Raw genomic sequence first — 110,832 nt, 5'->3', positions numbered from 1 at the left:
GGAAGATTACCCCGAAGATACCGAAGCTCTGCTGGTGTTGGGTGACCTTTACCTGGCGGCGAAAGACTATGCCACAGCGGCGAAACTGTATGATTACGCGTTAAGCCTGGATGCTGAAAATCAGGAAATCCTCAGCCGACTGCGCCTGGCGCGCGCGGAGGACAGCGATTCGGAGCCGGAGGAAGTGCCCACCCACCCCGACGCGATCTCGCGCTTGCTGCAGCGCCTGACGGGCAGCAGCAAACCGATCTCGGAAGACGAGATCCAGCGGGCGGCCAATTTGCTGCACAGCATTATTCACAGCACCGACCCGGCCAATGAGGTGGCCGATCACCTGGATGATATTGACGCGCTGCTGCCGGCTTTGATTGAGTTAAACATTCGCCAGGCGCGCTTCGACGGGAGGCAAGACCTGGTTGAGCAGTTAAAAGACCTGCAGACCAATATCTTGCTGCAGCAGAACCTAAACCCGAAAAAAGAAACCGCGCCCGAAACGCCGCCCAACCCCGCGCCCGGACTGGAAACCAGCCCACGGCGCGATGACCCCGCCAAGGGCGTGGAGGTAACAGCGTCAGAGCGCTTCCGCGGGCGGGTGTTTGTGATGGTGGCCAACAACCAGCGCCTGTCGCAGCGCACCATCGTGCTGCGGGACGCTTTGCAGTTGCAGGGCTGTGAAGTGCATGTGATTTCAGAGATCCGCGGCGGAACACTGCCGAAACCCGATGTGATCATCACCAGCAATCCGCACCAGGCGCCGCGCCTGTTGGAAAGCCTGGCGGCTTGTTCGGCGGTGCGCATTCCCATTGTGCTGGACCTGGACGATGACTTTGAGCATGTGCCGGTATCACACCCGGCATACGCGCAGATTGGTCTTGGCACGATGAACAGCGCGAAAGCGTACACGGCTTCTTTACTGCTCTCTTCGATGGTGACGGTGCCCAGCCAGATGCTGGCCAACCATTTGAAGTCGGCGGGGTACAACGCGCGCTACGCGCCTGACGGCTGGACGCGCGCCAATCCCCTCTGGCAGCGCCGGCCGGGCTTTCGCCCGCGCGTGCAAATCGGCTGGTTGGGGCAGGCCGGGCTGTTTGATGATATTGCCTCGGTGCGGCGGGTGATTATTCGAACCCTGCGGGAGTTTGCCAATACGCAATTGGTGATTGGCGGCAGCCGCCAGGTGTTTCAGATGTTTGACGCTGTGCCGGACGACCGCCGTGTCTTTTTGCCGCCGGTCGAGGTATCGGATTACCCTTACCTGTTGGACCAGGTAGATATTTTGATGCTGCCGCTGCGTAATACACCCTATAACCAGTCGGTATCTGACCGGGTGTTAGTGGAAGCCGGAGTCAAACACATTCCCTGGTTGGCCTCGCCGATGCCGGCGGTCACCACCTGGCAGGCGGGCGGGCTGGTAGCCGAAACCCCTGAAGAATGGCATACCCTGCTGCGCCACCTGGTGATGGACGCGGAGCTGCGCATGCGCTTGGGCGATGCCGGTCTTTCCCGCGCCGGGTCCCGCGAGGCCTACGCGCTGGGAAAACAGTGGGTGCATTTGTTGGAGGAAGTGATTCAAACAGCGAAGAATTGGAAAAAGCAAGGCTGATGAACTCTGGGTTGCATATCTCAGGAAAGGAATCCTGACTTTGAAACTGGTATTTGTTTACGTATCACCGCAAGACGCGTCTCCAGGGATGGAATGGAGGTTCATTCACCTTGCCCGCGTGCTCAACCGCAGGGGAGATCATCCGGTTTACTGCATCAACCTAAACGACTTTCTGCAGGAATCTGAAGCGGTGCGGGATGTTTGCGCGGAAGCAGATTTAATTCTGATTCAGGCGGAGCCGTCGCACGAAATTTCTCTGGCAATTCAGCATTGGAAAGCGCAGGGAAAGGTGGTTTTGATTGATCTGGAAGACCGCAGCAACCTGTCACGGACAGCGCAAGCGCAACCGGGCGGGCAGCACTGCGACTGTCTGGTTAATGGGACCAGCACCGAAGCGATTGAAACCGCGCTGCGCCTGTCGGATGGGGCGATCCTGCCGTTTGCCAGCAGTATGCTGCGCTGGAACGGGCATACCCGCTACCATGTCATTCCCAGCTATATTGACCTTGAAAACCTGATGTCGATGAACCGCGTAGAACATGATGGTATAGTGGTGGGATGGCATCATGGTTTAGTGAGGGGCCAGCCGGTGGCTGAAGAATGGCTGGCAGGTTTGCTAGAGCGGGTTAGCCAGTCGCGGCCGAATGTGCGCTGGATGCCGCTTGCCGCTGCCAGCGGTGATTTTAAAGCCTGGCCCAAAGAGCTGACCGAGCGGTTCCTTTTGGATGAGAGCCGCAGCCTGGTGTGGCCCAGGCCGCTCGGCTGGGTGGATATTGGTCTGGTGCCGCAGTTTGACGTAGCCGTTGAGAGCCTGGCGCGGATCAACACGCTGGAATATATGGCGTTGAAAATTCCCTGGATTGGATCGGAAACAGGGAACAATTTTGACCTTCGCCCGCACGGCTGGCTGGTAAATAATGCCAACGGTAGTTGGGAGCGAATCTTAATGGATATGATTGATCATATTCACATCTATCAGCGCGATTCGGTGTGGGGACCATATGTGTATGGAATCAGCCAGGGCGCCGAAGAAAACCTGGACCGGACAATGACAACCTTTTGGAAGGTATTAGAATCTGCGGGAGTGGAAAGGGAATCAGGATATGGTCAAGCCTATACTCGATGACGAATTTAACAACCAGATGGAAGACACCGGCATGCTGCCGCAGATGATCCTGATTCCGGCTGGCGAGTTTATTATGGGCACCAGCGAGCGGCAAATCCGCGAACTGCTGGGCAAAGAGGATTGGGCGCTGGAGTGGTATGAAAAGGACATGTTCCAGATTGAGCAGCCGCAACACCGCCTGAATCTGCCGGATTATTGGATTGGCCGCACGCCTGTTACGAATGTGGAATATTACAAATTTACCTTTGAAACCGGCCACCGCGTGCCGCGCGATTGGGTAGGTTTTCACTTTAAGATGGAAACGGACGATTTACCGGTTACGGGCATCTCAAAAGCGGATGCCGAAGCATACTGCGCCTGGGTTTCCAAACGCACCAACAAGCGCTACCGCCTGCCCACAGAACCTGAGTGGGAAAAGGCCGCGCGGGGAACCGACGGGCGCATCTACCCCTGGGGTGGCATGTTTAACCCCTGGCGCTGCAATACCCTGGAGAGCGGCAAGAATGCCACATCAGAAGTGGGCGTTTATTCACCGGCCGGCGACAGCCCGTACGGCTGCGCAGACGTGGTTGGAAATGTTTGGGAATGGACCAGCACCGCCCTCAAGCCCTACCCGTATGATTCGGATGATGGCCGCGAGCAGCCAGCGCGGAGCGACAAAATTGTGGTGCGCGGCGGAGCATGGTACTATAGCCGCAAGCTGGCCCGCTGCGCGGCGCGCGAAGGTGTGCTGGCCGATTACATCTCCCCCGCGCTGGGCTTTCGGGTTGTTTTAGAACCTTAGGGAAGGTCAGGGTTTTTCGGGAAGGCGAATGGTGAACAGAGTGCCTTCGCCAACCTTGCTGTCGACTTGAATGTAGCCGTTGTGCTGTTTGATGATGCGGTGCACCACCGAAAGCCCCAAGCCAGTTCCGCGCCCGGAGGATTTGGTGGTGTAAAACGGCTCGAAGATTTCGTTTTTGCGGTTTTCGGGAATGCCTTTCCCGGTATCGCGGATGGTCACCGTGAATTCACGGTTCGCAAATCGCGAGGTAACGGTGATCTGCCCGCGTGAATTTTCCATCGCGTCAATCGCATTTTTAATAATGTTGGTCCACACTCCCTGAAGATGGTCGCGGCTGGCGACGATGTCGGGCATGTCGTCTTGCAGGTCAGCGGTAAAGGTGATGTTGTGAGACACAATTTCATGTTGAAGCAAGGCGATCGAGTCTTTGATGGTGTCGTTGAGGCGAATGGACTGGAAATCATAATGCTCTTTGCGGGCAAAGCTGAGCAAATTGCGCACCACCTGCAAGGCGCGCTTGCTGGCCAGTTCGATCAGGTTAACCGATTCCAGCACGTCATCGCTGGCCTCGGGAAGATCCATACGCAGCAGCTGTGCGTTGGCGATGATGGCCGTGAGAGGGTTGTTGATCTCATGGGCCAGGCCGGCGGCCAGCTGTCCAACAGAGGCCAGCTTTTCGGACTGGATTAAGTTGGCTTCCATTCGGCGCTTTTCGGTAACATCATCTTCAACCACAATCACCTGTTCGGTGGGGCCGCTGCCCGATTGGATAGGGAAGGTGCTGATTTCCCATTCGGTGGTGTTCTCACCTTCTTCGATCAGGTTGGCAATGCGCTGGGTATATCGGCCAGTCTGCAGGGTTTCCTGGATGAGGCACATCTGGCAGGGCGACTCGCGGTTAAACAAGGCCTTGTAACACTTTCGCCCCACCAACAGGTTCGGGGGGGTTTTGGCGCGCTGCGCTCGGCTTTTATTGACCGCGGTGAGGTTATAGTTCTGGTCAACGATGTAAATGGAGTCAGGAATATTGTCAAACAGGGCGCGCAGAGTGTTGCGCGAGTGCAGCAGTTCCCAGCGGCTGGCTTCGAGGTCGGCGTTGGCGATTTTGAGCTGCTGGATAAGGTGATTGTTGAAAATGAAACTGGTAGCTGATTTTACCAGCGACTTCATCTGCCCGGTTTCGTAGGCATTCAGGTTGGCTTCTTCGGGATTGATAATTTCAATCACGCCCAGCACCTGATTGCTGACAAACAATGGGAAGCACAACAGCGCTTTGGGAAGGGACCCATCGATTGAATCATATTCAGAATCAAAATCGGCTTCCTGGCCGGGATTGTTGATTTGCAGCATGCGGCCGGATTGAATGCATTTCGCAACCAGACCTTTGTAGGGTGCCAGTTCGTTGAGCACCCGCACCTGATTCTCGCGGGTAACTATTTTTCGAGTGGCCAGATTCTGGTTAGCCGAATCAATCAGAACGAGCTGCGCGCTCTCAGCGTGAATGGTGTTGGTAATGCAGCGCAGTGCGCAGGCCTGCAGGTCGTAGGAAAAACTGTCTGTCTCAAGGGAAGGTGCGGCAGTCAGAATTGACGGAGCGGGGTGGGTCATGTCTTCCAGGTAGGATTGATAAATGCTTTTGGTGCGAATGATTTTGCTGGTTAACTCGGCCAGCGATTGCCATTCGGCTAATTCTTCTGCGGTGCGGGCCGGCCCCTCGATGAGGATGGCCGCGTCTACACCTGGGCGGATGGTAAAGGGGACCGCGCCGGCAAGGTGAAATTCGCCCTGACCCGCGGAGGGTTCGCGGGTATTGATCACACCACGCGCTACCTGGTTGAGGTAGCCAGCCGGGTTTTCCAGGTCTTGCTGCCATTCGGGCGAGAGGTCGCAAGTGATCCACGGCGGCACTTTTTCAGGGTTGAGAGAAGGAATAAAGATGGCGCCGCTTTTTTGGCGGGCACCAATTAAGACCATCTGCAGACAGGCGCGCAGGGTTTCTTGTTGAGAAATGTTTTCACCGATGAGATCTGACAGTGTTGCGTTAAGTGAAGATATCAGGTTTATTGAACCACCATTTTTGGAGGTATCCATTAATCAATCAGTCCTCTTCTGTACTAATGGTATAGCCGTACCCTGATACTGTCTTAATAAAATTCGGATTCTTGGCATCTATTTCTACCCGCTCGCGCAAATTTTTAATATGAACACGCACCAGGTCGGGGCTGCCCGTGTTGCTGGGATAGTTCCAGACCTCATCGAGCAGGCGAGCCGGAGAGAAGATTTCGTTGGGGTGGCACATCAGGTGATAGAGCAAGTCGAACTGGACGGGGGTGAGACGGATTTTACCGATATGGGGGGTGTCCAGTTCAAAAGTCTGGGTGTTTAAAATGTAACCGCAAGCAGAAATGGTGTTGGGCGGTTGTTCGGGTGGTTCCTCTTCTTTTTTGGCAAAGATATTGAGCAGCGCGCTAAAACCGCCGGCGGGTTTCTTGTCATTTTCGGGTTCAGCCGCGCGGGCTCCGCGGGCGCGTTTCAAAATCGCGCGCACACGCAGGATCAGCTCTTCCATGTTGAACGGCTTGCTGAGGTAATCGTCGGCGCCGGCCTTAAAACCAGAGATGCGGTCTTCGTCTTTGGCTTTGGCCGTCAGGAAAAGAATAGGTACATCTTTGAGCAGCGGATCGGCGCGCATCTCCTGGCAAACTTCATACCCGTTCATCCCGGGCATAATCACGTCCAGAATGACCAGGTCGGGAACGCGGCGGCGGGCCAATTGCAGACCGTCTACGCCCGTTCCGGCGACGTAGGTGTGAAATTCGGCTCCGCGCAACAGCCGCTCTATCGTCCGCGCGACAATATCATCATCTTCAATGATCAAAACGTTAGCTTTTTCCATGGCTGATTACCTCCCCTGTAAATTCAATCGTGAAGACGGTTCCTGCCACTGAACTGCTGGCTTTAATTGTACCGTTATGCTGGCGAACAATTTCACGACAGATACTTAATTCCATTCCCGTACCGCGGCCCAGCCCCGGCGGTAATAAAACAGGCTCAAAGAGATTTTTCATTTGCTCTTCCGGGATCATGTTTCCGTCATCCGATAATTCAATCACAACCTTTCCGTTTTCGGCGGAGGAGGTGGTGATCTGGATGGTGTGCGCTTTTCCGTCCGCGCTGGCATTACGCGCCAGCAGGAGTAAATTGACCCACAGGTCTTGAAGCTGCCGGGCATTGCCAATCAAATTCGGCAAGGATTCAGCAAGGTTGATTTTTAATTCCACATCGATGTTCGACAGGTTACCTTTGACCAGGGTGAGGGCGCGCTGGATGGTTTCGTTAATGTTGACCCATTCATTCTGGTCGCTGGTGGGCTGCGAGAAGTGCAGCAGTTCGTCCACCACTTGCTGGGTGCGCCAGCCGGCCTGTTCGATGGCGGTTACTGACTCCAGGCGGGGGTCAGATGGATCGATCTCTTGTTTCAACAACTGGGCTTCGGCGATGACCGTGGTGAGGGGGTTGCTGATGAGGTGAGCAACGCCGGAGGCGAGTTCTCCCAACGAAGCCAGGCGCGTGTTTTGTGCCAGTTGGGCGCGCGCGCTTTCGATGCGCTCTTCCATTTCTTTGCGCTGGGTAATGTCGCGGCCTACCGACTGGAATTCGATCAGATCGTTGTTCTCAGAGAAGATGGCGCGGTCAGACCATTCGATCCAGCGGGTTGATTGGTCGGCCAGGGTAAACCTGGTTTCAATGGTGCGCACCGGGGTGGCAGGGGTGAGGTCATACAATTCGCGCAGGAGTTGCTGGCGGTCTTGTGTCTGCATCAGCGAGAGAAAGCTCTTTCCAAGCAAATCATGCTTGCCTTTGTCAAAGAAGCGGCAATAGGCGTCGTTGACGAAGGTGAGGGTGGTGTCGGGGTTAAAGCGGCTGATCAGCTCCGTCTGGTGGTCATCGACAATGGCGCGGTAAAGCGCCTCGCTTTTTCGCAGGCGCTCTTCTGACCAAAGCTGGATAAGGGTGTTGACAAAAATATCGGCCACGGTTTGCAGCATGTTTTGGTCTTGCGCGTCCCATTGGCGGGCAGACTGGCGGGAGGCAAACCCCAGGAAACCGATCAGCTTGCCATTGTAGTGCATGGGAATGATGCTGATCTGTTTGATTCCGCTTTCGCGCAGCCGGTCAACAAAATCTTGCAGGTCGGGGTTGGGTTCGCTGTCCGCAGAAATTTGCACGCTTTGAGAGCTGCGCAGGCGGGCGATGAGGTCGGGTGAGGCGATGATGGCCGCCTGGCAGGTAGATAGAGACTGGCGGTGATTTTCTTCACGCGCCCAGTGGTACGCGCTGGTGGCGCTGGTCGATTGGTCGCTGAGGATTTGCACAAACCCCATATCCATGAGCAGAAATTCGCCAACGGCTTTGAGGCTGCGCTGAATGCCGGCGTGGATGTGGGGAAACTCAAGGTTGACCAGATCAGTGGAGATAGACGCAATCAGGCTTTCGATGGCGGCGCGGTGACGCAGATTGCGCTCGGCTTGCTTGCGGTCAGTAATGTCTTCCGCGACGCCAATAATCTGTATGGGTGTGCCATCCAGGTCGCGCTGGAAGACGGCCTCATGGCTGAGGAAAGAGTGCCACTGGTGACCGCGGTCTTGAATCTGGTATTCGTTTTGAATGATCTGTCCATCGGCCAGGTTTGCATACCGTTCATGGATGGCGCCGCGCTCGGTGTGGCGCGGGTGCAGCAGTTGTTTTAACAAGTGCCTGCCCTGATTTAGCAGCTCTTCGGGGGAATACTGCAAATATTTTTCCGTGGCATGATTGACAAACGTAAGGCGTTTTTCTTTCAGGTCGAAAATAAAAATGGGGAAGGGGGTGGTGTCGAGAATGCGCTGGATGAAGTGTTTGTTTTCTTTCAGCGCTTTTTCTTCGCGTTTAAGGCGAGTGATGTCGTGCGAAATATCGATGTAGCCGATGATTTTGCGCGGGTCTTTTTCATCTACCAGGGGGGTGGTGCGAGAGCTGACCCAGCAGTTGCTGCCATCGGGGTGAATGTAGCGGCGCTGAATTTCAAAACCGCTGGTGTCTTCGGCTTTGGGTAAAATGACGGGCGGTAGGAACTGGTTGATGTAATGCTCATAGGCGTTTGCGCCGATGCGCTCATTAGGTTTGTAGCCAAACAATTTGTAGGCGGCAATATTCCAGAAGGTGATTCTTCCGTCTGTGTCCCAAACGACCACCGCTTCGCGGATATTGCTGAGCAGCAGGGCTTGATACTTGATTTGGTCCATCGAGCTGTCGTAGGCCTGCTGCAGGTCGTGCATTTGCAGCACTTTTTTAATCGCGTCTGGCAGGCGGTTGAGCAGGTCGTTGCCTTTGACCAGGTAGTCCATTGCCCCGCTCTGAATGGCCTGGACGGCAATCTGTTCGGAACCCTCACCGGTCATCATGATCACGGGAGTGGTGATGTCGCGTTTTTTGATCTCATCCAGCACTTCAATGCCGGTGGTATTGGGCAAGCGGTAGTCTAAAAGGAAGAGATCGTAACGGTTGGATTGCTGCGCGAGCCAGAAATGGTCAACGGAATGGGTTAATTCCACCCCGGCCTGGATGGTGTTCTCCAGGTAGGCTTTGATGAGGCTGGCAAGGCTGCGGTCGTCATCAAGGACGAGGATTTGATAAGAATGGCTCATGCGCAAGACCAGTTACCGACAATAGCAAACGTTACCATTATTAAAGCATATTTTTTGATTGTCAGAGTGATTTTTGAGGCAATTGTCAAAATTGCATTGCCATTACCTGTCTTAATGGTTTTTTTACACGCGAAGCTGGGCGGCAGGCGCTAACCAGGGTATGTGTTGTAAGGCAGTGAATGGTTCAAAGGCTGGTGTGCTGGTTTGACCCCGCGGATTCGCGATTGGAGCTTCGCCCACGCCCCCCGTGCTTCATTAGTTAAGAACCCAGTTTCATCTCTAACGAGTGGTAATAATAGCCCAAGTTGGTCAAATTTGCAAGATTGAGGGGTTGGGCTGTACAGGGAAACGCGCGTGGACGCTGAAGTGTTTTTTTAGCCGCGTTTAACTCTGCTTTCACGGCAAATTTACATCCTATTGCGGGCGCTTATGTTAAATTGATGCTGTCGGATCATCCCGGACCTGATTTGAAGAGGAGCACTGCGTGATACTGGTTACACGGTTGAATGGCACAAAATTTTATATCAATGCCGAATTAATCCGGACGATTGAATCAACGCCAGACACGGTGATCACGTTGGTGGATGATATGAAGCTGGTTGTAAAAGAAGCGCCGGAGATAATTGTGGAACGGGTGGTGGAATACCGCCGCAAGGTGCGCGCGCCTTTTTCTGGCATAGATTCTTTGGATTGACACAAAAGTAACCTGGGAGCAAAGAAACGATGGATCTCTCTACGATTGTTGGTTTGATATTAGCGCTGGTTATTCTGGTGATTGTGTTGATTATGGACGGTGGTTCACCGGCCGAGCTCTTTGCGCACCCCTCGGCGATCATTCTGATCGTGGGTGGTTCGTTGATGGCGACCACGGTGGCCTCTCCGCTGGAAGTGATGCTGCGCATTCCCAAGATGCTGATGATTTCGGCCAAGGATGAAAAATTTGATATTCAGGGCGCGATTGAGCGGATCGCGTCGATGGCCGATAAAGCCCGGCGCGACGGCCTGTTGGCGTTGGAAGAGGAAAGCAAGAAAATAGACGATGCCTTCTTGAAGCGTGGAATTATGATGGTGGTGGACGGTGTGGATCCTTCTCAGGTGAAAGCCATTCTCATGGCCAATATCACCCAGATGAAGAACCGCCACAAAGCCGGCTACGAAATGTTCGCGGCAGCGGGTGCGTTTGCCCCCACCTTCGGTATTATCGGTACGGTTATGGGCCTGATCTCGGTATTGAAACAGTTGGATGATCCGAATAAGCTGGCCACTTCCATCGCGGGCGCGTTCCTGGCGACCCTGTGGGGTCTGCTGATGGCCAATCTCATCTACCTGCCGATGGGTGGAAAACTGAAGGCCAAAAGCACGGCAGAGGTGAATTACCGGGTGATGCTGATGGAGGGCATTCTGGCTATTCAGGCCGGAGAAAACCCGCGCATTATCCGCGAGAAGTTAGGGTCTTATCTGCCGCCGGCAGTATTAGCAAAAGCCGAAAGCGCGGCACCTGAAAAGGCGTAAGAGTTATGAGTGATTCCCAAGGCGGCTTGCACGAAGAAGAACATGCCGGGCACGATGAGCGGTGGCTGGTCAGCTATGCTGACTTCATTACACTGCTGATGGTGTTGTTCGTAGTGCTCTATTCGATGGGCCAGGTGGACGTGGAAAAATACAAGCAGCTGGCCGAAAGCATGCGGGCGGCGTTTTCGCTGGGCGGACCGGCGCAGGTGATTGATGCTGGAATTAACAGCTCGGGCGGATCGATGGAAGATGGCAAGCCCAACCCGATTGTCATTCCCGGTATTCCCATGCGGCCGCCCCAGTCGGAAGAAGTGGCTGGCGAATTGACCTATATGCTGGCCAGCCAGAACCTGGGCGGCGAAGTGAGCGTGCAAACCAATGTGGAAGGCGTGCTGATTTCGTTGAGCGAGAAGCTGATTTTTGACCCTGGCACGGCGCAGCTGCAGGCCGACGCGTACCCGGTGTTGGATACGATTGTGGAAATGGTGCGGCCGATTGAAAACCAGGTAAGGGTAGTGGGGCACACGGATAATACACCTCCCACCGATCCGCGTTTTCACAACAATTGGGAGCTTTCCACCGGACGGGCATCCGTGATTGCCGAATATATGATCTCCAAAGGGATTGCCCCCACCCGCATCACCATCTCGGGGCGGGGTGAATACGAACCGATCTTTCCCAACGACAGCGAACAGCACCGCGCTTTGAACAGCCGGGCCGATATTGTCATTATTTACCGCGTGGCCTCTAACCATGTGGGGTTAGACACCAATCATCTTGACACCTCCAGCGCTGCAGCCGAGTAAGGCAGGGGTGGTTGGAAGGAAGTAGAGGGAGCCTGAAGCTATGGAAAAAGTTTCAAATATTCTTTCATTAGTTCTCAAAATACTGGCGGTGCTGGTGCTGCTGATTACGGCGGCTTTTAGCATGGCGACAGCCTATATTATGTTCGCGCCAGACGATTACCCCAAACCGTTTTATCTGCAATATTTGTATCCGACTGCTGAGTCGGGCACATTGCTGCCTGCCAGTGAGCATTCCAGCGGGACAGTTGCGCAAGCCGTGGTGGAGCCTGTGCTGGCGCAGCCCGGTTCGGGGGTGATGATCAATACCGGCACCAAGATTATCAACCTTACCGATCCCTCGGGAAGAAAATACATCCGTGTGGCGGTGGTGTTGGAGTTCAACCCTCCCGCGGTAGACCCTGAAGCCGAGGAGTCTGGCGGGGCGCACGGCGGCGAAGAAACCGCGACAGACCCGATTACCGAATTTACCACCGAGATTACGGCCAAACTGCCGGTGATTGACGACAATATCATTACCCTGCTTTCCAGCAAGTCGTTTGAGCAGTTGTACACGGCTGAGGGAAAAGAAGGCCTGCGGAATGAAATCCGTGATCGGATCAACCAGGCGCTGCCGGGCTACACCGTGATCGCGGTCTATTTCACTGAGTTTGTGGTCGAGTAATTCATTCAGGTAAAGACAGGATTGGCCGAATATGCTGAGCCAACAAGAAATTGATGCGCTGCTGAGCGGCGCGATAGAAATAGAGGGAAATGAGGGCGAAGAACGCGTCAATCTGGCCGAGCTGATCGGTTCAGAGCCGGGCGCGGTGGGCAAATCGGCTAAGACCAAAGAAGGTAAAAAGGTTCAGCCGTACAACTTCTGGTCGCCCAACCGTTTCTCGAAAGAGCAGATGCGCGCCGTGGAGCTGGTGCACGAAGATCTGGCGGAGCGGCTGACCACCTCTTTACCTACTTTTCTGCGCTTCAATTTGCGCCCGCGCCTGGTGCATACCGAGCAAGGACGCTTTCATGATTTCTTGAAGGATTCTGGGGCCGGCACGCTGTTTCACATGATTACGCTGGCGCCGCTGCCCGGCCAGATTGTGCTGACCATCAGCCCAAATGTGAGTCTGATGATTTTGGAACAGCGTCTGGGCGGACGGATTGAAGGCCAGGTGCAGGAACGCGATCTGACTGACATTGACCAGTCTTTGCTGCGCGGCCTGGTGGAGCACATGCTGAACGACCTGAAAGGGGCGTGGAGCAAGGTCGCTTCGATTGAACCGGCGCTGGAAGACAGCACGGTCAACTCAAACTGGGTGCAAATGATGATGGGTACCGAAAGAGTGATGCTGCTGACCTTTGAGCTGACCTTGATGGAAACTACTGGAACGATGAGCGTTTTTATTCCTTTCCGCACGCTCAAGCCGATCGCCAATGAGCTGAATCCGCATGTGTGGATTTCGGGGCGCAAGGAACAAACACAAGATCCCGCGGTGCGCGAAAACGCGATGAAATCGCTCAGCAACGTCAAACTGCCGGTGAAAGTGATTATGGGCTCTGCCAATTTGACGGTGCGCGAAGTGCTTGAGCTCAGCGTGGGCGATGTGATCCGTTTAGACACGGGCGTGGAACAGCTTTTCAAAATGCAAATTGCCAACCAGACATTATTCAATGTGCGGATTGGTAAGGCGAACAATCGGCTGGTGGCGAAAGTGCATTCGGTTGCGCGTGACGAAGAATAATCCGACTACGATTAACCAGGTGAATGATGATGGATATGATGAATGACGAAATGTCCAATAATGGAAATGGAATGATGGACGAAGGTCTGTCGGCAGCGGCGATGGGCGTATCCATGGCGAACATCGATATGCTGATGGATGTGCCGTTGTTTATTACCGTTGAATTGGGACGAACCAAAATGCTGCTTCAGCAGGCGTTGGAGCTGCAAAGCGGATCGGTGATTGAACTTGACCGCATGGCCGGTGACCCGATTGATGTGTTCATCAACGACCGTCTGATCGCCCGCGGTGAGGTGGTGGTGGTTGACGATAAATTCGCGGTGCGCATTACAGAATTAGTTACCTCCAAGCCCAAAAGCGAGTAAGGATTGGGTGGAATGCAGAAAATTTTTGATTTGCTGAAACAACCCCTGCGCGGCGGCCGAACGCAAAAAATTGGTCTGTGGCTGGCGATGATTGCCCTGGTCGCGTCGGTGTTTGTGGGCGTACTGTTGAAAAATTCAGGCGAGGCGACCTATTCCTTTACCCAGGAAGAGGTAACCCGCACCAGCAGCACAGCTGGCCTGGCGCTGGATGTTTTCTTGAAGCTGGGGGTTGTGGTGGCGTTGATCGGCGTTTCGGCGCTGGCGGCACGCAAGTGGATGGGAAAAGGGGCTGTCTGGCGTCCTGCCGAACGGAAGATGAGCGTTGAGGAAACGCTGAACCTTTCTCCCAACCGCGCCCTGCATCTGGTGCGGGTTGGCGGGCAGGTTTTATTGATCGGCGCGACCGACCACAATGTGCAGCTGCTGAAGGAAATTACGCCCGAGATGGCCGCCGAACCGGTCGGGCAAAGCGCCGCGGAGTTCAGCGAATACTTCCAGGTCAGCCTGGATCAGTTTGAGCCGGTTTCAAAAGGGCAGGGCTAAGTCCATGAAGAAACAAAAATTGCTCATGTTGGGATTGATTGGACTGGCCGCGTTGCTGCTGGCGGGCTGCGCCGGCACGCCAGAGCTGACTGCTCCGGGCGTTACACTGACGGTTGACCCGGCCGGCGAACCGGAAAAAGTGGCGCAGGGCGTTCAACTGCTGGTGCTGCTGACCGTATTAACGATTGCCCCTTCGATCTTGATCCTGGCAACATCGTTCACCCGGATTGTGATTGTGCTTTCCATGGTGAGAAACGCCATTGGCACACCTACCATTCCGCCCAACCAGGTGGTGATCGGCCTGTCATTGGTGCTGACTTTCTTCATCATGACGCCAACATACGATAAAATTAACCAGAACGCACTGCAGCCGTACCTGGACAGCCAGATCACTCAGGAAGAGGCCTTGAAGCGGGCGGCTGATCCGCTGCGGGAGTTCATGTTCAAGCAGACACGCGAAAAAGATATTGCCTTGTTCCTGCAAATGGGCGGGCAGCCTCAACCGCAAACGCTGGCGGATATCCCCACGGTATCATTGTTCCCGGCATTTGTGATCAGCGAGCTGCGCACCGCCTTCACAATGGGATTTATCATTTACATTCCCTTCCTGATCATTGACCTGGTGATTTCCAGCGTGCTGCTCTCAATGGGTATGATGATGCTGCCACCGTCGCTGATTGCTTTGCCCTTCAAACTCATGCTATTTGTGCTGGTCGATGGCTGGTTCTTAATTACGCGCAGTCTGGCTCTCAGTTTCATGTAGGAAGAGGCGTGCAATGACCGAGACATTTGTTCTTTCGCTGGCGCAGAATGCCATCACGGTGGCTCTTTTGTTGGCCGCGCCGATTTTGTTGGTGAGTCTGCTGGTGGGTAGTGTAATCAGCCTCATTCAAGCAGCCACACAAATTAACGAAGTAACCCTCACATTTATTCCGAAAATGATCGGCATCGTCCTGGTATTGCTTCTGTTGGGTTCCTGGATGCTGCAACAACTGGTAACCTTTACCTCTGGATTATTTGAAAGCCTGCCCACCCTGGTTCCCTAGCATTGAAGAGGCAAGATTATGCTGCCAAGAAAAATTGACCAGATTCTTTCCCGCGTTGACCGGTTATGGCCAATGCCGACCAGTGTCAACCGCACGCTGCGGGCGATGGAAGACCCTATGATCACCGCCGGCTACGTTGCCGAATTGATCGCGTTAGATCAGGCGCTGGCGGCTTCGGTGCTGCAAATGGCCAACTCGGCAGCGATGGGATTTACCGTTAACTGCACCTCGATTAACGAGGCGGTGATGCGGCTGGGGTTTAAGCGCCTCAAGAATCTGATTATGAGCATTGTGGCCGAGGGGCCGCTTTCCCGCAATCTTTCGGGGTACCGCATTGGGGCGGGCGATTTGTGGAATCACGCCATTTCTACGGCGGTTACCGCGCAGTGGCTGGCCCAGGCAGTGGGCTATGGCGACCCGGATGAAGCCTACCTGGCCGGTCTGCTGCACGACATTGGCAAGCTGCTGCTGGACCAGTACATTGTGCTGGATTACTCAAAAATGATTGACCTGATGCAACGCTATAACTTGCGTCTGTGGCAGGTGGAAGAGCAGTTATTGGGGATTGACCACGCGGCCGTGGGCGGGCTGATGGCCGAAAAGTGGAACTACCCGGTGGTGCTGATCGACGCGATCCGCTGCCACCATGCGCCTTCGCTGGCGCGCACCCGTCCTGAGCTGCCCGCGATTGTCAATGTGGCTAACGCGTTGAGCGCGCAGGTCGGTGTTACCAATAAAGAACTGTTCGTTAACGAAATTCACCCTGAATCGTACAATATTTTGCGCCTGAGCGAAGACACGCTGGAGCAGCTACGCAAGCGGGTGGGCGAGTATTTAAGCGCCAGCCGCTCGCAATCCAGAATATAATATCAGCATGAATGCTGAGACAAAACTGCCGGTATTGCTGGTAGAGGCCAACCCAACCCAGAGCGCGCTATTAAAACTGGCGCTCAACCGGATTGAGAATTTGCAGGTTCACCATCTCGCCGAGGGCGAAGAGGTGATCCCGTTTATTCAAAAGAACCGGCCGTTAATGGTGATTATCGACCTCTTTTTGCCCGGCGTGAACGGCTTGCACCTGGTGGAACAGGTAAAAAAGCTGGAAATTCCCCGCCGGCCGCGGATTATGGTGCTGTCATCGCTGGGGTACCCGGTGGTGGTCCGGCAAATTGCCCAGATTGGCGTGGACGATTTTCTGGTGAAACCGGTCAATACCGACGTATTTGTTGAACGGGTGCGGAAGATAATCAAAGAACAGGTTATCGGCAGAAGTCTTTGAAACTTTAGCATTCCCCTCATCCTTTTTTACGCCATCTTTAGATGGCCTTCACCCCCTCTTTACTGACATAAAAATACCCTTCCAGTATCCTTGGTATAGAGCTTACCAGGGAACCTTTTATGTTAATTTCTGTTCTGCAAGCGCAAATGTTTTTCCTCGTGGTCACCCGCGTTTTGGCGACCATTATTCACGTGCCGGTGCTGGGGGGCAATACCATCCCCAACCAGGTGCGGCTTGCGTTTGGAATTACCCTGGCGGTGGTGCTGGTTCCCTGGCAGTCGCAGGCGGCCGCCAGCGACCCGGGAATGACGCTTTTCCCCTTTGCCCTGGCGATTGGCCGCGAAATTCTGGTGGGGACGGTGGCCGGTTACGCCGCCGCGATCACCTTTGGCGCCATTCAGATGGCTGGCGAGACGATGGGCCTGGGGTCGGGTTTCGGCTCGGGGCGGGTGTTGAACCCGGCGATGGGCGAGTCGGGCTCACCGATGGATGCGTTGTTTTACACCTTTTCCATCCTCATTTTCCTGGTGATGAACGGTCACCACATGTTTTTGGTGGGGCTGCAAAAGACGTTTGAAGTGATGCCGGTGGCCAGCACTTTGCCGGTGCTGAAACCGGATGTGATTATTGGCATGACGACCGGTTTGATTGTGGCCGGCATTCGCATGGCCTTGCCGGTGATGGGCGCGCTCTTGCTCACGGATTTGGTGTTGGGTCTGCTGGCGCGGGTCGCGCCGCAGATTCAGGTATTCTTCCTGGGCATGCCGCTAAAAATTGGTGTGGGTTTATTGGTTTTGTCGGTGGCGCTGGTGGCTTTTATTCCTTTGCTGGAAGACCTGTTCCAGCAGATAGCCCCGCGCATGCTGACTTTACTGGCAGGAGAGGGATAAGGAATGTCGGAACGGACGGAGGCCCCTACCCCACAACGCCTGCGAGAGGCCAAGCAAGAAGGCCGTGTTGCTCGCAGTGTAGAGTTGAATTCCGCCGCCATTTTGCTGACGGGGGCGTTCCTGCTCTCGGCTTTTGGCAGCGGCCTGTCGAACGCGATGCAGAGCCTGATGAGCGACGCGATCACCATTATGCCCACCGCCGAGGTTTCGATTGGTTGGGTGCGAGACTGGTTTGTGGATGAGGCTTTGCGGATCCTGCCGCCGCTGGTGGGCATGCTGCTGGTGCTGATGCTGGTGGGTGTGTCGGTTACGCTGGCGCAGACCGGCCTGATGTGGGCGCAGAAGAAGATTGGCTTCGACTTCAAGCGGGTAAATCCGCTGCAGGGGTTTAAACGGATTTTCTCCGCACAGGGCGTGGTGGAAATGTTCAAAGCACTGCTCAAGCTGGTGCTGGTGAGTTGGGTGGCTTATTCATTTCTGCGCAGCCGGATTGAAGACCTGCTGGTGCTGAATCAGATGGACCTGCCTTCGGCGCTGAGCAATTATGTGGAATTATCGCTTTCACTGGCGTTCCGCGTAGGCACCGCCTACATCATATTGGCAGTTGCCGATTACGCCTACCAGCGCTGGGAGTTTATGCGCTCGATGCGCATGTCCAAACAGGAACTCAAGGAAGAGTTCAAACGTACCGAAGGCGACCCGATGCTGCGCGGCCGCATTCGCCAGCAGCAGCGGCGGATTGCCCAGACGCGCATGATGGCGAATGTACCCAAAGCCAATGTGATCATTACCAACCCTACGCATTACGCGATTGCCATTCAATATGACGGCGGGCGGATGAACGCCCCCAAAGTGCTGGCCAAAGGCGCGTTTGAAGTGGCTCAGAAGATTGTGGAAATAGCGAAAGCAAACAACATTCCGGTGATCCAAAACCAACCTCTGGCACGGGCGATGTTCCGCGAGGTGGAAATTGACCGGGAGATCCCACAGGAATTTTATGTGGCGGTTGCCGAAGTGCTGGCCTACGTATTCAACCTGAAAAAACGCGGCGGCCAGCCCGTTGGAATGAAATAACCACGAGTAGAGAGTAAAGACAAGGAATTATGGCGACTAATCAGTTTACGGCTCCCCTGAATAACCTGAAGATTCTGGCCCGTTCCAAAGATATGGTCATGGCGCTGTCGCTGGTGGTGATTGTGAGCTTGATGCTCCTGCCGCTGCCATCGTTTGTGCTGGATTTGTTGATCGCGCTGAACATTGCCATTTCAATCGGCATTGTGCTGTTGACCATGTTCATCACCCAACCGCTGGAGTTTTCGGTCTTCCCCACGGTGCTGCTGCTGGTAACGCTTTACCGCCTGGGTATTAACATCGCCACCAGCCGACTGATTTTACTCAACGGCTCGGCGGGCAAGGTTGTGGATACGTTTGGCAGCCTGATGGTGGGCGGAAATTACGTGGTGGGTATCGTCATCTTCTTGATCCTGATGATCATCCAGTTTGTGGTGATCAACAACGGCGCCGGGCGCGTGGCAGAAGTTTCGGCGCGCTTCACGCTGGACGCGATGCCCGGCAAGCAGCTTTCCATTGACGCGGATTTGAATGCCGGCCTGATTGATGAGCAAACAGCGCGCAAACGCCGCCGTGAGATTGAGACAGAAGCGGACTTCTACGGCGCGATGGATGGCTCCAGTAAATTTGTGAAGAACGACGCTGTGGCAGCCATCATCATTATGGTGGTTAACATCATCGGCGGTTTTTTGATTGGAATTGTGCAGAACGGGATGGAATTTACCCAGGCGCTGCAAACCTACACCCTGCTGACAGTGGGCGCGGGGCTGGCGGTGCAAATTCCCGCGCTGCTGGTTTCGGCTGCCTCTGGCCTGGTGGTAACCCGCTCTACCAGCGACAACTCGCTGGGCACCGACCTGTTCAAACAGGTGGGCAATTTCAATATGCTTGCCGTTGCGGCCGTCATGGTCGCGGTGATGTCGCTCATCCCTGGCATTCCGAAGGCACCGTTTCTGTTGGTGGGCAGCGGAATGGGTGTGGCGGCTTTCTTCGTGCAAAAGTTGAAAGACAGTGAAAAAGCCGAAGCCCTGGATGTGCAGGCTAGCGAAGCCGCGCTGGTGAGTGAAGCGGAAGAACCGGAGTCACCCGAAGACATGCTGAAAATGGTGGTGGTAGACCCGGTTGAGATGGAAATTGGTTACAGCCTGATCCCTCTGATTGATGACGAGCAGGCCGATAACCTGCTGCGGCGGGTAACCGGTATTCGCCGCCAGGTAATGCAGGAGCTGGGACTGGTGTTGCCGGTGGTGCGCATCCGCGACAATTTGCGCCTGCCGCCGCAGACCTACCGCATCAAGATCCGCGGGCAGGAAGTGGCGCGCGGCGAGCTGATGCTTGACCGGGTGCTGGCTATCCCTGGTTCGGATGTGGACGAAAATTTGCCGGGCGTGCAGACCACCGAACCGGCCTTTGGCCTGCCGGCGATCTGGGTCTCGGAGTCGGAGCGCGGCAGAGCGGAACTGATGGGTTACACGGTGGTCAACCCGCTGTCGGTGCTGAGCACGCATTTCACCGAGGTGGTGCGCGGTCATTCTTCCGATCTGCTCAGCCGCCAGATGGTGCAGGAGATGATCAACCAGATTCGCAGCAAGAGCCCTGCCGCCGTGGATGGGGTGATCCCAGATCTGCTTTCACTGGGAGATCTGCAGTCGGTGCTGCGCAGCCTGCTGGATGAGCGCGTTCCGATCCGCGATATGGTGGGCATTCTGGAAGTGTTAGCCAACAACGCGGGCATGACTCGCGACCCGCACATCCTGGCCGAAGCGGTTCGCCAATCGCTGGCGCACACGCTTTCCAGCCAGTTCCGCGATGACGGCGGCACGCTGCATGTGTTCACGCTCTCTCCCCAGGTGGAAGCCGAACTGCGCAATGGCTTGAGCCAATCGGAAGGCGGCATTGGCTTCCAGATTGACGCGGCCTTCGCCCAGAAGGTGATCGCCCGCACCGGCGAGATGATGGAAAAACTGGCCTCCATGGGTTTCATCCCGATTTTGTTGTGCTCTCGTGAGCTGCGGCTGGCGTTCCATAACCTGGTTTCCAGGTCGCTGCCCAATTTGATTGTGATGGCGTATTCCGAAGTCAGCTCCAACACGCGGGTGAAGGCTCACGGAATGGTATTGGTTGATTAATCGCAGGACAGGTTGAAATGACGGCAAAAACGTACCGGGCCCCCACCATGCTAGAAGCGCTGCAGCAAGTTCAGCGCGATTTAGGCACCGACGCGATCGTGCTTTCGATGCGCGAAGTGCCGAGCGGTCCCTTGTGGCAGGCCTGGCGTAAACCGGCATGCGAAGTGGTGGCAGCCTCTCGGTTGGATTTTGTCAACGGGCACAACGATGACGCCCCGATGCGCAGCGTGAGCGGTAAACAGGCGGATAACAACAACCAGCTGGCCGATGACGCAGTGGAGCGCATTCTCAGCGCGCTGCAGAAGAACGGCGTGATTCAGACCCCCGTGCAGGCCGGAAAGGACTCGCCCACCAATCCGCTGGCCGAGCCGCATCCGCAGCTGCCGGAGTTTGAGGTGCGCGCGATCAAACCGGAAGCGGAAGATCTGATCGGCGCGCCCTTGAAAGAAGACAGTCAAATTCCACCGGCGCTGGCGCGCTTGAAGAAGCAGCTCACCGCCCAGGGTTTGGACCGCTCTCTGATTCGTAAATTGATCATGAACACGGTGCAGGTGGTAAACCCGCAGGTGCTGAATAACCCCGACCGGTTGCTGAGCTTCCTGCAGCGCCAGTTGGAGGCGGGTATCAAATCGCAGAACCAGATCATGCTGCAGCCGCCCAGCCGGGTGATGTGCATGATCGGCACCAGCGGCTCAGGAAAAACCAGTCTGTGCGCCAAGCTGGCCTCTCATTATTCGCTGACAATGGGAAAACAGGTGGTGTGGGTGAGCGCAGACACCTTCCGCACGGCGGGCATCTCTGAGGCGCGCACCTACACCGACGCGATTGGAGTGCGGCTGCGCACGGTATATACCCCCGAAGACCTGCGCGAAGTGCTCAAAGAAGAGCAAAACGCGGACCTGGTTCTGGTGGATATGCCCGGCTCCAACCCGTTTGATGAGGACGAAGTGGCGGAAATTGGCGGTTTTCTATCGGAACTGCCGGGGCAGTCGCTCTTTTTGGTGGCCGCGGCGACCACGAAAGAGTCAGACCTGGCGCAGTTTGTGGCCAGCTATGGGCCGTTTCGTATCCGCGGGCTGATGATCACCAAAGCGGACGAGACCTATACCTTTGGCGACGCCTACAATTTGGCCTGGCGCAGCCAGCTTCCGATTTACTTTTACACCAATGGACATCAGGCGGTGGGTAATTTACTGCCTGGTGATGTGGATAAATTAGTGGGTGCGTTGTTTGGAAAGGGGATCCGGTAATGGCGAAAGAAAAGAAACCTGCTCAGCCGAAAGCGGAAGCTGTAAAGCAGCCGAAAGAGGCAAAGCCCAAAAAAGAAAAGAAAGCCAAAGCGGCCATGCCGCAAGGCGGTGTGCGCCTGCCGCGCAGCGCCGAGCTGGTGTTGAGCGTTTCAAAGATGGTGGTTTTGGTGATGGGTGTAACGGTGTTTGGCGTTTCGCTATTTCACGGCGTTGATCCGTTGATGATCATGCTCCGTGTAGCGGTTACCGTTTTATTGTTAGGGTTCGTTTTTTACTTTATTTCCTGGATGTACCTGCGCGATTCGCTGGATGCGGCGTTGAAACCGCTGGCGATTGAAGAAGACAGCTCTGAGACTGCGCAGACCACCATTGGGAAAGAAGCGTGAGTGAATCATGCAGCAAAATATAAATGAAGCCGACCTGTTTGCTGAATATTTCTCCTCGCGGTCACCAGAGCTGCGCGAGGCATTGATCCTCAATCATGTTCCGCTGGTGCGTTTTGTGCTGGGGCGATTGGGTCTTTCAGAAGCCACCCGCAACGACTTTGAAGATCTGGTGCACCAGGGGCTGATGGGCTTGATTGAGGCCTTTGACCGGTTTGACCTCTCTTTTGGAACGCAGTTCAGCACCTATGCCACGATCAAAATTCGTGGAAAAGTGCTGGATTACCTGCGCTCGCAAGATTGGGTTTCTCGCTCGGTGCGCCAGCGCTCCCGCAATATTCAGAAGGCGATCACGCAGCTCACCGGCGAGTTCGACCGCATTCCGACCGAGGAAGAAATCGCCAAATTCCTGGGAGAAGACCTGGAAAAAGTCCAGCAAGCGCTGGCAGAGGCCAGCCGGGTGATTGTGTCGCTGGACGCGCTTGCGGATGATTACCTGGAAGACGGCGTGAATCTGTATGACACACTGGCCGATGAGCGCCAGGAGGACCCCTCGGAGATTACGCTGGACCGCGACCAGAAAGCGCGGTTGATTGAAGCGCTGGAGCAGCTGCCCGAACGGGATAAATTGATCCTCTCGCTGTATTACTTTGAAGAACTGACCCTGAAAGAGATTGGCGAAGTGCTGGAAGTATCTGAATCGCGTGTTTCTCAATTGCAGTCTCGCGCGGTGATGAATTTGAAAGCGATTATGAGCGACCAGCCGGTGAATTTGGGCCGGCGCAAAAAAGCGGAAGCAAAAGATAAACCGGCCGCGGCCTCGCTGGCGGCAGCCAAATCCAAGTCAAATATTATTGAACACCATTCCATTTATAAATAATGCCAGAAAGCATAGAAGAGTAAAGTGCCATGACAAAAATAACCTCTGGATTGCTGAACGATACGTTGAATTTGATCCAACTGGCCCGCGAAACCGCTTTGCGCAGCGGGCGCCAGGCACAGGCCAGCCGCTTCGCGCCGGTGGAACAAAACCTGCAAAAGGCGGTTACCACCGCGCGGGAGAACCGCGTGGCGGCTCCCAGCCAGAGCGGCATGATGGGACAAAAGGATTTCAAAACCCTGTTGAATTTGAGCCAGAACGGCGGTTCTCATCAGGCATCCAGCATGCAAATCGGTGAGCGCAACCAGATGGTGCGGGCGATGGCTTCTGGTGGAATGAGCGACCTGGATATTGCCCGGCAGCTGGGCATGACGCGCCAGGAAGTGCGCCTGGTGGTCAGCGTGCAGCGCCAGATGGCTTATGGAAAGTATGAGGTGAGCGCATGATCAAGGGCTTTTATGCGGCCGCATCGGCCATGCTTTCAGGAATGTACCGGCAGGAAGTGCTTTCGCACAACGTGGCCAATATTGACACGCCCGGGTTCAAACAGATTTTGACTTCGATGGAAGATTTTATGACCACAGAAGCCTACACCACTCCGGGCGTGGTGGGCAGCCCTTCGCTGCGCCACCTGGGTTCGCTTGGCCTGGGTGTGGAAATGGCCGAAGATACCATCGATTTTACGCAGGGCGCGATGAACGCCACTGGCAACGATCTGGATGTGGCGATTGAAGGAACTGGCTTCTTTCGTATCCGAACCCCTGAAGGCGAGCGCTACACTCGCGACGGGCGCATGGTGCGCGACGCGGAAGGCCAGTTGGTAACGGTGGACGGCTTTCCGTACCTGAGCGACAATGGACAGCCGATCACGATTGACCAGGGGATTGTTTCGGTCTCACGCGAGGGATTGATCTCGGTCAACGGAGAAGAGGCCGGCAGCCTGGGCATCGCCGTGTTTGAAGACCCGGGAGCTGTGCTGACCCGCACAGCCGGCAATTACTTTGAATCGAGCGCCGCGCCCGGCACGGAAGACGGCGGGGTGGTGCTGCAGGGCTACCTGGAATCATCGAACGCCAACCCAACGCGATTAATGACTCACATGGTGGAGGTTCTGCGCAGCTACCAGGCAGCCCAGCAGATGGTTCAGAATCAGGATGAGTTATTAGGGCGCTCGATCAGTGTATTGGGGCGCATTGGCTAACCCGGCCAGGAGGTAAGTAAATATGGCATCCAATTTATTCCACACGCTTAATATTTCCCGCCAGGATATGTATGCGCGCCTGATGGAGCTGGATGATGTGAGCAATAATCTGGCCAACATCAACACGATTGGCTACAAGCGCTCACGCCTGAATTTTCAGGAGCTGCTTGACCGCGGTTTTCGCGAAGGCAACTATATCGCTTCTACGCAGGTGATGACCGAGCAGGGCGCGATCCGCAATTCGGACAACCCGATGGATGTGGCGATTTCGGGCGAGGGTTTCTTCGCGGTGGAGCTGGGCGACGGCGAGGTGGGATATTCGCGCAATGGACAGTTTCAAGTGGACGCGGATAACAACTTGGTCAACTCCGCCGGTTACCCCATTGTGTGGGATGGCGACATTCCGGATGGGGTGGAAGAGATTCATTTCACGCAGGATGGGAGTGTGATGGCGCGCCAGGGTGAAACCTGGACGATTGTTGGACAACTTGAATTGTACCGTTTTGATAACCCTACCGCTTTAACCCGCAAAGGAGAGAATATCTGGCTTGAATCGGAAATTTCTGGCGAAGCCCAGGCTGGCCAACCTGGCGTAGAGGGCATGGGGCAGATTGTTCCCCGCGCCCTTGAACAGTCGAATGTGGATCTCAGCTATGAGGTAACGCGCATGATCACCCTGCAGCGCGCGTTTGAAATGTCTACTCGCACGTTTCAACAGACGGACGAGATGATTTCTGGCGCAATTAATATGCGAAAAGCGTAAAGTTCTCGTAAAGACAGCCGATAGTATATAGTGAGAAAGTAAAGATTATGAGAATACCTGGAGGCTACCAGATGAAAGTGGAGAACAATTCGCTAAATTCCGTTTCTGCCAACCAAGCAGATCGAATTCGCCAGGCTGAAAAGGCACCCAACGCTGAGAATTCACAGCAGGTTTCCGGGTCGAAAGACCGCGCGGAACTATCGGAACAGGCGCGCACTTTGACGAAAGCCAAAGACGCCTTCAAAAGCAGCCCGGCAGCAGACACAGAGCGAGTGAATCGGATTAAAGAGCAGGTCGAAAACGGCACATACACGGTGCCGATCGAAAAACTCGCCGAGGCAATGCTTTCCCGGTTGCGCGATGTGTAACGGGATAAACCGATGGACCACCAACAACAAACGATCAAAGTCAATTCTCTTGAGGCTTTGCTGGTCAAGCAGTTTCGCACGCTCGAGACTCTGATCAATATCTCCAAAATTGAGCGCGAGCTGATTTTGGATCACCGCACCGATGAATTGATGAATGTGGTCGAACAGAAAGAATCTGTTCTGGACCAATTGGGACTGATGGAAGAAGATCGCCGCATGCTGACTGAAGAGTTGGCAGCGGCTTTAGGGCTAAAACTGCAGCGAGCCGGTTTGGACGAAATTTTGACCGTGCTGGAGACAGTGGCAGCCGAGCGCTTCTACCGCTTGAATGAGGGCATTCTGGCTCTGGTGGAGCAGGCCCGCGAGCTGAACATGGGCAACCAGGTGATGGCCCGCACGGCGATTGAGTGGCTGGAAGCGACACAGATGTTTTTACTGAACGTCAGCGCGCCAGAAGTTGCTTACTCTTACCCCGGCGCTGCCCGCCGCGTGGATAGTTGGGCAACCCGCGCGATTGACCAACGAGTGTAAAGAGGAATTTTAAGATGCCAAACCTCTTCTCTGGTATCAATATGGCCTTTCGGGCGATGATGAGCCACCAACAGGCGATTGAGACGATTCAGCACAACGTCGCCAATGTCAACACCCCCGGCTATCACCGCCAGGAAGTGATGCTGCAGGCCTCTGCGCCTTCGTCCAGCTCTTTGGGCCTGGAACGCGGCCTGGGCGCCGCTCAGAATGGCACAGGGGTGGAAGTAGACCGCATTCGCCGCGTGACGATGGAGTTCTTCGATATCCGCTACCGCGCAGAGACGTCTCACCAGAAGCGCTGGGAACTGGAAAGCGAAATTTTGCAGCAGGTGGAATTTGTGATGGCAGAGACCTCTACCGATGGTCTGCTGACCAAATTGAATAATTTCTGGGCGGGATGGCAGGCGTTGAGCGCCGATCCCAGCAATCTGAGCCTGCGCACCAATCTGCGCGACATCGCTGTTACGCTGACCGACGCGTTCAACACCCGCTCGGTGCGCCTGGATTCCCTGCAAAAGGATCAGGATTTGACTATCCGGCAGCGGGTGGATGAAATCAATTCCCTCACCGCGCAACTGGCTACCCTGAACGGCGAGATTACGCGGGTGCGTTCGATGGGCGATCAGCCCAATGACTATATGGATCAGCGCGACGTGCTGTTGGACCGCCTGGCGGAGATAGCTGGCGCGACGGCTCACTATCAGGATGATGGGAGCGTGATGGTCAATGTGTCGGGGCACTCGATTGTTACGGGGAACACCTACAATGCGATTGAGTATTATCCCAACGCTGAAGGCCTGATGGAAATTCGATGGACCGCGGATGGAACGGAGTTTGTTCCGTCAGACGGGGAGCTGACCGGTCTGTTTGAGGCGCGGGATGTGTTCATTCCGCAGCAAAAGGCCGGGCTGGACGCGCTGGCGACCAAATTGATGGAGCGCATCAATGAGGTGCACCAGCAGGGCTACGGCTCGAATGGGTCGCACCTGGTCGATTTCTTTGAAGGCACCGACGCGGCAACCTTCAAAATCAGCGACGAAATTCGCGCTGACCTGGCCAATATCGCCGCTTCCAGCGTGAGTGGCGCGGCCGGAGACGGCGAAAACGCGCGCCTGTTGTTCAACGTCTATCAGGAAGAGGTCATGAGCGGCACCACCTTCAATGCGTATTACAACAACCAGGTGACCAATTTCGGCATTGAGGTGCAGCGCGCCAAGACCAACGCCACCGACCGGAAAATTGTGGCGGACGCGATTTCTAACCAGCGCGAGTCGGTGAGCGGCGTTTCTCTGGATGAAGAGGCCGCGAATCTGGTGAAGTCGCAGCGCGCTTATCAGGCGGCGACCCGGATGATGAACGTTTTCGATGAACTGTTGGACATTATCATTAACCAGATGGGCCAGGCTGGCAGGTAGTCAATTAAGGAAGCGGTCAAGTTGTTGAATCGAGTGAGGTGAAGTATGCGCGTTACAGAGCGGATGATGATGGACAATGCCATTCAAAATATGGCAATGAACAAAGAGAGATTGCATGTTCTTCAAAATAAGGTGGCTTCAGGCAAGGAGTTTGAATACGCGTCTGAAGCGCCGGGGAGAGCCTCTCTCTCGATGAATGTGCGCGGCACGCTGGAAATCAATGAATCGTATTACACCACAGCCAAAACCTCGCACGACTGGGTAACCGCCACTGAAGACGCGTTTGGTCAGATGATTGACGCAGCCGATAAAGCGGTGGTGCTGGCGCAAAAAGGCGCCAACGATACCTATGGGCCGCAAGAACGCCAGCAGATGGCGATTGAGATGGATGGTCTGCTGAAAAGCGCGATTGAGATTGGCAATTCCACTCACATGGGCCAGTTTATTTTTGGTGGGCATCAGATTCAAGACAAGCCCTTCAGCACCAGCATGGTCGATACCAATGGTGACGGCGTGTTGGAAGAGGTGATTAATTTTGATGGTGATGCGGGTGAAATGCGCCGCGATGTAAGCCCCGGTTACACATTTACCATTAATACCAATGGCGAGAGCGCATTCCGCGGCTTTATGGAGGCGCTGGTCACGGCGCGAGACGCGCTGAATGCCAATGACAACACTGCCATTCAAGACGCGCTCGGAGACCTGCAGGGCGCGTATGACCAGATCAACCAGTTCCGCGCCACCAATGCCGCCCGCCAGCGTCAGTTGGAAACCACCATGACCAATCTGGAAAAAACCAAGCTGCAATTAAACGCCGTGTTGAATAAAAACGAAGATGCTGATATGATAGAAGCAATCTCGCTCATGCGCAACCAGGAATCGGTGTTCCAAACCGTTTTAGAGGTGGGCCAGCGGGCCATCTCGGCGATGAACCTGTTTGAGGTGCTGCGCTAAAGGTAAAAATCAAGATCCATGCTTGTACTGACACGGCGAAAAGATGAATCATTAATGATTGGTGACGACATTGTTGTCACCATTCTTGGCATTGAGGGGGATAAAGTGAAAATTGGTATTGCTGCCCCGCAGGAGATTCCGATTCTGCGCGAGGAAGTGTACCAGGCGGTGGTGGCGCAGAACAAAATTAAAGAGCGCCTGGAGCAGGGGCCAGAGCCGGAAGCCTTTAAGGAACTGCGGCGCATGTTGAGCGAAGCCGAGCCGCCGCCAGACGCAAAAACGGAGGAGCAAAAAAGCGAGTGAACCTCGCTTTTTTTATTCTTTGCGTTTCAGCTTCTGGTTTTGAATGCGGTAGACATAGGCAATTACTTCGGCCACCACAGCGTACAGTTCGGGGGGAATGGTGGCGCCAATATCCACTTCGGCCAGGGCGGCTGCCAGCAGGGGGTCTTCTTTGATGGGAATGCCTTTTTCTTTGGCAATGGCGATGATTTTTTCCGCCATCAGGCCTTTGCCGCTGGCCAGCACTTTGGGCGCTTCGTCACTTTCGGGGTTGTAGCCCAGGGCGGCGGCGCGCTGCTGCTGTTGTTGTTTGAGATAGACCAGGCGAGGATGCATGCTTACACCTTCAAATTCACCGGTTTCAAGCGCAGGTTCAGCGGGTGAAAGCGTTTAATTTCTTCTCCAGACGCGTTGTGCTTGATTTTGAAGCTGCTGGAAACGATTTGAAATCCATGGTGAGAGAGACCGTCTTGCAGGGTGGGCAGCAGTTCTTCGGCTATTTCTCCCACTTCCGTGTCGGTGGAGGTTACTTCGGCATTCACCTGGTGATGCACCATGGAAAGGTCTACACTCAGAATTTCACCACCTGGCAGCTCGGTTTGGATCACCAGGCGGGTGTAGGCCGGGTTAACGGCGAGGTGATCAGCGTCGGGGTCGCCGGCGACGCGGATATGCAGGCTGGAAAGCTGGTTCTGGTCGGGCTGACCCTGGGGGTGGGCCGGCAGCAGGATGGGAATATCCACCCCGGTCCAGATGGCGCGCTGCAGGGGGCCGTTCTCGGGGATATTCATAAAGTGGTTCCAGCGCACCGTTTCCATAAAGCGGTCAAGCGATTCGGTCAGGGCGAAGCGGCTTTGGCCCAGCATGGCGCGCAGGCGGGAAAGCTCAGACAGGGCGCTTTCACCGTTGGCGGTCTGGTTGATTTGGCACAGCAGGCTGTTTTCCAGGGACTTACCCAAACGACTGGTGATGTCTTTCAAGGCTTGTTGGAGTTCTTCGGGGCTGCCGGCCTGTAGAATGAGCGAGCGTAAAGACGCCTCGGCGCGCAGGGCCTGCTGGTAGAGGTCTTGTGGTAGGCCGGAGCGGGAAAGCAGGCCGCGCAGCTGCTGGGCCAGGTTGTTAAAGCTTTCCAGCAGGGCGGCGGGCGTTGACTGCGCCAGACGGATTGATTCGGGGGTGATGGGAAGACCGGCGGCTTTGAGAGCGGCGGCGATGCGCGCATCTTGCTCGGTCCATTTCGGAAGCTGCTCCAGCGCCTGGGTCAGTTCGTGAATGAGGGCGGGAGTGAGCAGCAAGCCCTGGCCCAGGGCGGCGCGCGCCGCGGCAAGATTGGATTGGGTGAGGGCGATACCGGCCTGGTCGAGCAGGGTGGCGGTCAGGTCCGCGGGGGCAATGCGCACGGCGGGCGCCTGCTGGGTGTTCGCATCGGCAGAGACCAACTGCAGAACGAGGGTTTTATTGTCTACGTCCTGGACGATGAAGCGAGCCAGACGGTGCTCTACCAGCACGGCGGCCTGTTCGGCGGAGGTCATACGCGCCACAACGGGCACGCCCTGCACCGAGATGACCACCTGCTGGCCGTTTACGCGCAGCACCTGCGCTTCGATTTGCTGGTTGGCGCGGAGATTGACTTCGCTGTTATCGAGCGGTGTGGTGGTTTGAGAAGGAAGATTGGGGCCAGAAATATACATGCTACCGGTCCCTTACCGGGGTAAAACGGGGCTGGCAGGCATCCTGCCAGCCCCTTCATCACTACTGCTAGCGTTTCAAGTTGACCAGCTCTTGCAGAATTTCATCTGAAGTGCTGATCACGCGAGACGAAGCCTGAAAACCGCGCTGCGCCAAAATCATGTTGGTGAATTCCTGCGCCATGTCTACATTGGAGGCTTCCAGGCTGCTGGTCATGATCTTGCCTTTGCCAGCCGAGTCGGCCGCGCTGATGGCCGGTTCGCCGCTGTTCAGACCGATCATGAAATAGTTGCCGCCATCGCGGATAAGACCACTGGGATTGGTGAATGAAGCCAGAGCCACCTGCCCAACCAGTTCTTTCAGGCCGTTGGAATACACGGCATAGACCTGACCCGTGTTCTGGGCAATATAAATATCGGAGACTGAACCGGCGGCCAGACCGTCCTGGAAGGTGGAAGCCACACTGTTGGAGTTGGCCAGCATGGTGATGTCGGTCATATCTACCGTGAAATCTACCTGTTCCGCGCCAGTGCTTCCCGGGAAGGTGATGGTGGAAGTCGCTGGATTGGTGGCAGAAACATGACCGGAGCTGTCGAATGTTACTGTGCCAGAACCCGTGACGCCAGCCGGGCTGGTCGCCGTCCAGCTCCAGGTATTGGCGCCAGTGCGGGTAAAGCGCACTGCCGGATTGTGAGTGACGCCCATCGAATCAAAGACGGTGAAAGAGGTGTTGACAATACCGTCGATTGCTGTTTCGGAATCGAGGTTACCGCCCAGTCTGACGGTCGCGGTTTCGCGGGCGATGGTGTTATCGAGCGGGATGATGATTTCGCCAATGCCAGCGTTGGTATCGAGAGTGGTGGCGCCGGGATTGGGGTTCTGCCAGCCCTGCACGCGCAAACCAGAGGAAGAGCTGACCAGGTAGCCGCTGGCGTCAACGGTGAAAGAGCCATCGCGAGAGTAACGGCGGTCGAGGCCCTGGTCAAAGATGAAGAAACCTTCGCCCTGAATGGCGCAGTCGAGGTTGCGGCCGGTGCTTTGTGTCATACCCTGGGTGAACACAGGGGCGATGTAGCCCAATTGCGCGCCTAGACCGATTTGAGTGGGGTTGACGCCGCCTTTGGAGCCAGCCGGGGCAGCCCCTGGACTGATGACTTCAGAGAGCAGATCCTGGAAGACGACCCGGCTGGATTTGAAACCGGTGGTGTTGGCGTTGGCCAGGTTATCGGAAATGACGTCCAGGTAATCCTGGTGCAGGTTCAAGGCGCTGATGGCGGTAAACATTGAGCGTAACATAGTTCTTTAGTCTCCTGAAGGTTTTTTTGTTGCCTCAGGCCTCCTCCAAGAGGGCCAGCCTGAGGTGGATTGGTTTTTTTCTACGCTTTTATTTCTTTCGATGTTCCCTGGTTGTCAGGGTTAATCTGTTCAGATGGATCGGCAAACACAACACTGTCGATCTGGGTAAACACACCTTCGCCGCGGTGGTCCTGGTCTACGGCGGTGATCACTAGCCGTTCTTTGACGTTGACCAGAAAAGCAATGTCATCCATCAAGACCAGCGATTCTTTGCCGCCGCGCTTTTCGGCTTTGTCCACGGCCTGGGCCAGGCGGGCGATGCCGTCATCGTTGAGGGCGATGTTGCGCTTTTCAAGGCGTTTTTGGGCGTGGTTGGTAAATTGCACGCCCTGCTGCACCCTGGCCAGCGTTTCGGCAAAGCTGATCTGACCTTCTTCGGGTGAAGAAGAGGCCTTGCTGGCGTTTTGCGGACCGTATACGGACTGCCCATTTTGGATGCGCATGGTTTCGCTGCTCATGGTTCTACTCGGTAACGACTTCGATGATGGATGAGAGGGCAACCTCATAATTTCCCACGTTGAGCATTACGCTGCTGTCGTTCCAGAAGGTGCCACTCACCACACCATTGATGCTTTGACCGCCGGGCAGCAGGGCAGTGACGGTTTTTCCCAACAGGCTGGCGGCATAGCTGCTCTGGTTGAGGCTGGATAACGACTTGAGCTCCGATTTTATGTTGATCAGCTCGTTGAGCGAGTTGAATTGGGCCATCTGGCTCATCATCTCGTTGTCTTTCATCGGCTCAAGTGGATTCTGGTTTTGCATTTGAGCCAGCAGCAGGGTCATAAATTGATCGCTTTGCGCCGACTGGCTGGATTGCGTGGTTTGCGCGCCGGCGTTGCTGGCGATATTGGATGCGGGGGTTACGGTAACAGACATAGGATTCTCCTGGATCGGTTATACAGTGTAGTCAATATTTGACGCCTGGAGTGAAGCCTTGCGGGTGGGCAAAGGCTTTGCTTCGGGCTGTTCTTGATGGCGATAGGCGCTGCTGCCTCCGCGCTGCTGGGGCTGCTGCCAGGCAGATTTACCGGCCTGCTGACCGACATTCAAATCGCTGATTTGAACGCCTGCGTTGGCCAGATTCTGGCGCAACTGGTTCAACTGCGATTCGAGCAGGTCGTTGGTAGCAGCCTGGCTGGCATGCATGGTAATGCGCACGGTTCCACCACTGGCTGTGAGGCGCAGGTCAATCTGGCCTAATTCGGCCGGGTTGAGCTGCATGGTGAGGGTGCGGGTACCCGACTTCGCCATCATCTCCAATTGGGGAGCCACCTGTTTAACCACTTCCGATCCTCGAGCTTCCGCCATGCGGGCCGGCTCTTGGGCAGCCTGGGGTTGCTGGGCTGCGTAGGCTTGCTGTGTTTGCTGAGCGGTGGTTACAGATGGACCTTCGTCGGCGGGTTCCGCGGCGGTTTGAGACGCGGAGGCAGACGCGGGCGTGGCGGCCGGGGCCTCCACCTTGGCGGTTGGAGCGCTTTCAACTTTGACCGCGGTGACATTGAGCATTTCGTCGGCTACCCGATCTTTTCCGGCGGTGGACTGCACCATTTCTTCCACAGTGGGCTGGGGCGCGGCAACGGGCTGCGGAGCGGCTTCTTCGACCAGCGGGGCGGCAGCGGCGAGTTGCTCCACAGCGGGCTGGGCTTCTCCTGGTTGGGCTGCGGCGGGCGCGGTTTGGGATGCCTCGATCTGGCCTGCCATCTGCTCTGCGATTTGGGTGGTGCTGCCCGCGCTGCCAGCCGAGGCGGCTTCTCCGGCAGGATCAATGACCAGGTCCTGCGGCACAATGGGAGCCGTTACAGCTCCGGCGCCAGCCAGGGCGGTTTCTTCGGCCTGGGGGGCCTCTTCTTCGGTGGGTGGCGCTTCGTCACCGGGCTTGCTCTGGTCGTCCTTGGCCTGCACAGAACCGGCCGGTTGATCTTCGGCGGCTGCCTTTGAAGTGGATTCACTTCTTTGGGCTGGTTCGCTGCGGCTGGCGGAAGGCTGCTCTTTCGCTTCTCTCACCGGTTTCTCGCTGCGCTCGGGGGGCGCTTTGGCGATCTGCTGGTCGAGCAGTTCCTGGAACGACGTGGCGCTGGCGATGCTGGCGGCAGCATTCGGGCCCACCGCAGGCGGCGCGGTTTGCGCTCCCTGCAACAACAAAATATTCATACTTACCTCGAAGCGGCAATAGATTTCAGCAGCAGAAGCTTTTTGCTGATCTGCTGGCTGACTGCCTCGTATCGAATGCCGGTTTCCGACATTTCGATTAACTCGTTATCTACATCAACATTGTTTCCATCAGCGCGCGTGCTGCCGCCCGATCTGGCGCGGATCAGCGTGGCCGAGGCGGCGCTGCTGCTGGGCTTGCCGATATGCCCGGTCTGGGTGGCGTTCATGGTCAGGCCGGTCTCGCGGTCGATGGCGCGGCGGATGACACTTTCAAAATCCACTGATTGGGCTTTGTAGCCTGGGGTATCCACGTTAGCCAGATTGCGGCTGATGATCTGGTTGCGCAGGGCCAGCCCATCGAGGGCCATTTTGGCCGACTGCATGGCCGGGTCGTCAAATAATCTGTTGATCATCTCACACACTCCATTGGTTGGCGGTGTCCCAGCGCGACATCACGCGCTGCACGTAGGTCTGGGTTTCGGCGTAGGGCGGAATGCCGTTGTAGCGGTCTACCGCGCCGGGGCCGGCGTTGTAAGCTGCCAGGGCCAGCTGCACATTGCCCTCGTAGCGATTGAGCAAATTTCTGAGCAGGCGCACCCCACCGTCCACGTTTTGGGTGGGGTCGAAGGGATTGTCCACGCCAAGACCCTGGGCGGTGCCGGGCATGAGCTGCATAAGGCCCATGGCGCCCGCGCTGGACACGGCGGAGGGGTTGTAGTTGGATTCGGTTTGAATCACGGCGTGCACCAGGTCGGGGTCAACGTTGTAGCGTTGGGAGGCCTGCTCGACCAGGGCGGCGAAATCACCGGTCATGGAGGAAGGCGCGTATCCGGCGGCGGATTGGCTGCCCACCGCGCCGCTTTCCGGCTGCTGGTTCATTCTTTCCATCAGTTTGGTGATCAGGTCAAAGATCACCGATTGAAATTTGGCATTAAAAATTTCGTTGTACATAATTACACACTCTGATTGCGCATGCGGTAAATTCTGGAGATGTACAGGTCGTCCTGTAAGTTGTTTTCTTTGCGGCGCATTTCGGCTGCAAAGCGGTCCTGTTCTTTGCGTTTGAGAATATCCAGAGTTTCTTCATCCTGACGGGCAGCGACCAGCTCGCGGCGCTTGGCCTCGATGCGTTTGCCCAGTTCTTCAATCACCTGGCGGGTGATTTGAATGCCTTCTTCCACCTGGTCGATGTTGCCGCGCAGCTGCTCGATCAGCACCAGGTCCATATCGCCGACCATCTGGTCTTGCAGCTGGTCAAACAGGTTAAATTTGAGGCGCTGGAGGGTTTCTTCCAGGGCGATTTTCTCTTGCTGCGCCAGCTGCAATTTGCCCATTTCAATTTCCAGGGCTTCCACTTTGGAATGACGGACGTCGAGCACGGTTTGAAGAGAGAATTTAGGCGCCATACCGTTAATCCTTAATCGAAGACAGCATCATGAGGGTATCTTCAAAGGAAGACACGTCGTTAGAGTTTTGCTGCAAGAAGCGCGTGAGGTCGGGCATTACTTTGAGGGCGGCGTCAATTTCGGGGTCTGAGCCGCTGACATACGCGCCAATGTTGACCAGGTCGCGGGCTTTTTCGTAGGTGGCCAGATGGCGGCGAGCCATGGCGGCCACTTCGCGGTGCTCGCGCGGGGTGATGGCAGACATCACACGGCTGACTGAGCTGAGCACGTCGATGGCCGGGTAGTGATTGCGGGCGGCCAGTTCGCGGCTGAGGATGATGTGGCCATCGAGAATGCCGCGCACGGCGTCGGAGATAGGCTCGTTGAAATCGTCGCCTTCCACCAAAACGGTGAAGTAGCCGGTAATGGAGCCGCTTTCACTGGTGCCGGCGCGTTCCAGCAGGCGCGGCAGCATGGCGAAGACCGAGGGGGTGTAGCCTTTGCTGGCGGGCGGCTCGCCGATGGCCAGGCCGATTTCACGCTGAGCCATGGCGAAGCGGGTGACCGAGTCCATCAGGAAGGTAACATCTTTGCCGTGATCGCGGAAGTATTCGGCGATGGACATGGCGACCATGGCGGCGCGCATGCGGATGAGGGCGGGCTGATCGGAGGTGGAGACCACCACCACCGAGCGGGCCAGGCCTTCGGGGCCCAGGTCGCGCTCAATAAATTCGCGCAGCTCGCGTCCGCGCTCGCCAACCAGGGCGATCACCGAAATATCGGATTTGGAGTTACGCGCGATGCTGCCCAGCAGAGTGGATTTACCCACACCCGAACCGGCAAAGATACCCATACGCTGGCCTTTGCCGCAGGTGAGCATGCCGTCGATGACGCGCACACCGGTGATGAGCGGGTCGGTGATGGGCGGGCGCTGCAGTGGAGAGGGCGGGTTGGCATGGGTGGAGCGGCGCGGGGCGCTGTCGATGGCCGGGCCGCCGTCAATGGGCCGCCCAAGACCGTCGAGAACGCGGCCGAGGAGCATTTCGCCTACCGGGGTGAGGAACTCTTTTTGAATGGGAACGACGGGAGAATCGTTCTGAATGCCCTGCATGTCGCCGAGGGCCATGAGCAGAATGCGGTCATCTTGAAAACCAACCACTTCCGACAGGATGCGGTTGTGGCGGTTGGTAACAATTTCGCACACTTCGCCGATCTGGCAATCTAACCCAACCGCCTGAATGGTGAGGCCAACGACCTGCACCACGCGGCCAGAGACGCGCGCGGTGTCTAGCCGGGCGATGGCGTCTTGGAAGCGAGAGAGGTCGGGCAGGGTGGGGTTGATCATCTGGTGGCTTATCCCATATTGAGCGCGTCTAACACAGTGTTGAGCTGAGTTTCAATCCGCATATCCACGCTGCCAGATTTGCCGTTGATGTAACAACCGCCGCGCAGGATGGAGTCGGACGAGAGAATTTTGATTGGGCTGCCGATGAGGGTGGATTGAAATTCGCGCCAGTAGGGGTCCAGCGAGGCAGCGTCGGCCGGGTGCATGTATATTTGCAGTTCGCCCAGCGTGCGGGCTTTTTCCACGGCGCGGGTGAGGGTTTGCTGGAGGGTTTGCGGGTCTAACGCGATGCCTTCACCGAACAATTTGGCGGCGATGGTTTTGATCAGCCCCACAATGATCGGCTCGCTTTGGCGCAGGAGGGCGTCTTGCCAGTCACGGGTTTCTTCGACCAGATCACGCACCACGGCCAGCAGGCTGGTCATTTCTTCTTCAGCGGCCTGTTTTCCTTCCAAATAACCTTCCTGGCGGGCGGCTGCGACCTGGTCGGACGCCTCTGCCAGGAAGAGATCCACCTCTTCTTGGGCCTTTTGCAGCAGTTGCTCGGCTTCGGCCTGGGCTTGCTCCAGAATTTGCTGGGCGTCCTGGCGGGCTTTATCGAGGATGCTGCCGGAGGTTATGTTGGGGCGGGACGGGCGCGGTTCGACCGGCATGGGTTTGGCGGCTGGGTGGGACGGACGGTCCTCTTTCAGAGCGCGAATATCCTGGAACAGCCAGTTGGAGATGTCTTCTGCCTCAGTCTGCTTGATGAGACACTGCCCGGCGCGTGAGAAACGTTTTTTGCCGGGCTGCCCGCCGCCGACCAGGGCTTCGAGGACTTCATTGAAGGCCGACGTGGGAATGCCGCTTTCGGCTTTTTCAATCTCCTCAAACTGCCAGACGGTTACCTGTGGGTTATGGGATAAGTTCATATTCTTCTCCACCACCACCCAGAACGATCTCGCCGGATTCTTCCAACACGCGCACCGCGTCTACAATGCGGCGCTGCGCGCCATATACATTTTTGGCCAGCTGCGGGCCTAACACTTCAATTTCTTCTTGCAGGTTGTCTCTGGCGCGCTCTGAAAGGTTGCGGTATACGACATCTTTCAGCTTTTCGGAGGCGGCCTTGAGGGCCAGCGCCAGATCGGCTTTGCTGACGTCGCGCAGAATGCGCTGCATGGTGCGGTCGTCCAGTTTGGCCAGGTCGTCGAAGGTGAACATATTTGAGCGGATTTCTTCCACCAGTTTAGGGTTGGTGGTTTCCAGCGATTCGAGAATGGATTTTTGCACGCCGCGGTCAACCTGGTTGAGCATTTTGACCAGGAAGGAAACACCGCCAGTGGAGCGAAAATCGACTTCGGAAAGCACGCCGGAGAGCTTATTCTTCAGCACATGTTCCACCACCTGCACCACCTGCGGAGATACGCGATCCATCACGGCCAGGCGCAAAGTGACCTCGATCTGCAGTTCTTTGGGGAAGTTGGTGAGAATATCGGCGGCCACTTTGGCTTCCAGGTAGGAGAGCACCAGAGCGATGGTCTGGGGCAGCTCGTCTTGCAGCAGTTGGGCCACCTGCGACGGGTCGGCGTTGCGCAGCATTTCAAACGACGACAGCTGCTGGTGGGCCGAGATGCGTTCCAAAATGTCGGCCCCGCGCCGGGGGCCAACCGCACGCGCCAAAATCTGACGGCTGTATTCAATGCCGCCGGCGTGCACACCAAAGTCAATCTGGGTCAGCGAGAAGGCCTCTTGCAAAATGGCGCGGCGCATTTCTGGCGGGACGGAGCTGGTTTTGCTCAAGGAGAGCAGCACGCGTTCCATTTCGCCTTCATTCAAGTATTGAAGGATTTTTGAGGAAGCTTCTACCCCCAGGCTGAGCAGGAGGACGGAAGTTTTCTCGAGCCCACTGAGAATGACGTCGCTGTTAGCCATTCTTTTCTTCCTCGGTTAACCAAAGCTGGATAATTTCGGCTACGCTGGCCGGGTTTTCATCAGCCAGGCGCTCTAAGGCGCGGTGCATTTGCTCATCTTCAGCGGTCATCACCGGCTGGGGTGGGGGCGGTGCAAAGTACGCTGCCTGCTGGACGACCTGCGCCGGGGTGGGCGCGGCGATGCCAGGCTGCTGCGCCAGAACGGCTTCTGCGAGCGATCCACTTTGATCGCCTTGCGGGTTGTCAAGCGCCATTGGGCGCGGTGCGTTGAGCGAAGCTTCGCTGACCGGTTTCATCACGGCGGTCCAGGTTTCGGCGGAGGCCATGCGCAGATTGCGCAGCAGGCGCGAGATGTACCAGAACAGGGCGATGAGCAGCAAGACGGCGGCGGCGTAGGTGCCAATGCGGATATACAGATCCATTTGAGATTGCTGCTCTAATTCGGCTGTTTGGGTTTCGTAATAAGTGCGGTCGAATGCGAGAGTTTCCACCGAGAGAGTGTCTCCGCGGGCTTCGTCAATGCCGGCCGCGGCGGCCACCGCTCCGCGCAGAACCTGGAGCTGCTGCGGGTCGCTGACGCCATCGACCAGGACGGAAAGCGATACGCGGGAGATCTGGCCGGGAGAAGCGATCTCGTGTGATTCCACCTGGGTGATTTCATAATTGATGGTTTCTTCATTGCGCTGGTAGATCAGACCACCTTCCGCGCCTTCTTCGAGCGGGGCGGGGGTAGGCAGGTTGGTTTCAGCGCCGGGAACGCCCGCCAGGTTTTCACCGTTGGTGGTGTAGGTTTCGTTGAGGGTTTGCGAGCTGCGGATGGCGGCCGGAGTGGGGTCGTATGAGATGGAGGTTGTCTCGCGCTGCGTCCAATCCATCACCACGCTGGCCTGCACAACCGAGCTGTTGGGGCCTAACACGGCATCCAGCAGACCCTGGGTTTTGTTCTTGATCTCCTGCGCTGCGGCCATTTCGATATTGCGCTGGCTGTCCGAGAGGGCGGTGATGCCGGTTTCGGCGGCTTCACCGGTGCCAGAGGCCAGCAGATTGCCGGCGGTGTCCACAATCACCACATTATTGGGATCCAGTCCTTCCACGCTGGAGGCGACCAGGTGGGTGATAGACTGCACCTGGGTCTGGTCCAGGCGTTTGCCGGGGGCAATCTGGATGGTGACAGAGGCGGTGGTGGGGGGCTGCTGTTCCATGAGCAGGGTTTTTTCGGGGGTGACCACATGCACGCGCACGGCTTCCACAGCCGCCAGGCTGCCGATGGTGCGTTCCAGTTCGCCTTCGAGGGCGCGCTGGTAATTGACGCGCTGGGTGAATTCGGTCATGCCAAAGGTGTTGCCGTTGAAAATTTCGAAGCCGGTGCTGGTGTCTTGTGGCAGACCTTCTTTGGCCATTTGCAGGCGGGTTTCATAGACCTGGTCGGAAGGCACCTGGATGGTGCCGCTGTCTTTCAGCTTATAGGGGATATTGAGTTCATTTAACTTATCGACAATTTGAGCCGCGTCGGTTTCGCTGAGTCCACTGTAGACCGTGGAGTAACTGGGGGTGCTGGCCCAGGCAACCAGAAAAACGATCAAAAGAACGGCGGCGGCGACCAAGACGATCATGGTGGCGCGCTGCGATCTGCTCTGGCGGGTCCAGAATTGGGTTACTTGTTGTTGAAGCGGCATACTCATCGTTTGAATTTCCAGTCTTTTCTACGGCTTACTTTAGATATTCATGCGCATGACTTCTTGATACGCTTCGACCAGACGGTCGCGAATGGCCATGGCCACACGGAAGTTCACATCGTTCTCTTCCACGGCGAGCATCACGTCATGCAGTTCTACGTCTTCTCCCATGGCCAGTTTCTGAACCATATCGTTGGCGTTGTTTTCTGAGGCGGTGAGGCCTTTCAGAATATCGCCAAAGGTTTTTTCCAGGGGCTGGGTTTCCGATTTGGGAGCTGAGGCAGCGGAGGCCGTGTTGGAGATGGGGTTGTAAATGGTGCGAATTTCCATGGTTCAATCCTTGTGTTCAGATGTTTCGGATTTTATCGGCTGGAAGGGGTTACTTCCCAATATCCAGGGCTTTCAGCGCCATGCGTTTGGCAGCGTCAATGACCGAAAGGTTGGCTTCGTAAGAGCGGGTGGCCGAAAGCATGTTGGTCATCTCAAAGGCGAGATTGACATTGGGGTAGGTTACATAGCCTTCTTCGTCGGCGTCGGGATGCTGCGGGTCGTAAACGCGGGGACCTTCTTCGGTGTCGGTAACGATCTGGTTTACTTCCACGCCGCCGAACTGGCTGTTGAGCAGGCCGCGCTGTTCGAGGCGCGCGGCGATGGGGGCGGGCAGGGGAACATTGGGATTGGAACCCTGGGGTTGGAAAATGACGTCCTGACGCTGGTAGGGCGTGCCGTTTTCGGTGCGGGTGGTCTGCGCGTTGGCGATGTTATTGGAAATTAAGTCCAAGCGCAGGCGCTGCGCAGAAAGCGCAGATGCCCCGATTCGTAAGGTGTTCCAAAAGCTCATACCCGTCTCCTGTTCTAAAGTCTGATGATTCCAACCATCACGAGACCATAGTAACATTTGGCGGATTTAATATCAGTAAAGCCTCTGTGAACAACAAATAAAAAATGCGTGAAATTAAAACAGAGCGCCGCTGGGGACGCTCTGTTTGGAAAGATTCTACGGATAAATGGGAGAATTATGCGGCTGCGCGTGCTACTGATTGGGTGTAAGCCCGGTTGGGAAGGGTGCGGGCGGTTACGTTCTTTTCGGCTCCGCTCCAGGCGTCGCGCAACTCAACCAGAATGGAGCGGGCGCCTTCAAAGTTGCCGGCACGCAAATTGTCGAGACTGTACTGGTAAAGGCGGAACAGGCCGGTGGCAACTTCGGGGTAATCAAAGTCTAACGCGTCGCGCAATACGCTGATGGCGCGGGCGGCTTTTTCGAAATCTTTGGCATCGCAGGCATTGATGGCGAAATCATAAGCCATAATCACCAGTCGAATGGGGCTGGCGCCCATGACATCTTGTTGGCGGTATTCCTGGCTTCCGTATGCTTGCTGGTACATCGCGTCTCTCCTCTAAAGTGTTCTTTCTTCGTTTCTGATTCTATTATCGGCAGGTTTTTTTGCGACTTGACCTTTTTGGCCAGGCTGAAAAAAACCTCTTATTCGATCTGCCAACCTCAAGCAAACAATTCCACCAGATCACCCTCTTTGAGCTTGGATATCTCCTCAGAGGGGATGGTGCGAATCACTCGGTGAGATTGGCGGTCCAGAATCAGGATGGTTACGTCGTTGGTTTCCGCGTCCACTTTGAATTTGAGCTGAACGTTCATTTGCATGCGCGCCTGAGAAACCTCGGCCTGTTGGTCTTTTTGGCGTTCAGTTTCGGCGGCAGCCTGATCGTTCTGGCGAGCAGCAGCCTGGCGCGCCAGCGCTTGCTGAGCCTGCTTGAGCGTAACAGCGGCAGTTTCGCGGTCGCTGGTATCGCTGCTATGAATGGATTGGATGGGAGGTGTTTCCATGATATCCTCCTCGGTTTTCCTTTTACACTAAACTCGCTCTAATATCAATACGAGAACATTTGAGCGGTAAAGAGACTGAGCTGCTGGGTGGTGTATTCCATCATTTGCATTTGGGCTTGCAAGCTGGCGTATTGGGCAACCAGGGCTTCCTCACGCCGGGTAAGACGCTGGTTGTAGGTGTTGATGCGGCTGGTCAGCAATTCGGTCTTCGAATCGATGGCGGTCATGCTGGAGTCGATGTAGCGGTTATCACCGGTAAAGGTGCCCAGTTTGACATCCACCGCGGTCATGACGGAGTTGAGCAATGCTTTGACGTTGTCATAGTCATTGGTGAGCGCGGCTTCCAGCTTGCTGGCGTCTTTAATTACCGCGTTCTGGCTGTCATCAAGCCCCAGGCCAATTTCGGACAGGTTGCGCAGCATGCCGGTATTGGTGCGGGAAGTGAGAAACAGGCTGTAGAGATCGCTGCGCAGGCTTTTGAAGATATATTCACCGGCCAGGGAACCGCGGGTGTAGGAGCCGTCGGCATTTTTGGTGACTTCCGTTTTGCCTTTGAGATACGTCTGCAGAGCGTTAAAGGAAGACATGAAGCTTTTAATAACGCTGGTGGCGTCGGTGTTGGAGCTGGAAACGTTGAGGGTGGCGGTTTTGCCTTCGGCATCCGCGGCCAGGTTGAGGGTTACGCCGCTGATGACATCGGTAAGGCCGGTGTTGGTGGAGCGGGTAACCGGAAGGCCGTTGATGGTGAAGACGGCGTCCGAAGCGGGCTGCACGACGTTTTTGAACGACAGGTCGGCTTTAAGCAGCCCCAGGGTTTGCAGAACAGCGCCGGACGTATCGACGGCGGTCACTTCGTGCCCCAACCCGGTGTTTTTGGAGGCCAGGACGAGCTGCTTGTTGATAATGGTGGCGGTGACTTCCTGCCCTTCGGCATAGGACGCGCTGTTGATTTTATCGGCGATACCTTGCAGGGTGTCGGTGGTTTCCACTGAAATGGACGCGCCTTTGGCGGTGTAGGAAACTTCAGCGGCGCTGCCGCGCTCAACACTGCTGCCGTTGACACTGATGCTGCCGGCGGTGTAGAGCTGGTCGTCGCTGCCCAGGTTAATCACCAGGCCGCGGCCGGTGTCGATCGCGCCGCCGCCAGCCGGGATGTTCTGCCAGCCGCTGGTGTAGGAAGTGGCGCTGGTGGTGCTCTGGATGGAAACCGCCGCGCCTTTTTCATCTACCACGCGGAACTGCCAGGCGCCTTCGGCGGTTTGCTGGGTTTCCACATAATATTTGCCGGATTTCAGTTCCTGTTTGCCGCTGGTGATTTCGGCTGTGCCGAAGCTGTCCACGGTTCCGGCTGTGGGCACTTCTCCGCTGACGGAGCGGCTGGCCGCGCCGCCAATGCGGAAGGTGCCGGTGAGCTGCAAGGCCTGGTTAGTGAGCGCCCAGGCATCCGAGCGCACGGTGTGGGCTTTAGCCAGGGTGGTAACGGCCAGGTTGTAGGAAGCAGTGATGGCGCTGTTGGAAACGGTGGCGCTGGCAACGGTGTAACCGGTGGTGGCATTGCTGATACTGACGGATCTGCCGGGGTTGAACCCAAAGGTAACATCACTGCTGATCATTTTGCGGGTGGCGGACTGCAGGCTGTCGAGTTTGGTTTTTAAGTCCTCATACACGGCTTTGCGAACGGTCAGGGTGTCCTTTTCCTGTTCCAGCCGGTAAACGGGCTGTTTTTCAGACTCAAGGATGTTGCTGATCAAAGACCGGTAAGTTGAACTTAAGTTATTGATGGATGAAGTTGCCATCGCACACCTGCTTTTTTATGGGCTTGTGCGGGAGGCGCCGTGTAGCGCCTCCCGCCAGATTTGCCTATATGATACTTGTTTTGCCGGTTTACCGGAAGAGCGAGAGGATGAACTGCGGAGCGGAGTTGGCCTGGGCCAGCATCGCCGTAGCGGTTTGTTGCAGGATCTGGTACTTGCTGGCGTTCACCTGTTCTTCGGCCATGTCGGCGTTCATGATACGGTTGTAAGCGCCTTCCACGTTGATCTTGGCTGCGGAAACCTGGTCCTCTTTGAAGGTCAGGCGGCCGGTGAGCGAACCGACTTTGGAGAGTTGTTCGGTCACGGTGGTCAGCTTGGTGTTGATGTAGTCCATGTAAGCCGAGAAGTCTTCAGAGGCGGTGCCGGCTACCCAGGTGGTGCCGCCATCACTCGATGTGGACGTCGTGCCGTCAGAATTCAGGCGGCGGTCGGCGCCATCATGGTTGAACTGCAGAACGGTCTGGTTGCCCGCGGTGTAGTTGACGGTCGCGCTCAGGTCGAAGTTGGTCTGGCCGTTCAGGTTAGCGATGGTCACTTTGAGGCCATTACCAAAGTCAACATCGGTGGTTGCGCCATCCAGGTCTTGCGCGGTCAACGCTTTGGTCGCGTCACCCAAACCGGTGGCCGGGGTGTTCGAGATCAGCATGGCGTTGCCGTTGCTATCCAGCAGTTCGATCTTCGCGCTGCCAGCGGTGGCGCCGGAAACACGCACGGTGTAGGTACCAGTGGACAGGTTTTCGATGTTCGCGTTGTCGCCAGCACCAACCACGGGGCTGGAGATCAGGCCAGCGATGTCCTGACCTTCGGTGACGGAGGCAGCGCCGCTGACTTTTGCCAGGGCCAGGCCATCAGCCGCAGTGGCGGACAGTTTCTTCAGTCCAGAGAGCGAGGTGGTGTCGCCCTGATCAGCACCGGTCTGGAAGGTCAACGATTTCGCGGTGTCGTAAGTACCATCGATCAGTTTCTCGCCGTTCCACTTGGTCTGGGTGACGATGTCGTCAACCTGGGCGGCGTAAGCGCTCATCTGCTGCACCAGGGCCGCGCGCTCCGCAGAGCCCATCGTGTCACTGGCGCCGGCCTGAGCCTTGTTGCGCATTTCAATTAAGATGTCGTTGATGCGGCCAATACCGGACTCGGCAACTGCCAGCAAGTTTTTGGCATCCGAGATGTTACCCAGGGCCACACCCAAACCTTCACTCTGGGCGCGCATTTTGGTCGCAATCGTCAGACCAGCGGGATCATCGGCGGCGGTGTTGATGCGTTTGCCGCTCGCCAGGCGAGACTGGTGCACAGACAATTGTTTGTTGATGTTGCTCAAAGACCAGAGCGAATTCATTGCGCCGATATTACCGGCAATACGGGTCAAATCACTAGCCATTTCAAACCTCCATGTTTGAGTTGATTATTCGGGGATCCTTCCCCTTTTGGATACGATTGGTTTTTCGAGTACGATGTGGCTCGGGTTACCTTTGCGCCAGTGGGAGCCGGTTACCGGCGCTGCTGTGTGGGTTTGCGTTCAGTTGTTTTTTCTTGATCGCCTCTCCATTTTTGAACTGCTCTTTTTTTGTTCTTTCACTTATCATTTTCGGATGTCTTGCGGCAGACTTTAGAGTTTTCGGAAAATTGATGGTAATTTATTGGTAATTGTTGCCTGGAGGTCATAAACTGCTTTCCAGGGCGGCCTGGCGGTCTTTTTCCACCATCTGGGCAAGCGCTTTGACCACGGTGGGATCGAAGTGGCGACCGCTTTCGCCCTGAATGTAATCGAGGGTGCGTTCCATATTCCAGGCGCTGCGGTAGGGGCGGTGTGAGCGCAGGGCATCCCACACGTCGATCACGGCAAAGATGCGCGCTTCGAGGGGGATTTCTTCTCCGCTCAGACCATGCGGGTAGCCGCTGCCGTTCCATTTTTCGTGGTGATATAAAGGAATGGATAACGCCGGGTGCAGAAACTCGATGGGCAGGAGCGATTCGTAGGCGTAGATGGGGTGCTTGCGCATAATTTCCCATTCCTGGGGGGTGAGCGGGCCGGGTTTGAGCAGGATGCTGTCGGGGATGCCCATTTTACCCACATCATGCAGCAACGCGCCGCGGCGAATGTGTTCCAGCTCGTCTCCGCCAAAGCCCATTTCGCGGGCCATTTGCAGGGTGAGTTCGGTTACGCGGCGGGAATGGCCTTCAGTTTCCACATCGCGCAGTTCCAGGGCGCGGGCCCAGCCTTCAATGGTGGCGTCATAAGCGCGGGTGAGGTAAGTGTTTACCTGGCGCAAGTCGTTGAATAGGGAGGCGTTGTCCACGGCGATGGCGGCCTGGCCGGCCAGCGCTTCCAAAAAGGCGACCCATTCTGGGTTGCCGTTCAGCGGGGTGCGGTTCCACACCTCCAACACGCCTTTGACGTCGCCTTTTGAAATGAGCGGCATGCAGTAATAGGCCACGAACTGCTCGGCGGCCACTACCGGGGCCATGCTGAGCGAGGTGATTTTTTCCTGCAGGTGGTTGATTTTGATCAGGCGTTTTTCGATAACCGCGCGTTCGGCAAAATCTTTGCCCAGGCGAATGTGGGCCGAATCGACAAGCTGCGAGGTGAAGCCGCGCCCGTAAATGTAGCGAAGCTGCCCGGTGTCGCGGTCCAGCAGGAGCACATCAGCGGCGTCTACGTCCAGGTTGGCGATCACCTGCTCGATGAGCACCTGCAGGGTTTTATTGAGGTCGGGGCTGGAAGTGATGGAGATATCAATCTGGCGCAGGGCGGCCAACTGCTGCACCTGACGCTCAATGCGCTCGGCGGCTTCACGCTGGTCGGTAATATCTTCGGCAACGCCGACCACGCGGATGGGTTTCTGTTCGCCGTCTACGACAAAGAAAGAGCGCAGATGCAGCCAGCGCTGCGAGCCATCTGGGCGGAGAATGCGGAACTGATCGTTGAAGAATTCTCCGTGCTGGTATTGGCGCGAGGCTATCCTTTGCACCCGTTCCTGGTCGTCGGGATGGACGTCGTTAAAAATATCATTACGGTTTTCGTACAAACTGTCGCAGGAGCGCCCAAAAACTGGCTCGTAGGCCGGGCTGACGTATAAAATCTCGCGGGTATCGTAATCCCGAATCCAGAAGACGTCGTTGATGTTATCGGTCAACTGGAAGAACAATTCCTCATTCTGGCGCAGGGCACGCTCGGTTTGAAGCTGCTGGGTAATATCAATGCCAATGGCCAGGATGGCCTGGGTGTGTTCGCTGGTGTTCTTGAGGGGCTGGTCGTACCATTCCACCAAACGCAGCTGCCCGTGGCGGGTTTTGATGGGCGTGATGTTTCCGCGTGTGGATTGGTTTTGAAAGGATTTGGCAAACGCTTTCTTTACATTTTCATGTTCCCAATCGGGAATGAAGGTGGCGAACCAGTTTTTTCCACGAACCTCTTCCAGCGTGTAGCCGGTAATCTGCTCAAAGAAGGGGTTAAATTGGACAATGCTGCCGCTTTGGTCCAAAATCAGGATGATCAATTCAACGGTTTGAAAGATTCCCTTAACCAGGTTGGATTCGGAAATCTCCACCATGGATAGGGGTTGGTCATTTTGAGCGGCGATTTTGACCCAGAAAGCGGGCTGAGCGTTGAATTCAATTTCTTCTACGGTGGCTAAACAGGCGCGCTGCTGTTGCTGCCAGTGGAGCGAAATGGTTTGGGCTGGTCCGCTGGCAGGGAATGAGACGCGGCATTGGCCGGTTTGGTCTGCCGGGAGATTGAGCAGATTGGCAAAGGCTTCATTTGCCAGCAAAACAGCACCTTCGGGGCTGGTTATGGCTGCCGGGTTGGGAATGGATTGGATCAGTGTGCGGGTGAGGTTAAGGGTCATGTGCGGTCGAGTCCCTTTGGTCTTTAGGGTAATAGTGGATTAAAACAACCTCGCACCCCGGTTTGAGGTGTGGATTGAAAGTGGTCTATATTGGGTATCGGCTGCGAGGCGGTATTTCTTTAGGTCTTTCAGACAACTGGCCCTCAATTTCTGAAGAGAAGGAGAGCCATTTTTTTTGCTATGGATAAAACAGGATCGCACGCCGAGAAGGGCGCTCGTCATTCCGGGCAGAAAGGGGATGGCTGCTTAGATTGTGTAAATGTGCTGGGAAATCTCTCGCAGCCCGCGGATCAGTTCTTCTTTTTCCTCATCCAGCTCTTTTTGGCGGGTAACATCCCGGCCGACGCACTGGTATTCAACAGACTGCGAATGACCGGATTCCACACTCTGTATATTCCACTCAATCCAGCGGTAACCGGAGGGTGTGCGGGTATTGGCGAGGAAAACCGTCTGGAACGGTGGTTGGCAGTTCTCAAACAGGGATTGGATTTGATCTTTTTGGCTGGGATGGATCAGCTTGCTCTGAATCTCGGCAAGGCTGTAGGATTCGACGTTTGGGAAGAAAGCGCGGAAGGCCGGGTTGGCGTAGACCAGGCGGCCATTTTCCGCAAAGCGGGCGATCAACTCTTTCTGGCTTTCCAAATAGCTGCGGTAGCGGTGCTCGCTTCGTTTCAGCGCGATTTCGGTGCGGCAGTGCTGCTCAATTTCGTTCTGTAACTGCTGATTCGCCAGGGTCAGGTCTTTGGTCTGCCGCTCTACCATATCCAGCAGTTGGGCGCGATATTTCTCCAGGTTCTCTTCCAGACGGCAGCGCCAGGTAATGTCTCGGATGACATTCAAGCAGCAACGGGTTTTCCCGGTGGGGCCAGAGAGAAAGCTGACTTCCAGTTCGGCGGGAAAGCAGGTTCCGTCTTTGCGGCGCAGGGTTAGCTGAAGCGCGCCGGAGGGCGATTTGTCTCCGAAAGCCAGGGCAAACTGGCGCATTTTCTCCTGGCTGTCCGGCGCCATCCATTGGCTGCCAGGGCTGCCGATCAGTTCCTGTGGAGAAGTGCATCCGTGCATCTGCGCCGCCTTGGGATTGCAGTATACAATCCGGCCGTTGTGAAGGGAGGTAACCAGAACGGCTTCGGGAAGGTTTTCGACCAATTGGGTGAAAAATTCGGGCGGCCATTGGCAATCCGTATGGATGGGCTGATCTGCTGAAGGTACCGGCGGGTCAGAAGGGGCAGGCAAGGAAGAATCGCCCGGATTACCTTGTGGTCTGATCATTGCTGTAAGTCCTTTCCTCCCTGCCAGATTTCCCCATCATAGAAGCATTCGGCGGTTGGATGAATAACGAGACCGTAAAAGTGGGATAAAAAAAGAATAAAAATTTATAATCGCCAGGGCAGATGGCAAAGCGGACCATTTTCCTTATAATGAAGTTATGAAACACTTTCATCACCTGATTGGAATGTTGCTTTTGGTTATGGCGCTGGCAGGCTGCGCGCCGCCCGAGGCGGCTCCGGCAGAAATGCCGCCGTCCGTGGAAGAGGGGGCGGCGCTTTCTACGCCAGAGGAGGGTTCAGAAATGGGTATGAAAATTTCCAGCCCGGCTTTTGAGCAAAACGCCGGCATTCCGGAATTGTATACTTGCAAAGGAGAAGATATTTCTCCGCCGTTGAGCTGGGCGGGCGTTCCAGAAGGAACAGCCAGCCTGGTGTTGATCATGGATGACCCAGACGCGCCAGTGGGCACCTGGGATCATTGGATTTTGTTCAATTTGCCGGCGAACACCAGCGAGCTGGCAGAAGACGCGCAGGCCTACCCCGAAGGAACGCGGTTGGGACGGAACTCGTGGAAGCGAAATGAATACGGCGGGCCGTGCCCGCCCGGGGGAGCCAGTCACCGCTATTTCTTTAAGTTGTACGCCCTGGATATGATGTTAAACCTGCCAGAGGGGGTGGGCAAGGCGCAGATTGAAGCGGCTATGCAGAATCACATCCTGGCGCAGGCCGAGCTGGTCGGAATATACAAACCCTGATGGACTAAAGAGTGAAAAAAGAACCCCTGCGCGGGGTTCTTTTTTTTCGGGTTATTTCACCATCACCAGTTCGTATTCCTGCGTGCCGAGACCAATACTTTCGGCATGATCCAGGCAGGCTTTCCAGTGGGTGTCGGGGTGGATGTGCCCAAATTTGTCTTCGTGCTCGCCTTCTTCGTAGTCTTTATCAGTGAGGACGCTGCCATAAATCATAGGCGCCTGATTGACCATATCCACGCAAGCGCGGTCGAGGGCTACTGGGTCGAATGAGGCGAAAATGCCAATATCGGGTACGATGGCCTGGTCATTGAGATCCCAGCAGTCGCAATCGGGAGAGACGTTCATCACAAAGGAGATGTGGAAATGCGGCTTGTCTTTGCAGACAGCGTAGGCGTATTCGGCGATTTTTTCGGCCACGGTGTCGCCGGATTTGTCCCAGATCACCCGCGCGGCGTCGAACTGGCAAACTGCCACGCACTGTCCGCAGCCGACGCACAGGTCGTAATTGATGGCGGCTTTCTTGTTGTCATTGAAAGAGATCGCGTGTTGAGCGCAGTTGCGGATGCAAATTCCGCAGCTTGTGCAGTTTTCTTCCACGATGACCGGTTTTGAAGTGGAGTGCATTTCCATCTTGCCGCCCACTGAACCGCTGCCCATGCCGATGTTCTTGAGCGCGCCGCCAAAGCCGGTCATTTCATGGCCCTTAAAATGGGTCATGCTGATGAACACATCGGCCTGGGCAATGGCAGAGCCAATTTTGGCGGTCTGGCAGTGCTTAAGCTCGATGGGGATTTCGATATAATCGTTGCCCGTCAGGCCGTCGGCAATGATCACATCACAACCGACGGCTATGCGGTTGAAGCCATTTTCCATTGCAGACTGAAGGTGGTCCACGGCGTTGGCACGCCGTCCGTGGTAGAGGGTATTGGCGTCGGTGAGGAAAGGTTTTCCGCCTAATTTTTTGATCTCGCGGATGACGACTGCCGCGTAGTTGGGCCGGATGTAGGCCAGGTTGCCTGGTTCGCCAAAGTGAATCTTAACAGCCGTGAACTTATTATCAAAATGAATGGTGTTCATCCCCGCTTTTTTTAGCAAAGCGGTGAGTTTGTCCAACATGTTTCTTCCGGGTTTGGTGCGCATGTTGGTAAAATAGACTTTTGAAGCGGTCATGGTCTTACTCCGGTGTGTAGGGTTAGGGTATTATACCCACATTTTGGAGATATTATTAAATGCAAGTCGCACATGCGATTTAACGCTTGAAAGAAGGTGATGATGCCCTGGTACGAGGACACGATATTTTTGGTGATTGTGGTTTTTCCGCTGGCTTTATTCCTGGCAGGGGGGATTTTGGGGTGGTTGACCAGGCGGTTTTGGGTGGGAGGTGTTTTGGGGTTTGTTGCGGCGATGGCTTTCATGCTGCTGGTGGCCAATGAAACCTTTTTGATCTGGGTGTTCATTTACAGCCTGGTGGGCGCAGCCGGCAGCGGGTTGGGTTGGGGCGCGCGGCGGCTGGCAAGCAAGACGGCGGCTTGAAAACGGCTTGCGCAGGCATAGAGTTTGTGATAAGATAAGGACTACTAAAAACCTGCTTGAGATTCTTGCTTCACGAAATCGCTCCACCGGAGTGGTTTTTATTCTTTTAACGAATTTATCCAATCAGACTTGTACCAAAGCAACATCTCTGGCGCAGCAGGAGAAGACACGCCGGACACTAACCATAAGGACCTCAAGGGAACCAAGATGACGACATCTTTTTTGACGCGAGAAGGGTTTGAAGCATTACAAAAAGAGTTGGATTTTCTTCGCGATGAGCGCAGGGAAGAGATCGCCGAACGTTTGCACGAGGCCATCATTGAGGGTGGTGAGTTAATTGAGAACGCCGAATACGAAGCGGCCAAAAATGAGCAGGCTTTTGTGGAAGGCAGAATCAAAGAACTGGAAATTCTTTTGGCAACCGCTCGCATTGTAGATGAGGGCGTTAAACAAACTGGTGTGATCCAGGTTGGCACGCGGGTCACCATTCAAGAGGAAGACGGCGAGCCAGAAGAATACGTTATCGTTGGCGCGGCAGAAGCCAATCCCTCGCAGGGAAAAGTGTCCAACGAATCACCGTTAGGCAAAGCCCTGGTCAACCGTCGGGCAGGCGACACCGTCACGGTTAACGCGCCGGCGGGTTCCTTTACGGTGACCATTTTGAAGGTAGAATAATTCGGGGATGATCGATTCCCCCGCCCGAAACGTTTTGGGCGGGGTTTTTTGTGAAATAACCATTGATTACTTATATTGAGGTAGCAGGTCGCATGGACTTAAATGAACTGGAACGAAACCGATATGAAAAAATAGCCCGCTTGCGCGAACTGGGGATGGAGCCTTACCCCACGCGCTCCAATCCCAGCCATACCACGGTTGAGGCGATGAAGGCTTTTGAAGAAGCCGAAGCCGCCAACCCCGAAGCGCGCGTGGAAGTGACCGTGGCCGGGCGCCTGCGCTCCATGCGCCCGATGGGCAAGATCAGCTTCGCACATGTGGAAGACCGCGCCGGGCGTTTGCAGCTCTTCTTCCGGGTAAACACACTGGGCGAAGAAAAGATGACCATTCTGCGCGATCTGTTTGACCTGGGCGACTATATTCAGGCCAGCGGCTTCCTGTTCCGCACGAAAACCGGCGAAATCTCGGTTCATGTAGAAGACTTCACCATGCTGGCCAAGGCCATTTCGCCGCTGCCAGCGGCCAAAGATGAGGTGGTGGATGGCAAGGTGGTGCGCCACGCCACGCTGAATGACCCGGAGACACGTTTCCGGCAGCGCTATGCGGACCTGGCAGTGAATTCGGATGTGCGCAAGATCTTCCGGCTGCGCACCGAAACGGTGCGGGCGATCCGTGAATATCTGGATAACCTGGATTTCATCGAAGTGGAAACCCCCATTCTGCAGCCGATCTACGGTGGAGCTGCGGCGCGCCCGTTTGTGACGCATCATAACCAGTTGAAGCAAGACCTGTACCTGCGCATTTCTTTTGAGCTGTACCTGAAACGATTGGTGGTGGGCATGTTCGACCGGGTATATGAAATTGGCCGCGATTTCCGTAACGAGGGCGTGTCTTTCAAGCACAATCCGGAATTCACGCAGCTGGAATATTACATGGCGTACGCCGATTACCTGAAAGTGATGGAAATTACCGAAAATATGGTGGCTCATGTTGCCGACCGGGTGTTGGGCACGCGCAAGGCCACTTTCAAGGGCAATGAGATTGACTTGAACCCACCCTGGCGGCGTTTGGAACTGCGCCAGGGTTTAATGGACGCGGTTGGAATCGACATTCACGCGCACCGCGAAGCCGAAAGCCTGGCGGCGGCGATGCAGGCCAAAGGCATTAAACCCAAACCAGGCGCTCCGTGGGGCAAGCTGGTGGACCAACTGCTGGGCGATTTTCTGGAGCCGAACCTGATTCAGCCAACCTTTTTGTATGATTATCCGCGGGATATTTCTCCACTGGCCAAAAGCAAACCGGGCGACCCGCAGACGGTGGAGCGGTTTGAGGGTTTTGTCGGCGGGATGGAGTTGTGCAACGCCTTCACAGAGCTGAATGATCCGCTGGACCAGGAGAGCCGCTTCCTGGAGATGGGGCGCGCTTACGAGGATGAAGATGAAGAACGCCACCCGATGGACGATGACTATCTGCAGGCGATGAAATATGGTATGCCGCCCCAGGGGGGGTTCGGCATGGGCATCGACCGCCTGGTGATGCTTCTGGCGGATAAGCATTCCATTCGAGAAGTCATTCTCTTCCCACATTTGCGCGATCGAGACGACGAGAAATAACGAGATTAAAGACCCCTCCATGAACACACAATGGAGGGGTCTTCTTATTAAGTATTCTTTGTTGTGAATTATAAAGACAGCACGCGCGCCATTTCGATGTATTCTTCGGCGACGGGGCGGGCGTTGGAAACCACGTCGGCTATCGGCACGGGGACAATTTCGCGGCCGCGCAGGGCGGTCATCATATTTAATTTGCCGTCAACCAGAAATTCAACCGCTTTCATGCCAAAGCGGGAGGCCAGCATGCGGTCGAAGGCGGTGGGGCTGCCACCGCGCTGGATGTGGCCAAGGATGGAGACACGCGTGGTAAATCCGTGGTCGAGCTTGTCGATGGCTTCTGCAAGTTCATTAGTGGGGGGGCTGAAGCCTTCGGCCACCACAATGATACAGTGCGCTTTTCCACGCCGGTAGGCTTCTTCCACACGAGCAGCCACATCTTCCACACTCGTGGCGACTTCGGGAACAAGGACCATTTCTGCCCCGGTAACAATACCTGCCTGGATGGCCAGGTAGCCCGACGCGTGCCCCATGGTCTCTACCAGAAAGGCGCGGGTGTGCGATGAGGCCGTGTCGCGCAGTTTGTCGATGGCATCTACAATGGTGTTGAGTGCGGTATCCACGCCTATGGCCATATCGGTGCCGTAAATGTCATTATCAATCGAAGCAGGCACACCAACGACCGGAACACCCAGTTCGGCCAGTTTCTGCGCTCCGTTGAGCGAGCCATCCCCGCCAATAACCACCAGGGCTTCCATACCGGCGTTATTCATTTCACGCAGGGCTTCGCGGCGCCCGGCTGGGGCGCGAAACTCTTCACAGCGCGCGGTTTGCAAAATGGTGCCGCCGCGCTGGAGAATGTTGCCCACGTCGCGGTTGCCCATTTCTTTGTATTTACCGCGGATTAATCCGGTGAATCCACCCTCTACCCCCCATACTTTGATGTTCATCGCTGAAGCAGAACGCACGACTGCCCGAATGCAGGCATTCATGCCTGGCGCGTCGCCACCCGAGGTGAGCACGCCAATTGATTTGTATTTCTGACCCATTTAACATCCTCACTACATTGAAGCAATTATAAATATGTGATCTCTGAGACTTGAATGTTCTCGTCGCCTACCAGTTCGGCTACCCGGTTGATGAGGTCTTGATTGATTCCGGTCGTGTCATTGGGAAATTCAATCAGGCGAAACCGGCCACCTTCATGCAGCGCGAAAGAAAACTTATCTCTGCCTGGAGACGAACGGAGCAAATTATACACGCATTTGAGCTTGCGTGAGTCGCGACTTTTCAGACCGCTGCCGGTCAGGGTGACCGTGATCATGCGCGGGGCTTCGTCGGACTTGGGATTACCCCAGGTGTAGTTGGCAGGCGGCATGTAGTAGGTGGCCGGGCCAAAGGCCTGGCTGGCGGGCGGGAAGCGTTTTTCCGCTTCGGGTGTGGGATGGGTGAGGATGGGCTGCTGCGCGGGGGCCGCGGGGGGGTGGCTGGCAGGCTGCGCCGGTTGAGGCTCGGATTTGGGCAGCTCTGCCGGGGAGGCGCTTTTCGGTTGGGCCGGAACAGCCTGTTCGGGCTGTGAGGGTGAAAAATGGAAACCGTCTTCGGGGGCGAGGTCCCAATCAGGAATTTCGGGAATGGGAGGGACGATGCGCTCAGTTTTTTGCGCGGGCGCGTGGTCGGCCGTGGAAGAAGACGTGAACGATGGGACCGCGGCGGGCGCAGCTGGGTATGCAGCGGTGCTTTCTCGAATCTCCGGGGACTCTACCTGCTCGAAAAATTCTCTTTCTTCCGGGCTGAGCAAAAGCGCGTCTTCGGGGCTGAAGGCCAGCAGATCTTCGGTGCCGAGGTAGCTTTCGTATTCCTGCAAGGTCTCTTGCGCCACGCTATCGACAATCACTTTTGGGTCACCGTTTTCCGCATCAACGCGGCCTTTGGCAGTAATCACCACATCGTTCATGATAAGGCTGCCGTATGCGTCCCAGGTTTTTGGAAACATGAGCAGTTCGATGGGGCCTTGAATATCTTCAATGGTGACGAAGCCCATCAAGCTGCCTTTTTTAGTCTCGTGGCGGCGAAAACGAGTAACCAGCCCGGCCACAGTAACCATTTGGCGGTTGGCGGCATCGGCCAACTGGCTGGAATAATGGGTTACTTTGCTCTGCAGCACTTTAAGGTAGGGGGTGAGGGGATGATCGGATACATACAATCCGAGTAGTTCGCGCTCCCATTCCAGTTGTTCGCGCTGGTCCAGCACCAGGGCAGTGGGCAGAATAATCTGGTCATCCATGCCGGCTGCCGCCCCAAACAGGCTGAGCTGGCCGGACTGCACCGCGCGGAAGTGGCTGGCGCTGACCGAGAGAATGCGATCCAGGGCTTCGAGCAGTGCGTTGCGGGGGCCAAACTGGTCAAGAGCGCCAACGCGCACCAGGCTGTCGAGAGCGCGCTTGCCAACATGGCGCAGGTCGACTCGTTGGGAGAAGTCATTCAAGTCCTTAAATGGCCCTTCGCGGCGGGCTTCCAGAATCAAGTCTACCGGGCCCTGCCCCACGTTTTTCACCGCACCCAGGCCAAAGCGAATGGCGGGAGGGACACCGGCGCGGTCTTCGATGGTAAAGTCCCACCCACTGTTATTGATGTCAGGCGGCAAAACGTCTATGTTCATGGAACGGCAGTCAGCTACGTAAAGCGCCACTTTATCGTTATCGTTTTTTGAGGCCGAGAGCAGAGCAGTCATGTACTCTACGGTGTAGTGAGCTTTCAGATAAGCGGTTTCCACGGCCACAACCGCGTATACCGCCGCGTGGCTTTTGTTAAAGCCGTAGCTGGCAAAATCTTCCCAATCGGTGAAAATGGCTTCGGCGGTGGGCTGGTCAATACCGTGTTCCACTGCCCCAGCGATGAACTTTTGGCGGTGCTCGGCAACGTCAGCGGCTTTCTTTTTGGCGATAGCTTTACGCAAGCCGTCGGCTTCAGAGGCGGAGTAACCGGCCAAGTCCATCGCGGCGAACATGATTTGTTCCTGGTAGATTGGAATACCGAAGGTCTCTTTGAAAATGGGCTCCAACGCGGGGTGGCGGTAAGTAACTGGCTGCTCGCCGTGCATACATTTGATGTAATCCGGAATGAACTTCAGCGGGCCGGGGCGATAGAGCGCCACCATGGCGATAATGTTGGAGAGGTTCTGGGGCTTCATCTGCACCAGATAGCGTGTCATACCGGTGCCTTCCAGTTGGAACACGCCGGCAGTGCGCCCCTGGCCCAAAAACTCAAAGGTGTAAGGATCGTCGAGAGGGATGTTGTAAAGGTTGTAATCTTTGCCGTGGCGGGCCTTAATCAGGTCGCAGGCGCGCTGCATGATGGTGAGGGTGATCAGACCCAAAAAGTCCACTTTGAGGAGGCCCATCGAATCGACGATGGACATTTCAAACTGTGCGACTGATTTGATGGGCGTGTCTTCGGCGTTGCTGGTGGGCCGGTGCAGCGGCGCGTAGGTGGTGATGGGCTGGTCGGTGATGATGACGCCGCAGGCATGTGTGCCGGCGTTGCGCACCACACCTTCCATTTCGCTGGCGGTGTCGATCAGGTCGCGGATGTAATCCGCCTCTGCGTAGACGGCTTTCAGCTCCGGAATTTCCTGCACGGCGGTTTTCAGATCCAGACCTTTACCGGGAATGGTGGGGAGCATTTTGGAAATGCGGTCCACTTCGGAAAGGGGAATGTCCATCACGCGGCCCACATCGCGGATGGCGGCTTTCGCGCCCAGCGTGCCAAAGGTGATAATCTGGGCGACTTTATCTTCGCCGTATTTCTCGGAGCAGTACTGCATCATTTCAGCGCGCTTGTCGTCTTGAAAGTCAAGATCGATATCGGGCATGTTGATGCGGCTGGGGTTGAGAAAGCGCTCGAAGATCAGGCCGTGCTCGATTGGCTCGACCATGGTGATGGAGAGGGTGTACGCCACCAGCGAACCGGCGGCGGATCCGCGCGCGTTGTACCAGATGTTGCGTTCGGCGGCATGCTGGCACAAGTCCCACACAATCAAGAAGTAGGCATCGAAGCCCATGTTGTGAATGACTTCGAGTTCGTAATCGAGGCGCTTGCGCACTTCAGGGTCAGAAGCGCGCGACCCCAGGCGGAGCTGCAAGCCCTCTTCACAGAGCTTGCGAAGATAAGTGGCCGGGGTTTCTGAGGAAGGGACCTCAAAAAGCGGCAGGTGATAGCCGGTGGGTTTGAGGTTGACGTTGCATCGCTCGGCGATCAACAGGCTGTTGCTGATGGCCTCTGGCACATCCGCGAAGAGAACGGCCATTTCTTGCGGCGAGCGCAGATAATAGGTGTCTTCATCCATGCGCATGCGGTCGGGGTCGGTAAGGAGCGACCCGGTCTGGATGGCCAGCATAATATCCTGGTAGCGGGCATCGGCGCGGTCAACGTAGTGAACGTCATTGGTGGCCAGATAGCGGGCGTTGTAGCGCTTGCCCATCTCCAGCAGGGTTTTGTTGACCTGGTGAAGTTCTTTGATGTTGTGGTGCTGCAATTCCAGGAAGAAGTTGTCTTTGCCGAAGACCTCGTAATACCAATCCAGTTTTTTGGCGGCGTATTCTTCTCCCTGTTCGATGATGGTGCGGGGAATTTCACCGGCCAGGCAGGCCGAGGTGGCGATAAGGCCCTGGGAATGCGCGGCGAGGTATTCGTGGTCAATGCGCGGTTTGTAATAAAACCCTTGTAGCTGCGAATCGGAGGCGATTTGGAGGAGGTTCTGGTAACCGGTTTCGTTTTCGGCCAGCAAGAGAAGGTGGTACGAGCGCTTGTCTAACTGCGGGTCGCGGTCGGTCATGCGGCGGGCAGAGACATAAGTCTCCAGGCCGATGATGGGTTTGATACCGGCTTTGGTGGCCGTGTTGAAAAATTCAATCACGCCAAACATGGTGCCGTGGTCCGTCAGAGCCAGGGCAGGCATTTCCATTTCTTTGGCGCGGTTGACCAGCTTGGAAATACTGCTGTAGCCATCCAGCAATGAGTATTGAGAGTGAACATGCAGGTGGACGAAAGACATACCCGGTAAAACCCCTTGTCGTGAATTAAGAAACATCAAGCAGCCAATCTTTTGGACGGCCGCTTTGAGAGTACGATTCCTAGAACAATTTTATTATAACCAATTGAAGCGTCGGATGGCGCCAGGCAATCTTAAAACGTCTGGTATTTTAAGATAGGGATGAACGCACCAATGTTAAAAGAAAACCGCCACGTCGGTGAGTAAATTGCCCAGGCCGGTCAGATCGTAGAGAGAGCCTTCTCCGCGCAGCAGCCGGATGGAAATCTCCGGCAGGGAAGATGGGTTGAGCGGGTTGAAAGAGACCACGCCTCCCCCGCGAGCCATAATGGTGAAATGGGTGTCTGGAGAAAGCAGGGAGATCAGGCTTTCGATTTGCACTTTGCCTTCCAGGTTTTGCTGGCGCAAGGTGAGCGAAAGCCCGGCTTGGGGCAGAAGCAAGTGATTGGCCCATGAGGCAACCAGCGGATCAAGCTGGTATTCGCCGCGGTCAAAGGAGATAAGACGGGTGGTGGCCAGGTTTTGCAGGTCTCGCTCTAGGGATGGATCGCTTTCGGTGGTGGCAGACAGCAGGCTGTTGAGGCAGGCGCTGGCCGACCAGGCCAGCGAGAGTAAATTGGCCTGTGAATCTTTAAGCGCGCGCTGCAGGCTGCTCACCCGGCTTTGCACCGGTAAAATCTCCGCGGTTTGCTGGCGGCCGCGAATGGCAGAGACCAGCGCGGTTTGGCGTTGGATATCAATGAGGGCGCCCAGCAGGCGGCTTTCGCTCAGATTGAGATTGGCGCTGAAGGCCGCGTCGGCAGGGGCGGGCAAGGTTCTGAGGATTTGCATGCATTCTTCCGGCTGATCGGGGGCCACCAGTTGAAGGCGCTGGCCTTCAAGCTGCCGCAGGGTAACTACCGGCGAGTCTTCGCGAAGGAAAATTGCCAGGGAAATATCCTGCCCGGTGCTGGCGTCCAGCTCGATGACGCGGGTGGGGTTCAACAGGGTTTCCAGCAGCGGTAAAAACCAGTCTTGCGGCTCGCCCGACAGGTTGAGAAAGCCCTGGTCCACTAGCTGGCGGATGGGTTCATCAACTTCAAACGAATATTCGTGCGGCGCCAGGGGAGAGAGCGGTCCGCGCGAGCCAGGCGTAACCCGCGAAAGGGCTTCGAGCATGGCGGTGTTCAGTTCAACCGGCTGAGTGGACGCGTTCATGAATGTTTACCTGCCTCCATTGCGCGATTGGCCGAGCAGCTCGCGGATTTGGCGCTGCATTTCCAGCAGTTCTTGCTTGCTCTCTTGAATGGCGCGTAGCGATTGCGCAAAAGCGGGGTGCTCTGGCGAGTCAAAAATGCGCTGAAGGATGGGGTCCAGGGAATGGGTTTCCAGTTCGGGCGGCTGAGAGATCAACCAGGCCTGGGTGCCCTGCCCGTGCTGCACGGCCTGGCGCAAGATCACCTGTTTTTGCGAGCGCTGCAGGTCTTCCAGCGCTAAGCGGCGGGTGCGCCAGGCGCGTTTGAGGACGGCGATTTGCTGGGTAACTTCGGCGCGAGAGGGGGCAGCGGCGGGCGCAGAAGCGGCGACTTCTTTGGACGCTTTGCGAACGCGGACAGGTTGGGTGTGAGATTCGGGCCGGGCCTGGTAAGCGGTGTGGAGAAGCTGCTTGAAGCCGTCTTTAGGCCGCCAGCCCCGCCCCCACCCGATCCAGATGGTAACCGAAAGGGCAAGCAGGGTGAGGGCGACAGTCAGAAATAGGAAGAAGATAACCACCAGGGCAAGAACAGGAACGTAGACGCTCCAGCGGTTGGGAGACGGCAGGATGGATTGGTTTTGAGGCGAACAGCCGGCCCAGGCTGCCGCGCTCAGAGCCAGGAAGAGCGTGGTGAGCCAGCGCTTGGGCATGGGAGTTCTGTTTTGAGAGGATTTCATTCAACCGCCTGAGACAATTGACCGGATGCGTTCATACTCTATTATTATATGGATAATTGATTTCTGTGAAGGCCGCTGGGATACAGAGCGGGGAGGTTGTTGGGAATGAAAAACGCCCGTTATGGCACGGGCGTTCCACTGGAAAAGCAATATGATTATTTGTCACTGTCCGCGGACGACTTTGGCGTATCCTTTGATGTGGATTCCGCTTTGGATTCGGAAGACTTGTTATCGCTGCTGGAGCGCGAACCCCAGGAATTACCGGAAGGTGATTTGTGGTCGGTGGCGTAAAAGCCAGAGCCTTTGAAGACGATCCCAACCGGTGTATATACTTTGCGCAGCGATCGCTTTCCACATTCCGGGCAGCGGGTGAGAGGCGCCTCAGAAAACTTCTGCTGGCGTTCAAATTGGAATCCACATTCCTCACACCTATAGGTATATACCGGCATAATTCACCTCAATCCAAGCAATCAATTTCCGAAAAGACATTATAGTCCGGTTGACCCGGCTTGACAAGACTGGTTAAAGATGGTTACAAGGTTTTCACAAGCCTGCCGGAAAAAAGCCCGCGCGCCTACCACCATTGATTCAGTCCGTTTTGGAGAAGTGGAAATTTGTTGTGAAAAAATCGATTTTACCGGTATAAAAAATGCGTAAATTTTTTGCAGCTCCGCCTATTTAATGTTAAAATTTAGATGAGAAATCGCAGGAAATTTTGTAACATTTAACCGATTTATCCGTCCAATTTATTGGAAGATGATCGTTTGACGGATAAGAATGCCGGGGTGGTTTGAAGTTTGGGAATAAAATTCACCCTATCTGTGGGGGTAAATTCCAAAGTCAACCGAAAATGTGGTGGAAGTTGTTATTCACACAATAATCAGTATAATAATAATGTATAGGCAATGAAAAAATATTATTTTATTTCACTCGCAATACTCTTTTTATTAATTTGCCTGGGGATGCCGGGTTCTGTTCTCGCCCAAGAAGACGGGGGCGAGCGCTTCTTCCCGGAGACCGGGCATTCTGTAAAAGGCCCTTTTCTTGCCTATTACCAGAGTTTTGACGATCCGCTGCTGTATTTCGGTTACCCGATTACTGACGAATTGATTGACCCCATTGACGGGCAGAAATCTCAATATTTCCAGCGCGCCCGCTTCGACCTGAAAATGGAGGGCAGCGTGGAAGTGATCAGCCTGGCGCCGCTGGGCGAGTTGCTGCACGATGGTGATGGGCTGGCTATGCCGGACAATCCGAATGTGTCTGCCTGCCGGCGGTTTGAAACCGGCAAGCAAGTTTGCTATGGCTTTCTGGCGTTTTTTGACAATCACAACGGCGCAGTGCTGTTTGGCAACCCCATCTCGGGTTTGGAACAGCGTGATGGCCGCCTGGTGCAGTATTTTGAGCGCGCGCGCTTTGAGTGGCGGCCCGAACAACCAGCCGGCAGCCGCGTTGGGCTGACCGACCTGGGACGGATTTACTTTGACAAGCGCATCGGCAACCAGGCCTTCTTGCAGGCGAAACCGGCTTCGAATGTGTTGTTTTCACCGTTGAAGTTGACGGCGCGGGCGTTTGTTTCTCGGGCGATGACGGTTTCAGGCAGCCAGCAGCAGGTGTTCATCATCGTGCAAGATCAGAATCTGCACCCCGTTTCGGGTGCGAGTGTGCAAATTGCCGTTCATCTGCCGGGTGAGTTGGGCGCGGTCTACCGCTCACCGGAGCTGACGGATGAAGACGGCATTGCTGAATTGGTCTTTCAGGTGGATGATTATCCTGCGCGGCAAATGGTGGAAGTAGAAGTAACGGTGGACTACCAGGGAATGAGCACCACAACCAGTACCTGGTTCCGCGTGTTGAATTAGGATGGGATGAATGTACAGCGGGCGGGGTTTGCATCACCCCGCCTTTTTCTATTTAAGCGGAAGGAGCGAGGCGCTGGTAAAAGACTTGAATTTGCGAGCGCATCAGGTTCAATTCGGCACGGTCGCGGATGATCTTCTGGTTGATCTCGGCGGCTGACTTGCGGAGCGCCGGGTTGTGCAGTACCACGGTGAGGGCTTCGGCCAGCGCCTGGGGATTATCGGGCGGGACGAGCCAGCCGTTCACGCCGGGCGTGATCCACTCGCGCAACGACTCAATGTCGCCCACGATGGGGAAACACCCACAGGCCATCGATTCGAGCAACGAGTTGGGCGTTCCGTCGTGAACGCTGATGGAAATGCTGGCCAGTGCATGGCGGAACAGGCTCCATAATTCCACTTGCGATAAATATGGGAGTAAAAAGACGTTCTTCTGCAGATGGTAGCGTTCAACCCACTGCAAGGCTTCGGGTTGGTTGGCCATAGCCGGACAGAGAAACACCGCTTCGGGGCAGCGCTCCAGAGCCAGCGGCAGCGAGGCGAAAAACACATCGTTGCGCACGCTGCCCGGCCGGAACCCGCGCGGGTTAATTACCAGCGGTACGCCAACCGGAATATTGAACTGCTCCAGGATCGAACCGGGGCTGGCGGCGCGGGTTATCTCCACCAGATCAATGCCGCCTGAACCAGGCACGACCAACCAGGGAAAATCGGCCGGGTAGCCCCATTGGCGCGCCAGGCGGATGTCGCGGTTGGCATCGGCCATGAGGCCCTGCGCTTTGCGGATCACCTGTTCGGTGCGTTCGCGCATTAAAGGGGAGCCATTACCGTGCAGGGTCAGGTCGTTGCCCCAAATGGAAATGGCCAGCGGAATGCCAGCGGGGGTGTAGGCGGCCAGCATGCCTTCAAAGGGGATGCGCAAGGCGTGCACAATATCGGGCTGGAGTTGTTTAACAACGCGATTGAAGCGTAGGCCGTAAAAATGAAGGGAGAGAGGCCCCAGCCAGTAGCGGGCGATTTGCAGGGCGTCGCGGAAGCGGGAGACGGCCCCACGCGAGCGGGAGGCTGGCTGCGCGGCAGGAGTGGTAGAGCGATTCAACGCCTGACTGCCGCCCAGCGAAGAGAAGGCAACGGGCAGCACATGAAAATCGGTAACCCCGGCCGGCGGCTGGCAGGGAAAGGTGGAAATCAGCGAGACGCGGTGCTGCAAGGCCAAAAGTCCCTGAATCCAGCGTTTGGTGATGGGGCTGCGCCCATCGGCGGTCAATAAAATGTGCATGTTAACCTTCCATCACTGTTTGCACGGCTTGAACAAACACATCCACCATTTTTTCCAGGTTGATCTCATCATGGACGATGCGGTATGACTGCAAACCCATCTCGCGCAGCCGGCGCGGGTCGCTGAGCGCGTTCTGCAGGCAGGCGCTGAGGGCGGGCAGATCGCCGGGCGGGACCAGCCAGCCATTTTGCGGGCGCACCAGATCGGCCTGGGTGCCATCGGCTTCAGCGACGATGACCGGCAGGGCGTGGGCCATGGCCTGCTGAACGGCCAGCCCGCCGGTGCCGGGCAGCACAAACAGATCGGCTGCGTCAAATTGGGCGTCCAGCTCCGCGCCGTGGAGCGCGCCGAGAAAGCGCGCGGCGGGGAGCACTTCGGCGGCGAGCGCCTGCAGGGTGGGGCGGGCAGGGCCGTCTCCCACGATGGTGAGGCTGGGGCGTTGGTGGGGCGGCAGGGCGGCCACGACGCGCAGCAGAGAATCAACTCGTTTTCTCTCTTGCAGGCGGCCTACGAAGAGGAGATTCAGGTCTTGCACTGTAGCTTTCTCTGGGCGGGAAGGCGGCGGATTCTGCGGGCGGGGGGTTACCGCGTTGGCGGCAACAAAGACCCGGTTGGCCGGAAAGCCCAGCGCCTGGTACTCTTGCGCGCCCTGCTGGCTGTAGGTGATGAGGGCGTCAAACTGGCTGACCCAGCGGACGCGCCACCAGCGGCGCAGGGCTGCCAGGCGGCCGGGCGCGGCAGGCGCGCCCAATCCCCAGCCGATCACCGGGCGGGCGCGGTTCTTCATCCAGCGAATGGCGGCGGGTGTGCTCAAGTAGCGCGGGTTGGCCTCTACGATCAGCACGTCGGGGTCCGCAGAGCGCAGCCAGGCAAGCAGGCCGGACTGCCAGCAGAGATACGCGCCGCCAGAGAAGAGGTGCCGATTGCGGCCTGGGGTCCAATGGGCGTGGCGCAGACCACTGGCCTGGGCGATGCTTTCGGCCGGGCGGGGCTGCCCGCTGAAGAGACTGGCCCCGCGGCCGAAGCGTTGTGCCAGCATGTCAAAAAAGGGGGCGCGGTACTCGGTCAGCACGCGCTGGATGATCCCGGCGTGGATGGGTACACTCATGTTATCACCTTCATCAGCGAACCCTGGGGCGTCTTTTCCACCTCAATACGGGCAGGGAAGGCGTCTTTTAGTTCTTCCAGGTGGGTGATGACCAGAATCTTGGCAAAATCTTCGCGAACCAGGTTGATCGCCTCGATCAGTCGCTGGCGGCCTTCGGCATCTTGGCTGCCAAAGCCTTCGTCAATCACCAGGGTTTGCAGGCGCGCCCCGGCGCGGTGAGACAAAAAGCGGCTGAGCGCCAGGCGGATGGCAAAATTGATGCGAAAGGCTTCACCTCCGGAGAACATTTCATAATCCCGGTTGACGCCGGATTCATCGTTGATGATGATGTCGAGGGTTTCTTTTTTGTCTTCGCGTTTTTTATCTTTGTAGTCGCGCTGGGTTTCAAAGATCACCGACATGCTGCCGTTGGTCAGCTTTTCGAGGATGTCGTTGGCTTCGTTTTGAATTTCGGGGAGCGCCTGTTCGATCAGCAGGGCGGGGACGCCGTTTTTGCCAAAGGCCAGCTCCAGTTGTTTGAGGCGGCCAATTTCCTGGGCGGTCTCCTCGCGTTGGGCGGTCAGGTCTTGCAGGCGTTTCTTCAGGCCAATCAGCACGTCCACGGCCTGGCGGGCGCTGCCCACCTGCATGCGCAGGCGGTTTTCTTGCTCGCGCACCTGGAACAGTTCTTTTTCCAACCGCGGCAGGTCGGGCAGGTCTTTGGCGCTTTCCAAGTATTTTTGTTGAGCCTGCTGGTGCTGCTGCTCGGCCGCGGAGAGTTCCTGGCTGGCCGCATCCAACTGGCGGGTGAGATTTTGAATCTCGCGCTGCATGGGTTCAATGGCAGCGCGGGCGGCTTCCAACTGGCGCATGGCTTCTTCGCTGCTGCGTCCGGCCAGCTCGGCCTGCTTTACAGCGCGGTGGGCCTGCGGGTCGTACTGCACAGCGTCCATCTCGGCTTGCAGGGCGGCCAGGCTGCTGCGCGCGCTTTCGGCGAAGGATTGGTTTTGCAGTTTGGCGGCGGCTTCTTGCAGGCGAACTGCGCCCCCCGCCTGCCAATCGTGCAGGGTTTTTTCAATCGATTCTTTGCGGTGAGCAAGCTGGTCAAACTGGCGCTGAGCGGCAGCCAGGGTCTTTTCGGTTTGCTGCAGCTGGCGGATTTGCTGTTCAAGCTGGCTGCGCTGTTCTTTTTCGGTTTGCAGGGCGGTTTCGTTGCGAAGGTATTGGTCTTTCAGTGCCTGACCTTCGGTCGAGAGGCGGTTGACCAGATCACCGCGGTGTGCTGATGAGAGCGGCTGGCCGCACAGGGGGCAGCCGGCGGCCTCTGATGCAGCCTGCAGGCGGTCGATGCGCTCGCGCAGCTCTTGCATGGCCTCTTTGAGGCGGCGGTTCTCGGCCTGCGTTTCCACCTGGCGGCGGTTGAGGTCTTCCAACTGCGTCTGAAGGGTGTCGCGCTGGCGCAGGGATGCTTCGGTTTGCTGGATGGAGGTTTCCACCTGCCGAATCTGTTCCATCAGGGCGGGCAGCTCGGCTTCCTGCGCGCCCACCTGCCGGCGGGTCGCTTCCAGTCCTTCGATTTCGTTTTCCAGCCGGGCGGTCTCTTTTTCGATTTCGGTGATGAGCGGAGCGCGGCGGCTTTCGATGGCGCGGTAGCGCTCTGCTTTGCTTTCCCAGGCTTCGAGAAGCCGGCGGTTTTCTTGCCACGCCTGAAAGCTGGTCTGCACCTCACCGGCAGATTCCAGGCGCTGCTGCGCCTGCGCCAGATCGGCGCCGCGCGCTTGCAGGTCGGCTTGCAGGCCGTCTACGCGCTGGCGAACAGACTGCGCCTGACCGTGGAGCTGCTCGACCCACTTCTTTTGCTCCTGCACGGCGGCGGCGTGGCGTTTGTGGTGTTCCAGGGCGCTTTCCTGCTGCTCGCGGGACTGGCTGAGCTGCGCCAGCTGTTTTTGAAGAGACTCGAGGGCTTGCTTGCGCTGGTCTTCTTCACCCAGCTCGGTGTTGATCTCCGCGATCAGGCCGTCCACAGCGGACAGCGCGTTTTCCTGGGTCTTGCGCTGTTCGGCGGCGCGGTTTTTATACTCTTCCCACACTTCCAGCCCCAGCACGCTGGACAAGATGCGCTTGCGCTCGTTGGGGCGCTGCTGGGCGAACTGGTCGGCTTTGCCCTGCAGGAAGAAGGAAGCGTTAGTAAACGTTTCATAATCCATAGCGAGGGTCTGTTGGATGCGCCGTTCGGTTTCGCGTACGCCGCTCTCGGTGAGGGGACGCCAGCGGCCGTTTTGATCGAGCACGTAAAATTCCAATACTGTTAATTTGTTGCGTTCTTTCAGGCGCTGCACGCGGTAGAGAGCCTGCTCGTATTCAAAGTCAAAGATCACCTCGGCCTGGGTGGAATGAGAATTGATCACCGCGTCGTCGCTGCGCCGCGCGCGCCCAAAAAGCGCCCAGGTGATCGCGTCCAGCAGGGAGGATTTGCCCGCGCCATTGCTGCCAGAAATGCAAGCCAGAGAAAAGTGGTCAAAATCCAGCTCGGAGGCCTGGCGGTAGGAAAGAAAACCGGAAATGCGCAGTCGTTTTGGGATCATGAGAAGTCCTTGGGAGAGATCAGTCAGTGCCGGCTACGATTTTGCCATTCTCTTCATCGGCGATGAGGGTGACCAACACTTTGTCCACCCGCCTGCCGTCCATATCGACAACTTCAAATTTGTATTCCTGCCATCGAAAAACATCACCCGCGGCGGGAATGCTGCCGAATTGGGCCATTACCATGCCGCCCAGGGTCTGGTAGCCAACGCGGTCTTCATCGGGCAGGTCTTCGATATCGAGCAGCTCTTTCAATTCGTCCACCTGCAGCAGGCCGTCCAGCAGCCACGATCCGTCGGCGCGCTGGACGATTTGGGGATCTTCTTTCTTGCCTGCCTGGGGGATCTCACCGACGATGGCTTCGAGAATATCCAACAGGGTAACCATGCCGATCAGGCCGCCAAACTCATCAATGACGAGGGCCACGTTGGCGGGGTTGGCTTTGATTTCTTCAAAGGCTTTCAGGGCGGGCATGCTCTCGGGCACAAACAGGGCGGGCAGGAGCAGCGGTTCGATCTCCACCGGGTCTTCCTGCAAGGTGGCGGCGAGAAGATCGCGGGCGTTGAGAATGCCGATCACGTTATCCAGCCCGCCGCGCGCCACGGGCCAACGCGTAAAGCGGTTTTCGAGCAGCAAGGAGAGGTTTTCCTCAAAGGAATCATTGATGTCCAACCACTCAATTTCAGTGTAGGGGGTCATAATCGCGTCCACCCGCCGGTTGGCCAGCCGGAAGACACTTTCAACAAAGTCCTGTTCCTGCTCGATGAAGATACCTGACTGTGTGCCCTGCTCGATGAGGACTTTGATCTCTTCCTCTGTGATGGGCGGCTCCTGGTTGGGCTTGGCGCCCAGCAGGCGCAACCCCAGCTCGGTGGAGGCGCTCAACAAATTTACAATGGGAGCGGTGAGCGCGGACAGGGTGCGCATGGGGCGGGCAACGGTTGTGGCAATCTTTTCGGGGTTGCCCATGGCCAGACGTTTGGGGATCAGCTCGCCGACAACCAGCGAGAAGTAGGTGATGATGAGCACCACGATGACCAGCGAAAGCCCCTCGCTGTAAGGGGCGAGAATTTGAATGCGCGCAATTTGCGGGGCGAGGTATTTGGCCAGGGTGGCGCCACCCACCGCGCCAGAGAAGACGCCCACCAGAGAAATGCCCACCTGCACGGTGGAGAGCAGGCGGTTGGGTGATTCGGCCATCTCGAGAGCCACCGCAGCCGAGGCATCGCCGTCATCCGCACGCTGCTGCAGGCGGATTTTTCGGGCGGACACCAAGGCGATTTCTGACATGGCAAAAATTCCGTTCAGAACAATAAGAACGGCGATAATGAGAATTTGAACTAATATATCATTCATCTGTAGATGTCTTGTGAACGGGTCATTCTTCTTCTTTTACAATTGGGCTGGACATGATTTGCGCGGCCAGGGTTTGCAAGGCTTCTTTTTCTTTTTTATCAATGTTGACCGAGCGCCAGTACTGCTCCAGCAAATCATGGTGAGAGAGCTGGCGAGTCGGGTCCAGCTGCGAAAGGCGCGCGCGCGCCTGCGCCTGCGGGCGTCGCGGGAAATGAAATTCAAAGGTCTCGGCGGCGTAATCGCGCACGCTGGCCTCGTCAATCAACGGTTCCAGCTCGCGCGGGTAGTTGATTACCAGGCGCACGATGGCGTCTTTCAACAGCTCGCGGGGGCCAAGACAGTCTAAAATCTGGCGGGTTACCTCTTTGCCAGAGTCGAGGGTGATCGAGCGGTCAATAAAGGCTCGACCTTCCAGCTTGCGCCATTCCACCTGGGTGGCGCCGCGCTGCACATCGGCAATAACAAAGAATTTGTCGTCTTTGGCTTCGCCAAAATCCACGCGCTCGATGGAGCCGGGGTAGATGACCGGCGGGTGGGCGCCGGGATTGAGGTCTTGCGGTTTGTGGATATGCCCCAGAGCAACATAATCCAGGCGGGGGTCACGGGTGAGCGAGCCTTTGAGTACCAGGTCGCTGCCCAGCATGACGCTGCGCTCGCCGCCGTACACTGCCCCCTGCACACTGGCGTGCGCGGTGAGCACCACCGGCAGGGAGGGGTCGATTTTTTGCCACCAGAAGCCCACCAGTTCGGTGAGCTTCAATTCCATCTCTTCGTTGATCTGTTCAATGGGGAGATCGTTGAGCTGCAGGGCGGCCATTAGCCCCGAGCGCGACAACCAGGGCAGGGCCATGATTTGTAACGGCAGGCCAAACAGGTCTTGCGGCAGGTAGAGCGTTGGGCGGTCTGCCACAAGGACGTTTGGAACTTGCAGGGTGGCAAACTCCTGCAGAGCGTGGGCGCGGCCGGAGGCGGGCGAGAGATCGTGGTTGCCCACCAGCAGCAGGGTGGGCACGCCGGCCGCCGATAGGCGGGCAATACGCTTGCCCCATTCGCGCTGAAAGGTGGGCACGGGTGTGCGGTCTTTGTAGGCGTCTCCGGCGAAGAGCACCAGGTCCACTTTTTCTGCGATGGCGGTGTCTACAATGGTATCCAGGGCGCGCAGGAAATCCAACACGCGGATGGGCAGGCCGGTTGCCGGGTCGTGACGGCCGTGCGCGCTGATATCAATGTGGGCGTCTGCGAAATGGAGAATTCTCATGGCTCGGCTGTGTATCCCAACTCCTGTAACATGGCCACTGATGGGGAAAATTCGGGGTGATACTGCAAACTGGTGCGCAGGTCGCTGACGGCTTCTTCCACCATACCGGCGGCGGCGTAACCACGGGCGCGCCAATACCAGCTTTCTTCGAGATAGGGCTGGCTGGCCGCGTCGATGGTCTGGGTGGCCAGGTCGATCAGGTCTTGATAGCGGCCGGAGTAATAGTAGGCAAAGTAGGGGCCGGTCTGATACCACATGATGCGCCAGGGGCGGTCTTCGGCGGGCAGGCCGGCATAATAGGCCCAGGCCTGGTCATACGCCTGAGACGCGCCGTAATAGTCTTGCAGGCTCACCAGACTGGAACCGTAATTGAAGAGGGCAAAGAATTTCGCCTGGCCTTCCAGGCTGGCCGATTCGGTTTGGGCGATTTGCATGGCAGCCTGATTGGCGGCATTGACGTCCGCGTAACTGCCTAAAACCTGGAAGAGATCCGCTTCTTTTTCAGGGTTATAAATGACCAGAAACGTGTAATTAAAGGAGCGCCAGCCGCGCTGCATGTCTTCATAGGAGACAATATAGTTGGCGGTGTGGTATGAATCTTGGGTGGTGAAGCGCTGTTGGGCGCGGTCGTAGCCGCTGACCACCTGATAATGCCCCATCCAGCTCACTTTTCCAGAGAGGTCGCGCTCATAAACGCCTTTTTCCACCATCACCGGGAAGCCGGCGGAGATAAGGCGCTCCAGCAGCTCAATGGTGCCGCCGGTGCGGGATATCACCGACTGCTGGGTCTGTTCGGCAACAAAGCTGACCAGCTCGTAAGGCATGACATTCTTGTCAAACTCAAAGGGCATCAAGAAGGGGTCCATCACGCTGGGGTTCTCGTCCCAGCCCCAATAAGAAAGCGCCATAGCCAGGGTGGCCGGAGCGCATTTGTTCTGGCCATAGTGCTGGTCGATGTAGCGAATGCCGGTGATGTTGGCCTGGGCGGGTGGTGGTGTGGGGGTGGCGGCCGGGGTGGGCGATTGGCCAACCGTGGGGGTGGCGGCGTTTTGCGTCTCGGCGGGGAGAGCGGTGGGGGTGAAGGTTTCAACCCGCACGGCGGGGTTGGTGGTGCGCGGCACAAAGACCACTTCTTCGGGTGGGTTCAGCGCGTAATCGATGCGGTATTTCCACTGATTGAGGTGAAAAGTAAGGCTCTCTCCCAGGGGGGTGAAGGCAATCACCAGTAAGGCAGCCGCAACGATGGCGGCGCCGATCAGGATGAGTTGTTGTTTGTTTTTAACCATATTGTGATTATATCATTGTCGCCCTGCCTGTTTTTGGCGGGCGCATAGGTTTGATAGAAAAATACCCGCTCGTGAAGGGCGGGTATGATTCGTTGTGAGGCTTGGTTTTAGATCAGATCTTCGGGATCATCATCGCCGAAGTCAAGCTCTTCATCATCGTCAAAGTCGATATCATCATCGTCTTCGCCGGGGTTGCGCCGCACCCACAGGATCAATACCTGTCCGTCTTCCGTTTCCACGGAGCGGGCGGCCAGGATGGGCGCGGATTCTTCCAGGCCGAGGTCATTCTTGTAGTGCAGGAAGATCGAGTCTTGTTTGTTCCAGGCACGGTAGCAGCGTTCGACCAGCGCCGCGCCGTTGAAGGTGCGCAGGCGGGTGATCGCCAGATCATAGAGTGAAGGGCCTTCGTTTAAGCCCATTGCCCATCCGTCGTCAATCTGCTCGAAGGTGGGAGGAGGACCTTCAATAATGGTGATTTTTTCTTTCTCCATAGTCACATTCTCCAATTTTTCGATCATACCACAAAAAAAGGAGGCTGGCTGAACCTTAATCAAAGTCTTCACCGATGTGTAAGCTTATCAGGATTATCGGCATTTCTTATAAAAAATCTACACTTTGTTATCAATTCTCCAATCTTTGAGCGGTAAGATGATGACATAACCAAATCATAATCAACGTTGAAAAACGAATGGATCAACTTACAGGAGAATGTGAAATGACACTCTATCTAACCCCTATCGGCCGTCGGGCACGGCGAATGATGAATCTGGCTGACGCGCAAAACTGGGCCAACATGGTTGAATCGCGGGTGGCCTTCCCCATTGACATCAAAGAGGAAAACGATGCTTTTGTGATCAGCGCCATGCTGCCGGGTATCAAAGCAGAAGACCTGGAAATCAGTGTGGTGAATGAAGTGGTGAGCATTAAAGGCGAATATCAGCGCGAGCGCGGCGATGGCGAGAAGTATTTGCTGACTGAACTGCCCAGCGGCCGTTTCTGCCGCACCATCAATCTGCCTGACCAGCTCGACAGCGCCAAAGCCGAGGCCAGCATGGAAAATGGCGTGCTGACTCTGAGCATTCCGAAAGCGGAAGCTGCCCGCCCCAAGACGATTAAAGTCTCGGTGAAATAAGCAGACAAAGCGGTACCCGCAAGCCGCGGATGATTACCGGCTTTGCGGCTCAGAATCGAAATTGGAATAATCCCCCTCCCAGGCGCTCGCGAATCTGTCGGGAGGGGTGCTTTTTTATGCGGATTGGACGTTCTGAGAGAAAATGCTTTGGCTGCCCTGGCCGCGGATGGCAATGCGCGTGATTTGGGGGAAACATTTGCGCCGCAGGTGTGTTAAACTATGAGAAAGAGCTGTGAGGAGCAGAAAATGAGTTCACCGCTGGAGTTGATGGTAGCGTCGTTTGACGGCGAAAATGAAGCGGCTGACGTTTTGAAAAAACTGAAGACTTTGAGCCGCAAGCAGGTGATTCACCTGGCTAATGCCGCGGTGCTGGCCAAGAACGCGCAGGGCAAGTTTCGCCTGTACGAGACTGAAGACGTCAACCCCGCTCAGGGGGCTGTGTTTGGCGCGATCACCGGCGGCCTGCTGGGCCTGATCGGTGGGCCGGCTGGCGCGGTTGTAGGAGCGGCGGCGGGCGCGGCAGTAGGCGGAGTGGCTGCCAGCCAGGTGGATATGGGCTTTGAAAACGACACCCTGGCCGCGTTTGAAAGCAGCCTGGTGAACGACAGCTCGGCAATCATTGCGCTGGTGGAGCACCGCTGGGCGGATCAGTTGGAACAGGCTTTGCAAACCTTTTCGGATGATTTGTTCCGCCACGCGCTCAACGAGGAAACATCAAAGACGATTTGGGAACGGTTAAAGCCCTCCGCGGGCGGGCCGGTTGCGAAGGGAGAATAAGCAGGCAGCGGTTATGAATGAAGTTGACCTTACGAAGGCGCTGAAGAGACTGGAGATTCCGAGCTTTCAATTCTTTGAGAAGATCGGGTCGAGCAATGACGCGGCGCTGACGTGGGCGGCCAGCGGTGCGCCAGACGGCGCGCTGGTGATTGCCGATGAGCAGACCCAGGGGCGCGGGCGAATGAACCGCCAGTGGGTAACTGTGCCGGGCGCGGCGCTGGCTTTCAGTCTGATCTTCCGCCCCAGCCCGCAGGAGCAGGAGGGTATTTCGCTGTTCTCCGCATTGGCGGGCGTGGCGGTTCAGCAGGCGTTAGAGAAGACCTTTGGCCTGCCAGCCGAGATCAAATGGCCAAACGACGTGCTGGTGAACGGGAAGAAATTGTGCGGCGTTTTGGTGGAATCAGTGTGGATGGAGGCGCGGGTTGAAGCCGTGGTGGTGGGGATTGGTGTGAATGTTGCACCTTCCTCAGTGCCAGCACCAGAGATGCTGCTGTTCCCCGCGACCTGCGTGGAAACGGAGGCCGACCGCCCGGCAGACCGTTTGCTTTTGCTGCGTGAAATATTGAGAGAGATCACCGCCTGGCGCAAGCACCTGTTGAGCAGCGTGTTTTACCAGCTTTATTCCAGCCGTCTGGCGTTTCAGGGCCAATGGGTGAAGGTCAGCCAGCCCGGTGACCAGATCACATATGGGCGGCTGAAAGGGGTTAGAACGAATGGATGTTTGCTGCTAGAATCAGAAGCGGGAGATGAGATCGCGTTGACGATAGGAGATGTGCATTTACGATTGGGGTAACCCGCAGCCGGATAAGGAGGTAGAGAAATGTTAGATGATCTACGCAACACCGCCACTTCGAATGCGGAAGAAGAGATTTCTTCTTATGAGGAAGACCGCAAGCGAGCCCAAAAAAGAAAGAGATCGGTGCCAGAGACACGCATTTTCGGTATGACCGCGGCTCAACGTTTTGTGTTGATTTTGCTGGTGCTGTTAATGACCTGTGTTTTGGGGATTTTCTTTTTGGTGTTCACCGGAAGCGTTTACCTCCCATTTTTCTAGCAGTCATTAAAACCAGGCTGGGGCATTTCTCTATGAAATAGCCCCAGCCTGTGTTTGTTTTTTTTATTGGTTCTCCGGCGGTTATTCTTCGCCGTTTTCCTCAATCATTTCTTCAGTCTCTTCCACCGCATCCTCACCGTTGGCTGTTTCCATGCTGCTGGCGGGGGCCGATGTCTTCTCCAGCCTGGCCAACGCGGCTACACTATCCCCTTTGAGAATATCCATTAAGCGTACACCGCGGGTGCTGCGTCCCTGCTCGCTGATATCTTTCACTTTCAGGCGCAGCACAATGCCGCCAGCCGAGATGAGAGTGATTTCATCTTTGGTCTGCACCACTCTGGCAGCGGCAATATGACCAATTTTGGGCAGGGCGGTATGGTCAATGGTGTAGACGCCGCCCGTGCCGCGGCCTTTGGAGGGATATTCGGAAAGGGGCGTGCGCTTGCCGTAGCCGTTTTCGGTAACGATCAGCAGAGAGCCTTCCGGCTCCACCACTTCCATGGCGGTAACGCGGTCTTTTCCGCGCAGGGTGATGGCGCGCACGCCGCCGGCCTGGCGGCCCATGGCGCGCACTTCTTTTTCTTCAAAGCGCAAAGCGCGTCCCTGGGCGGTGATAATCATAATTTCATCTTTGCCGCTGGTGGGGCGCACCCAGCCAAGGGTGTCGTCATTATCGAGGTTCATGGCGATGAGGCCCGAATTGCGCACGCTGGAAAATTCAGACAGTTCCACGCGCTTGATCTTGCCCAGGGTGGTAACCATGGTGCAATAATTGGCGAGGTTAAAATCTGGTACAGGCACGGCGGCGGTAACATTTTCGCCATTTTCCAGGGAAATCACATTTACCAGTGGAATTCCCTTGTCGGTGCGGTTGGCGTCAGGGATCTGGTAGACCCGCTCGGAGTAGACCTTGCCCTTATCGGTGAAGAAGAGCAGTGTGTCGAGGGTGCGGGCGTTGATCATCATGATCACTTCGTCTTCATCGCGCATGGTCTGACCAGACGCGCCGCGCCGTCCGCGCGAGCGGGTGCGGTGCACGCTGGGAGAAACGCGTTTGATGTAGCCGCGTTCAGTGAGGGTGATGAGCATGGGCTCGTCGGGAACCAGGTCTTCATCATTCAATTCTTCGGCCTCGTCGGGCGAGATGCGCGTGCGGCGGGGATCGCCGTATTTGTCGCTCATCGCCTGGAGATCTTCTTTAATGACGGTCAGAATTTTCTTGGGGTTAGCCAGCAGGTCTTCGAGGTAGGCAATGCGTTCTTTGATCTGGCGCTGTTCTTCCTCAATTTTCATTCTTTCCAGGGCGGCCAGGCGGCGCAGCTGCATGTCGAGGATGGCCTGCGCCTGGGCTTCGCTGAGTTTGAAGCGGGTAACCAGGTTGGTTTTGGCCTCATCGGCGTCGGCCGACTCGCGGATGGTTTTAATCACATCGTCAAGGTTGGCGAGGGCAATTAGCAAGCCGTCGAGGATATGGGCGCGCTGGCGGGCTTTGTCCAGTTCAAATTGCGAGCGGCGGGTGATGATTTCCTGGCGGTGCTCGATGAAAATTTGCAACGACCGCTTTAATGGCAGCAAGCGCGGCTGGCCGTCGACCAATGCCAGGTTGTTGACCCCAAACGTGGACTGCAAAGCCGTGTATTTGTAAAGCTGGTTGAGAACGCGTTTGGGCTGCGCGCCGCGTTTAAGTTCGATGACAATGCTCATGCCGCGCCGGTCCGATTCATCGCGTAGATCGCTGATCGCATCCAGCTTGCCAGATCGGGCAAGTTCGGCGATGCGCTCAATGAGGGTGGTTTTATTGAGCTGGTAGGGTATCTCGGTGATGACGATGCGGTAGCGCCCGCTGCGCATATCTTCAATATGCGCCAGCCCGCGCATGATGATGCGCCCTCGGCCGGTGCTGTAGGCCTGTTTGATGGCTTCGGTGCCGATGATGACACCGCCGGTGGGAAAATCGGGGCCGGGAACAAATTTCATCAGGTCTTCGGGGGTGATGTCATCAATCGTGTCGATATGATCGATGAGATAGACGATGGCCTCGTTGATCTCGCGCAGGTTGTGGGGGGGGATGTTGGTGGCCATGCCCACCGCGATGCCAGACGCGCCGTTGAGGAGCATGTTGGGCAGCCGGGCGGGCAGCACCATCGGCTCTTGCAGGGTGCCGTCGAAGTTGTCAATGAAATCGACGGTGTTCTTGTCGATGTCGACCAGCATTTCTTCGGCGCGGGCATCCATGCGAGCTTCGGTGTAGCGCATGGCGGCTGGTGAGTCGCCGTCGATGGAGCCAAAGTTACCCTGGCCGTCGACCAGCGGATAGCGCATGGAGAAATCTTGCGCCAGGCGAGCCATCGCATCGTAAACGGCCATATCGCCATGGGGGTGGTATTTACCCAACACTTCACCAACGATACGGGCTGATTTTTTGTAGGCCGTGTTAGAGCGAATGCCCATGTCGTGCATGGCGTAGAGAATTCGGCGGTGAACGGGTTTGAGACCGTCGCGGGCGTCGGGCAATGCACGGGAAACGATAACGCTCATGGCGTAATCCATGTACGCTGTGCGCATTTCGTTATCGATGTCTACAGACTGAACGGTTCCAATATCCATTCTTGGTTATCCTCACTTACTTTTGATCAGGCCTAATTATACCGCACTTGGGCGGGGCTATCACGCAGGCCGAGTTGCGGAAAATGGGAAAGAAACCTTCCTTAAAATCCTTGCGGAAATTGGAGGGCTTTGCTATAATGACCTCACTTCGGGCGCGTAGCTCAGTTGGTTAGAGCGCATGTATCACACACATGAGGTCGGGGGTTCGAGCCCCTCCGCGCCCACTCGGGGAGCCCAATTGCTCCCTCTACGCGGAGATTAATCCCCGCATTGAGAACTGCCGCTTTCGCGGCGGTTTTTTTTTGCCCCGTCGGGGTTACGATTGAATTTCGGCCAGGCTTACACGCAGATGTTTGACCCAATCCCATTCGGTTTGATAGAAACGCAATTGATTCTGGTGAATGGCTGACCACAGCAGGGCTTCGCGCGGGCTGCGCGCCTGCTCTGGCGAGAGCTGTGGGGAACTCTGGTTGTGAATCAACCACTGGGTGTGGATTTCTTCTTCGTAACTTGCCAGCAGGTTTTCCAGTTCGGGCGGGGTGAGCTGGTCTGCCCAGGCAAGCTGGATGAGGAAGGAGTTGCGCAGAACGGGCAGCTCTGGGTTAACCGTGATCCACTGTCGCAGTTCCTGGCGTCCCTTTTCGCTGATGGTGTAAATCTTTTTGGCAGGCAGATTTTCCTGCTGGATGATTTCCCGGCTCACCAGGCCTTCGTCATACAATTCCAGCAGGGTGCGGTAGACCTGGTTGTTGTTGCCTGACCAATAGAAGGCGGTGGAGTCCGAAAATATTTTTTTCAAATCATAACCCGATAACGGCTGCCAGCTTAATAGGCCCAAAATGGCATGTTTCACACTCATTATGTTTCTCCCCGCGCCTTCTTTCTGGCGCGTCGACTGTTTCGATAGGTTAATCATAACATAGTATCCGCGCCGTGAGGAATCAAAAAGAGCGGGAAGATTCCCGCTCGATCTACTGTCCGAATAGGTTTTCGTGAAAGGGCCGGGTTGAACCCGCTTACAGGTCGCGCCGGTTGAAAATGCGCCAGCCCAGGGCAAAGAAAGCCGCCAGAAAGAACAGCGCGTACAGGGTCATGGCCGGGCTGGGGGTGGAGTTGGAAATGAACGGCCCGCCGACCATGCGGATCAGGCTGGTGGACATGAGGTAAGTGGCGCGCCGCCAGATGGCTTCGCCGGGAAAGATGAGACTGGTGATGATGCCCAGGTCGACGCCAGATTGAAGCTGCATGTAGGAGCTGATTTGCTCAATCCAACTGCCCACAAAGCTGATGCCGTACAAGCCAAAGGTCAGCGCGCCGGAAGCCAGCGAAGAGAGGGCGCTGCTGGCGGCAATTGCCACGGTTTCAACCAGCAGCATGTTTAATTCCATCAGCAGCAGGCCTTTTAGTAAATTGGGGGGTAAATATTGGGTCTGCAGCCAGACGCTCAGGCTCATGCCGCCCACCATCAGCAGCAGGTAGGCGCTGCCTAAAATGGCCATGCCCAGCCATTTGCCTACGTAAATGTCGCGGCGGGGAATGGGTTTGGCGGCCATCGTCTGGATGGAGCCGGAAGCGATTTCTCCAGAGAGGGCGTTGGAGGCGGAAAGTGCGACCAGCATCATGGTCAGAAAATTGACTGCGTAAAAACCGGACATCGTCAGGAAGTTGTAGAACTCTGTTTTGCCAATCAAACTACTGAAACCGCCATCGGTGCGATTGATTTGCGATTGGATCAAGCCAAAACCGGCGGCGTGAATAGCCAGTAGAGAAAAACCGAGCAGCAGGCCCACCTGGATTAACTTCCGGCGATTGGCTTCCAGCAGCGTCATTTTTGTGATGGTCCAGGCAGCCATTACAAACCTCCGTCTGTTCCCACAATTTGGAGGAACAGGTCTTCCAGGGATATTTTTTCGGGGGTGATGGAATAGACCCGCACGCCGTTTTCTAACAGATAGCGGTTGATCTCCGGCAGGGTTTCCAGGTCTGCCACGGAAAGGGTAAGGTGCGAATCTTGGGCAGCGAGAACCTGGCAGCGCCGACTCAGACCGGCCAGCACTTCGGCATTGCAGCCCTGCGCCTGGATTTGAACGCGGGCAGCGCCCTGGTTAAGCTCGCTCATGGTTTCAATGCGCAGCACTTCGCCGTGTTTGATGAAGGCGACCCGGTCGCAGATGATTTCGACTTCACTGAGCAGGTGGGAGTTGAGGAACACGGTTTTCCCTTGCTCTCTTAGATCGGCCATGATGTCTCGCACCATGCGCCGCCCGACCGGGTCGAGGCCGGAGGTGGGTTCGTCCAGAAAGACGAGCTGCGGATCGTGGACAAGGGCCTGGGCCAGGCCGATGCGCTGCAGCATGCCTTTGGAATAGGTGCGGAGTTGGGCGTGCTGGAACTCGGACAGGCCAACGCGATCCAGCCAGCAGGCCATATTTTTCTCCAGAGTGGCCCGCTTGATTTTACATAATTGCCCGCTGAACTGCAGAAATTCCTGCCCGGTAAGCCAGGTGGGAAAGCGAAAATGCTCGGGTAAAAAGCCGACTCTGGCGCGGTTCTCATCGCTTCCGAGCGGCTGGTTGAAAAGCTTGGCGCTGCCGGAGGTGGGGGCGGTGAGTCCCAGCAACATTTTGATGGAGGTGGTTTTGCCCGCCCCGTTAGGGCCGAGAAAACCAAAAATTTCACCCTGGCGCACGCCGAGTGAGAGGCCTTTGACGGCCACGGTACTGCCGTATTCTTTGCACAACGCGAAGGTTTCAATGGTGTAAGAATGGGTCATGGGGTTTGATTCCTGTAGAGAGGCCGGGGAACCCAGCCCCTCTACATTTTGTTGGACTATTGCGCCAGACTGTTGGCCAGCTCAATCGCTTTGGTTTCGGTATTGGCTCCCGCAATGGTGTAGACGATGCCGTTCTTTACCCAAACCAGGGTGTATCCGCGCGGTTCATCCGGGTCGCCGTAAGAGGGGTGCTCGAACATGGAGCCGGTAACGCCATCCACCTCAACTTCGCGGTGCTGCATTTTGCCTTTGGGCAGCGGAATAGTGAGGGTGGTGGTCCAATCGCTGGATTGGCTGAACGCGGCGGCCTCTTCGGGGCTGACGCCCAACGTCAGTAAACCGGTTTTGATCAGTTCCTGCAGATTGAGATCGGGGGGCGTGGAAACGACCGGGCTGGGGGCTTGCGAGAAGATCATGCATTCTTTTTGCCAATCGGTCTGTTCTGCGTCTTCCTCCGGGCAAGTGCCGTATTTCATACGCAGCACGCCCACACTGCTCACTTCAATTTCCGCTCCGTCGATATTCTCGGGGAGCATCACTTCATTGGCGCTGATCTGGTCCATTACCTGCTGGGCGCGTTCGCGATCGATGATGATTTCTGCCGCAAAGCCGGTGTTCGCGCGCATTTGGTCCGGCGGGAAAGTCGCGCCGGGCATGCGCACATCAAAATCGAGAATTTCTTCGGCCTGCGCTTCGCCGCTCACTTCGACGTATTCATCCGGGTTACCATAAGTGACGGTGGTGGATTCAGCGAAGAGCTGGGAGAGGGCGTTGAACAGGTTTTGATTGCGGGAAAGCTCCTCCACATTGAGGGTGTCGAGGGTCATGGTTTCGACCTTTTCCACGCGGAAGAGAGCCAGAAAGTCTCTTGCCAGGGCTTGAACTGGGGGGAAGGTGAACGCAATCACCAGGGCTAACACGGCAACCAGCGCCGCCCAAACCGGGCGTTTGATGTTAAAGATGGACATGGGAAATTTCTCCTTTTTTCTGGAGGCGAATAGGGAGAGGGCCGCTGTGGGTGAAAGAGGTTTTTGCGTGGCAGCGGATTCCATGGTGGAGAAAGCGGCCCGCACCGTCTGCATGCGCTGTTGGATGACCGCCATGTGGCGGGAACATTCGGCGCACGATTGGATATGGGCGTGAATTTCTTCCGCCTGAGATAGATCAAGCTCACCGTCGAGCAGCGCGCGTAAGGTATCATCATTTACGTGCATTTCACTCTCCCTGGCCATAGACCTGGCAGAATTGTTTCTCTGCCCGGTTGAGTAATTTGCCCACAGAAGCCGGAGACAGGTTGAGAGCATGGGCAATTTCCTGGTAACTGGCTCCACTGTAACGCAGCGCCAGCAGGCGGGCCTGTTGGGCCGGCAGTTTGGCCAATGCCTGCCGAACCCTCAGCCGGTTCGCAGCCGCGATGGCTGCCTGGTCAGGATTTTCGGATTGGGTGTTTTCCCAATATTGAATGCCTGCCTGCTGTTCGTATTGATTTCGCCGGCGCGCGGAGCGGAGGGCGTTGTACCCCAGGTTGGCGGCGACGCGCAGCAGCCAGCCCACCGGGTTGTCAATCTTTTCGGGTGGCTGCGACCAGAGCCGACAGAAGGTCTCCAGCGACAGGTCTTCGGCGTCGTCCGGGCAGCCGGTGAGATGCAGGGCGAGCCGGTAAACACGCTCCCATTGAGCGCAGAACACGGCTTCAAATTCAGTGTCTGACCAGCTGCGTTTTGATGTGGTTGTTTTTTGCATCGCGGATTGGGTAATCACTGCCTCTCTCGCTTGTGGGTTTGCTTAATTAACACCGCCAGAGAGGAAAAAGGGGACAATCATTTATTATTGTAGGTCAAAACTGGCCGTAATCAAATGGATGGGCTGATCGGGTTTATGGGGGAGTGAATAGAAAAAAAGGCCGCCTGGTTGGGGCGGCCCTCGCGATTAGTTGGTACTTCATGCGGCCAGGTAGGTGGCGCCTTCTTCCAGGGCTTGAATGTTCAACGGCACCAGACGCTGATGGCGTTCGGGGGTGTGCACTCTGAGGGAAGCTTCAACAGTTTTCAAATCCAACACGTTCAGGTTGGCCAGCAAGCTGCCCAGTAAAACCATGTTGGTCAGGCGCCGGTCACCAATGCGCTCGGCAATTTCATTGGCGGGGATGTGGGCGCTGCGGATATCTGTGCGAAGGGCCTGGCGGTTGACCATGGAAGCGTTCACCACCAGCAGCCCGCCCGGTTTGACCTGCGGCTCGTATTTATCCAATGAGGGCAGGTTCATGGCGATCACCGCGGTGGGCATGCCCACCACCGGCGCGCCAATTTCTTCATCAGAGATGATGACGGTGCAGCTGGCGGTTCCGCCGCGCATTTCTGGCCCGTAAGAAGGAAACCAGGTTACTTCCAACTGGTTATCCATGGCGGAGTAGGCCATGAGCTGCCCGGCAAACAGGGCGCCCTGCCCGCCAAACCCCGATATGATGATCTCGGTTTGCATGTTGGTTTCCCTCTCTTAGAATTTCATCTCGTTGACCATGGGGTTGACCTTGTAGTCTCCCAGTGGATAGAACGGCACCATGTTGGTTTCAATCCAGCGTAAGGCATCCACGGGCTTCATGCCCCAGTTGGTGGGACAGCTGGAGAGCAGCTCCACCATGGCGAAGCCCAACCCGTTGCGCTGCACTTCAAAAGCGGTGCGAATGGCTTTTTTGGCTTGACGGATGTTTTTGGGATCGTGCAGGCTGCGCCGGACAACGTAGCTGGCGCCTTCCAGTTTCGAGAGCATTTCTGAGACGCGGATTGGATACCCTGCCATTTCCACGTCGCGGCCGCTTGGGGAGGACGAGGTTACCTGGCCGGGCAGGGTGGTGGGGGCCATTTGGCCGCCGGTCATGCCGTAATTGGCGTTGTTGATGAAGATGACAGTGATGTTTTCGCCGCGGGCGGCGGCGGCCACAATCTCTGCTGTGCCAATCGAAGCCAGGTCGCCGTCTCCCTGATAGGTCCATACCATGCGGTCGGGAAGCACGCGTTTGATGCCGGTGGCCATCGCCGGGGCGCGGCCGTGAGCGGCTTCGACGAAGTCGAAATCGAAATAGTTGTAGGCAAACACAGCGCAGCCAACCGGTGCGACGCCGATGGTGGTCTCACGCACGCCCATTTCATCAATTACTTCGGCAACCAGGCGGTGCGCCACTCCATGGGTGCAGCCAGGGCAGTAATGGGTGAGGCCATCAACCAGCGATTTGGGACGCTCGTAAACGGCGGTTTCTTTTTCTAGTAAGCTCATTTTGTCTCCCTTTTTTGCCTGTTCGACTCAAAGCTGCATGCGGGCTAACCAACGCTCGCGCGGATCGCCATCCAGGCTGAATTGACTGGAGGTAAGCCGTTCGATGTCGGCCAGTACTTCATCGGGCAAAGGCACTATGCCGCCGGGCCGTCCGTAAAATTCGACCGGCACGCGGCCCTTGGTGATGCGCAGCACATCATCCAGCATCTGGCCGTTGTTCATTTCCACTACCAGAATGCCTTTCATGCGCTGGCTGAGTTCTTCCAGTTCTTTTTCGGGGTAGGGCGCCAGGGTGATCGGACGCATGAGGCCCACTTTAATGCCTTTGGCGCGGGCGGCGCGCACCGCCGAAAGAGCAACGCGCCCAGAGGTGCCAAAGCCGACCAAGAGGTATTCAGCGTCTTCTGTGAAGTATGTTTTGTAGCGGACTTCGTTGGCTTTGATCTCCATCCAGCGTTTCAACAGGCGAATATCCACTTCTTCCTGGTCTGGCGGGTTGATGTACAAAGAGTTTAAGATATGTTTTCCGCGCCCGGGGACGCCGTGCACGGCCCAGTCTGGAACGGTTTGGCGCACGGGGCGCATGGGGGGCAGCTCGGCGGGTTCCATCATCTGTCCCAAAACGCCGTCAATGAGAATGAAGACCACCGAGCGGTATTTTTCCGCCAGGTCGAAGGCCAGCGCGGTCTGGTCGATGAGTTCCTGTACGTTGGCCGGGGCGAGCACAATGGGGTAGTAATCGCCGTGCCCGCCGCCGTGGACGATCTGATTGTAATCTCCCTGGGCGGGGGCGATATTGCCCAAGCCTGGCCCGCCGCGGGCCACGTCAACGATGACTGCGGGAACCTCGGTGCCGGCGATGTAAGAAATGCCTTCCATCATCAGGCTGATGCCAGGGCTGGAAGAGGAAGTCATCACCCGCGCGCCGGTACAGGCAGCACCGTAGACCATATTAATCGCGCCTAACTCGCTTTCGGCCTGCACAAAAGCGCGGCCTAATTCGGGCATGCGCTGCGACATCCACTCCAACGCTTCGGTTTGCGGGGTGATGGGGTAACCAAAATAGGCCTGCAGCCCGGCGCGGATGGCGGCTTCTGCAAACGCTACATTCCCTTTGAGTAATTCTTTGGCCATACCGTTCTCCTAACTGGCGGTTTTATCGGCATGCTGTAGTTCGCGGTAGACTTCAATGGCGGCTTCTGGACACACAGTCGCGCAAATACCGCAGCCGGTACACCCTGCCGCGATTAATTCGGCCGGGTGGTAGCCTTTCGCGTTTAGGCGGTCTGCGGAGAGACCGATCACACCTTGCGGGCAGTTTTCAACACACAGCCCACAGGCCTTGCAAAAATCTTCCCGAACCACAATTCGTCCCTTAGCGGGCATTTATTCCTCCTGGTTTAGGGTTAACAGCCAAGTGTCCAAAGTAAACGATCTGGACACTTCCATTATCTATGAGCGGCATTGCGCGTTATAGTGTCAACTGTCATTAACCCGATCTACAAATATCCGTTATGGGGTCAAATTGACAGAAGATGGGCAATTTCGGTGGGAAAATGAGACTTCCCGGTGGGGATTTCGTATAACGGTTACAGGCAAAAACAGAGGACAGGTTCAGGTATAATAAAAAAAGGAGGTGGCCCATGAGTTTGAACCCTCGAGGAATTATTCCTGGTGACCAGGGATGGCTGAAAGAATTTGTTTTGCGGGTGAAGCTTTTTATGCGCCTGATGGCCGATAAGCGTGTGAATCCGTTTTTGAAATTGATCCCCGCTCTCAGCCTGGTGTACCTGGTGGTGCCATTTGACTTCGCGCCAATTATTCCCCTGGATGACGCCGCCATTTTAGGCCTGGGGATGTATTTGTTTATTGAGTTTTGCCCTCCCGAAGTGGTGGAAGAGCATATGAGTCAACTGCGCCGCCTGCCGCCCAGCGCAGTGCAGCCGCCAGCCGAGAGCAATGTGATCGAGGCTACTTTTAACGAAGCGCCGGCCGCCCAGCTGCAGCCTGAAAAGCAAGCCCCCCAGGCGACTGACGAAGAATGACTGACGCTGCTGCCCGACCCGTAGAGTGGGCGCAGGTGTGATTTGTAAGCCAGATTCAGAACAAAAATCACTAAAATTATCAGATTCATTTCGCTATGCTGGATAGTAGGGTTGAGTCTTTATTTGTGAGAAAGAGGGATCTATATGGCTTATGAGGCTTGGGTAAAAATCAAATCGCGGTACTGTGATCGGGCGGGCTGCAAGGTGAGCCTGGAAGCTCACATGGTCTTCCCTGCCAGTTGGATGCCGGAAACGCCCCCCCGGCGGGTTGGGCTGCGCTGCAATCACGGTATGATCTGCAATGAAAAGGAGCAGACTGCCTGCCGTTGGTCTGGCACCAACCCGGCTTATGATCCGTTCCTGGAATAACATTCTTTAGACCAATTCGATGAAAGCGCACCCCTTGTCGCTTCGATGAGGGATGAATAATCACGGGCAGAGAGTGTGGAGCGCAGCTCGCGCGCAGCATTCTCTGTTTTTTTGCTGCCGGGTGGGGGAGCACATGCCAGACCTTACATTTTTGTAAAGGCGGTTGCTTTGACAGCGTAGGGGAGCCTGTTTAACCTGTAAGTAGACAGGCGAACAAACCTGCGGTTTGGCTGCCGGGAGGCCATTGGATTTTTTCTCTACCCAGCCGCGACCATCCATTATTTTTTCACGAACGATTGAAATACGAAAGGTGTTAACCATGAAAAGGGCAAATCTTTTCCCTGTTTTGATGTTGATTCTTGCCAGTTTAGCGTGCGGCGCGCTGCCGAAACAGGCTGAGGGGCCGGTGGAAGCGCAGGAAGAGCCTACTATTTTGCTGCCTACCTCAGAAATCTCCGGTGTTGGCCCCAGTGAACCAACACCCGTGGTGGTGATTGAAGATAAATCCACGGTGAAAGAAGCGTACGATCCCTTTGACGCGGCTACGGATGATTGGTCGCTGCCATTTTTTGTGACCACAAAGGCGCTGCCCGGGCGGGAGAAGTCTGCCGTGGAATTAAAAAATGGGAACATGACCTTTTCCTTAATGGATGAGGAAACTTATCTGTACGAGTTCTACGAGAGTATGACGCCGGAAGATGTGCTGGTGGAAACCAAATACCAGGCGGGGGGAAATCACACTGTGAATGGTGTGGCGCTGATTTGCCGCGCGGCGTCCGATTTGAGCGCGTGGTACGAGTTCCGCCTGGGGAGCGATACGAAGTATTCCATCTTCCGCTATGATGTGTCGCGGCGGGATGAAGGCAAGAACCCTTATATTCTGCTGGCCAAAGGCGGGTCGCAGGCGATCTCGCCCTCGAAAGAAAACATTGTGCGCATTCTGTGCAAGGGCAGCGACCTGGTGCTGGAGGTCAACGGCCAGCAGGTCTCAAGCGTGCAAGACGGCACGCTGACGGGGGAAGGCCTGGTGGGCGTAGGGGCCATGTCGTATAATCTCACGCCGACTTATATGATGTTTGATTATTTTTCATACACGCAGCCGTAGCCGTTTTGCTTGAGGACGCAAGCGGGGTAAGTGGTCTCTTCAGAGCTCACCCCGTGCTCCCTCCCGGCGCCCGCGGACGCGCCAGGAGGGAGTTTTTATTGCATCATAAGTAGAAAAAGCGGGGCAGATTTGCTGCCGGTATGCCAGAAATTGTTTGATTGACAATTGCTGCCAGTGTGAATATAGTAAAATCTAATCGAGGATTAATCTCAATCCATTGTTATGCCGATTTCTTGATGAGGTGAAGAATGAAGAAGATGCTCTATTTTGTCGCGATTCTGGCGCTGATGGCTATGGCCTGCAACTTGGGCGGGACTCCCAAACCGAGCGCGACCCAGATTGCGCCTACTATGGTGGTGGTGCAAGAGCAGCCGACCATTGCCCCCACCTTTACATTGGTTCCTACGCTTGTTGAACCGACGATTGCTCCCATGGAGCAGCCTACTGAGGTGCCAGCTGTGGCACCAACGGAAATTCCTCCAGCGGAGCCAGAGGCGCAGTGGGTCTCATGGGTGGTTGCCGGGGATGCATCGAAAAACTTCACAACCTTCTATGACAACAAAATTGTGCTAGATCTGCCGAAGGCCGAGACTTACTCCTATGTGCGCCTGGAAGGGATTGAGTATGACGATGTATATGCGGAAGTCACCGCCGAAACGATGACTGGCTCCGCAATGAACGGCATCGCGGTGATATGCCGGGCCAGCGAAGCGGGCTGGTATGAACTGCGGGTTACGACGGTGGGCCAAAATGCCGGTTCGTGGATGATGTATTTCTACAACTACCGGCTGAAGGAACAGGGGAAAAACCCGTACGAGCGCCTGATCAAAACAATTGATCGCATCAATTCGATTGACATTGTCAATGGCTATCGAGTAAATACTATTGGCCTTTCCTGCGAAGGAAATGAAATTCGCCCGTACATCAATGGGGTTGAGCAAATTTATAACAAGACCATTGTTACGGACGATAATCTAACCAGCGGCATGGTCGGCTTTGGCGGCATGTCTTACAACGTGGGGCCGGTGAAGATGGAATTCACCGATTTCGCGGCGGGTATGCCTTAAGCCTGTGCGAAGCTGACAAGTGATCTGGCGAAGCCAATCCCTTCGCCAGATTTTTGTTTTCTGCGTTTATGGTATACTTTAATAAACAAATGTTCTATAATAAAGCAGAGAAAGGGGGAGGATTGAAAACCAATACCAGGATCAAGAGGGTGGAAGGAAGGGGCTATGCCGCTTGACTTTCAACAATTAAGCCAGCAAATTCACCAGATGGGCGAACAGGCCGTGGAGCGTGAAGAGCGTATTCGCCAGCACCGCGAACAGGCCTTGCATATCCTGCAAGAAGTCCAACACCAGGCCGAACAGCTGCGCGAGCAGGTGCGCCAGGCGGCGGCAATGAATCCCTTTTTGCGCTGCGCGATCCCAGGGGATGAAAACCTGCTCATGCGACACACTGTAGCGCCGCGCTCTGCCCCGGCCACCGTTTTGGCGGCGGACGGATCGCAAATTATTCCCGATCGGCACGCGCCGGTTCTGTTCGGGGTGGTGAATATCGGCTCGCTAGTGATGCATGTGGGCAGCGGTGAGACACCTCAACAGGCGGTGGAGACGCGCCTGCTGGGCTACGATGTGGTCTACACCCCGGAGGGGGTGATTGGCGAGGATGTGGTGCAGTTGATGCGCGACTCACGCGAGCGAACCTACCTGGCCGACCTGGCGGAACGCGAGCCCGCGCCGGTGTTTACCCTGACCGATGGGCCGCTGGAGCCGTTTGTGCGGGATATCAACTCGCGGCCTGACCTGAAGCGCTTGTTTAATGATTACTTGCAGGCTTTGCGGCGTATGTGCGCGAGCGGCATCTGCGCGGCCGGGTATGTAGACAAACCGGGCAGCGATTTGCTGGTGCGCCTGCTGGAATTGAGCCTGCTCGGCGCGGGCGAACTGAAAGAGGCGGGAAAACTGCGGCCGCTGCAGGGGGTGAGCGACGCGGCCCTGCTGCGCGATCTGCTGCAGCCGGGAGAGCGCTCGGCCATTTTTGGCATTCAATCCCCTTCGGCAGGTTTGTTCCCCGGCAGGCTGGGGCTGCGCTTTTTCTACCTGAATGTCGGGCAGACCGGCCGCCCCTGGCTGGCGCGGGTGGAAATTCCGGCGTGGGTGGAAGAGAACGCAGAGATGATTGACCAGCTGCAGGCGGTGCTGGTGGAGCAGGCGCAGATCATGGGCAGCCAGCCTTATCCCTATATTCTGCACCGCGCGCATGAGATCGCGGTGGTCACCTACGAAGAGCGCCGCCAGGTGGAAGAGCTGCTGGCTGGAGAGTTGATCCGCCGCGGCCTGCCGGCTGGTGAAGTGTCGCGCAAGCAGTTTGCCAAAGATATCACAGGAAAGCGGACGAGGTACTCATGATGAACGAAAAAATTCAAATCGGTTTGCTGCTGCGCTCCGGCACCACGGGCTGCGTGGTGGGCTGCCGGGTGAACCAGCTGGAAGCGCCGGTCTTCGGCGGCATGGTGCGCGTTCCCCTGCCGGGTGCGGAGGGGGATGCCGTCTATGGACTGATTTATGACATTCATATTGATGATGACGGCCTGGTGCGGCAGCTGGTAACCGCGCGCGAGATCTCGGAAGAGGTGCGCAAGGACAACCGCGAAAACCGCAATATGCCGGTGGAGATGAGCGTGCTGTTCATTGGGTATGTGCAGGGAGGGGAGATTTTTCATCTGCTGCCGCCGCGCCCGCCGCTCAGCCTGGACAGCATCTACCTGTGCCAGCCGGCTGAGATGTGCGCTTTTACCCGCGCCGGCCGCTTTGGCTATTTTCGCCATGTGCTGCGGGCTGCCGACCTGCCCACCGGTGAGCTGCTGGCGGCGCACCTGCGCCAGGTCTCGGCGGCGCACGCGGCCTGTGGAGACCCTGCCTGGGCGGGCGCAGCCGCGCGGGAATTGATTACGTTGCTGCGCGATGATTACCCGGCGCTGATGGCCGTGCTGGGGGCGGTTTCTGACGCGCGTTTAGATTTTTCTCAGCCGCAAGAGCAGGGGAGGTAAACCATGCAAAATGAGGCCATGTACGGCTGGATTGGCTATGTGGTGGGGGGCGGATTAAAAGAAGGCCTGCGCGTGCGCCTGACGGTGCCAGCCGAAAGCGTGCAGGAAGGCGGCTTTGTGGTGGCCGAGAGCGGCGATCACCAGTTTTATGGCTTGGTTACCGATATTCAACTGGGGGCCACCGACCCGCGCTTTGCCGATGAGCAGAGCGAGGCGCGCCTGCCGGGCGGGCTGGCGCAGCTGCTGCACGGGCAGACGCTGTATACCAATTTGCAGGTGATGCCCGCGCTGATGATTGAATCACCGGCGCCCGGTTCGCCGGGGTATGAAGAGTGGGTGAAGCAGCTTGACGGCGCTGATCCCAAAATTCTGCCGGTCAAAACCATCCCGGCGCACCACGCGCCGCTGCGCCTGGCGCGCGCCGAGGACGTGGCCTCGGTGTTTGGCAAGCCGGAAGAGAAGCGCAACTTTGTGGTGGGTTACACCCGCGAGCAGCAGCACCCGGTGTGCATTAACCTGGAGAAGCTGGTGCAGCGCTCTTCGGGCATCTTTGGCGCGACCGGCACGGGCAAGTCGTTTTTGACGCGCATCATTCTCTCGGGGTTGATTAATTACAGTAAGGCCTCGGTGCTGATGTTTGATATGCACAACGAGTACGCTTACGACGACACCGCTTCGGATACCAATTTGCGCGTTCCGGGCTTGCAGAGCAAATTCCCGTCGCGCGTGCGGGTGGTGGGGCTGGGCAGCACGGCTTCGATCCGCGGGCGCCGCCCGGACTTTACCCTGCAAATCGCTGAGCGCGACATTCAGCCGGAGGATATTGAGCTGCTGACGCGCGAATTAAACCTGAAGGAAACCACCTCCACCACGCTGGACGCGCTGCATAAGTCCTTTGGTGCAGACTGGTTCCACGAGTTTAAGCAGATGCGCGCCGGCGCAGTGATTGTGGATGAAGAGACGGGCAAGAAAATCCCCGCGCCAGATAGTGTGGCGGCGTGGGCCAATCAGGAAGGCGTGAATGTGATGGCTGCCGAAGGGCTGCACAATAAACTGCGGCGGGTCTTCAACCTGCCTTACATTGTGGAAGAGCCGCCCGGCAACGCGCTGAACGATGTGATTCAATCCCTGAAAGACGGCAAGCACATTGTGATGTCGTTTGGTGAGCACGATCACGACCTGGCTTACCTGCTGGTGACCAACCTGCTCACACGGCGCATTCGCGCGGCGTGGGAAACGATGGTGAATGATTTTCGCAGCGGGAAGAAGGAAGAACCGCGCCCGCTGGTGGTGGCGGTGGAAGAGGCGCACAAGCTGCTCAACCGTGAGATGGCCGCCCAAACGACCTTCAGCACCATCGCGCGCGAGATGCGCAAATACTATGTAACGTTGCTGATCATTGATCAGCGGCCTTCGCAGATTTACGATGAGGTGCTTTCGCAGCTTGGCACGCGCATTTCGGGCTGGCTGGGTGACGATGCGGATATTAGCGCGGTGCTTTCGGGGCTGGCCGCCAAAGACCAGCTGCGCGGGATGCTGGCACACCTTCAGCCGGCGGAAGAGGTGCTGCTGCTGGGGTGGGGCGTTCCCATGCCGATACCGGTGCGCACGCGGCGCTATGACGAGCAGTTCTGGAAGGATTTGCTGGGAGAAAAAGCGGGTGTTCTGGGCGGCCAGCGCACCGAAGAAGATGCAATGCGCGATCTGGGATTTGGATAAGTTAACGGGGTTTGAAATGAAAGAAGGCGGGGCGCGCGCCCCGCTTTTGCTTTAATTCACTGGCGGCCAGATGAGCCACACGGAAACCGAAATGGCGATTCCCAGCAGCACCCCGGCGATTACCTGGCGGGGGGTATGGCCGAGCACTTCTTTCAAGCGTTCTTCAGAGATGGGGTGTCCCATGAACAATTCGCTGATCATGGTGTTGATGCGCTGGGCTTGAATGCCCGCCTGACGGCGCACGCCGGTGGCGTCGTAGATCACCACCATCGCCAGGGCAACTGCCACAGCAAAGGCGGGGGTGTCAAATCCGCTGTATAAACCGGTGGAAGCGACCGCGGCGGTTACCAGGGCGGAATGCGAGCTGGGCATGCCGCCGCTGCTGAACCACAAACCCCAGTTCAGGTTGTGATTGAGCAGATATTCCATCGGCACCTTAAGAAACTGCGCCAGAAACCAGGCGATCAGCACCGCGTGCAGCATGTGATTGTTGGCGAGCTGTTGCAAAATCATCCGCGCCCCCTGCCTTTATTCCTGGTCCAACTCAGCGTTGGACAGCTTGCGAATTTTTAACTCAGCCTGGTCCAGCAGGCTGGCACAGTGCTGCATCAGCGCCTGGCCGCGCTCAAACAAGGCTGTGGCCTCATCGAGGGTGGGCTGTTCGTTTTCCAGGGTGGCGATGATCTGCTCAAGCTCCGCGAAAGCCTGTTCATAACTCAATTTTTCAACATCACTGGTTTTCTTGGCCATCTTAATCCTTCTGTGGGGTGGAGAGGGGGGATTCCACAGCGCGGGCGGAAAAACGCCCGTCGCTGAGCTGTACCTGAAAATCCTGGCCGGCAGGCGCCTGGGCAACGCTTTTTAGCAACGAGCCATCGGGCAGGTTGAGAATGGCGTATCCGCGCTGGAGCACATTGGCCGGGTTGAGCGCGCTTAACCGCTCGCTGGTGGCGGTCAACCGGGAATGTTCCCACTTGATGCGCTGGCCCGCCGCGCGCAAAGCGCGGGCGGAAAGCTGGTCCAGTGCCTGGTGGCTGTCCTGAATGCGGCGCACGGGCGAGGCACGCAAAAGGCGCTGCTGCAAATTGGACAGGCGCTCACGGGCGGTGCTCACTCGGGTTGTGTACGCGCCAAGAAGGTCCATGCGCGCGTCGAGCAGGTTGAGCAGCAGGTCTTTGCGGTCGGGAGTGGCGGCCACCGCCGCGCCGGTGGGTGTGGGGGCGCGAAAATCGGCGGCAAAGTCGACCAGGGTGAAGTCGGTTTCGTGGCCCACCCCGCTGATCACGGGCACGCGCGAACTTGCCACCGCGCGCACCACAAGCTCATCATTGAAAGCCCACAGGTCTTCCAGCGAACCGCCACCGCGCGCCAGAAGAATCACATCCAGGTCGGGCAGGCCGTTCAAGCAGCGCAAGGCGCGCACCAGTTCGGCAGGGGCTTCTGCGCCCTGCACTGCGGAGGGGGCGAGGATGACTTCGGCGATGGGGTAGCGCGTGCGCAGGGTGTTGAGCATGTCTTGCAGGGCGGCCCCGGTGGGCGAACTGATGATGCCAATTTTCTGGGGGAAAGCCGGCAGGGGGCGCTTGCGCGCTTCATCGAACAGCCCTTCGGCTTCCAGCATGGCTTTCAGGCGCAAAAATTCCTGGTAAAGCAGCCCTTCGCCCACCGGCTGCAGGGTGAAAACGTACAACTGGTACTGGCCGTCGCGCTCGTACACGCTGATGGCGCCGTGGGCTTCGACGGCCATGCCGTCTTGCAGGGCGAAGCGGATGCGCACCGCCTGGCTGCGCCAGATGACGCAGCGCAATTGGGCGGCATGGTCTTTAAGGGTAAAGTAAATGTGGCCCGATTTGGGCATGGAGAGGTTGGAGACTTCACCGAGAACGCGCACGTCCCGCAGCACTTCATCGCTTTCCATCATCTGGCGGATGTAGCGGGTAATTTCTTCCACCGTCAGGGTGAGCGGGGTTTTGAAAAATGGTAAAGGCTCCATTTTTGGCGCGGTCTACTTTCTTTGGCGTAAATCTGCGTTTAACTATAAACGAGACCAGCTAATCGCGCCAGTCTTCTGGCTGGTTTGATGGCTGGAATCGATTCAGAATTCATTGGGCGGGTTGGTTAACCGCCTTCACAAAGCCGGTGCGGCGCCGCCGCACCCTACAAAGATCTGTTCAACGCGCAGATTTCCTGTGGTGGGTCTTTGCCCCGTCCCTGCACCGCGGGGAAGGGGCAGCGGCGAAGCCGCGGGGATGGGGTTCATTGGGCGGATGGCCATTCGCCCCTACCGAAGAATGGCATTATGGCTCTGCAACTTCTTTGGAACTGATGCCTTATTCCAGGCTGCCCACAACCTCGATGCCGTTCAGGTGCATGTGATGCAAAAAAACATGGTGAAGCAGCTCGCCGGGGTGAGGCACGCCGCCCAGCGCGGCAGCCGCGGCCACGCCCATGTCGTAAGTTTGCACGCAGTCGGCGGGCACGATCACGCGGCGTTGGAGCTGGCTGGCGTTGGCGGAAAGGCGCAGGTGCATGGCCAGCTGATAGGTGCACAGATCGGTGCAGTCACCGACGACGATAAAGGTGTCCACTTCGGGGTGCTGGCTGATCCACTGCTCCAGTCCGGTGTTCAGGCCGGATTGGATGGAGTTTTTTTCCAGCAGGAGCATTTGGTCAAAAAATGGCAGGGATTGAATCGCGTCCACTGTTTCGGCTTCTTCGGTTCCCCGGACGCAATGCGGCGGAAACGCACCAAACTCAACCGCATCGGGTTCGTGCGTGTCTTGCGAAAGAAGGATGTGGCGCAGTCCCAGATCCCAAAGGCGGCGCATCAGTCGGGCGATCGGCTCGACGATGGTGTTGACGCGCGGGCTGGCCAGCGGGCCGATGCTGCAAAAGCCCTTGATCACATCCACGGAAATCAAGGCGCTTGAAGCGGGGTGAATTTTGGCGTCTTGCATGCGCGCCGCCGGCAGCGCCTCTACCCAGTTCTGCACAAATTCCAGGTACTCGCGGGAGTCATCAATGAGGTGCGAGGTTTTCATTTTTTATGTTCCTTAATTTCAATAGTATCCGATAAATAGTGTATTAAATACACTTAATGAATTTTACCGCAAAATCGCGCTTTGTCAAGTTTGGTTTGGGAGTAGAATCGTTTTCATCGTTCCACGATTTGCGGGGTTGCTTAATACGTTGATGAAAGAAGGATGACATGTCGAAATTGGATGAATACCAGCGAGTTTTGAGCGCGCTAACTGATTGGGAGCCTTACCTGCTGGAACAATCCGGGCTGCCCGGGCCGCGCGGGAACATTGAATTGGCGATGGCTTTCAGTAAGGAGGGTACGCTGGTAGACTTTCAACGCCTGCTCGATGAGAATCCGGCGCAAACGGCCCCGGTCAATGATCCGTGTGAATTTTTGGCGTTCTGCGGGGCGGTGGGGTTGGGGCGCTGCCTGGCGCAAGGCGACCTGAGCCAGACGGCGCGCCTGAGAGAACTGGCCAACGATCCGCGCTGGCGCATGCGCGAGGCGGTATGTATGGCGCTGCAGTGCTGGGGAGATGTGAATATGGACGCGCTGCTGGATGAAATGCGCCTGTGGGCAGCCGGGACCTGCCTGGAGAAACGCGCCGCGGCGGCCGCGATCTGCGAGCCGCGCCTGCTGAAGCAGGCCGGGCATGCCGGGCGGGTGTTTGACATTCTGGAGCGGGCGATGGAGGGAATCACCACAGGCGCAGAGCGCAAGTCGGAGGGGTATATCGCGCTGCGCAAGGGGCTGGCCTACTGCTGGAGCGTGGCGGTGGCGGCTTACCCCGAAGTGGGAAAAGCGGCCTTTGAGCGCTGGCTGACGTGCGCGGATCAGGACGCGCGCTGGGTGCTTAAACAGAATCTGACCAAGAACCGCCTGGTAAAAATGGACGCGGGCTGGGTGAAAGCCATGCAGATGCGTCTGGCAGAAGGTGGTTAAATGCAGCTTGAATCTACCCAAAAACCCTTTCAACGCGGTCTGATTTTAAGGTTTTCCTGGAAAAAGAGTGGTATATTAATGAGAATTAATCCCTTCTTTACTCCGCTGGACAAGAGCAATTGAAGAGTTAAGGTTTTTGGGCGGGACGCAAAAATGATTACCGGTCCGTTCTCTCTCCTGTTACACGGACGTATGCGCTATGGTACCGGAATTTTTAACCCATTATTATGAAGCATCGATAGGGCCATTCGTGAGTCTTTCCGATTTGTCGGATGAAGACGCGGAAGAGGTATTGGAAATGCTGCGCGAAGAAGCCAAAGTGTTCGCCAGCCGCCGCCCGGAAGAGTACCTGGAAAGCCGCTGGGGGATTGAGACGCTGCTGCGCCATTTGTTTATGCAAAAGGGCGGGCAGCCGCGCCGCGCACACCCCCATTATATGGTGCTGGGTGAATGCCCGTGGCTGAAGAGCTGGTACCCCAAAGGGCGCGAGCTGCAGATTCCGCTGTCTTACTTCCCGCGCGAGGTGATCAGCTTCACCTATGGAGACACCTTCCCGGCCATGCGCACTAAAGACGGTAAACCGTACCGCGGGCGAATCTACATGCTCGACGAACTGCCAGCCCTGATTGAAGAGTTTGGCCTGCCCCAAGACTGGAACGCGGACGGGCAATTTGGCCCGGAGCGCTATATTGAAGCGCATATCTGGGATAACGCGCCGATTGTGCGCTTTATGACCGAATCCCAGCACATCGTTTTCTAGCCCCATCTCCCCCGAACCATAAGGAAATCCGCTATGCCTTTCATGGAGACTCCGTTGTTGAGCGGCAGCGATTGGCGCGCGGCGCGCTTGCGCTTTGAAGACGGGCCGCGCCTGCAAGACCTGGTAATGCGCTGCAGTGATTTTCATCTCTTGATCCACGATGAGCTGCCCGGCGCGCATGAAGCCGAAGAACTGCTGACCGACCTGCCGCCAGGCAAAACGGCAGAGGATAAACTGGTTTTGGGCGTTGAGACCTTGAACGGCAGTCTGATGGGGGTGATGGACCTGGTGATGGATTACCCCGAAAAGGGCAAGCTGTTTATTGGCCTGTTTCTGCTGGACCCTGCCGCGCGCGGAAAAGGCTGGGGTAAAGCGGTGATGATGGCTCTGGAAGACTGGTGCAGGCAGCAGGGGGTCCAAAAACTGGGCCTGGGCGTGTTGGAACACAACCAGCCCGCTCGCGCCTTCTGGCAGGCGATTGGTTTTATAGAAATCAGCAGGCGTCCACCGCGCCTGTTTGGGCAGCGCGAGGGGGTGGTAATTTTGATGGAAAAGCGAATGGAGATGGCTGCCCGCTAAGCAGGCTCGACGGACGCGGCTTTTTCAGGATAGACCCACCACAGGGCTTCTTCTTTCCATCAAGATCGTGTCGCGCCAGACACCATTGAGGCAGCCAATTTTTTCTCGCCGGCCCACCATGCGGAAGCCGGCTTTCTGGTGCAGGCGAATGCTGGCGAGGTTCTCGGCGAAAATTCCGGCCTGCAAGGTCCACAAGCCCATTGGCTCCGAAGCCTCGATGAGCGCCCGCAGCAGCGCCAGACCCACACCCCGCCCTTGATGCGCTCCGGCGACATACACACTCACCTCGGCTACCCCGGCGTATACACAGCGCGAAGATACCGGTGACAGCGCGGCCCAGCCTGCTACTTCTCCGCCAATGCGGGCAACGATGCGGCCGCCGGGTAAATGGGAAGCATTCCAGGCGTCCCATTCGGGCGGCTGGGTTTCAAAAGTGGCGCTGCCCCCGGCGATTCCCTCGGCGTAGATGGCTCGGACGGACGGCCAATCGGCGGCAGACATGGTTTGAATGGTGATGGAGTGCATCGAAACCTCCCCGGTTGATGATGCTGGTGATTGTACCTGAGAATGGTGTGGAGGGCAGGAAATGCGGCCGGCGCGCGAGTTTTTTTCGCGCGCCGGCCGGGTTGTAATGAGGCGGGGTTGTTTCAGACGGAAAGGTCGACGTGTTTTCCGGTACCGTCCAGCGATGGGGCCTGCTGGATCATTTTGATCAGGGCTTGCGCCTGCAGCTCGTTCTGATCCATCACCTTTTTAAGCACATGGGTTCCGATGGCCGTGGAAACTTCACCGGCTTTCATGGTTGTGGCCTGAGCCGCCAGGCTGGTGGCCAGGTCTACCATGCTGACGCTGTTGACACTCATAGGCTTTCCTCCTTTGATTCTTGCGGCTCAGGTAGAGGCGCTTCACCGGCTGGTAAAGGCTCGGCGGGCGGCAAGATAGTCAGACTGACACTTTCGGTGTGGGATTCGATGTTGGCGGTAGTGGATTCTTGATGATCAATATACGGCTTGCCCTTGCCGCTGAGAAGAATGGCATACAGGTCGCGCTGGCCTTCTTCCAGCTTGAGATGGTTGATGACTTCGATGAGCGCAAAGACTTCATCCAATAATCCGGCAATTTTGGGGTCGCCGGTTAGCACGCCAAAGGCTTCTTCGTCCATCAGCACGGCAATGGATTTGTCACCGCGCCGGCTGAAGATGTCGGTTAAGGCTTCGGTCAGGTCTTGCAGGATCTCTTGGACGGTGCGGGTTTTTTTGACCACACGGGTTTCAGAATGAAACTCGATCTGGGCGTTCATCTCACTGAAGGAGAAGCGGATTTCGATGGGTTTGCCGCCCAGCGCGTCAAAATCGGCCTGGGTCAGCCCCAGCCGGTCGGCGGTGACCACCAGGTCAAGTTGGGTGTTCTGCGCCTTGAGGGTCACGTCAAAGCGGCTGGTCGCTTTCAGCAGCAGGCTGTTGTCTTTGCGGTAGACCAGATCGGTTTTGTGGGCGGAAAGAGAAAGCTCGGTGAGCTGATTTTGATACGAGAAGGCGGCCAGGCTGGAAAGCGAAGCCGTGCCGGGGGCGGGATGCGACTGGCCGGCTGGCTGGCGAATCGCCGCTGGGGTATCGATCAGCGGCGCGGCAGCCGCCGCGCGGTTGGGAAAGGTAAGTTGGGTAGGAAGGACCATGGCCGGCCTGCTTCGTTTCCATGCAAGAAGGTACGCTGATAATAGTATCGGCAGGCCGGCGGGCGGCTGAAGGGCAGTGGACCATTTAGATCAGATCGGGGCCGAGCCAGGCGCAGGTTTCCAGGTCCGCGCGCCCGTTTTCATCGAAGCGGATGCCTTCGGCTTCCAGCAGGGCGCGCTGGGCGAGTTCTCCAAAGGGGTTGGCGCGCGGGCTGATGCCGCCGCGGCTGTTGATCACCCGCTGCCAGGGCACATCGGATCCGTTGGGGACGGCGGCCATGGCGTAGCCCACCATGCGCGGGGTGCATCCGCCCACCAGGCGGGCGATCTGCCCGTAAGTGGCCACCTTGCCGGGAGGAATCTGGCGTACCAGGGCGTATATTCTCTGGTAAAGGGGATGGGATTCGGACATATGTGCCTCGATCTCTGCTGGCGCGGTCAGCGCGGAAGGTTTTTGGCTGCTTCGGCAATCTGTTTTTCTTCATCTGTATCGGCTTGCAGAACAATGCCGTGCGGCTGCGGATTCCCCTGCTGATCGACATGGATAAAGGTAATGAAGCCGCTAACCAGCTCTTTTTCTCGCACGCGGACGCGAACATGGGCCACCAGGCTGCTGCGCCCGGCGAAGACAATGCGGCTTTGAAATACGGGGATTTCACCGGGGTTGGCCGGTTGGCGAAAGGTCATGCCATGAATTTTCAGGCAGACGATATTCTCTGGGGGCAGCAGGCTGGCGGCGGCTACAAATCCGGACTCCACGAACCATTCCGCGCTGCGCCCTGCGTAGAGCGTTCCGTGATGATTGAGATCTTCGGATTTGATTAGGCGGTGAGTGGTAAATAAGGTAAAGGCCATTTCGACTTCCTTTTTTCTTCATTCTGGAGTACTTTAATTATAGGGTCTTGGGGCAATAGCAGGAATAGCCAACCGAAATACGATCCAAAAAGACGGTTCTCTCAGGTCATTTGTGTGTTACCACTTGTGTGCCACATTGAAGAAAAGAAGGAGTTTGCGAGATGACTCACTACCCAAAATTAAGTGGACAGTTGTGCTATCTATCTCCGTGCCAGGTGGAAGACGTGGAGAAATGGGAGGCGTGGTTCAACGATCTGGAGGTCAGCCTGCCGTTGGGCGACGAGGCGTATATCCCCATGTCGGAGGAAAAAATGGCTGAAGAGCTGCGCGCCGCGCTGCTGCACCACGCGCATATTTTCAGCATCATTCACAAACGCACCGGTGAATTAATTGGACGGTGCATACTGTTTAACATCGACATGGTCAATCAGACGGCGATGCTGGGGCTGGTGATTGGCGAGAAGGGTTATTGGGGCAAAGGTTATGGGCGCGAGGCGCTGCGCCTGCTGTTGGATTACGGGTTTAACCTGCTCAATCTTAACAACATCATGGTGGGAGTGTTTTCTTTCAATCACCGCGCTGTGCGCAGCTACCGCGCGCTGGGCTTTCAGGAAATTGGGCGGCGGCGCGAGGCGCGGCTGGTGGCCGGCAAGCGCTATGACGTGATCCTGCTGGATTTGCTGGCCGAAGAGTTCCGCGCGGCCAACGCCGGCTGGGGAGTGGCAACCTTGCTGCCCAGCGCCGGCACAGCGCGGGACGCGGAAAGGGAGAGTAAATGAACCAGAGCGCGCCGCGCGACGAGTATGATCAGCGTATCCGGCAGGTGATGGATTATGTCAATCGTCATCTTGACCAGCCGCTGCTGCTGGACTCTTTAGCTGGCGAGGCCGGGTTTTCGCCGTACCACTTTCACCGTATTTTTTCGGCGATGGTGGGCGAAACCCCCGCCGATTATGTGAACCGCCTGCGCCTGGAGCGGGCGGCCAACCTGCTCTTGAAGAGCGAGCAGCCGGTGACCGAGATCGCGCTGGCGTGCGGATTCTCGTCACCGGCGGTCTTCGCGCGTGGTTTCAAGCAGCGCTTTGGGGTAACCGCCAGCCAATACCGGCGAGACCGGGGGCAAAGCTCACGCATGGGGGTGCACCCCATGGCGCAGCCAGAGCAGCATTTGCCCGTGCTGGATGTGCGCGTGCGGGAGCTGGCGGTTGTGCCGGTGATCTATGTGGCGAGCATGGAAGGTTACAAGAGGGAAAAAATTTGCGCGGCGTGGCTGCGGCTGCAAAAATGGGCCAGTGTGCGCGGGCTGATCAGTGAGCAGACGCGGTCGATTGGCCTGTCTTTTGATGACCCGGCTATCACCCCGGCCAACCGCTGTCAGTATTTTGCCTGCCTGTCTGTGCCCCACAAAGTTGTGACCAACCAGCGGATTGGATATATGGAAATAGCGGGCGGATTGTACGCGGTGGGCCGGGCAACCTGCTCGCGAGAGGGCATCCGCTGGGTGTATGCCACTCTATTTGGAGAATGGCTGCCGTCCAGCGGCTTTCAGCCCGCCGTTCAGCCGCCTTACGAAGTATATCTGCAAACTCCCGAGACCCACCCGCAGGGCTTGTTTGAAATTGAAGTGTGTATTCCGGTTGTGGAATTGTAAAAAGCGGCCAAGAGCGCAAGAATTGCAAAGTGCGGCGCAAGCGCTGAAAAGCAAGAATGTGACTCCGGCGGTATGATCAATGCGTTGACACGAACAAGATGCATACAGGAGATTGATCATGCAAACACGAAACGTTGAAGCGTATTTTGTAACACTGGAAGGCACGGACTACGCGATGGGCCGCGCCCAGGCCGAGATGGTGCGCCGCTCGCCGGGCTGGCTGCAGTTCTTCCGCTCCGCGCCGGACGTGATGAGTGAAGAACAGTTCAAAGGGCTGGCGAGCCTGTTTGATCGCTACTGCCCCGGCCTGAATGACGAGCTGCAGGGCATGGCGGATGGCATTGAGATTCCCGCGCGGCGGGTGATGTTTTACCTGGCGAGCTATTTCACGGCGGGGCACTGTTCGCAGTTTGCGGTGCTGCCGCAGGCCACCGCCGACGGGCATGTGCTGGTGGGGCGCTCGTATGAGTTTGGCGACCAGCAAGAGGATTTTCGCCTGACGCTGACCCGCCCGCGCGGGCGCTACGCGCACATCAGCAATTCGGCGCTGCTGTTCGGGCGCTATGACGGCTTCAATGAAAAGGGCCTGTCGGTCACCATGTCGGCGGGGGGCATTCCGGTGGGTAAGTTTGAGGGCGCGCGCCCGCCGGTGCAGGACGGGTTCCAGTTTTGGGCGCTGATCCGCAGCGCGTTGGAGAACTGCGCCACGGTGGACGAGGCGCTGGCGCTGACGGCCGAGATGCCGATGGCGGGTAACCCGATTGTGATCTTTGCCGACAAGGCGGGAAACGCCGCGCGCGCGGAGATCTACGGGCCGCAGGTGAAGGTAACCCGCGCCGGGGTTGACGAAGCGCAGCCGTGGATCATCGCAACCAACCACTTCCATGACGCGGAGATGCTCAAACTGCAGGGGTATGTGATGGGCAACTCGCCGGTGCGTGAGGCAACCATTCAGCAGTTTCTGTCCAGCCGCGCGCCGAAGATCACCCGCAAAGATGTGCGCGAGCTGCTGGCTGCTCCTTATCCGCAGGGGCTGACCTGCCACTACTATGACGAGTTCTTTGGCACGCTGCGCTCGATGATCATTGATCTGACCGCCGGTGAGTTGGAGATGTGTTTTGGCTCGCCGCTGGCCAACCGCTGGTACACCTTCAATATGGTCAGCGCGCCGCCGCTGGCTGCCTATGGGGTGACCCTGCCGCTGGAGAAAGCGGAGGCCAGCTTCTGGGCGCCGGCGCAGATACCGGTTGAGGGATAAGCTGCTGGTTGAAAAAGAAGTCACCGCCGCCTGCAAGGGCGGCGGTGCTGCATTGATGGGGCTGCTTGTGGTTAATCCGGGGCGGGGGACGGCGGAAGACCGGGCATGCCGCGCGGCGGCAGGTGCTGTGTAAAACGCAGCCCCAGCCAGCCAACCAGGTATCCGATTGCGGCCAGCAAGTAGAGCACGCGTCCGCCCATCGCGTCGTAGATGGCGCCGCTGAGGGGAGAGGCCAGTATGCTGACCAGGCCGGGCAAGGTAACATTGAAGATGGCCAGCATGGTGCCGCGCTGGCTGGTGAGGGCATGGTTGGTGATGGTGACTACAATGGCAACCATGTATAAGCTGAAGGCGATGCCGTTGAACAGGCGTGAGAAGAGAATCACAGGAATGGACGGCCAGACAAAAACCATGACGCGCATCACTACATGCAAAATCAGCGAAAGCAGCAGGATGCGGTCGTGGCCGTGCTTGCGGATGAAATGGTCGGCGAGGAGCATGCCGGGCACTTCGACGGCGGCGCTGAACATACCCGCCACGCCGATAAGCGCTTCGCGCGCGCCCAGGTCGTCCATATAGACGGTTTCAAACTGCAGCACCCCGCTGTTGCCAATGCCGGTCAAAATGAGCATGCCGCCCAAACCGAGGAGGGCGGGGGATGCCCATAGGCTTTGCAGCACCGAGGGCTGGCTGGCGGCTTGCGTTTCTTGGCGCGTCTGCCGCGGGCGGGATTCCAGGCCGGGCAGAAAGAAGAGAATCAACGCCGAGGCGCAGTAAGCGGCGCCCGTGCTTAAAAAGCCGATGGAAAGGCCGGATCGTTCAATCAGCCAGCCGCTGACCAGTACAAACACCGCCCAACCCACCGAGCCCCACAAGCGGATTTGACCGTAACCAGCGCGCGAAGAGCCCTGCAGGCGCAGGGCCAGGTCGTCGGAGATGGGCCAGATGCCGGCCGCGGGGATGGTGCGCAGGGCGCTGATAATGAAAATCCAGCCAAAGAGGTCCTGGCGGCCCAGCACGATCCAGCCCAGACCGGACAGGATGAGAGCCGCCTGCAGAACGCGGCGCGGGTGGCGGCTGCTTTCGCTCCAGCGCGTCCAGAAGGGCGAAGCGATGAGCAAGGCCAATGAAGACGCGGCAGTTACCAGGCCAATCTGCTGGCCGTTGAGTCCCTGGCGGGTGAAGAAAATGTTGAGAAAGGGGTAGATGAAACCCGGAGCGCCGACCCAGGCGAAGTAATACAGGCGCAGCAGCCAGGTTGTTTTTTTGTCGGGTAGGGTGTTCTGGTTCATGGCCTGCTCTTCGTGGAATTAAGGATGATTATAGCGGCAGCGGCGGGGGAATGGAAGAAAGGTGGTGTAGTTTGCCCAAAAAGAGATGTTTGCGAAGGATGGATGTGGTAGGATGGAGTAAATTTGGGTGGGTGAGGAGACATCATGCTGGATATCGCGGAGTTGAAAGAAATCGTCAAGCGGGATTTCGCGGCGCCGCAAGGACGCCAGGCGGCTGATTTGTTGGCGGAGGTGATGGAAGGGCTGGGGTCGGCCGACTCGGAGCAGCGCGAGACCAGCCTGGATGTGCTGTGGGCGTGGATCACCCGCGGGATGCTGAGCGAGGATCAGCTTGTTGCGCTGGGCGAGCAGATGGTTAACAATCTCTCGGTGGGGTTGGGCGAGAAGGATACGGACAGCGTGTTTCTGCGCGCGTTTTCGGCGCTGATCGTGGGGCTGGTGGTGGAGGTGGACCAGGAGCGGGCCACGGGTGAACTGGCTTGTGAGCCTTTCCTGGCGCGCGAGCAGGTGCTGGACTGGTTGAAGCGCTCGATGATCTGGTACCGGAAAGAGGCGGATCTGCGCGGATATGTGCCCGCTGGAAAAGGCTGGGCGCACGCGGCGGCGCATGGCGCGGATTTGCTGAGCGATATGGCTTGCAGCCGTCACCTGGGAAGCGAGGAGAGAAAGGCGATTCTGGGGTTAAGTGTGGAACGCCTGCTCGACCCGGCGGGTTTGCCGTGGCTGTTCAACGAATGCGAGCGCCTGGCGGTGGCGGTGTACGCGGCGCTGCTGCGCCTGGAGCTGGGGGAAGCGGAATTAAAGACCTGGCTGGCGCCGCTGACGCGCGCGCCGGGCGGAGTGAGCTGGAGATCGGCGTTTTTAGACGGGGCGCGAGCGGATTATGAAGAAGTGAACCGGGCGCGAGTGAATGGAAAGGATTTTCTGCGCAGTTTGTATTTTCAGGTGAAGCTGCCGGCGCGGCACCAGGACGCAAATCTGGTCGCGGCGCGCCGGGCTTATCTGGATGAGGTGCTGCTGCCGGTGCTGGCGTGGGCGCTGTTGGAAGTGGACGGGGGAAGTTTTTTTCAGGTGTGAGATTGTGCTTGGCTCAAAGCAGGAAGATGGTGGGTTTCGGGCAGATGGTTGGCCGCCCTACACGCCAGCCTAAGGCAAGAATTGGTTTGATGGTATCAGAAGAATTAAAGGCGGGTGCAGGCGTCGACGGCCAGCCAGAAGAGGGCGGAACGAGAATCCTGGCGTTGATCCCAGGCGCGGCTGTCCCAGCCTTCGGCCACGACCAGGTCGCCGCCATAGAGTAGTTGGCCAAACTCCACGCCGCGGAACTGGGCCACGGCAAAGAAGGCAGCCGCTTCCATTTCAACCACCTCACAGCCTTCGGCCACGCGCTGGTCGCGTTTGGTGGCGGTTTCGCGGTAGATGGCGTCGGTGGTCCAGGTTTTCACCAATTCATAGGGCACTTTGTGTTCTTCAAGGCTGGCCTGCAGGGCGGCGGTGACGCGCGGAGAGGGCTGAACTTCGCGGGCGGCGGGCAGATAATGGTAAGAGACACCCTCGTCGCGCACGGCGGAATTGATCACAAAGGCGTGCCCGGCGTGGGTGCGCGCGTTGAGCACCCCGGCTCCCCCGCAGGCGACGAACTGGTTCACGCCCAGGGCGATCAGCTCTTCCAGAAATCCGGCAGCTAATGGCGCGCCAACCCCGGGGTGGGTCACCAGAATCGACTGGTTGTTGATCTCCAGGGTGTAGTAAGGGCTCAGGCCGATTTCCGATTTCAGCGCGCCAGCGGGCTGCAAGCGGCCTTCATCGATCAGGTGCTGGAGCACTTCGGCAAAGAAACACAGCACGGCGCGGTTGGGAATGGGCTGGGTGGGGGGAAAGGGCTGCGGCTCAAGGATGGCGCGCGGCGCGGGGTCAAATTCGAGGATGGGGGCGTTTGACGGCATGGGTTTCTCCAAAGGACGAGATTAAGAACGGGCGCGCAGCTCGCGCAGAGCGTCGGCGGCGACCCAGCGCGCAGCGGGGGAATCCTGCCGGGCGATGCGCTCGGCGGTTTGAATGGCGCGCTGGCACAGGGCGGGGCTGCGCTTGCCGATCTGGCGCAAGGCCCAGTTGACGGCTTTCTTGACAAAGTTGCGCTCGTCGCTGGCGTACTGCTCGATCAGCGCCAGGTACGGCGCAAAGGTTTCATCGGGCAGCTTTTTGCGGTGGATGGCCAGGTAGGCTATCAGGGCGAAACCGGCGCGGCGCTGGTACTCAGGTTTCAGGTGCGGCCATTCCAGGGCGCAGTCCAGGGCGAAGGGGGTAGGCTCAAAGAGATTGCAGCAGGCCTGGTCGCAGATATCCCAGGCGTCGAAATCCTGAATCCAGGCGTCCATCTGCTGGCGGGTGACCTGTTTGGGGTCGTCCACCATGGTTGCCAGGATGCGCGCCTCGTGGATACCGGTCTGCCAGAGCTGCTGGGCGAGGGTGTGGCTGCGGTTGCCTTTGGCCAGGGCGCGCAGGTCGGGCACGCGGATGCCCAATTTTTGGGCGGCGAAGGAGCCGAAACGCTCGTGCTGCTGCGCAAAAGCCGGGTTGGCCATACGCTGCAGCTCGGTGAGGATTTCTTCAAAGGTGAGGCGGGTTTCTGCCATTTAATCCTCGGCGGGCAGGCCAATCCAGTTGATATCGGATACGCCTGTGAAGCGCTGGCGCATGACCTGGATGGCCTGGGGATTATTGTCGATCAGCAGGAAGCGGCGGTTGAGTTCCAGGCAGGCCGCACCGAGGGTACCGGAGCCGGCGAAGAAGTCCATCACCAGGTCACCGGGGCGCGAGGAAGCCTGGACGATGCGGCGCAGGATGCCAAGCGGCTTCTGGGTGGGATAACCGGTTTTCTCTTTGCCGTTGGTGGGCACAATGGTGTGCCACCAGGTGTCGGTGGGTAACTTGCCGCGGGCGGCTTTCTCCTCGCCGACCAGGCCGGGGGCCATGTAGGGGATGCGTTCAATTTCATCCACGTTGAAGGTGTAGTTTTCGGGGTCTTTGGCGTAGTAGAGAATATTGTCGTGCTTGGGCGGCCATTTCTTTTTGGTACGCCCGCCGTAGTCGTAAGCCCAGATGATCTCGTTGAGGAAGGCGTCGCGGCCGAAGATCTCATCGAGCAGGATTTTACAATAATGCACTTCGCGATAGTCAATGTGGAAGTACAAACTGCCGTGCGGGGCAAGCAGGCGGCGCGCTTCGATCAGGCGCGGTTCGAGGAAGCCGAGAAAGTCGTCGAAACGGTCGCGGTAGGCGCGGTTGGCCAGCTCGACGGTGCGGTAGCTGCGCCCGCCAAAGCCCACCCGGTCGCCGTTGGTTTCGTCGCGCACAGTTTGAATCTGGGTGCGCCCCTGGGTTTTTCCGGTATTAAAGGGCGGGTCGATGTAGATGAGATCGACTGATTCATCCGGCAGAGATTGGAGGATGGGGAGGTTATCGCCGAAGTAGATGGTGTGGGTCATGGAGATATTTTAACATGAAAGCTTGCCGGCGCAGGGTGTGCGGCGGGCGGAAAAGCCCCATCCCCCGGCTGCGCAGACCCCTTCCCCGCTCGGCGGCGGAGAAGGGGTAAATTGATGTCATCAAGCTGGGTGAATGGCGGCGGTTACGCGAACAACGCAGCTAGTTTCTCCGCGGCCTGCTGAATTTGGAAGAATATCCCCCATCCCCCGGCTGCGCCGACCCCTTCCCCGCTCGGCGGCGGAGAAGGGGTAAATTGATGTCATCAAGCTGGGTGAATGGCGGCGGTACCACAGAAGGCGCGGATAGCCGTGCGGCTTGCTGAGTACGGCTTTTGAATCATTGATGTCTTACTTCAAATTTCCACCAGCATCTGATCGATGCTGATCAGCAGAATTTGTTCGCGCCCGGCTTGCTCAAGCAGGGCGGGAGTGAAGCCAGAGCGGGAGAACAGGCAGTAATGAACCTCCCGCCACTCGCCAGTTTGGTTGAGGACACTCACTTTGCGCTTGAGATCCTCCACAATGTTTGTTCCTACGGGGTTGACAGACCACTTGCACTCGCCGGCCAGCAGCGCGCGCTGCGCTTGGCTGACGGCCAGCACATCGATTTCGCTTTCACGGTCCCACCATCCCCCGATGCGCTCGGATAAAAATGGCAGCTTCCCGGCCCGCGCCAGCGCGGCGATGTGCTCGCGGGCTGCTTCTTCGAAAGCAGCCGCGGCAAAGTGTTCCAGGTCTGTTAAGATGCGCTGTTCCAGGATGGCGTCTGCCAGACCCAAGTCGATGGCGGCCTGGTTGGGGTGCACATAGCGAAACCAGAAACGCAGAAAATGGTCGTCGATCTGGTAAAGGCCTTTTTTGCTTTTTTCAGGCTGGCTTTCGGTGACGGGCACGCGGCGGGTGACGAGGCGCATTTGCTGGAGAATGTCCAGATAGCGCGCCACCGTGCTGGCTGGGCCCACGCCAGAGGCCAGAGCAATCTCGTTCAGGCGGGTGCGGCCCTGGGCAATCGCGCGCAGAATGGAAAAGTAATTGCGCGGTTCGTGCAGCTCTTCCATCAGCAGCAGGCGCGGCTCGCTGTAGAGCGGGGCGGTCTGCGGGTCGAGAATGGCGCGGCGGATGTTGGTGGCAATATCCATGGCGGGGTCGAATGCCAGCAGGTAGTAGGGCATGCCGCCCAAAATAGACCAGGCCAGAAAGCGCTGGTCGGGAGGGTATTGAGGGAAGAAGTTGGCCGAGGAGGGAAAATCCAGAGCGCGGAGCAGTGTGCTGGCGGTCCGGCGGCCGTAAAGCGGGGCGCGGTATTCCAGTACTTCTGATTCCATCATACCGATATAGGAACCGCACAGCACCAGCATGATGGATGCGTTCTTGAGCTGCTGGTCCCAAACTTTTTGCAAAATGGAAGGAATGGCTTTATTACCGCTGATCAGGTAGGTGAACTCATCCAGCACCACCACAGGCCGCCCAGGCAAATCTGCCAGGGCGCGGAAGGCGGCTTCCCAAGACGCGAAAACCGGTCCCTGCCCACCTTCGGGGTGGAGGAAATTCCAGATTTGATGGGAGAAAGCCGCCAACTGGTCACTGTCGGAACTGAGGGTGGCGATGAAATAGATGTGGGGTTTGCCCTGGCAGAAGACGCGCAGCAGCTCCGTTTTACCCACCCGGCGGCGGCCGTAAAGGACGAGCAGCTCGGCCCGGTCGGATTGGTAGAGACGGTTGAACTGGGTGAGTTCAGACTGGCGGTTGATAAATATATCTGCTCTCCTGAATTACAAATCTATATTATTATAATAATGATTTGTAAAATATTTTTCAAGACGCAAAGAAGCTCACCTTTCCACCCGCCATGAATCCAGCTGTTTAAGCAAACAGCGCAGAAATGCCCCATCCCCCGGCTGCGCCGACCCCTTCCCCGCTCGGCGGCGGAGAAGGGGTAAATTGATGTCATCAGGCTGGGTGAATGGCGGCGGTCACGCAGAATGTGCGGCCAGTTAATACACGGATTGCTGGAATTGGTAAGAGGGCCTATCCCCCGGCTGCGCCGACCCCTTCCCCGCTCGGCGGCGGAGAAGGGGTGCTGGGTGCCATGAGGCTGAATGGATTGAGTGCTTACGCAAACAGCGCGGACAGGTTCTCCGCGGCCTGCTGGATCTGCCGCCCGCGGGTGAGGGAGAACCAGGAAACGCTGGCGGAGCCGAGGATCTGCGCGCCTTTGGACTGGGCGATTTCGCTCATTTTGGCGATGGCCTGCACGCAGCCCCATTGGGCGGGGAAGAATCCGGTCACCAGGCAGGCGACCCGTTTGCCCTGCAGGCCGGGAGTATGGTTGAGAAAGGTGAGGAAGGGGGGAGCGGGGTGGCCGCCCCAGACGGGCGTGGCAAAGATGAGGGCGTCGTAGGCTTCAACGGAGGGGATGGATTGCAGCGGGGCTTGCGCGTCCTGGCTGAAGCCGGGCTGGCCGACCGACTCCAGGGTGTGGAGGGTTACGGCGTGTCCGCTGGCGTTGAGTTTATCTTGCGTGAGGAGGGCCACTCTGCGGGTGTGGCCGGTTTGGGAATAGAGGATAATGCCAATTTGCATGAGATTTTCCTTTTGAGATAGGTGTGTGCAATAATTTGATTATAGATGAAGAATGGAAGGTCAATGAGTTTTTTGTTAAGATGAACAGGTAGAAAACGCTAGGTTTAGAAAGGAATTCTTCGCTGATGAGTTTGGAGATTGTGCTTATTGGGGCGTCGCTACTTTTATTGTTGAGTATTTTTGCAAGCAAAGTGTCGGACCGGTTTGGCGTGCCAGCGCTGCTGTTGTTTCTGGGTGTGGGAATGCTGGCCGGCTCAGATGGAATTGGGGGTATCTATTTTGATGACGCGCGAGTGGCGCAGGCGGTGGGAAGTGTGGCGCTGGTGCTGATTCTGTTTTCGGGCGGGCTGGATACGGACTGGAAGCAGGTACGCGGAGTTCTGCGCGAGGGGCTGACTCTGGCAACGCTGGGGGTGCTGCTGACGGCGGTTGTAACCGGTTTCTTTGTGCATGTGCTGCTGGGTTTCAGCATGGTCGAAGGGCTGCTGGTGGGGGCCATTGTGTCTTCGACAGACGCGGCGGCTGTATTTTCGGTGCTGCGCTCCAAGGGGATTCACCTCAAAGGAAATTTGAAGCCGCTGCTGGAGCTGGAGTCGGGCTGCAATGACCCAATGGCGATTTTCTTGACAACGGGGTTGATTCAACTGCTGCAATCACCCGCTCTGACGCCCCTGAACCTGGTGGGGCAGTTCTTCATCCAGATGCTGGTGGGGGGCGCGGTTGGCTTTTTAATGAGTTGGGTGGCCTTGTTTTTGATCCGCCGCTTGAAATTAGGATACGAAGGGTTATACCCGGTGCTGACGCTGGCGCTGGCGTTTTTTGTGTTTGGGCTGACGAATGTGATGGGGGGAAATGGTTATCTGGCGGTGTACCTGGTGGGGGTGTTTTTAAGCCGGCACAGTTTTATTCATCGGCAGAGCCTGCTCAACTTCCATGATGGTATGGCCTGGTTAATGCAAATCGCCATGTTTTTAACGCTGGGATTGCTGGTGTTCCCTACCCGATTGCTGGCGGTCTCTGGGGTGGCACTGGTGGTGGCGTTATGCCTGATGCTGCTGGCGCGGCCGTTGGGGGTTTTCATCAGTCTGCTGCAGTTTGGGGTACCGTGGCGTGATAAGCTGTTTATCTCATGGGTGGGGCTGCGTGGGGCAGTGCCAATTATCCTGGCCACCTACCCAATGTTGGCCGGTCTGCCCAATGCGGATTTGATTTTCAATGTGGTCTTTTTTGTGGTGCTGACCTCGGTGTTGCTGCAGGGGACAACGCTGCCGCTGGCGGCGCGGTGGTTGAGTGTGGACGCGCCAGCGGTAGAGAAGCGGCGGTATCCGATTAAGTTCACGCCGATGAGCGGGCTGAAAAGCGAGTTAAAGGAACTGCTGGTGCCGGAAGGTTCGGCGATGGCGAATCAACAAGTCGTAGATTTGGGCCTCCCAGCGGAGTTTTTAATTGTGATGATTGCAAGGGGAGAGGATTTTTTGATATCGAGTGGGGGAACGAAAATTTTGGAGGGGGATGTGTGTAATGGACCCCAAAAACTGGACACCCCCTAAAGGGGTAGAATAAGATTCAAGAAAGAGGTCCAGAATGGGAGAACGCAGGAAATTTACCGCGGAATTCAAAGCAAAAGTTGTTCTAGAACTGCTCACCGGTCAGAAGGGATTGATGCAAGCCAGCCGGGAATATGAAATCAAAGACA

114 protein-coding genes, 1 tRNA gene and 1 pseudogene (1 of these 116 only partly in view) are annotated in these 110,832 nt (G+C 56.8%); 54 read left to right on the top strand and 62 right to left on the bottom strand.

The features are described from left to right. The 3 genes in view from ADN00_RS17440 to ADN00_RS17430 are tightly spaced (at most 40 nt apart) and all read left to right on the top strand, a layout consistent with a single transcriptional unit that may run on beyond the window. On the top strand, positions 1-1,603 hold the 3' portion of the coding sequence (locus ADN00_RS17440) for a tetratricopeptide repeat protein (RefSeq protein WP_152966409.1). Its footprint begins 113 nt before the window's first position; the window shows 1,603 of its 1,716 coding nt (coding positions 114-1,716); its start codon lies off the left edge, out of view; the stop codon is at positions 1,601-1,603. A 40-nt stretch (positions 1,604-1,643) separates the two neighbouring features. Beyond that, positions 1,644-2,729, top strand: a complete 1,086-nt coding sequence (locus ADN00_RS17435) for a glycosyltransferase family protein (RefSeq protein ID WP_075064296.1) — start codon at positions 1,644-1,646, stop codon at positions 2,727-2,729. Next, positions 2,707-3,513: a formylglycine-generating enzyme family protein gene (locus ADN00_RS17430; protein WP_082390354.1), complete on the top strand. Its 807-nt coding sequence runs from the start codon at positions 2,707-2,709 to the stop codon at positions 3,511-3,513. The genes ADN00_RS17435 and ADN00_RS17430 overlap by 23 nt, the downstream gene beginning before the upstream one ends. Positions 3,514-3,519: 6 nt before the next feature. Here the strand turns inward: ADN00_RS17430 and ADN00_RS17425 are convergent, their stop codons facing one another. The 3 genes from ADN00_RS17425 to ADN00_RS17415 are packed head-to-tail and all read right to left on the bottom strand — an operon-like array spanning position 3,520 to position 9,200. Next, entirely contained in the window at positions 3,520-5,604 is a 2,085-nt protein-coding gene (locus ADN00_RS17425) for an ATP-binding protein (protein WP_075064295.1), read from the bottom strand. A gap of 7 nt (positions 5,605-5,611) precedes the next feature. After that, positions 5,612-6,409 (bottom strand): response regulator transcription factor, encoded by a 798-nt coding sequence (locus ADN00_RS17420; protein WP_075064294.1) that lies wholly within the window; start codon positions 6,407-6,409, stop codon positions 5,612-5,614. Continuing rightward, entirely contained in the window at positions 6,396-9,200 is a 2,805-nt protein-coding gene (locus tag ADN00_RS17415) for a PAS domain S-box protein (protein ID WP_075064293.1), read from the bottom strand. The genes ADN00_RS17420 and ADN00_RS17415 overlap by 14 nt, the downstream gene beginning before the upstream one ends. Positions 9,201-9,684: 484 nt before the next feature. Here ADN00_RS17415 and ADN00_RS17410 point away from each other — a divergent pair, with 484 nt between their 5' ends. From ADN00_RS17410 to csrA, 25 genes are all read left to right on the top strand, one after another. Next, entirely contained in the window at positions 9,685-9,894 is a 210-nt protein-coding gene (locus tag ADN00_RS17410) for a flagellar FlbD family protein (RefSeq protein ID WP_075064292.1), read from the top strand. Positions 9,895-9,923: 29 nt separating this feature from the next. Beyond that, a complete protein-coding gene (locus ADN00_RS17405) occupies positions 9,924-10,712 on the top strand; it encodes a motility protein A (RefSeq protein WP_075064291.1) in 789 nt (262 codons plus the stop codon). Between the two features lie 5 nt (positions 10,713-10,717). Next, positions 10,718-11,518, top strand: coding sequence for a flagellar motor protein MotB (locus tag ADN00_RS17400; RefSeq protein ID WP_075064290.1), 801 nt, complete (start codon positions 10,718-10,720; stop codon positions 11,516-11,518). Positions 11,519-11,558: 40 nt separating this feature from the next. Beyond that, positions 11,559-12,179: a flagellar basal body-associated FliL family protein gene (locus ADN00_RS17395; protein WP_075064289.1), complete on the top strand. Its 621-nt coding sequence runs from the start codon at positions 11,559-11,561 to the stop codon at positions 12,177-12,179. Positions 12,180-12,210: 31 nt separating this feature from the next. Beyond that, the gene (fliM, locus tag ADN00_RS17390; RefSeq protein ID WP_075064288.1) at positions 12,211-13,242 is read left to right on the top strand and encodes a flagellar motor switch protein FliM; all 1,032 of its coding nucleotides are present in this window, start codon (positions 12,211-12,213) and stop codon (positions 13,240-13,242) included. Positions 13,243-13,271: 29 nt separating this feature from the next. Next, positions 13,272-13,607: a flagellar motor switch protein FliN gene (gene fliN, locus ADN00_RS17385; RefSeq protein WP_075064287.1), complete on the top strand. Its 336-nt coding sequence runs from the start codon at positions 13,272-13,274 to the stop codon at positions 13,605-13,607. A 12-nt stretch (positions 13,608-13,619) separates the two neighbouring features. Continuing rightward, the gene (locus ADN00_RS17380) at positions 13,620-14,150 is read left to right on the top strand and encodes a FliO/MopB family protein (RefSeq protein WP_075064286.1); all 531 of its coding nucleotides are present in this window, start codon (positions 13,620-13,622) and stop codon (positions 14,148-14,150) included. 4 nt (positions 14,151-14,154) lie between these two features. After that, positions 14,155-14,913 carry a flagellar type III secretion system pore protein FliP gene (gene fliP, locus ADN00_RS17375; RefSeq protein ID WP_075064285.1) on the top strand — a complete coding sequence of 253 codons (759 nt, stop codon included), beginning with the start codon at positions 14,155-14,157 and terminating at the stop codon, positions 14,911-14,913. 13 nt (positions 14,914-14,926) lie between these two features. Continuing rightward, complete coding sequence (gene fliQ, locus ADN00_RS17370; protein ID WP_075064284.1) at positions 14,927-15,196, top strand: flagellar biosynthesis protein FliQ; 270 nt, start codon at positions 14,927-14,929, stop codon at positions 15,194-15,196. Positions 15,197-15,214: 18 nt separating this feature from the next. After that, positions 15,215-16,063 (top strand): HDOD domain-containing protein, encoded by an 849-nt coding sequence (locus ADN00_RS17365; RefSeq protein WP_075064283.1) that lies wholly within the window; start codon positions 15,215-15,217, stop codon positions 16,061-16,063. A gap of 7 nt (positions 16,064-16,070) precedes the next feature. Beyond that, positions 16,071-16,475, top strand: a complete 405-nt coding sequence (locus ADN00_RS17360) for a response regulator (protein WP_075064282.1) — start codon at positions 16,071-16,073, stop codon at positions 16,473-16,475. Between the two features lie 119 nt (positions 16,476-16,594). Continuing rightward, entirely contained in the window at positions 16,595-17,365 is a 771-nt protein-coding gene (gene fliR, locus ADN00_RS17355) for a flagellar biosynthetic protein FliR (RefSeq protein WP_075064281.1), read from the top strand. Positions 17,366-17,368: 3 nt separating this feature from the next. Next, on the top strand, positions 17,369-18,439 hold the full coding sequence (gene flhB / locus ADN00_RS17350; protein WP_075064280.1) for a flagellar biosynthesis protein FlhB: 1,071 nt from the start codon (positions 17,369-17,371) through the stop codon (positions 18,437-18,439). Between the two features lie 29 nt (positions 18,440-18,468). Beyond that, positions 18,469-20,565 carry a flagellar biosynthesis protein FlhA gene (gene flhA / locus ADN00_RS17345; protein WP_075064279.1) on the top strand — a complete coding sequence of 699 codons (2,097 nt, stop codon included), beginning with the start codon at positions 18,469-18,471 and terminating at the stop codon, positions 20,563-20,565. Positions 20,566-20,582: 17 nt separating this feature from the next. Then, positions 20,583-21,815 (top strand): flagellar biosynthesis protein FlhF, encoded by a 1,233-nt coding sequence (locus tag ADN00_RS17340; RefSeq protein ID WP_075064278.1) that lies wholly within the window; start codon positions 20,583-20,585, stop codon positions 21,813-21,815. Then, the gene (locus ADN00_RS17335) at positions 21,815-22,201 is read left to right on the top strand and encodes a hypothetical protein (protein WP_075064277.1); all 387 of its coding nucleotides are present in this window, start codon (positions 21,815-21,817) and stop codon (positions 22,199-22,201) included. Before ADN00_RS17340 ends, ADN00_RS17335 begins: the two co-directional genes overlap by 1 nt. Before the next feature lie 7 nt (positions 22,202-22,208). Then, positions 22,209-23,078, top strand: coding sequence for a sigma-70 family RNA polymerase sigma factor (locus ADN00_RS17330; RefSeq protein ID WP_075064276.1), 870 nt, complete (start codon positions 22,209-22,211; stop codon positions 23,076-23,078). Positions 23,079-23,107: 29 nt separating this feature from the next. Continuing rightward, positions 23,108-23,524, top strand: coding sequence for a DUF6115 domain-containing protein (locus tag ADN00_RS17325; RefSeq protein WP_075064275.1), 417 nt, complete (start codon positions 23,108-23,110; stop codon positions 23,522-23,524). Next, on the top strand, positions 23,521-24,279 hold the full coding sequence (locus ADN00_RS17320) for a flagellar hook-basal body protein (RefSeq protein ID WP_075064274.1): 759 nt from the start codon (positions 23,521-23,523) through the stop codon (positions 24,277-24,279). The genes ADN00_RS17325 and ADN00_RS17320 overlap by 4 nt, the downstream gene beginning before the upstream one ends. A gap of 22 nt (positions 24,280-24,301) precedes the next feature. Then, the gene (locus ADN00_RS17315; RefSeq protein WP_075064273.1) at positions 24,302-25,042 is read left to right on the top strand and encodes a flagellar hook-basal body protein; all 741 of its coding nucleotides are present in this window, start codon (positions 24,302-24,304) and stop codon (positions 25,040-25,042) included. A 47-nt stretch (positions 25,043-25,089) separates the two neighbouring features. Continuing rightward, complete coding sequence (gene flgM, locus ADN00_RS17310) at positions 25,090-25,410, top strand: flagellar biosynthesis anti-sigma factor FlgM (protein ID WP_082390351.1); 321 nt, start codon at positions 25,090-25,092, stop codon at positions 25,408-25,410. A gap of 12 nt (positions 25,411-25,422) precedes the next feature. Beyond that, the gene (gene flgN, locus ADN00_RS17305; protein WP_075064271.1) at positions 25,423-25,941 is read left to right on the top strand and encodes a flagellar export chaperone FlgN; all 519 of its coding nucleotides are present in this window, start codon (positions 25,423-25,425) and stop codon (positions 25,939-25,941) included. Between the two features lie 14 nt (positions 25,942-25,955). Further along, positions 25,956-27,356 (top strand): flagellar hook-associated protein FlgK, encoded by a 1,401-nt coding sequence (gene flgK, locus ADN00_RS17300; protein ID WP_075064270.1) that lies wholly within the window; start codon positions 25,956-25,958, stop codon positions 27,354-27,356. Positions 27,357-27,401: 45 nt separating this feature from the next. Next, on the top strand, positions 27,402-28,310 hold the full coding sequence (locus tag ADN00_RS17295) for a flagellin N-terminal helical domain-containing protein (protein WP_075064269.1): 909 nt from the start codon (positions 27,402-27,404) through the stop codon (positions 28,308-28,310). 18 nt (positions 28,311-28,328) lie between these two features. Further along, positions 28,329-28,613 (top strand): carbon storage regulator CsrA, encoded by a 285-nt coding sequence (gene csrA, locus ADN00_RS20445; RefSeq protein ID WP_075064268.1) that lies wholly within the window; start codon positions 28,329-28,331, stop codon positions 28,611-28,613. Positions 28,614-28,625: 12 nt separating this feature from the next. Here csrA and ADN00_RS17285 read toward each other — a convergent pair whose 3' ends face one another. From ADN00_RS17285 to ADN00_RS17185, 21 genes are all read right to left on the bottom strand, one after another. Then, complete coding sequence (locus ADN00_RS17285; RefSeq protein ID WP_075064267.1) at positions 28,626-28,928, bottom strand: EscU/YscU/HrcU family type III secretion system export apparatus switch protein; 303 nt, start codon at positions 28,926-28,928, stop codon at positions 28,626-28,628. 2 nt (positions 28,929-28,930) lie between these two features. Next, positions 28,931-30,283 carry a hypothetical protein gene (locus ADN00_RS17280; protein ID WP_075064266.1) on the bottom strand — a complete coding sequence of 451 codons (1,353 nt, stop codon included), beginning with the start codon at positions 30,281-30,283 and terminating at the stop codon, positions 28,931-28,933. Positions 30,284-30,350: 67 nt separating this feature from the next. Continuing rightward, on the bottom strand, positions 30,351-31,577 hold the full coding sequence (locus ADN00_RS17275) for a flagellar hook protein FlgE (protein ID WP_075064265.1): 1,227 nt from the start codon (positions 31,575-31,577) through the stop codon (positions 30,351-30,353). 80 nt (positions 31,578-31,657) lie between these two features. Then, a complete protein-coding gene (locus ADN00_RS17270) occupies positions 31,658-32,095 on the bottom strand; it encodes a TIGR02530 family flagellar biosynthesis protein (RefSeq protein WP_075064264.1) in 438 nt (145 codons plus the stop codon). 4 nt (positions 32,096-32,099) lie between these two features. Next, a complete protein-coding gene (locus tag ADN00_RS17265) occupies positions 32,100-32,513 on the bottom strand; it encodes a flagellar hook assembly protein FlgD (protein ID WP_075064263.1) in 414 nt (137 codons plus the stop codon). Positions 32,514-32,531: 18 nt separating this feature from the next. After that, positions 32,532-33,788, bottom strand: a complete 1,257-nt coding sequence (locus ADN00_RS17260) for a flagellar hook-length control protein FliK (protein WP_075064262.1) — start codon at positions 33,786-33,788, stop codon at positions 32,532-32,534. Positions 33,789-33,790: 2 nt separating this feature from the next. Further along, complete coding sequence (gene flgB, locus ADN00_RS17255; RefSeq protein WP_075064261.1) at positions 33,791-34,201, bottom strand: flagellar basal body rod protein FlgB; 411 nt, start codon at positions 34,199-34,201, stop codon at positions 33,791-33,793. A gap of 1 nt (position 34,202) precedes the next feature. Further along, positions 34,203-34,739: a lytic transglycosylase domain-containing protein gene (locus ADN00_RS17250; protein ID WP_082390346.1), complete on the bottom strand. Its 537-nt coding sequence runs from the start codon at positions 34,737-34,739 to the stop codon at positions 34,203-34,205. A 2-nt stretch (positions 34,740-34,741) separates the two neighbouring features. Continuing rightward, entirely contained in the window at positions 34,742-35,194 is a 453-nt protein-coding gene (locus tag ADN00_RS17245) for a flagellar export protein FliJ (RefSeq protein WP_075064260.1), read from the bottom strand. 4 nt (positions 35,195-35,198) lie between these two features. After that, a complete protein-coding gene (gene fliI, locus ADN00_RS17240; protein WP_075064259.1) occupies positions 35,199-36,518 on the bottom strand; it encodes a flagellar protein export ATPase FliI in 1,320 nt (439 codons plus the stop codon). An 8-nt stretch (positions 36,519-36,526) separates the two neighbouring features. Next, a complete protein-coding gene (locus ADN00_RS17235) occupies positions 36,527-37,429 on the bottom strand; it encodes a FliH/SctL family protein (RefSeq protein WP_075064258.1) in 903 nt (300 codons plus the stop codon). Next, complete coding sequence (gene fliG, locus ADN00_RS17230; protein ID WP_075064257.1) at positions 37,413-38,432, bottom strand: flagellar motor switch protein FliG; 1,020 nt, start codon at positions 38,430-38,432, stop codon at positions 37,413-37,415. The genes ADN00_RS17235 and fliG overlap by 17 nt, the downstream gene beginning before the upstream one ends. Next, a complete protein-coding gene (gene fliF, locus ADN00_RS17225; protein ID WP_075064256.1) occupies positions 38,425-40,113 on the bottom strand; it encodes a flagellar basal-body MS-ring/collar protein FliF in 1,689 nt (562 codons plus the stop codon). Before fliF ends, fliG begins: the two co-directional genes overlap by 8 nt. A gap of 33 nt (positions 40,114-40,146) precedes the next feature. After that, positions 40,147-40,437: a flagellar hook-basal body complex protein FliE gene (gene fliE / locus ADN00_RS17220; RefSeq protein ID WP_075064255.1), complete on the bottom strand. Its 291-nt coding sequence runs from the start codon at positions 40,435-40,437 to the stop codon at positions 40,147-40,149. 49 nt (positions 40,438-40,486) lie between these two features. Further along, complete coding sequence (gene flgC / locus ADN00_RS17215; RefSeq protein ID WP_075064254.1) at positions 40,487-40,948, bottom strand: flagellar basal body rod protein FlgC; 462 nt, start codon at positions 40,946-40,948, stop codon at positions 40,487-40,489. Between the two features lie 175 nt (positions 40,949-41,123). Next, positions 41,124-41,492, bottom strand: coding sequence for a flagellar export chaperone FliS (locus ADN00_RS17210; protein WP_075064253.1), 369 nt, complete (start codon positions 41,490-41,492; stop codon positions 41,124-41,126). A 116-nt stretch (positions 41,493-41,608) separates the two neighbouring features. Then, entirely contained in the window at positions 41,609-41,950 is a 342-nt protein-coding gene (locus ADN00_RS17205) for a flagellar protein FlaG (RefSeq protein WP_075064252.1), read from the bottom strand. A 44-nt stretch (positions 41,951-41,994) separates the two neighbouring features. Beyond that, positions 41,995-43,746, bottom strand: coding sequence for a flagellar filament capping protein FliD (gene fliD / locus ADN00_RS17200; RefSeq protein WP_075064251.1), 1,752 nt, complete (start codon positions 43,744-43,746; stop codon positions 41,995-41,997). A gap of 88 nt (positions 43,747-43,834) precedes the next feature. Further along, entirely contained in the window at positions 43,835-45,142 is a 1,308-nt protein-coding gene (locus ADN00_RS17195; RefSeq protein ID WP_075064250.1) for a flagellin N-terminal helical domain-containing protein, read from the bottom strand. A 280-nt stretch (positions 45,143-45,422) separates the two neighbouring features. After that, positions 45,423-47,612, bottom strand: a complete 2,190-nt coding sequence (locus ADN00_RS17190) for a PAS domain S-box protein (RefSeq protein ID WP_075064249.1) — start codon at positions 47,610-47,612, stop codon at positions 45,423-45,425. Positions 47,613-47,858: 246 nt separating this feature from the next. After that, positions 47,859-48,881, bottom strand: coding sequence for a PAS domain-containing protein (locus tag ADN00_RS17185; protein ID WP_075064248.1), 1,023 nt, complete (start codon positions 48,879-48,881; stop codon positions 47,859-47,861). 157 nt (positions 48,882-49,038) lie between these two features. On the opposite strand from ADN00_RS17185, the gene ADN00_RS17180 reads away from it, so the two are divergent. Further along, the gene (locus ADN00_RS17180; protein WP_201781220.1) at positions 49,039-49,635 is read left to right on the top strand and encodes a YbhB/YbcL family Raf kinase inhibitor-like protein; all 597 of its coding nucleotides are present in this window, start codon (positions 49,039-49,041) and stop codon (positions 49,633-49,635) included. 51 nt (positions 49,636-49,686) lie between these two features. Here the strand turns inward: ADN00_RS17180 and ADN00_RS17175 are convergent, their stop codons facing one another. Further along, entirely contained in the window at positions 49,687-50,805 is a 1,119-nt protein-coding gene (locus ADN00_RS17175) for a DUF362 domain-containing protein (protein WP_075064247.1), read from the bottom strand. A 102-nt stretch (positions 50,806-50,907) separates the two neighbouring features. On the opposite strand from ADN00_RS17175, the gene ADN00_RS17170 reads away from it, so the two are divergent. The 3 genes from ADN00_RS17170 to lysS all read left to right on the top strand — a co-directional run bounded on the left by ADN00_RS17170 (position 50,908) and on the right by lysS (position 53,456). Continuing rightward, positions 50,908-51,168 carry a DUF2651 family protein gene (locus ADN00_RS17170; RefSeq protein ID WP_160317560.1) on the top strand — a complete coding sequence of 87 codons (261 nt, stop codon included), beginning with the start codon at positions 50,908-50,910 and terminating at the stop codon, positions 51,166-51,168. Between the two features lie 207 nt (positions 51,169-51,375). Then, a complete protein-coding gene (greA, locus tag ADN00_RS17165) occupies positions 51,376-51,843 on the top strand; it encodes a transcription elongation factor GreA (RefSeq protein ID WP_075064245.1) in 468 nt (155 codons plus the stop codon). A 92-nt stretch (positions 51,844-51,935) separates the two neighbouring features. Beyond that, the gene (gene lysS / locus ADN00_RS17160) at positions 51,936-53,456 is read left to right on the top strand and encodes a lysine--tRNA ligase (RefSeq protein ID WP_075064244.1); all 1,521 of its coding nucleotides are present in this window, start codon (positions 51,936-51,938) and stop codon (positions 53,454-53,456) included. A 68-nt stretch (positions 53,457-53,524) separates the two neighbouring features. Here lysS and pfkA read toward each other — a convergent pair whose 3' ends face one another. The 4 genes from pfkA to ADN00_RS17140 all read right to left on the bottom strand — a co-directional run bounded on the left by pfkA (position 53,525) and on the right by ADN00_RS17140 (position 60,417). Next, a complete protein-coding gene (gene pfkA, locus ADN00_RS17155; protein WP_075064243.1) occupies positions 53,525-54,502 on the bottom strand; it encodes a 6-phosphofructokinase in 978 nt (325 codons plus the stop codon). A gap of 26 nt (positions 54,503-54,528) precedes the next feature. Then, complete coding sequence (locus tag ADN00_RS17150; RefSeq protein ID WP_075064242.1) at positions 54,529-58,509, bottom strand: DNA polymerase III subunit alpha; 3,981 nt, start codon at positions 58,507-58,509, stop codon at positions 54,529-54,531. Between the two features lie 174 nt (positions 58,510-58,683). After that, positions 58,684-59,703: a hypothetical protein gene (locus ADN00_RS17145; protein ID WP_075064241.1), complete on the bottom strand. Its 1,020-nt coding sequence runs from the start codon at positions 59,701-59,703 to the stop codon at positions 58,684-58,686. Positions 59,704-59,709: 6 nt separating this feature from the next. Further along, on the bottom strand, positions 59,710-60,417 hold the full coding sequence (locus ADN00_RS17140; protein ID WP_152966408.1) for a hypothetical protein: 708 nt from the start codon (positions 60,415-60,417) through the stop codon (positions 59,710-59,712). Positions 60,418-60,522: 105 nt separating this feature from the next. Here ADN00_RS17140 and ADN00_RS20350 point away from each other — a divergent pair, with 105 nt between their 5' ends. After that, the gene (locus ADN00_RS20350) at positions 60,523-60,708 is read left to right on the top strand and encodes a hypothetical protein (RefSeq protein ID WP_236691539.1); all 186 of its coding nucleotides are present in this window, start codon (positions 60,523-60,525) and stop codon (positions 60,706-60,708) included. Between the two features lie 14 nt (positions 60,709-60,722). Here the strand turns inward: ADN00_RS20350 and ADN00_RS20345 are convergent. Continuing rightward, positions 60,723-60,866: pseudogene (locus ADN00_RS20345) on the bottom strand (FmdB family zinc ribbon protein); the annotation flags it as partial. 456 nt (positions 60,867-61,322) lie between these two features. Between ADN00_RS20345 and ADN00_RS17130 the strand changes: the two are divergent. Next, entirely contained in the window at positions 61,323-62,279 is a 957-nt protein-coding gene (locus ADN00_RS17130; protein ID WP_075064238.1) for an LGFP repeat-containing protein, read from the top strand. A 52-nt stretch (positions 62,280-62,331) separates the two neighbouring features. On the opposite strand, the gene ADN00_RS17125 is transcribed toward ADN00_RS17130, so the two are convergent. The 7 genes from ADN00_RS17125 to ADN00_RS17095 all read right to left on the bottom strand — a co-directional run bounded on the left by ADN00_RS17125 (position 62,332) and on the right by ADN00_RS17095 (position 71,616). Further along, a complete protein-coding gene (locus ADN00_RS17125) occupies positions 62,332-63,555 on the bottom strand; it encodes a glycosyltransferase (protein ID WP_075064237.1) in 1,224 nt (407 codons plus the stop codon). A 1-nt stretch (position 63,556) separates the two neighbouring features. Next, positions 63,557-64,663 (bottom strand): glycosyltransferase family 4 protein, encoded by a 1,107-nt coding sequence (locus ADN00_RS17120; RefSeq protein WP_075064236.1) that lies wholly within the window; start codon positions 64,661-64,663, stop codon positions 63,557-63,559. After that, the gene (locus ADN00_RS17115) at positions 64,660-67,227 is read right to left on the bottom strand and encodes an AAA family ATPase (RefSeq protein ID WP_075064235.1); all 2,568 of its coding nucleotides are present in this window, start codon (positions 67,225-67,227) and stop codon (positions 64,660-64,662) included. Before ADN00_RS17115 ends, ADN00_RS17120 begins: the two co-directional genes overlap by 4 nt. A 19-nt stretch (positions 67,228-67,246) precedes the next feature. Then, a complete protein-coding gene (locus ADN00_RS17110) occupies positions 67,247-68,581 on the bottom strand; it encodes a hemolysin family protein (protein WP_075064234.1) in 1,335 nt (444 codons plus the stop codon). A gap of 22 nt (positions 68,582-68,603) precedes the next feature. Then, positions 68,604-69,839: a metallophosphoesterase family protein gene (locus tag ADN00_RS17105; protein ID WP_075064233.1), complete on the bottom strand. Its 1,236-nt coding sequence runs from the start codon at positions 69,837-69,839 to the stop codon at positions 68,604-68,606. Beyond that, positions 69,836-71,125 carry a C39 family peptidase gene (locus ADN00_RS17100; RefSeq protein WP_075064232.1) on the bottom strand — a complete coding sequence of 430 codons (1,290 nt, stop codon included), beginning with the start codon at positions 71,123-71,125 and terminating at the stop codon, positions 69,836-69,838. The genes ADN00_RS17105 and ADN00_RS17100 overlap by 4 nt, the downstream gene beginning before the upstream one ends. A 107-nt stretch (positions 71,126-71,232) precedes the next feature. Beyond that, the gene (locus ADN00_RS17095) at positions 71,233-71,616 is read right to left on the bottom strand and encodes a hypothetical protein (protein WP_075064231.1); all 384 of its coding nucleotides are present in this window, start codon (positions 71,614-71,616) and stop codon (positions 71,233-71,235) included. Positions 71,617-71,840: 224 nt separating this feature from the next. Between ADN00_RS17095 and ADN00_RS17090 the strand changes: the two genes are divergently transcribed. The 4 genes from ADN00_RS17090 to ADN00_RS17075 all read left to right on the top strand — a co-directional run bounded on the left by ADN00_RS17090 (position 71,841) and on the right by ADN00_RS17075 (position 74,088). After that, positions 71,841-72,257, top strand: a complete 417-nt coding sequence (locus ADN00_RS17090) for an Hsp20/alpha crystallin family protein (RefSeq protein WP_160317559.1) — start codon at positions 71,841-71,843, stop codon at positions 72,255-72,257. Between the two features lie 246 nt (positions 72,258-72,503). Then, positions 72,504-73,034 carry a DUF1269 domain-containing protein gene (locus tag ADN00_RS17085; RefSeq protein WP_075064229.1) on the top strand — a complete coding sequence of 177 codons (531 nt, stop codon included), beginning with the start codon at positions 72,504-72,506 and terminating at the stop codon, positions 73,032-73,034. A 13-nt stretch (positions 73,035-73,047) separates the two neighbouring features. Beyond that, complete coding sequence (locus ADN00_RS17080) at positions 73,048-73,827, top strand: biotin--[acetyl-CoA-carboxylase] ligase (protein WP_075064228.1); 780 nt, start codon at positions 73,048-73,050, stop codon at positions 73,825-73,827. A gap of 27 nt (positions 73,828-73,854) precedes the next feature. Continuing rightward, positions 73,855-74,088, top strand: a complete 234-nt coding sequence (locus ADN00_RS17075) for a hypothetical protein (protein ID WP_075064227.1) — start codon at positions 73,855-73,857, stop codon at positions 74,086-74,088. Positions 74,089-74,169: 81 nt separating this feature from the next. On the opposite strand, the gene gyrA is transcribed toward ADN00_RS17075, so the two are convergent. Beyond that, positions 74,170-76,695 (bottom strand): DNA gyrase subunit A, encoded by a 2,526-nt coding sequence (gene gyrA / locus ADN00_RS17070; protein WP_075064226.1) that lies wholly within the window; start codon positions 76,693-76,695, stop codon positions 74,170-74,172. Positions 76,696-76,845: 150 nt separating this feature from the next. Between gyrA and ADN00_RS17065 the strand changes: the two genes are divergently transcribed. Further along, positions 76,846-76,919, top strand: a tRNA-Val gene (locus tag ADN00_RS17065). Between the two features lie 92 nt (positions 76,920-77,011). On the opposite strand, the gene ADN00_RS17060 is transcribed toward ADN00_RS17065, so the two are convergent. The 9 genes from ADN00_RS17060 to ADN00_RS17020 form a co-directional block, all read right to left on the bottom strand. Beyond that, positions 77,012-77,554 carry a PadR family transcriptional regulator gene (locus ADN00_RS17060; RefSeq protein ID WP_075064225.1) on the bottom strand — a complete coding sequence of 181 codons (543 nt, stop codon included), beginning with the start codon at positions 77,552-77,554 and terminating at the stop codon, positions 77,012-77,014. A 157-nt stretch (positions 77,555-77,711) separates the two neighbouring features. Then, entirely contained in the window at positions 77,712-78,548 is an 837-nt protein-coding gene (locus ADN00_RS17055) for an ABC transporter permease (protein ID WP_075064224.1), read from the bottom strand. Further along, the gene (locus tag ADN00_RS17050) at positions 78,548-79,468 is read right to left on the bottom strand and encodes an ABC transporter ATP-binding protein (RefSeq protein ID WP_075064223.1); all 921 of its coding nucleotides are present in this window, start codon (positions 79,466-79,468) and stop codon (positions 78,548-78,550) included. Before ADN00_RS17050 ends, ADN00_RS17055 begins: the two co-directional genes overlap by 1 nt. A 56-nt stretch (positions 79,469-79,524) precedes the next feature. Next, positions 79,525-80,682, bottom strand: a complete 1,158-nt coding sequence (locus tag ADN00_RS17045) for an anti-sigma factor family protein (RefSeq protein WP_075064222.1) — start codon at positions 80,680-80,682, stop codon at positions 79,525-79,527. 1 nt (position 80,683) lies between these two features. Further along, positions 80,684-81,229 (bottom strand): sigma-70 family RNA polymerase sigma factor, encoded by a 546-nt coding sequence (locus ADN00_RS17040; RefSeq protein ID WP_152966406.1) that lies wholly within the window; start codon positions 81,227-81,229, stop codon positions 80,684-80,686. Between the two features lie 180 nt (positions 81,230-81,409). Next, positions 81,410-81,949 carry a 2-oxoacid:acceptor oxidoreductase family protein gene (locus ADN00_RS17035; protein ID WP_075064221.1) on the bottom strand — a complete coding sequence of 180 codons (540 nt, stop codon included), beginning with the start codon at positions 81,947-81,949 and terminating at the stop codon, positions 81,410-81,412. A 15-nt stretch (positions 81,950-81,964) separates the two neighbouring features. After that, a complete protein-coding gene (locus ADN00_RS17030; RefSeq protein WP_075064220.1) occupies positions 81,965-82,741 on the bottom strand; it encodes a thiamine pyrophosphate-dependent enzyme in 777 nt (258 codons plus the stop codon). A gap of 27 nt (positions 82,742-82,768) precedes the next feature. Continuing rightward, complete coding sequence (gene vorB, locus ADN00_RS17025) at positions 82,769-83,875, bottom strand: 3-methyl-2-oxobutanoate dehydrogenase subunit VorB (protein WP_075064219.1); 1,107 nt, start codon at positions 83,873-83,875, stop codon at positions 82,769-82,771. A gap of 9 nt (positions 83,876-83,884) precedes the next feature. Next, the gene (locus tag ADN00_RS17020) at positions 83,885-84,127 is read right to left on the bottom strand and encodes a 4Fe-4S binding protein (RefSeq protein WP_075064218.1); all 243 of its coding nucleotides are present in this window, start codon (positions 84,125-84,127) and stop codon (positions 83,885-83,887) included. A gap of 257 nt (positions 84,128-84,384) precedes the next feature. Here ADN00_RS17020 and ADN00_RS17015 point away from each other — a divergent pair, with 257 nt between their 5' ends. The 7 genes from ADN00_RS17015 (at position 84,385) to ADN00_RS16985 (ending at position 91,031) form a co-directional block, all read left to right on the top strand. Next, complete coding sequence (locus tag ADN00_RS17015) at positions 84,385-84,786, top strand: YkvA family protein (RefSeq protein ID WP_075064217.1); 402 nt, start codon at positions 84,385-84,387, stop codon at positions 84,784-84,786. A 144-nt stretch (positions 84,787-84,930) separates the two neighbouring features. Continuing rightward, positions 84,931-85,155 carry a hypothetical protein gene (locus ADN00_RS17010; protein WP_075064216.1) on the top strand — a complete coding sequence of 75 codons (225 nt, stop codon included), beginning with the start codon at positions 84,931-84,933 and terminating at the stop codon, positions 85,153-85,155. Between the two features lie 319 nt (positions 85,156-85,474). Then, positions 85,475-86,260 (top strand): hypothetical protein, encoded by a 786-nt coding sequence (locus ADN00_RS17005; protein ID WP_152966405.1) that lies wholly within the window; start codon positions 85,475-85,477, stop codon positions 86,258-86,260. Positions 86,261-86,508: 248 nt separating this feature from the next. Next, positions 86,509-87,327 (top strand): hypothetical protein, encoded by an 819-nt coding sequence (locus ADN00_RS17000; protein ID WP_075064214.1) that lies wholly within the window; start codon positions 86,509-86,511, stop codon positions 87,325-87,327. A 165-nt stretch (positions 87,328-87,492) separates the two neighbouring features. Further along, a complete protein-coding gene (locus ADN00_RS16995) occupies positions 87,493-88,671 on the top strand; it encodes a DNA double-strand break repair nuclease NurA (protein WP_075064213.1) in 1,179 nt (392 codons plus the stop codon). Continuing rightward, positions 88,668-89,312, top strand: coding sequence for a hypothetical protein (locus ADN00_RS16990; protein ID WP_075064212.1), 645 nt, complete (start codon positions 88,668-88,670; stop codon positions 89,310-89,312). The genes ADN00_RS16995 and ADN00_RS16990 overlap by 4 nt, the downstream gene beginning before the upstream one ends. Positions 89,313-89,315: 3 nt before the next feature. Then, positions 89,316-91,031 carry a helicase HerA domain-containing protein gene (locus tag ADN00_RS16985; RefSeq protein ID WP_075064211.1) on the top strand — a complete coding sequence of 572 codons (1,716 nt, stop codon included), beginning with the start codon at positions 89,316-89,318 and terminating at the stop codon, positions 91,029-91,031. A 51-nt stretch (positions 91,032-91,082) separates the two neighbouring features. Here the strand turns inward: ADN00_RS16985 and ADN00_RS16980 are convergent, their stop codons facing one another. From ADN00_RS16980 to ADN00_RS16965, 4 genes are all read right to left on the bottom strand, one after another. Continuing rightward, positions 91,083-91,544, bottom strand: a complete 462-nt coding sequence (locus ADN00_RS16980; RefSeq protein ID WP_075064210.1) for a divergent PAP2 family protein — start codon at positions 91,542-91,544, stop codon at positions 91,083-91,085. 15 nt (positions 91,545-91,559) lie between these two features. Further along, positions 91,560-91,781: an exodeoxyribonuclease VII small subunit gene (gene xseB, locus ADN00_RS16975; RefSeq protein ID WP_075064209.1), complete on the bottom strand. Its 222-nt coding sequence runs from the start codon at positions 91,779-91,781 to the stop codon at positions 91,560-91,562. A gap of 1 nt (position 91,782) precedes the next feature. Beyond that, positions 91,783-93,024 carry an exodeoxyribonuclease VII large subunit gene (gene xseA, locus ADN00_RS16970; RefSeq protein ID WP_075064208.1) on the bottom strand — a complete coding sequence of 414 codons (1,242 nt, stop codon included), beginning with the start codon at positions 93,022-93,024 and terminating at the stop codon, positions 91,783-91,785. Positions 93,025-93,361: 337 nt separating this feature from the next. Next, on the bottom strand, positions 93,362-94,072 hold the full coding sequence (locus ADN00_RS16965; protein WP_075064207.1) for a cysteine hydrolase family protein: 711 nt from the start codon (positions 94,070-94,072) through the stop codon (positions 93,362-93,364). 167 nt (positions 94,073-94,239) lie between these two features. Between ADN00_RS16965 and ADN00_RS16960 the strand changes: the two genes are divergently transcribed. The 3 genes from ADN00_RS16960 to ADN00_RS16950 all read left to right on the top strand — a co-directional run bounded on the left by ADN00_RS16960 (position 94,240) and on the right by ADN00_RS16950 (position 96,334). Continuing rightward, entirely contained in the window at positions 94,240-94,995 is a 756-nt protein-coding gene (locus ADN00_RS16960; protein ID WP_075064206.1) for a hypothetical protein, read from the top strand. Positions 94,996-95,245: 250 nt separating this feature from the next. Next, positions 95,246-95,755, top strand: coding sequence for a hypothetical protein (locus tag ADN00_RS16955; RefSeq protein WP_201781219.1), 510 nt, complete (start codon positions 95,246-95,248; stop codon positions 95,753-95,755). A 33-nt stretch (positions 95,756-95,788) separates the two neighbouring features. Next, positions 95,789-96,334: a GNAT family N-acetyltransferase gene (locus tag ADN00_RS16950; protein WP_075064204.1), complete on the top strand. Its 546-nt coding sequence runs from the start codon at positions 95,789-95,791 to the stop codon at positions 96,332-96,334. Between the two features lie 24 nt (positions 96,335-96,358). On the opposite strand, the gene ADN00_RS16945 is transcribed toward ADN00_RS16950, so the two are convergent. The 5 genes from ADN00_RS16945 to ADN00_RS16925 all read right to left on the bottom strand — a co-directional run bounded on the left by ADN00_RS16945 (position 96,359) and on the right by ADN00_RS16925 (position 98,864). After that, positions 96,359-96,859 (bottom strand): GNAT family N-acetyltransferase, encoded by a 501-nt coding sequence (locus ADN00_RS16945; RefSeq protein ID WP_075064203.1) that lies wholly within the window; start codon positions 96,857-96,859, stop codon positions 96,359-96,361. A gap of 122 nt (positions 96,860-96,981) precedes the next feature. Further along, a complete protein-coding gene (locus tag ADN00_RS16940; RefSeq protein WP_075064202.1) occupies positions 96,982-97,197 on the bottom strand; it encodes a YjfB family protein in 216 nt (71 codons plus the stop codon). Further along, complete coding sequence (locus ADN00_RS16935; protein WP_075064201.1) at positions 97,194-98,009, bottom strand: hypothetical protein; 816 nt, start codon at positions 98,007-98,009, stop codon at positions 97,194-97,196. The genes ADN00_RS16940 and ADN00_RS16935 overlap by 4 nt, the downstream gene beginning before the upstream one ends. An 85-nt stretch (positions 98,010-98,094) precedes the next feature. Beyond that, positions 98,095-98,421: an MGMT family protein gene (locus ADN00_RS16930; RefSeq protein WP_075064200.1), complete on the bottom strand. Its 327-nt coding sequence runs from the start codon at positions 98,419-98,421 to the stop codon at positions 98,095-98,097. Between the two features lie 26 nt (positions 98,422-98,447). Continuing rightward, on the bottom strand, positions 98,448-98,864 hold the full coding sequence (locus ADN00_RS16925) for an acyl-CoA thioesterase (protein WP_075064199.1): 417 nt from the start codon (positions 98,862-98,864) through the stop codon (positions 98,448-98,450). 161 nt (positions 98,865-99,025) lie between these two features. On the opposite strand from ADN00_RS16925, the gene ADN00_RS16920 reads away from it, so the two are divergent. The 3 genes from ADN00_RS16920 to ADN00_RS16910 all read left to right on the top strand — a co-directional run bounded on the left by ADN00_RS16920 (position 99,026) and on the right by ADN00_RS16910 (position 101,773). Next, entirely contained in the window at positions 99,026-99,643 is a 618-nt protein-coding gene (locus ADN00_RS16920; protein ID WP_075064198.1) for a GNAT family N-acetyltransferase, read from the top strand. Then, a complete protein-coding gene (locus tag ADN00_RS16915) occupies positions 99,640-100,515 on the top strand; it encodes an AraC family transcriptional regulator (protein ID WP_075064197.1) in 876 nt (291 codons plus the stop codon). The genes ADN00_RS16920 and ADN00_RS16915 overlap by 4 nt, the downstream gene beginning before the upstream one ends. Before the next feature lie 118 nt (positions 100,516-100,633). After that, entirely contained in the window at positions 100,634-101,773 is a 1,140-nt protein-coding gene (locus ADN00_RS16910) for a C45 family autoproteolytic acyltransferase/hydolase (protein WP_075064196.1), read from the top strand. Positions 101,774-101,844: 71 nt separating this feature from the next. On the opposite strand, the gene ADN00_RS16905 is transcribed toward ADN00_RS16910, so the two are convergent. Continuing rightward, entirely contained in the window at positions 101,845-103,065 is a 1,221-nt protein-coding gene (locus ADN00_RS16905; protein ID WP_075064195.1) for an MFS transporter, read from the bottom strand. Positions 103,066-103,209: 144 nt separating this feature from the next. Here ADN00_RS16905 and ADN00_RS16900 point away from each other — a divergent pair, with 144 nt between their 5' ends. Beyond that, the gene (locus ADN00_RS16900) at positions 103,210-104,142 is read left to right on the top strand and encodes a DUF2785 domain-containing protein (protein WP_075064194.1); all 933 of its coding nucleotides are present in this window, start codon (positions 103,210-103,212) and stop codon (positions 104,140-104,142) included. 104 nt (positions 104,143-104,246) lie between these two features. On the opposite strand, the gene ADN00_RS16895 is transcribed toward ADN00_RS16900, so the two are convergent. The 5 genes from ADN00_RS16895 to ADN00_RS16875 form a co-directional block, all read right to left on the bottom strand. Next, positions 104,247-105,011: a nucleoside phosphorylase gene (locus ADN00_RS16895; protein WP_075064193.1), complete on the bottom strand. Its 765-nt coding sequence runs from the start codon at positions 105,009-105,011 to the stop codon at positions 104,247-104,249. Positions 105,012-105,032: 21 nt separating this feature from the next. Continuing rightward, positions 105,033-105,701 carry a DNA alkylation repair protein gene (locus ADN00_RS16890; protein ID WP_075064192.1) on the bottom strand — a complete coding sequence of 223 codons (669 nt, stop codon included), beginning with the start codon at positions 105,699-105,701 and terminating at the stop codon, positions 105,033-105,035. Beyond that, a complete protein-coding gene (locus ADN00_RS16885; RefSeq protein WP_075064191.1) occupies positions 105,702-106,553 on the bottom strand; it encodes a DNA-methyltransferase in 852 nt (283 codons plus the stop codon). It abuts the gene before it with no gap. A 353-nt stretch (positions 106,554-106,906) separates the two neighbouring features. Next, entirely contained in the window at positions 106,907-108,304 is a 1,398-nt protein-coding gene (locus ADN00_RS16880) for an ATP-binding protein (RefSeq protein WP_236691538.1), read from the bottom strand. 361 nt (positions 108,305-108,665) lie between these two features. Next, positions 108,666-109,136 (bottom strand): flavodoxin family protein, encoded by a 471-nt coding sequence (locus tag ADN00_RS16875; RefSeq protein ID WP_075064189.1) that lies wholly within the window; start codon positions 109,134-109,136, stop codon positions 108,666-108,668. A gap of 125 nt (positions 109,137-109,261) precedes the next feature. Here ADN00_RS16875 and ADN00_RS16870 point away from each other — a divergent pair, with 125 nt between their 5' ends. After that, positions 109,262-110,686, top strand: coding sequence for a potassium/proton antiporter (locus ADN00_RS16870; RefSeq protein WP_075064188.1), 1,425 nt, complete (start codon positions 109,262-109,264; stop codon positions 110,684-110,686). Positions 110,687-110,832 lie beyond the last annotated feature (146 nt).

Origin of the sequence: Ornatilinea apprima (assembly GCF_001306115.1) — a bacterium.
Classification (GTDB): Bacteria; Chloroflexota; Anaerolineae; order Anaerolineales; family Anaerolineaceae; genus Ornatilinea; species Ornatilinea apprima.
Note: the sequence above shows the minus strand (reverse complement) of the source record. Positions and strands in the feature narration are given on the sequence as shown.

What these genes read in the sequence shown, in the direction of transcription:
- ADN00_RS16870 (WP_075064188.1), top strand. Translation starts at nt 109,262, where the DNA reads ATGAGTTTGGAGATTGTGCTTATTGGGGCGTCGCTACTTTTATTGTTG.
- ADN00_RS17235 (WP_075064258.1), bottom strand. Translation starts at nt 37,429, where the DNA reads ATGAACTTATCCCATAACCCACAGGTAACCGTCTGGCAGTTTGAGGAG.
- ADN00_RS17195 (WP_075064250.1), bottom strand. Translation starts at nt 45,142, where the DNA reads ATGGCTAGTGATTTGACCCGTATTGCCGGTAATATCGGCGCAATGAAT.
- flgN (WP_075064271.1), top strand. Translation starts at nt 25,423, where the DNA reads ATGGACCACCAACAACAAACGATCAAAGTCAATTCTCTTGAGGCTTTG.
- ADN00_RS16885 (WP_075064191.1), bottom strand. Translation starts at nt 106,553, where the DNA reads ATGACCCACACCATCTACTTCGGCGATAACCTCCCCATCCTCCAATCT.
- ADN00_RS16930 (WP_075064200.1), bottom strand. Translation starts at nt 98,421, where the DNA reads ATGTCCGAATCCCATCCCCTTTACCAGAGAATATACGCCCTGGTACGC.
- ADN00_RS16965 (WP_075064207.1), bottom strand. Translation starts at nt 94,072, where the DNA reads ATGAAAACCTCGCACCTCATTGATGACTCCCGCGAGTACCTGGAATTT.
- ADN00_RS17125 (WP_075064237.1), bottom strand. Translation starts at nt 63,555, where the DNA reads ATGCACATTTTATTGACCGCCGATGGGCGCAGCCCCATCACCAAACGC.
- ADN00_RS17380 (WP_075064286.1), top strand. Translation starts at nt 13,620, where the DNA reads ATGCAGAAAATTTTTGATTTGCTGAAACAACCCCTGCGCGGCGGCCGA.
- ADN00_RS17045 (WP_075064222.1), bottom strand. Translation starts at nt 80,682, where the DNA reads ATGCACGTAAATGATGATACCTTACGCGCGCTGCTCGACGGTGAGCTT.
- fliF (WP_075064256.1), bottom strand. Translation starts at nt 40,113, where the DNA reads ATGAGTATGCCGCTTCAACAACAAGTAACCCAATTCTGGACCCGCCAG.
- ADN00_RS17185 (WP_075064248.1), bottom strand. Translation starts at nt 48,881, where the DNA reads ATGATCAGACCACAAGGTAATCCGGGCGATTCTTCCTTGCCTGCCCCT.
- ADN00_RS17295 (WP_075064269.1), top strand. Translation starts at nt 27,402, where the DNA reads ATGCGCGTTACAGAGCGGATGATGATGGACAATGCCATTCAAAATATG.
- lysS (WP_075064244.1), top strand. Translation starts at nt 51,936, where the DNA reads ATGGACTTAAATGAACTGGAACGAAACCGATATGAAAAAATAGCCCGC.
- ADN00_RS16960 (WP_075064206.1), top strand. Translation starts at nt 94,240, where the DNA reads ATGTCGAAATTGGATGAATACCAGCGAGTTTTGAGCGCGCTAACTGAT.
- ADN00_RS16940 (WP_075064202.1), bottom strand. Translation starts at nt 97,197, where the DNA reads ATGAGTGTCAACAGCGTCAGCATGGTAGACCTGGCCACCAGCCTGGCG.
- flhB (WP_075064280.1), top strand. Translation starts at nt 17,369, where the DNA reads ATGTCGGAACGGACGGAGGCCCCTACCCCACAACGCCTGCGAGAGGCC.
- ADN00_RS17265 (WP_075064263.1), bottom strand. Translation starts at nt 32,513, where the DNA reads ATGTCTGTTACCGTAACCCCCGCATCCAATATCGCCAGCAACGCCGGC.
- ADN00_RS17085 (WP_075064229.1), top strand. Translation starts at nt 72,504, where the DNA reads ATGAGTTCACCGCTGGAGTTGATGGTAGCGTCGTTTGACGGCGAAAAT.
- ADN00_RS17365 (WP_075064283.1), top strand. Translation starts at nt 15,215, where the DNA reads ATGCTGCCAAGAAAAATTGACCAGATTCTTTCCCGCGTTGACCGGTTA.
- greA (WP_075064245.1), top strand. Translation starts at nt 51,376, where the DNA reads ATGACGACATCTTTTTTGACGCGAGAAGGGTTTGAAGCATTACAAAAA.
- ADN00_RS17035 (WP_075064221.1), bottom strand. Translation starts at nt 81,949, where the DNA reads ATGCAAACCGAGATCATCATATCGGGGTTTGGCGGGCAGGGCGCCCTG.
- ADN00_RS16875 (WP_075064189.1), bottom strand. Translation starts at nt 109,136, where the DNA reads ATGCAAATTGGCATTATCCTCTATTCCCAAACCGGCCACACCCGCAGA.
- xseB (WP_075064209.1), bottom strand. Translation starts at nt 91,781, where the DNA reads ATGGCCAAGAAAACCAGTGATGTTGAAAAATTGAGTTATGAACAGGCT.
- ADN00_RS17020 (WP_075064218.1), bottom strand. Translation starts at nt 84,127, where the DNA reads ATGCCCGCTAAGGGACGAATTGTGGTTCGGGAAGATTTTTGCAAGGCC.
- ADN00_RS17270 (WP_075064264.1), bottom strand. Translation starts at nt 32,095, where the DNA reads ATGAGCAGCGAAACCATGCGCATCCAAAATGGGCAGTCCGTATACGGT.
- ADN00_RS17180 (WP_201781220.1), top strand. Translation starts at nt 49,039, where the DNA reads ATGAAACACTTTCATCACCTGATTGGAATGTTGCTTTTGGTTATGGCG.
- flgC (WP_075064254.1), bottom strand. Translation starts at nt 40,948, where the DNA reads ATGAGCTTTTGGAACACCTTACGAATCGGGGCATCTGCGCTTTCTGCG.
- ADN00_RS17405 (WP_075064291.1), top strand. Translation starts at nt 9,924, where the DNA reads ATGGATCTCTCTACGATTGTTGGTTTGATATTAGCGCTGGTTATTCTG.
- ADN00_RS17115 (WP_075064235.1), bottom strand. Translation starts at nt 67,227, where the DNA reads ATGATCCCAAAACGACTGCGCATTTCCGGTTTTCTTTCCTACCGCCAG.
- ADN00_RS17420 (WP_075064294.1), bottom strand. Translation starts at nt 6,409, where the DNA reads ATGGAAAAAGCTAACGTTTTGATCATTGAAGATGATGATATTGTCGCG.
- fliP (WP_075064285.1), top strand. Translation starts at nt 14,155, where the DNA reads ATGAAGAAACAAAAATTGCTCATGTTGGGATTGATTGGACTGGCCGCG.
- ADN00_RS16920 (WP_075064198.1), top strand. Translation starts at nt 99,026, where the DNA reads ATGACTCACTACCCAAAATTAAGTGGACAGTTGTGCTATCTATCTCCG.
- ADN00_RS17340 (WP_075064278.1), top strand. Translation starts at nt 20,583, where the DNA reads ATGACGGCAAAAACGTACCGGGCCCCCACCATGCTAGAAGCGCTGCAG.
- ADN00_RS17425 (WP_075064295.1), bottom strand. Translation starts at nt 5,604, where the DNA reads ATGGATACCTCCAAAAATGGTGGTTCAATAAACCTGATATCTTCACTT.
- fliM (WP_075064288.1), top strand. Translation starts at nt 12,211, where the DNA reads ATGCTGAGCCAACAAGAAATTGATGCGCTGCTGAGCGGCGCGATAGAA.
- ADN00_RS17260 (WP_075064262.1), bottom strand. Translation starts at nt 33,788, where the DNA reads ATGAATATTTTGTTGTTGCAGGGAGCGCAAACCGCGCCGCCTGCGGTG.
- flgB (WP_075064261.1), bottom strand. Translation starts at nt 34,201, where the DNA reads ATGATCAACAGATTATTTGACGACCCGGCCATGCAGTCGGCCAAAATG.
- ADN00_RS17415 (WP_075064293.1), bottom strand. Translation starts at nt 9,200, where the DNA reads ATGAGCCATTCTTATCAAATCCTCGTCCTTGATGACGACCGCAGCCTT.
- fliG (WP_075064257.1), bottom strand. Translation starts at nt 38,432, where the DNA reads ATGGCTAACAGCGACGTCATTCTCAGTGGGCTCGAGAAAACTTCCGTC.
- ADN00_RS17335 (WP_075064277.1), top strand. Translation starts at nt 21,815, where the DNA reads ATGGCGAAAGAAAAGAAACCTGCTCAGCCGAAAGCGGAAGCTGTAAAG.
- flhA (WP_075064279.1), top strand. Translation starts at nt 18,469, where the DNA reads ATGGCGACTAATCAGTTTACGGCTCCCCTGAATAACCTGAAGATTCTG.
- ADN00_RS16945 (WP_075064203.1), bottom strand. Translation starts at nt 96,859, where the DNA reads ATGCACTCCATCACCATTCAAACCATGTCTGCCGCCGATTGGCCGTCC.
- ADN00_RS17285 (WP_075064267.1), bottom strand. Translation starts at nt 28,928, where the DNA reads ATGCATCCTCGCCTGGTCTATCTCAAACAACAACAGCAGCAGCGCGCC.
- ADN00_RS16900 (WP_075064194.1), top strand. Translation starts at nt 103,210, where the DNA reads ATGCTGGATATCGCGGAGTTGAAAGAAATCGTCAAGCGGGATTTCGCG.
- ADN00_RS16925 (WP_075064199.1), bottom strand. Translation starts at nt 98,864, where the DNA reads ATGGCCTTTACCTTATTTACCACTCACCGCCTAATCAAATCCGAAGAT.
- ADN00_RS17010 (WP_075064216.1), top strand. Translation starts at nt 84,931, where the DNA reads ATGGCTTATGAGGCTTGGGTAAAAATCAAATCGCGGTACTGTGATCGG.
- ADN00_RS16980 (WP_075064210.1), bottom strand. Translation starts at nt 91,544, where the DNA reads ATGATTTTGCAACAGCTCGCCAACAATCACATGCTGCACGCGGTGCTG.
- fliI (WP_075064259.1), bottom strand. Translation starts at nt 36,518, where the DNA reads ATGATCAACCCCACCCTGCCCGACCTCTCTCGCTTCCAAGACGCCATC.
- ADN00_RS17140 (WP_152966408.1), bottom strand. Translation starts at nt 60,417, where the DNA reads ATGAAATCCTCTCAAAACAGAACTCCCATGCCCAAGCGCTGGCTCACC.
- ADN00_RS16895 (WP_075064193.1), bottom strand. Translation starts at nt 105,011, where the DNA reads ATGCCGTCAAACGCCCCCATCCTCGAATTTGACCCCGCGCCGCGCGCC.
- fliR (WP_075064281.1), top strand. Translation starts at nt 16,595, where the DNA reads ATGTTAATTTCTGTTCTGCAAGCGCAAATGTTTTTCCTCGTGGTCACC.
- flgK (WP_075064270.1), top strand. Translation starts at nt 25,956, where the DNA reads ATGCCAAACCTCTTCTCTGGTATCAATATGGCCTTTCGGGCGATGATG.
- ADN00_RS17130 (WP_075064238.1), top strand. Translation starts at nt 61,323, where the DNA reads ATGAAAAAATATTATTTTATTTCACTCGCAATACTCTTTTTATTAATT.
- ADN00_RS17325 (WP_075064275.1), top strand. Translation starts at nt 23,108, where the DNA reads ATGACAAAAATAACCTCTGGATTGCTGAACGATACGTTGAATTTGATC.
- ADN00_RS17245 (WP_075064260.1), bottom strand. Translation starts at nt 35,194, where the DNA reads ATGGCGCCTAAATTCTCTCTTCAAACCGTGCTCGACGTCCGTCATTCC.
- ADN00_RS17145 (WP_075064241.1), bottom strand. Translation starts at nt 59,703, where the DNA reads ATGAACGCGTCCACTCAGCCGGTTGAACTGAACACCGCCATGCTCGAA.
- ADN00_RS17170 (WP_160317560.1), top strand. Translation starts at nt 50,908, where the DNA reads ATGCCCTGGTACGAGGACACGATATTTTTGGTGATTGTGGTTTTTCCG.
- ADN00_RS17395 (WP_075064289.1), top strand. Translation starts at nt 11,559, where the DNA reads ATGGAAAAAGTTTCAAATATTCTTTCATTAGTTCTCAAAATACTGGCG.
- ADN00_RS17120 (WP_075064236.1), bottom strand. Translation starts at nt 64,663, where the DNA reads ATGAGTGTACCCATCCACGCCGGGATCATCCAGCGCGTGCTGACCGAG.
- ADN00_RS17275 (WP_075064265.1), bottom strand. Translation starts at nt 31,577, where the DNA reads ATGTTACGCTCAATGTTTACCGCCATCAGCGCCTTGAACCTGCACCAG.
- ADN00_RS16950 (WP_075064204.1), top strand. Translation starts at nt 95,789, where the DNA reads ATGCCTTTCATGGAGACTCCGTTGTTGAGCGGCAGCGATTGGCGCGCG.
- ADN00_RS17055 (WP_075064224.1), bottom strand. Translation starts at nt 78,548, where the DNA reads ATGGCTGCCTGGACCATCACAAAAATGACGCTGCTGGAAGCCAATCGC.
- ADN00_RS17000 (WP_075064214.1), top strand. Translation starts at nt 86,509, where the DNA reads ATGAAGAAGATGCTCTATTTTGTCGCGATTCTGGCGCTGATGGCTATG.
- fliE (WP_075064255.1), bottom strand. Translation starts at nt 40,437, where the DNA reads ATGGAAATTCGCACCATTTACAACCCCATCTCCAACACGGCCTCCGCT.
- ADN00_RS17110 (WP_075064234.1), bottom strand. Translation starts at nt 68,581, where the DNA reads ATGAATGATATATTAGTTCAAATTCTCATTATCGCCGTTCTTATTGTT.
- ADN00_RS17090 (WP_160317559.1), top strand. Translation starts at nt 71,841, where the DNA reads ATGACACTCTATCTAACCCCTATCGGCCGTCGGGCACGGCGAATGATG.
- ADN00_RS16995 (WP_075064213.1), top strand. Translation starts at nt 87,493, where the DNA reads ATGCCGCTTGACTTTCAACAATTAAGCCAGCAAATTCACCAGATGGGC.
- ADN00_RS20350 (WP_236691539.1), top strand. Translation starts at nt 60,523, where the DNA reads ATGAAAAACGCCCGTTATGGCACGGGCGTTCCACTGGAAAAGCAATAT.
- ADN00_RS16990 (WP_075064212.1), top strand. Translation starts at nt 88,668, where the DNA reads ATGATGAACGAAAAAATTCAAATCGGTTTGCTGCTGCGCTCCGGCACC.
- ADN00_RS17360 (WP_075064282.1), top strand. Translation starts at nt 16,071, where the DNA reads ATGAATGCTGAGACAAAACTGCCGGTATTGCTGGTAGAGGCCAACCCA.
- ADN00_RS16910 (WP_075064196.1), top strand. Translation starts at nt 100,634, where the DNA reads ATGCAAACACGAAACGTTGAAGCGTATTTTGTAACACTGGAAGGCACG.
- pfkA (WP_075064243.1), bottom strand. Translation starts at nt 54,502, where the DNA reads ATGGGTCAGAAATACAAATCAATTGGCGTGCTCACCTCGGGTGGCGAC.
- xseA (WP_075064208.1), bottom strand. Translation starts at nt 93,024, where the DNA reads ATGGAGCCTTTACCATTTTTCAAAACCCCGCTCACCCTGACGGTGGAA.
- flgM (WP_082390351.1), top strand. Translation starts at nt 25,090, where the DNA reads ATGAGAATACCTGGAGGCTACCAGATGAAAGTGGAGAACAATTCGCTA.
- ADN00_RS17205 (WP_075064252.1), bottom strand. Translation starts at nt 41,950, where the DNA reads ATGGAAACACCTCCCATCCAATCCATTCATAGCAGCGATACCAGCGAC.
- ADN00_RS17005 (WP_152966405.1), top strand. Translation starts at nt 85,475, where the DNA reads ATGAAAAGGGCAAATCTTTTCCCTGTTTTGATGTTGATTCTTGCCAGT.
- ADN00_RS17280 (WP_075064266.1), bottom strand. Translation starts at nt 30,283, where the DNA reads ATGTATATTTCTGGCCCCAATCTTCCTTCTCAAACCACCACACCGCTC.
- ADN00_RS16985 (WP_075064211.1), top strand. Translation starts at nt 89,316, where the DNA reads ATGCAAAATGAGGCCATGTACGGCTGGATTGGCTATGTGGTGGGGGGC.
- ADN00_RS17250 (WP_082390346.1), bottom strand. Translation starts at nt 34,739, where the DNA reads ATGTACAACGAAATTTTTAATGCCAAATTTCAATCGGTGATCTTTGAC.
- ADN00_RS16905 (WP_075064195.1), bottom strand. Translation starts at nt 103,065, where the DNA reads ATGAACCAGAACACCCTACCCGACAAAAAAACAACCTGGCTGCTGCGC.
- ADN00_RS17330 (WP_075064276.1), top strand. Translation starts at nt 22,209, where the DNA reads ATGCAGCAAAATATAAATGAAGCCGACCTGTTTGCTGAATATTTCTCC.
- ADN00_RS17175 (WP_075064247.1), bottom strand. Translation starts at nt 50,805, where the DNA reads ATGACCGCTTCAAAAGTCTATTTTACCAACATGCGCACCAAACCCGGA.
- ADN00_RS17190 (WP_075064249.1), bottom strand. Translation starts at nt 47,612, where the DNA reads ATGACCCTTAACCTCACCCGCACACTGATCCAATCCATTCCCAACCCG.
- ADN00_RS17430 (WP_082390354.1), top strand. Translation starts at nt 2,707, where the DNA reads ATGGTCAAGCCTATACTCGATGACGAATTTAACAACCAGATGGAAGAC.
- fliD (WP_075064251.1), bottom strand. Translation starts at nt 43,746, where the DNA reads ATGGCAACTTCATCCATCAATAACTTAAGTTCAACTTACCGGTCTTTG.
- ADN00_RS17150 (WP_075064242.1), bottom strand. Translation starts at nt 58,509, where the DNA reads ATGTCTTTCGTCCACCTGCATGTTCACTCTCAATACTCATTGCTGGAT.
- ADN00_RS17315 (WP_075064273.1), top strand. Translation starts at nt 24,302, where the DNA reads ATGGCATCCAATTTATTCCACACGCTTAATATTTCCCGCCAGGATATG.
- ADN00_RS16935 (WP_075064201.1), bottom strand. Translation starts at nt 98,009, where the DNA reads ATGGTCCTTCCTACCCAACTTACCTTTCCCAACCGCGCGGCGGCTGCC.
- ADN00_RS17105 (WP_075064233.1), bottom strand. Translation starts at nt 69,839, where the DNA reads ATGAGAATTCTCCATTTCGCAGACGCCCACATTGATATCAGCGCGCAC.
- ADN00_RS17080 (WP_075064228.1), top strand. Translation starts at nt 73,048, where the DNA reads ATGAATGAAGTTGACCTTACGAAGGCGCTGAAGAGACTGGAGATTCCG.
- ADN00_RS17015 (WP_075064217.1), top strand. Translation starts at nt 84,385, where the DNA reads ATGAGTTTGAACCCTCGAGGAATTATTCCTGGTGACCAGGGATGGCTG.
- ADN00_RS17400 (WP_075064290.1), top strand. Translation starts at nt 10,718, where the DNA reads ATGAGTGATTCCCAAGGCGGCTTGCACGAAGAAGAACATGCCGGGCAC.
- vorB (WP_075064219.1), bottom strand. Translation starts at nt 83,875, where the DNA reads ATGGCCAAAGAATTACTCAAAGGGAATGTAGCGTTTGCAGAAGCCGCC.
- fliN (WP_075064287.1), top strand. Translation starts at nt 13,272, where the DNA reads ATGGATATGATGAATGACGAAATGTCCAATAATGGAAATGGAATGATG.
- fliQ (WP_075064284.1), top strand. Translation starts at nt 14,927, where the DNA reads ATGACCGAGACATTTGTTCTTTCGCTGGCGCAGAATGCCATCACGGTG.
- ADN00_RS17050 (WP_075064223.1), bottom strand. Translation starts at nt 79,468, where the DNA reads ATGACCCATTCTTACACCATTGAAACCTTCGCGTTGTGCAAAGAATAC.
- ADN00_RS17320 (WP_075064274.1), top strand. Translation starts at nt 23,521, where the DNA reads ATGATCAAGGGCTTTTATGCGGCCGCATCGGCCATGCTTTCAGGAATG.
- ADN00_RS17210 (WP_075064253.1), bottom strand. Translation starts at nt 41,492, where the DNA reads ATGTACCAGCAAGCATACGGAAGCCAGGAATACCGCCAACAAGATGTC.
- ADN00_RS16915 (WP_075064197.1), top strand. Translation starts at nt 99,640, where the DNA reads ATGAACCAGAGCGCGCCGCGCGACGAGTATGATCAGCGTATCCGGCAG.
- ADN00_RS17060 (WP_075064225.1), bottom strand. Translation starts at nt 77,554, where the DNA reads ATGAGTGTGAAACATGCCATTTTGGGCCTATTAAGCTGGCAGCCGTTA.
- ADN00_RS16890 (WP_075064192.1), bottom strand. Translation starts at nt 105,701, where the DNA reads ATGGCAGAAACCCGCCTCACCTTTGAAGAAATCCTCACCGAGCTGCAG.
- ADN00_RS17030 (WP_075064220.1), bottom strand. Translation starts at nt 82,741, where the DNA reads ATGAGCTTACTAGAAAAAGAAACCGCCGTTTACGAGCGTCCCAAATCG.
- ADN00_RS17095 (WP_075064231.1), bottom strand. Translation starts at nt 71,616, where the DNA reads ATGGAGAAAGAAAAAATCACCATTATTGAAGGTCCTCCTCCCACCTTC.
- csrA (WP_075064268.1), top strand. Translation starts at nt 28,329, where the DNA reads ATGCTTGTACTGACACGGCGAAAAGATGAATCATTAATGATTGGTGAC.
- gyrA (WP_075064226.1), bottom strand. Translation starts at nt 76,695, where the DNA reads ATGGATATTGGAACCGTTCAGTCTGTAGACATCGATAACGAAATGCGC.
- ADN00_RS17100 (WP_075064232.1), bottom strand. Translation starts at nt 71,125, where the DNA reads ATGGTTAAAAACAAACAACAACTCATCCTGATCGGCGCCGCCATCGTT.
- ADN00_RS17075 (WP_075064227.1), top strand. Translation starts at nt 73,855, where the DNA reads ATGTTAGATGATCTACGCAACACCGCCACTTCGAATGCGGAAGAAGAG.